Source organism: Klebsiella sp. CN_Kp097 (assembly GCF_040064495.1).
Lineage (GTDB): Bacteria > Pseudomonadota > Gammaproteobacteria > Enterobacterales > Enterobacteriaceae > Klebsiella > Klebsiella aerogenes.
Genome location: NZ_JBEAIL010000001.1, coordinates 170,039 through 285,381, shown reverse-complemented (window position 1 = coordinate 285,381; position 115,343 = coordinate 170,039). Strand labels below are relative to the sequence as shown.

General features: G+C 53.4%; 109 protein-coding genes, 1 tRNA gene, 1 other RNA gene and 1 other annotated feature (1 of these 112 cut by a window edge). Of the genes, 47 read left to right on the top strand and 64 right to left on the bottom strand.

The features are described from left to right. Positions 1-128: 128 nt before the first annotated feature. Positions 129-965 carry an alpha/beta hydrolase gene (locus ABLV07_RS01405; protein WP_015367864.1) on the bottom strand — a complete coding sequence of 279 codons (837 nt, stop codon included), beginning with the start codon at positions 963-965 and terminating at the stop codon, positions 129-131. A gap of 625 nt (positions 966-1,590) precedes the next feature. Here ABLV07_RS01405 and ABLV07_RS01400 point away from each other — a divergent pair. Next, positions 1,591-2,457, top strand: a complete 867-nt coding sequence (locus ABLV07_RS01400) for a GNAT family N-acetyltransferase (RefSeq protein ID WP_020079430.1) — start codon at positions 1,591-1,593, stop codon at positions 2,455-2,457. 118 nt (positions 2,458-2,575) lie between these two features. Next, the gene (locus ABLV07_RS01395) at positions 2,576-3,475 is read left to right on the top strand and encodes a LysR family transcriptional regulator (protein ID WP_230249820.1); all 900 of its coding nucleotides are present in this window, start codon (positions 2,576-2,578) and stop codon (positions 3,473-3,475) included. On the opposite strand, the gene ABLV07_RS01390 is transcribed toward ABLV07_RS01395, so the two are convergent. From ABLV07_RS01390 to ABLV07_RS01370, 5 genes are all read right to left on the bottom strand, one after another. Then, entirely contained in the window at positions 3,476-4,276 is an 801-nt protein-coding gene (locus tag ABLV07_RS01390) for a substrate-binding domain-containing protein (RefSeq protein WP_230249822.1), read from the bottom strand. Positions 4,277-4,285: 9 nt separating this feature from the next. Further along, positions 4,286-5,593, bottom strand: a complete 1,308-nt coding sequence (locus ABLV07_RS01385; protein ID WP_015367869.1) for an MFS transporter — start codon at positions 5,591-5,593, stop codon at positions 4,286-4,288. Between the two features lie 255 nt (positions 5,594-5,848). Beyond that, positions 5,849-6,685 (bottom strand): 5-dehydro-4-deoxy-D-glucuronate isomerase, encoded by an 837-nt coding sequence (kduI, locus tag ABLV07_RS01380; protein ID WP_230249823.1) that lies wholly within the window; start codon positions 6,683-6,685, stop codon positions 5,849-5,851. A 58-nt stretch (positions 6,686-6,743) separates the two neighbouring features. Continuing rightward, entirely contained in the window at positions 6,744-7,742 is a 999-nt protein-coding gene (gene kdgT, locus ABLV07_RS01375) for a 2-keto-3-deoxygluconate transporter (RefSeq protein WP_015704632.1), read from the bottom strand. A 445-nt stretch (positions 7,743-8,187) separates the two neighbouring features. Next, a tRNA-Arg gene (locus ABLV07_RS01370) sits at positions 8,188-8,264 on the bottom strand. A 319-nt stretch (positions 8,265-8,583) separates the two neighbouring features. On the opposite strand from ABLV07_RS01370, the gene folD reads away from it, so the two are divergent. After that, on the top strand, positions 8,584-9,450 hold the full coding sequence (gene folD, locus ABLV07_RS01365) for a bifunctional methylenetetrahydrofolate dehydrogenase/methenyltetrahydrofolate cyclohydrolase FolD (protein WP_015367875.1): 867 nt from the start codon (positions 8,584-8,586) through the stop codon (positions 9,448-9,450). Position 9,451: 1 nt separating this feature from the next. Continuing rightward, positions 9,452-9,664 (top strand): ribosome-associated protein YbcJ, encoded by a 213-nt coding sequence (ybcJ, locus tag ABLV07_RS01360; protein ID WP_015367876.1) that lies wholly within the window; start codon positions 9,452-9,454, stop codon positions 9,662-9,664. Between the two features lie 36 nt (positions 9,665-9,700). Here ybcJ and cysS read toward each other — a convergent pair whose 3' ends face one another. After that, a complete protein-coding gene (gene cysS / locus ABLV07_RS01355) occupies positions 9,701-11,086 on the bottom strand; it encodes a cysteine--tRNA ligase (protein WP_032707566.1) in 1,386 nt (461 codons plus the stop codon). Positions 11,087-11,259: 173 nt separating this feature from the next. Between cysS and ppiB the strand changes: the two genes are divergently transcribed. The 5 genes from ppiB (at position 11,260) to mnmH (ending at position 15,360) form a co-directional block, all read left to right on the top strand. Continuing rightward, on the top strand, positions 11,260-11,754 hold the full coding sequence (ppiB, locus tag ABLV07_RS01350; protein WP_015367878.1) for a peptidylprolyl isomerase B: 495 nt from the start codon (positions 11,260-11,262) through the stop codon (positions 11,752-11,754). Between the two features lie 3 nt (positions 11,755-11,757). Continuing rightward, positions 11,758-12,480 carry a UDP-2,3-diacylglucosamine diphosphatase gene (gene lpxH, locus ABLV07_RS01345; RefSeq protein ID WP_032712764.1) on the top strand — a complete coding sequence of 241 codons (723 nt, stop codon included), beginning with the start codon at positions 11,758-11,760 and terminating at the stop codon, positions 12,478-12,480. Between the two features lie 119 nt (positions 12,481-12,599). Continuing rightward, positions 12,600-13,109 carry a 5-(carboxyamino)imidazole ribonucleotide mutase gene (purE, locus tag ABLV07_RS01340; protein ID WP_015367880.1) on the top strand — a complete coding sequence of 170 codons (510 nt, stop codon included), beginning with the start codon at positions 12,600-12,602 and terminating at the stop codon, positions 13,107-13,109. Then, entirely contained in the window at positions 13,106-14,173 is a 1,068-nt protein-coding gene (gene purK / locus ABLV07_RS01335; protein WP_045361872.1) for a 5-(carboxyamino)imidazole ribonucleotide synthase, read from the top strand. The genes purE and purK overlap by 4 nt, the downstream gene beginning before the upstream one ends. 110 nt (positions 14,174-14,283) lie before the next feature. Then, the gene (gene mnmH / locus ABLV07_RS01330; RefSeq protein WP_047054954.1) at positions 14,284-15,360 is read left to right on the top strand and encodes a tRNA 2-selenouridine(34) synthase MnmH; all 1,077 of its coding nucleotides are present in this window, start codon (positions 14,284-14,286) and stop codon (positions 15,358-15,360) included. Between the two features lie 611 nt (positions 15,361-15,971). Here mnmH and ABLV07_RS01325 read toward each other — a convergent pair. From ABLV07_RS01325 to ybbA, 3 genes are all read right to left on the bottom strand, one after another. Further along, positions 15,972-17,117: a porin gene (locus ABLV07_RS01325; RefSeq protein ID WP_015367884.1), complete on the bottom strand. Its 1,146-nt coding sequence runs from the start codon at positions 17,115-17,117 to the stop codon at positions 15,972-15,974. A 181-nt stretch (positions 17,118-17,298) separates the two neighbouring features. Next, on the bottom strand, positions 17,299-19,713 hold the full coding sequence (ybbP, locus tag ABLV07_RS01320; RefSeq protein WP_348853242.1) for a putative ABC transporter permease subunit YbbP: 2,415 nt from the start codon (positions 19,711-19,713) through the stop codon (positions 17,299-17,301). After that, a complete protein-coding gene (ybbA, locus tag ABLV07_RS01315) occupies positions 19,710-20,396 on the bottom strand; it encodes a putative ABC transporter ATP-binding protein YbbA (RefSeq protein ID WP_015367886.1) in 687 nt (228 codons plus the stop codon). Before ybbA ends, ybbP begins: the two co-directional genes overlap by 4 nt. On the opposite strand from ybbA, the gene tesA reads away from it, so the two are divergent. Genes tesA through ABLV07_RS01300 form a run of 3 tightly spaced genes read left to right on the top strand, consistent with a single transcriptional unit; the run spans position 20,364 to position 22,699 of the window. Continuing rightward, positions 20,364-20,990, top strand: coding sequence for a multifunctional acyl-CoA thioesterase I/protease I/lysophospholipase L1 (gene tesA, locus ABLV07_RS01310; protein ID WP_015704624.1), 627 nt, complete (start codon positions 20,364-20,366; stop codon positions 20,988-20,990). The two genes, ybbA and tesA, sit on opposite strands and share 33 nt — an antisense overlap. Next, entirely contained in the window at positions 20,980-21,786 is an 807-nt protein-coding gene (locus ABLV07_RS01305) for an SDR family oxidoreductase (protein WP_162182302.1), read from the top strand. Before tesA ends, ABLV07_RS01305 begins: the two co-directional genes overlap by 11 nt. Positions 21,787-21,844: 58 nt before the next feature. Further along, complete coding sequence (locus ABLV07_RS01300) at positions 21,845-22,699, top strand: co-chaperone YbbN (RefSeq protein WP_015367889.1); 855 nt, start codon at positions 21,845-21,847, stop codon at positions 22,697-22,699. Between the two features lie 96 nt (positions 22,700-22,795). Here the strand turns inward: ABLV07_RS01300 and fetB are convergent, their stop codons facing one another. After that, positions 22,796-23,578: an iron export ABC transporter permease subunit FetB gene (gene fetB / locus ABLV07_RS01295; protein WP_020079442.1), complete on the bottom strand. Its 783-nt coding sequence runs from the start codon at positions 23,576-23,578 to the stop codon at positions 22,796-22,798. Next, positions 23,565-24,242: an iron ABC transporter ATP-binding protein FetA gene (fetA, locus tag ABLV07_RS01290; RefSeq protein ID WP_015367891.1), complete on the bottom strand. Its 678-nt coding sequence runs from the start codon at positions 24,240-24,242 to the stop codon at positions 23,565-23,567. The genes fetB and fetA overlap by 14 nt, the downstream gene beginning before the upstream one ends. 139 nt (positions 24,243-24,381) lie before the next feature. Between fetA and ABLV07_RS01285 the strand changes: the two genes are divergently transcribed. Both ABLV07_RS01285 and ABLV07_RS01280 read left to right on the top strand, forming a co-directional pair. Beyond that, positions 24,382-25,299: an SPFH domain-containing protein gene (locus ABLV07_RS01285; protein ID WP_020079443.1), complete on the top strand. Its 918-nt coding sequence runs from the start codon at positions 24,382-24,384 to the stop codon at positions 25,297-25,299. Further along, entirely contained in the window at positions 25,296-25,754 is a 459-nt protein-coding gene (locus ABLV07_RS01280; RefSeq protein WP_047046922.1) for an NfeD family protein, read from the top strand. Before ABLV07_RS01285 ends, ABLV07_RS01280 begins: the two co-directional genes overlap by 4 nt. Here the strand turns inward: ABLV07_RS01280 and cueR are convergent. Next, entirely contained in the window at positions 25,751-26,161 is a 411-nt protein-coding gene (gene cueR, locus ABLV07_RS01275) for a Cu(I)-responsive transcriptional regulator (protein ID WP_015367894.1), read from the bottom strand. The two genes, ABLV07_RS01280 and cueR, sit on opposite strands and share 4 nt — an antisense overlap. Positions 26,162-26,266: 105 nt before the next feature. On the opposite strand from cueR, the gene copA reads away from it, so the two are divergent. From copA to ybaK, 3 genes are all read left to right on the top strand, one after another. Further along, positions 26,267-28,768, top strand: a complete 2,502-nt coding sequence (copA, locus tag ABLV07_RS01270) for a copper-exporting P-type ATPase CopA (RefSeq protein ID WP_348853243.1) — start codon at positions 26,267-26,269, stop codon at positions 28,766-28,768. Positions 28,769-28,897: 129 nt separating this feature from the next. Beyond that, positions 28,898-29,692, top strand: a complete 795-nt coding sequence (locus ABLV07_RS01265) for a TraB/GumN family protein (RefSeq protein ID WP_015367896.1) — start codon at positions 28,898-28,900, stop codon at positions 29,690-29,692. 201 nt (positions 29,693-29,893) lie between these two features. Next, positions 29,894-30,373, top strand: a complete 480-nt coding sequence (gene ybaK, locus ABLV07_RS01260; protein WP_348853244.1) for a Cys-tRNA(Pro)/Cys-tRNA(Cys) deacylase YbaK — start codon at positions 29,894-29,896, stop codon at positions 30,371-30,373. A 57-nt stretch (positions 30,374-30,430) separates the two neighbouring features. On the opposite strand, the gene ushA is transcribed toward ybaK, so the two are convergent. Further along, the gene (gene ushA / locus ABLV07_RS01255; RefSeq protein ID WP_020079445.1) at positions 30,431-32,083 is read right to left on the bottom strand and encodes a bifunctional UDP-sugar hydrolase/5'-nucleotidase UshA; all 1,653 of its coding nucleotides are present in this window, start codon (positions 32,081-32,083) and stop codon (positions 30,431-30,433) included. A gap of 170 nt (positions 32,084-32,253) precedes the next feature. Between ushA and ABLV07_RS01250 the strand changes: the two genes are divergently transcribed. Further along, positions 32,254-33,474 (top strand): MFS transporter, encoded by a 1,221-nt coding sequence (locus ABLV07_RS01250; RefSeq protein WP_015367899.1) that lies wholly within the window; start codon positions 32,254-32,256, stop codon positions 33,472-33,474. A gap of 235 nt (positions 33,475-33,709) precedes the next feature. Continuing rightward, on the top strand, positions 33,710-35,386 hold the full coding sequence (gene ybaL / locus ABLV07_RS01245) for a YbaL family putative K(+) efflux transporter (RefSeq protein ID WP_015367901.1): 1,677 nt from the start codon (positions 33,710-33,712) through the stop codon (positions 35,384-35,386). 40 nt (positions 35,387-35,426) lie between these two features. On the opposite strand, the gene ABLV07_RS01240 is transcribed toward ybaL, so the two are convergent. From ABLV07_RS01240 to ABLV07_RS01200, 9 genes are all read right to left on the bottom strand, one after another. Beyond that, on the bottom strand, positions 35,427-36,731 hold the full coding sequence (locus tag ABLV07_RS01240; protein WP_015367902.1) for an inosine/guanosine kinase: 1,305 nt from the start codon (positions 36,729-36,731) through the stop codon (positions 35,427-35,429). A 63-nt stretch (positions 36,732-36,794) separates the two neighbouring features. Further along, the gene (gene hemH / locus ABLV07_RS01235; RefSeq protein ID WP_015367903.1) at positions 36,795-37,757 is read right to left on the bottom strand and encodes a ferrochelatase; all 963 of its coding nucleotides are present in this window, start codon (positions 37,755-37,757) and stop codon (positions 36,795-36,797) included. A gap of 128 nt (positions 37,758-37,885) precedes the next feature. Further along, positions 37,886-38,530: an adenylate kinase gene (gene adk, locus ABLV07_RS01230; protein ID WP_015367904.1), complete on the bottom strand. Its 645-nt coding sequence runs from the start codon at positions 38,528-38,530 to the stop codon at positions 37,886-37,888. Positions 38,531-38,753: 223 nt separating this feature from the next. Then, positions 38,754-40,628, bottom strand: coding sequence for a molecular chaperone HtpG (htpG, locus tag ABLV07_RS01225; protein ID WP_015367905.1), 1,875 nt, complete (start codon positions 40,626-40,628; stop codon positions 38,754-38,756). Between the two features lie 114 nt (positions 40,629-40,742). Continuing rightward, positions 40,743-41,348 carry a recombination mediator RecR gene (gene recR, locus ABLV07_RS01220; RefSeq protein WP_015367906.1) on the bottom strand — a complete coding sequence of 202 codons (606 nt, stop codon included), beginning with the start codon at positions 41,346-41,348 and terminating at the stop codon, positions 40,743-40,745. After that, positions 41,348-41,680 (bottom strand): YbaB/EbfC family nucleoid-associated protein, encoded by a 333-nt coding sequence (locus ABLV07_RS01215; RefSeq protein ID WP_008805448.1) that lies wholly within the window; start codon positions 41,678-41,680, stop codon positions 41,348-41,350. The genes recR and ABLV07_RS01215 overlap by 1 nt, the downstream gene beginning before the upstream one ends. A gap of 56 nt (positions 41,681-41,736) precedes the next feature. Then, positions 41,737-43,644, bottom strand: coding sequence for a DNA polymerase III subunit gamma/tau (dnaX, locus tag ABLV07_RS01210; protein WP_126027564.1), 1,908 nt, complete (start codon positions 43,642-43,644; stop codon positions 41,737-41,739). Beyond that, positions 42,340-42,404 (bottom strand) — a sequence feature (DnaX frameshifting element). Its footprint overlaps the gene before it by 65 nt. A 92-nt stretch (positions 43,645-43,736) precedes the next feature. Beyond that, positions 43,737-44,288, bottom strand: coding sequence for an adenine phosphoribosyltransferase (gene apt / locus ABLV07_RS01205; RefSeq protein WP_015367908.1), 552 nt, complete (start codon positions 44,286-44,288; stop codon positions 43,737-43,739). 150 nt (positions 44,289-44,438) lie between these two features. Continuing rightward, positions 44,439-44,816, bottom strand: coding sequence for a DUF454 family protein (locus tag ABLV07_RS01200; protein ID WP_015704615.1), 378 nt, complete (start codon positions 44,814-44,816; stop codon positions 44,439-44,441). Positions 44,817-44,885: 69 nt separating this feature from the next. Here ABLV07_RS01200 and priC point away from each other — a divergent pair, with 69 nt between their 5' ends. After that, complete coding sequence (gene priC / locus ABLV07_RS01195; protein ID WP_015367910.1) at positions 44,886-45,413, top strand: primosomal replication protein N''; 528 nt, start codon at positions 44,886-44,888, stop codon at positions 45,411-45,413. 12 nt (positions 45,414-45,425) lie between these two features. Continuing rightward, positions 45,426-45,599 (top strand): pleiotropic regulatory protein RsmS, encoded by a 174-nt coding sequence (rsmS, locus tag ABLV07_RS01190; protein WP_020079449.1) that lies wholly within the window; start codon positions 45,426-45,428, stop codon positions 45,597-45,599. A 37-nt stretch (positions 45,600-45,636) separates the two neighbouring features. Here rsmS and mscK read toward each other — a convergent pair whose 3' ends face one another. After that, positions 45,637-48,981 carry a mechanosensitive channel MscK gene (gene mscK, locus ABLV07_RS01185; protein WP_045366562.1) on the bottom strand — a complete coding sequence of 1,115 codons (3,345 nt, stop codon included), beginning with the start codon at positions 48,979-48,981 and terminating at the stop codon, positions 45,637-45,639. A 130-nt stretch (positions 48,982-49,111) separates the two neighbouring features. Next, entirely contained in the window at positions 49,112-49,762 is a 651-nt protein-coding gene (acrR, locus tag ABLV07_RS01180; RefSeq protein ID WP_015704611.1) for a multidrug efflux transporter transcriptional repressor AcrR, read from the bottom strand. A 142-nt stretch (positions 49,763-49,904) separates the two neighbouring features. Between acrR and acrA the strand changes: the two genes are divergently transcribed. From acrA to ABLV07_RS01150, 6 genes are all read left to right on the top strand, one after another. Next, positions 49,905-51,104 carry a multidrug efflux RND transporter periplasmic adaptor subunit AcrA gene (gene acrA / locus ABLV07_RS01175; RefSeq protein ID WP_020079451.1) on the top strand — a complete coding sequence of 400 codons (1,200 nt, stop codon included), beginning with the start codon at positions 49,905-49,907 and terminating at the stop codon, positions 51,102-51,104. Between the two features lie 22 nt (positions 51,105-51,126). Further along, positions 51,127-54,273, top strand: a complete 3,147-nt coding sequence (gene acrB / locus ABLV07_RS01170) for a multidrug efflux RND transporter permease subunit AcrB (RefSeq protein WP_015704610.1) — start codon at positions 51,127-51,129, stop codon at positions 54,271-54,273. A gap of 472 nt (positions 54,274-54,745) precedes the next feature. Further along, on the top strand, positions 54,746-55,120 hold the full coding sequence (tomB, locus tag ABLV07_RS01165) for an Hha toxicity modulator TomB (protein ID WP_015367917.1): 375 nt from the start codon (positions 54,746-54,748) through the stop codon (positions 55,118-55,120). Between the two features lie 26 nt (positions 55,121-55,146). After that, positions 55,147-55,365, top strand: coding sequence for an HHA domain-containing protein (locus ABLV07_RS01160; RefSeq protein ID WP_015367918.1), 219 nt, complete (start codon positions 55,147-55,149; stop codon positions 55,363-55,365). 131 nt (positions 55,366-55,496) lie between these two features. Then, the gene (gene maa / locus ABLV07_RS01155) at positions 55,497-56,060 is read left to right on the top strand and encodes a maltose O-acetyltransferase (protein ID WP_047081009.1); all 564 of its coding nucleotides are present in this window, start codon (positions 55,497-55,499) and stop codon (positions 56,058-56,060) included. 125 nt (positions 56,061-56,185) lie between these two features. Continuing rightward, positions 56,186-56,650 (top strand): YlaC family protein, encoded by a 465-nt coding sequence (locus ABLV07_RS01150; RefSeq protein ID WP_015367920.1) that lies wholly within the window; start codon positions 56,186-56,188, stop codon positions 56,648-56,650. Here ABLV07_RS01150 and ABLV07_RS01145 read toward each other — a convergent pair. Continuing rightward, entirely contained in the window at positions 56,625-58,079 is a 1,455-nt protein-coding gene (locus ABLV07_RS01145; protein WP_046883699.1) for a PLP-dependent aminotransferase family protein, read from the bottom strand. The genes ABLV07_RS01150 and ABLV07_RS01145 overlap by 26 nt on opposite strands. 102 nt (positions 58,080-58,181) lie before the next feature. Between ABLV07_RS01145 and ABLV07_RS01140 the strand changes: the two genes are divergently transcribed. Further along, on the top strand, positions 58,182-58,892 hold the full coding sequence (locus tag ABLV07_RS01140) for a GNAT family protein (protein ID WP_042893760.1): 711 nt from the start codon (positions 58,182-58,184) through the stop codon (positions 58,890-58,892). On the opposite strand, the gene ykgO is transcribed toward ABLV07_RS01140, so the two are convergent. Further along, on the bottom strand, positions 58,889-59,029 hold the full coding sequence (gene ykgO / locus ABLV07_RS01135) for a type B 50S ribosomal protein L36 (RefSeq protein ID WP_003859006.1): 141 nt from the start codon (positions 59,027-59,029) through the stop codon (positions 58,889-58,891). The genes ABLV07_RS01140 and ykgO overlap by 4 nt on opposite strands. A gap of 2 nt (positions 59,030-59,031) precedes the next feature. Continuing rightward, positions 59,032-59,292: a type B 50S ribosomal protein L31 gene (locus tag ABLV07_RS01130; protein WP_015367923.1), complete on the bottom strand. Its 261-nt coding sequence runs from the start codon at positions 59,290-59,292 to the stop codon at positions 59,032-59,034. A 218-nt stretch (positions 59,293-59,510) separates the two neighbouring features. Between ABLV07_RS01130 and ABLV07_RS01125 the strand changes: the two genes are divergently transcribed. Further along, positions 59,511-61,070, top strand: coding sequence for an EAL domain-containing protein (locus ABLV07_RS01125; RefSeq protein ID WP_042893762.1), 1,560 nt, complete (start codon positions 59,511-59,513; stop codon positions 61,068-61,070). 41 nt (positions 61,071-61,111) lie between these two features. On the opposite strand, the gene ABLV07_RS01120 is transcribed toward ABLV07_RS01125, so the two are convergent. Both ABLV07_RS01120 and ABLV07_RS01115 read right to left on the bottom strand, forming a co-directional pair. Further along, entirely contained in the window at positions 61,112-61,465 is a 354-nt protein-coding gene (locus ABLV07_RS01120) for a DUF1428 family protein (RefSeq protein ID WP_015367925.1), read from the bottom strand. Between the two features lie 88 nt (positions 61,466-61,553). Continuing rightward, positions 61,554-62,168, bottom strand: coding sequence for a membrane protein (locus ABLV07_RS01115; protein ID WP_015367926.1), 615 nt, complete (start codon positions 62,166-62,168; stop codon positions 61,554-61,556). 87 nt (positions 62,169-62,255) lie between these two features. Here ABLV07_RS01115 and ABLV07_RS01110 point away from each other — a divergent pair, with 87 nt between their 5' ends. Next, the gene (locus ABLV07_RS01110) at positions 62,256-63,683 is read left to right on the top strand and encodes a PLP-dependent aminotransferase family protein (protein ID WP_047076845.1); all 1,428 of its coding nucleotides are present in this window, start codon (positions 62,256-62,258) and stop codon (positions 63,681-63,683) included. Positions 63,684-63,815: 132 nt separating this feature from the next. Here the strand turns inward: ABLV07_RS01110 and ABLV07_RS01105 are convergent, their stop codons facing one another. The 3 genes from ABLV07_RS01105 to ffs form a co-directional block, all read right to left on the bottom strand. After that, the gene (locus ABLV07_RS01105) at positions 63,816-64,031 is read right to left on the bottom strand and encodes a hypothetical protein (RefSeq protein ID WP_015367928.1); all 216 of its coding nucleotides are present in this window, start codon (positions 64,029-64,031) and stop codon (positions 63,816-63,818) included. Then, on the bottom strand, positions 64,028-64,285 hold the full coding sequence (locus ABLV07_RS01100; RefSeq protein WP_125991639.1) for a hypothetical protein: 258 nt from the start codon (positions 64,283-64,285) through the stop codon (positions 64,028-64,030). The genes ABLV07_RS01105 and ABLV07_RS01100 overlap by 4 nt, the downstream gene beginning before the upstream one ends. A 313-nt stretch (positions 64,286-64,598) precedes the next feature. After that, positions 64,599-64,695: signal recognition particle sRNA small type (ffs, locus tag ABLV07_RS01095), an RNA gene on the bottom strand. A 254-nt stretch (positions 64,696-64,949) separates the two neighbouring features. Between ffs and ABLV07_RS01090 the strand changes: the two genes are divergently transcribed. Both ABLV07_RS01090 and ABLV07_RS01085 read left to right on the top strand, forming a co-directional pair. Beyond that, positions 64,950-65,348: a hypothetical protein gene (locus tag ABLV07_RS01090; protein WP_059444409.1), complete on the top strand. Its 399-nt coding sequence runs from the start codon at positions 64,950-64,952 to the stop codon at positions 65,346-65,348. A 57-nt stretch (positions 65,349-65,405) separates the two neighbouring features. Next, positions 65,406-65,723, top strand: a complete 318-nt coding sequence (locus tag ABLV07_RS01085) for an MGMT family protein (protein WP_285812764.1) — start codon at positions 65,406-65,408, stop codon at positions 65,721-65,723. A gap of 38 nt (positions 65,724-65,761) precedes the next feature. Here the strand turns inward: ABLV07_RS01085 and ABLV07_RS01080 are convergent, their stop codons facing one another. After that, on the bottom strand, positions 65,762-66,274 hold the full coding sequence (locus ABLV07_RS01080; RefSeq protein WP_020079459.1) for a YbaY family lipoprotein: 513 nt from the start codon (positions 66,272-66,274) through the stop codon (positions 65,762-65,764). Positions 66,275-66,494: 220 nt separating this feature from the next. Between ABLV07_RS01080 and tesB the strand changes: the two genes are divergently transcribed. Further along, complete coding sequence (tesB, locus tag ABLV07_RS01075; protein WP_015367933.1) at positions 66,495-67,358, top strand: acyl-CoA thioesterase II; 864 nt, start codon at positions 66,495-66,497, stop codon at positions 67,356-67,358. 33 nt (positions 67,359-67,391) lie between these two features. Here the strand turns inward: tesB and ABLV07_RS01070 are convergent, their stop codons facing one another. Beyond that, entirely contained in the window at positions 67,392-68,282 is an 891-nt protein-coding gene (locus ABLV07_RS01070; RefSeq protein WP_348853245.1) for a LysR substrate-binding domain-containing protein, read from the bottom strand. A gap of 119 nt (positions 68,283-68,401) precedes the next feature. On the opposite strand from ABLV07_RS01070, the gene ABLV07_RS01065 reads away from it, so the two are divergent. Continuing rightward, positions 68,402-69,886 (top strand): UbiD family decarboxylase, encoded by a 1,485-nt coding sequence (locus ABLV07_RS01065; RefSeq protein ID WP_157195031.1) that lies wholly within the window; start codon positions 68,402-68,404, stop codon positions 69,884-69,886. Positions 69,887-69,951: 65 nt separating this feature from the next. Here ABLV07_RS01065 and amtB read toward each other — a convergent pair whose 3' ends face one another. The 5 genes from amtB to ABLV07_RS01040 all read right to left on the bottom strand — a co-directional run bounded on the left by amtB (position 69,952) and on the right by ABLV07_RS01040 (position 75,896). Further along, entirely contained in the window at positions 69,952-71,241 is a 1,290-nt protein-coding gene (amtB, locus tag ABLV07_RS01060; protein ID WP_020079462.1) for an ammonium transporter AmtB, read from the bottom strand. 32 nt (positions 71,242-71,273) lie between these two features. Further along, entirely contained in the window at positions 71,274-71,612 is a 339-nt protein-coding gene (gene glnK / locus ABLV07_RS01055; RefSeq protein WP_015367937.1) for a P-II family nitrogen regulator, read from the bottom strand. 241 nt (positions 71,613-71,853) lie between these two features. Beyond that, positions 71,854-73,632 carry a SmdB family multidrug efflux ABC transporter permease/ATP-binding protein gene (locus ABLV07_RS01050; protein WP_348853246.1) on the bottom strand — a complete coding sequence of 593 codons (1,779 nt, stop codon included), beginning with the start codon at positions 73,630-73,632 and terminating at the stop codon, positions 71,854-71,856. Next, positions 73,625-75,394 carry a SmdA family multidrug ABC transporter permease/ATP-binding protein gene (locus ABLV07_RS01045; protein WP_042893770.1) on the bottom strand — a complete coding sequence of 590 codons (1,770 nt, stop codon included), beginning with the start codon at positions 75,392-75,394 and terminating at the stop codon, positions 73,625-73,627. Before ABLV07_RS01045 ends, ABLV07_RS01050 begins: the two co-directional genes overlap by 8 nt. Positions 75,395-75,437: 43 nt before the next feature. Continuing rightward, on the bottom strand, positions 75,438-75,896 hold the full coding sequence (locus tag ABLV07_RS01040; protein WP_015367940.1) for an Lrp/AsnC family transcriptional regulator: 459 nt from the start codon (positions 75,894-75,896) through the stop codon (positions 75,438-75,440). Positions 75,897-76,011: 115 nt separating this feature from the next. Here ABLV07_RS01040 and ABLV07_RS01035 point away from each other — a divergent pair, with 115 nt between their 5' ends. Further along, on the top strand, positions 76,012-77,064 hold the full coding sequence (locus tag ABLV07_RS01035; protein ID WP_042893772.1) for a PLP-dependent cysteine synthase family protein: 1,053 nt from the start codon (positions 76,012-76,014) through the stop codon (positions 77,062-77,064). A gap of 44 nt (positions 77,065-77,108) precedes the next feature. Here ABLV07_RS01035 and cof read toward each other — a convergent pair whose 3' ends face one another. After that, the gene (cof, locus tag ABLV07_RS01030; RefSeq protein ID WP_042893773.1) at positions 77,109-77,927 is read right to left on the bottom strand and encodes an HMP-PP phosphatase; all 819 of its coding nucleotides are present in this window, start codon (positions 77,925-77,927) and stop codon (positions 77,109-77,111) included. A 107-nt stretch (positions 77,928-78,034) separates the two neighbouring features. Between cof and ABLV07_RS01025 the strand changes: the two genes are divergently transcribed. Continuing rightward, positions 78,035-79,735: an SgrR family transcriptional regulator gene (locus ABLV07_RS01025; protein ID WP_032713991.1), complete on the top strand. Its 1,701-nt coding sequence runs from the start codon at positions 78,035-78,037 to the stop codon at positions 79,733-79,735. A 66-nt stretch (positions 79,736-79,801) separates the two neighbouring features. Next, positions 79,802-80,512, top strand: coding sequence for a 7-cyano-7-deazaguanine synthase QueC (gene queC / locus ABLV07_RS01020; RefSeq protein ID WP_015367944.1), 711 nt, complete (start codon positions 79,802-79,804; stop codon positions 80,510-80,512). Positions 80,513-80,582: 70 nt separating this feature from the next. Here queC and ABLV07_RS01015 read toward each other — a convergent pair whose 3' ends face one another. The 9 genes from ABLV07_RS01015 to bolA form a co-directional block, all read right to left on the bottom strand. After that, positions 80,583-80,984 (bottom strand): YbgC/FadM family acyl-CoA thioesterase, encoded by a 402-nt coding sequence (locus ABLV07_RS01015; protein WP_015367945.1) that lies wholly within the window; start codon positions 80,982-80,984, stop codon positions 80,583-80,585. 111 nt (positions 80,985-81,095) lie between these two features. Then, positions 81,096-81,461, bottom strand: coding sequence for a helix-hairpin-helix domain-containing protein (locus ABLV07_RS01010; RefSeq protein ID WP_015367946.1), 366 nt, complete (start codon positions 81,459-81,461; stop codon positions 81,096-81,098). A 148-nt stretch (positions 81,462-81,609) separates the two neighbouring features. Continuing rightward, positions 81,610-83,484, bottom strand: a complete 1,875-nt coding sequence (gene ppiD, locus ABLV07_RS01005) for a peptidylprolyl isomerase (RefSeq protein WP_015367947.1) — start codon at positions 83,482-83,484, stop codon at positions 81,610-81,612. Positions 83,485-83,698: 214 nt separating this feature from the next. Further along, positions 83,699-83,971 carry a nucleoid-associated protein HU-beta gene (hupB, locus tag ABLV07_RS01000; RefSeq protein WP_002444653.1) on the bottom strand — a complete coding sequence of 91 codons (273 nt, stop codon included), beginning with the start codon at positions 83,969-83,971 and terminating at the stop codon, positions 83,699-83,701. 206 nt (positions 83,972-84,177) lie between these two features. After that, positions 84,178-86,532 (bottom strand): endopeptidase La, encoded by a 2,355-nt coding sequence (lon, locus tag ABLV07_RS00995; RefSeq protein ID WP_015367948.1) that lies wholly within the window; start codon positions 86,530-86,532, stop codon positions 84,178-84,180. Positions 86,533-86,715: 183 nt separating this feature from the next. Beyond that, positions 86,716-87,990, bottom strand: coding sequence for an ATP-dependent protease ATP-binding subunit ClpX (clpX, locus tag ABLV07_RS00990; protein WP_015704591.1), 1,275 nt, complete (start codon positions 87,988-87,990; stop codon positions 86,716-86,718). Between the two features lie 134 nt (positions 87,991-88,124). Next, positions 88,125-88,748: an ATP-dependent Clp endopeptidase proteolytic subunit ClpP gene (gene clpP / locus ABLV07_RS00985; protein ID WP_003021624.1), complete on the bottom strand. Its 624-nt coding sequence runs from the start codon at positions 88,746-88,748 to the stop codon at positions 88,125-88,127. Positions 88,749-89,060: 312 nt separating this feature from the next. Next, positions 89,061-90,359, bottom strand: a complete 1,299-nt coding sequence (tig, locus tag ABLV07_RS00980) for a trigger factor (RefSeq protein ID WP_015367952.1) — start codon at positions 90,357-90,359, stop codon at positions 89,061-89,063. 345 nt (positions 90,360-90,704) lie between these two features. After that, complete coding sequence (gene bolA / locus ABLV07_RS00975; protein ID WP_015367954.1) at positions 90,705-91,022, bottom strand: transcriptional regulator BolA; 318 nt, start codon at positions 91,020-91,022, stop codon at positions 90,705-90,707. A gap of 381 nt (positions 91,023-91,403) precedes the next feature. On the opposite strand from bolA, the gene ABLV07_RS00970 reads away from it, so the two are divergent. From ABLV07_RS00970 to ABLV07_RS00925, 10 genes are all read left to right on the top strand, one after another. After that, positions 91,404-91,982, top strand: coding sequence for a lipoprotein (locus ABLV07_RS00970; RefSeq protein ID WP_032705501.1), 579 nt, complete (start codon positions 91,404-91,406; stop codon positions 91,980-91,982). 44 nt (positions 91,983-92,026) lie between these two features. Beyond that, on the top strand, positions 92,027-93,502 hold the full coding sequence (gene ampG, locus ABLV07_RS00965; protein ID WP_042893775.1) for a muropeptide MFS transporter AmpG: 1,476 nt from the start codon (positions 92,027-92,029) through the stop codon (positions 93,500-93,502). A 480-nt stretch (positions 93,503-93,982) separates the two neighbouring features. Next, positions 93,983-94,927, top strand: coding sequence for a cytochrome o ubiquinol oxidase subunit II (cyoA, locus tag ABLV07_RS00960; RefSeq protein ID WP_015704588.1), 945 nt, complete (start codon positions 93,983-93,985; stop codon positions 94,925-94,927). Positions 94,928-94,946: 19 nt separating this feature from the next. Continuing rightward, on the top strand, positions 94,947-96,938 hold the full coding sequence (cyoB, locus tag ABLV07_RS00955) for a cytochrome o ubiquinol oxidase subunit I (protein WP_032712741.1): 1,992 nt from the start codon (positions 94,947-94,949) through the stop codon (positions 96,936-96,938). Next, the gene (locus ABLV07_RS00950; RefSeq protein WP_015704586.1) at positions 96,928-97,539 is read left to right on the top strand and encodes a cytochrome o ubiquinol oxidase subunit III; all 612 of its coding nucleotides are present in this window, start codon (positions 96,928-96,930) and stop codon (positions 97,537-97,539) included. The genes cyoB and ABLV07_RS00950 overlap by 11 nt, the downstream gene beginning before the upstream one ends. Next, positions 97,539-97,868: a cytochrome o ubiquinol oxidase subunit IV gene (locus ABLV07_RS00945; RefSeq protein WP_015704585.1), complete on the top strand. Its 330-nt coding sequence runs from the start codon at positions 97,539-97,541 to the stop codon at positions 97,866-97,868. The genes ABLV07_RS00950 and ABLV07_RS00945 overlap by 1 nt, the downstream gene beginning before the upstream one ends. Before the next feature lie 11 nt (positions 97,869-97,879). Continuing rightward, positions 97,880-98,767 carry a heme o synthase gene (gene cyoE, locus ABLV07_RS00940; RefSeq protein ID WP_015367961.1) on the top strand — a complete coding sequence of 296 codons (888 nt, stop codon included), beginning with the start codon at positions 97,880-97,882 and terminating at the stop codon, positions 98,765-98,767. A gap of 260 nt (positions 98,768-99,027) precedes the next feature. Beyond that, positions 99,028-99,360 (top strand): hypothetical protein, encoded by a 333-nt coding sequence (locus ABLV07_RS00935; protein ID WP_046883688.1) that lies wholly within the window; start codon positions 99,028-99,030, stop codon positions 99,358-99,360. Beyond that, positions 99,332-100,930, top strand: coding sequence for an MFS transporter (locus tag ABLV07_RS00930; protein ID WP_227866255.1), 1,599 nt, complete (start codon positions 99,332-99,334; stop codon positions 100,928-100,930). Before ABLV07_RS00935 ends, ABLV07_RS00930 begins: the two co-directional genes overlap by 29 nt. Before the next feature lie 263 nt (positions 100,931-101,193). Next, positions 101,194-101,520 carry a hypothetical protein gene (locus tag ABLV07_RS00925; RefSeq protein WP_015367964.1) on the top strand — a complete coding sequence of 109 codons (327 nt, stop codon included), beginning with the start codon at positions 101,194-101,196 and terminating at the stop codon, positions 101,518-101,520. Between the two features lie 45 nt (positions 101,521-101,565). Here ABLV07_RS00925 and ABLV07_RS00920 read toward each other — a convergent pair whose 3' ends face one another. From ABLV07_RS00920 to ABLV07_RS00855, 14 genes are all read right to left on the bottom strand, one after another. Further along, positions 101,566-102,552 carry a hypothetical protein gene (locus tag ABLV07_RS00920; RefSeq protein ID WP_348853247.1) on the bottom strand — a complete coding sequence of 329 codons (987 nt, stop codon included), beginning with the start codon at positions 102,550-102,552 and terminating at the stop codon, positions 101,566-101,568. Between the two features lies 1 nt (position 102,553). After that, complete coding sequence (locus ABLV07_RS00915; protein ID WP_046883686.1) at positions 102,554-103,492, bottom strand: ACP S-malonyltransferase; 939 nt, start codon at positions 103,490-103,492, stop codon at positions 102,554-102,556. 13 nt (positions 103,493-103,505) lie between these two features. Further along, a complete protein-coding gene (locus ABLV07_RS00910) occupies positions 103,506-104,894 on the bottom strand; it encodes a hypothetical protein (RefSeq protein WP_052951178.1) in 1,389 nt (462 codons plus the stop codon). Continuing rightward, positions 104,891-105,679 carry an outer membrane lipoprotein-sorting protein gene (locus tag ABLV07_RS00905; RefSeq protein ID WP_348853248.1) on the bottom strand — a complete coding sequence of 263 codons (789 nt, stop codon included), beginning with the start codon at positions 105,677-105,679 and terminating at the stop codon, positions 104,891-104,893. Before ABLV07_RS00905 ends, ABLV07_RS00910 begins: the two co-directional genes overlap by 4 nt. 8 nt (positions 105,680-105,687) lie before the next feature. Further along, complete coding sequence (locus ABLV07_RS00900) at positions 105,688-106,998, bottom strand: ABC transporter permease (RefSeq protein ID WP_020079478.1); 1,311 nt, start codon at positions 106,996-106,998, stop codon at positions 105,688-105,690. After that, a complete protein-coding gene (locus tag ABLV07_RS00895) occupies positions 106,999-107,649 on the bottom strand; it encodes a hypothetical protein (RefSeq protein WP_157195032.1) in 651 nt (216 codons plus the stop codon). Further along, positions 107,633-108,340: an ABC transporter ATP-binding protein gene (locus ABLV07_RS00890; RefSeq protein ID WP_015367971.1), complete on the bottom strand. Its 708-nt coding sequence runs from the start codon at positions 108,338-108,340 to the stop codon at positions 107,633-107,635. Before ABLV07_RS00890 ends, ABLV07_RS00895 begins: the two co-directional genes overlap by 17 nt. 11 nt (positions 108,341-108,351) lie before the next feature. Continuing rightward, on the bottom strand, positions 108,352-109,302 hold the full coding sequence (locus ABLV07_RS00885) for an ATP-binding protein (protein WP_348853249.1): 951 nt from the start codon (positions 109,300-109,302) through the stop codon (positions 108,352-108,354). A 13-nt stretch (positions 109,303-109,315) separates the two neighbouring features. Beyond that, the gene (locus ABLV07_RS00880; protein ID WP_032713978.1) at positions 109,316-110,536 is read right to left on the bottom strand and encodes a beta-ketoacyl synthase; all 1,221 of its coding nucleotides are present in this window, start codon (positions 110,534-110,536) and stop codon (positions 109,316-109,318) included. A 1-nt stretch (position 110,537) separates the two neighbouring features. Further along, positions 110,538-113,099 carry a beta-ketoacyl-[acyl-carrier-protein] synthase family protein gene (locus ABLV07_RS00875; protein WP_348853250.1) on the bottom strand — a complete coding sequence of 854 codons (2,562 nt, stop codon included), beginning with the start codon at positions 113,097-113,099 and terminating at the stop codon, positions 110,538-110,540. A 72-nt stretch (positions 113,100-113,171) separates the two neighbouring features. After that, positions 113,172-114,341, bottom strand: coding sequence for an aminomethyltransferase family protein (locus ABLV07_RS00870; RefSeq protein ID WP_126027559.1), 1,170 nt, complete (start codon positions 114,339-114,341; stop codon positions 113,172-113,174). A gap of 29 nt (positions 114,342-114,370) precedes the next feature. Further along, positions 114,371-114,652, bottom strand: a complete 282-nt coding sequence (locus tag ABLV07_RS00865) for a phosphopantetheine-binding protein (RefSeq protein WP_015367976.1) — start codon at positions 114,650-114,652, stop codon at positions 114,371-114,373. Positions 114,653-114,670: 18 nt separating this feature from the next. Next, the gene (locus ABLV07_RS00860) at positions 114,671-115,219 is read right to left on the bottom strand and encodes a 3-hydroxyacyl-ACP dehydratase FabZ family protein (protein WP_045413043.1); all 549 of its coding nucleotides are present in this window, start codon (positions 115,217-115,219) and stop codon (positions 114,671-114,673) included. A 3-nt stretch (positions 115,220-115,222) separates the two neighbouring features. Beyond that, on the bottom strand, positions 115,223-115,343 hold the end of the coding sequence (locus ABLV07_RS00855; RefSeq protein ID WP_348853251.1) for an SDR family NAD(P)-dependent oxidoreductase. Its footprint extends 635 nt past the window's final position; the window shows 121 of its 756 coding nt (coding positions 636-756); its start codon lies beyond the right edge, outside the window; the stop codon is at positions 115,223-115,225.

Below are 115,343 nucleotides of genomic sequence, written 5' to 3'. Positions count from 1 at the left end.
TTTTTTAAAGAGTACTTTTAAATTAAAAACACATTTTCTTCATACTTTATCGTCGCCAAAAAATGTTATTGAAAACACGCTTTAGAAAAGCAATTGCCCCCTGTGAATGTTCTCAGGGGGCAATGAAGTTATGAACGAATGAAAGCCAGCAGATCGGCGTTAATCACATCCGCATGTGACGTGTGCATACCATGCGGTAAGCCCGGATAAATTTTCAGCTCGCTATTCGCTAAGAGTTTATCCTGCAAAATGGCGGCATTCTTATAAGGAACAACCTGGTCGTCGTCGCCCTGCATCACCAGCACCGGCACCGTAATCGCTTTTAGATCGTCGGTCTGATCGGTTTCAGAGAAGGCCTTAATCCCTTCATAATGGGCTTTCGCGCTACCGGTCATCCCCTGACGCCACCAGTTTTGAATGGTACCTTGCGAAACCTCTGCGCCATCTCGGTTAAAACCATAGAACGGGCCACTGGCAACATCGAGATAGAACTGTGAGCGATTAGCAGCAAGCGCCTTGCGGAAACCGTCAAATACTTCGATGGGCGTACCGCCGGGGTTATTGTCGGTTTTCACCATTAACGGCGGTACGGAACTAATTAATACTGCTTTGGCTACCCGACCCTGCGGTTGACCATATTTAGCCACATAGCGCGCGACCTGACCGCCGCCGGTTGAATGACCAACGTGAACAGCGTTATGCAAATCCAGACTTTCGACCACAGCAGAAGCATCGGCCGCATAGTGATCCATATCATGGCCTTCGCTTACCTGGTCGGAACGCCCATGGCCGCGGCGGTCGATAGCGATGACGCGAAACCCTTGCGCGAGGAAAAACAGCATCTGGTTATCCCAGTCATCAGCGCTTAACGGCCAGCCATGGTGGAACACAATAGGCTGAGCCTCTTTCGGACCCCAGTCTTTAAAATAAATATTAACGCCATCTTTAGTTGTTACGAATGCCATATCACGAACTCCTCTATTGAAAATATGACAACTTCTCATTAACATTCAATTAGTTACATTCAGCGCTGATATGATGTTTTCCCTTTGTTTGCGAAAAACCTCAATGGCAACGGTGCCACAAAGTGTAGAAGATGATGGCTCATTTAGCTCATCCCTCAGCAATTTAATATCATCGCAGAAGCTAAAATACGCCTTGTGCCGTTGAGAGTTAGTTCATATTACCTATTGATTAAATATGCCTTTTCGATATCTTTTATTTTATAGATAAATATCAGCGCGTTATGCCAAAAATAAATAATTAAAATATTTTTATCTTATACTTACGCTCTGCTGTAAATTTCTCTCAAATAGATTTCTTCAGATTATTCCCTGAGAAAAAAGAATAAACCAAATGCCCCGCGCGCTCATTTTTAAACCACTGCGTTTACGCCTTACTTACCTTATCCACGTAGAATGTTTGCTGTTAATTGTGAGCCAGGCAACGTCCTGAGCGATGCCCTTCCTCCAATGCTGTACAAACCGCAGAAAACCGCCATACTCAGGCACAAAACCTGTGATTTTCAAGGGGTAAAATTTGCCTGTAGCAATCCCGGATAGCAAAACGAATAAGAAAGGAATGACTGCGATGCACTACAAATTGGTTAAGCAACTCAAAGATGATAATACATTAAGAAAAAGCTTTATTGATTTAGCCATCAAAACGTTCGATCTATCCTTTGACGCCTGGTATCAGCAAGGGTACTGGAGCGAATCCTATATCCCTTACGCTTTCGTTGATAAGAATAAAGTTATCGCCAACGCCTCCGCGAATATTATTGATCTGGTCTGGCAAGGCCAACCCCGACGCTATATTCAAATAGGTACGGTAATGACCAATATTGATTACCGTAATAAAGGGCTTGCCGGACAGTTGATACAACATATCCTTGATGACTGGCGTGACAAAGCGGATGCTTTTTTCCTGTTCGCCAACTCTACTACCGTCGACTTCTATCCCAAATTTGGCTTTACGCGGACCGACGAATATCAATATGTGGCACCCGTTTCGCCGACTCCCGGCGACTTCCGTAAACTGGATATGGATAGTGCGCAGGATATCGCCCTGCTTAAGCACTACTACCAGAAATCCAACCCCTTTTCACAGCTACGAGTGGAGAATAACTTCGGCCTGCTGATGTTTTACTGTTCGGCGTTTATGAAGCATTTTGTCTACTACTCGGAGAAAAACCAGGCCGTCGCCATTGCGATGCAAAGCGCCCATGAGCTTATCTGCTTTGATATTTTTTGCGATGCCGGACAATCCATGGCGACCATTATCAATGAACTCGCCCAGCCGCAATCGCAACAGGCGGTGCTAGGTTTTACGCCGAAGGAAGCGCGCCTGGGCGAGTACGAAAAAATAGACGGCGACGATATGTTGTTTATCTATTCGACTAAAGAGAACATCTTCCACGACAACAAATTGATGTTCCCGCTGCTGGCGCACGCCTGATGCCGGGCCGCAGGTTATCTATTTAACCTGCGGCTGGTCGGTGTTGTTTCTTCCTGGAAAACCAAATAAACAGTACAATTGATTGTTGTTTTTTTGTTAAATCCAGGAGAAGCGCCACTTGCCCCTTTTTGACCTGCAGGATCTCTACGCCTTTTTAGCCCTCAGCGAGCACGGCAGCTTTCGCTACGCCGCCGAGGCGATTTGCATTTCGCAATCGGCGTTAAGCAGGCGAATTGAGAAGCTGGAAACCGCTTTAGGGGTGAGATTGTTTGAAAGAACCACTCGCCGGGTGACCCTCACGCAAACCGGCAGAGCTTTCGCCCCAAAGGCGCAGCATCTGCTTTCCGAATTCGAAGATGCCCTGGACGGTATTAGCGACCGCGCCGCCTTCGGCAACGGGCTGGTGACGGTTGCCTGTGTCCCCTCAGCCGCCAACTATTTTATGCCGCAGGTTATCAGTCAATTCCGTCTGCGTTTTCCCAAAGCGCGGATCAAGGTCATTGATACCAGCGCCGGAAATGTTTATAGCGCCGTGCAGAATCACCAGGCGGATTTCGGCCTGAGTTTTCTCTCCGAAATCGCGTCCGAGGTGGTATTTACGCCGCTGGTCCATGAACGCTACCTGGCGGTTTGCCGACGAGACGATCCGCTGGCGCAGCGTAACAGCCTCAGCTGGCAAGAATTTTTTAACCACGATTACATCTGGCTTGATAAGATCTCCGGCAATCGCCACCTGCTGGACGTCGCCCTGAGCGACATAGGGCCACGACGCACTGCAGTTTGTGAAACCCGCCACGTGACGACCATGCTGGGTATGGTTGATGCCGGCCTCGGTATTGCGGCCATCCCGGCGATGGCGCTGCCGGCCTATGCACACCACGCGTTAGCCAGTATTCCGCTAGTGGAACCAGAGGTGAAAAGGCAGGTGGGGCTGATAAAAAAAGCTGGCAGAGCATTACCTCCTCTGGCCGCCGAACTCGAAAAAGCCATTACCGATTTTTACCATCCCACCGCATAATTAGCCCTCTTCCGGTAATTCGCAGGCGTTGGCGGGTAAAGGATCCATGCCTGTGCGACGGATTTCCGCCTGCGCCGGGACTGAAGCCAGATAGCACAGCAACTGCTTCGCCTGCGACTGCGCGGATGAATCGGCAACTACGGCGCCCGCGAAGCGGGTAACGTATTGCACTTCATCCGGCAGACGGCCAACGAACGTCACGCCGCTGACCGGCAACAGTTCGCTAACCTGCTGAAACCCTATCGCGTAGTCCCCTTTTGCCACCAGCGAAGCAACGGGGATTTTTTCGATCATTTTTGCTTTGGGGCTCGCCTGCGCGGCAATATCCAGTTTGCTGAACAGCTCCTTTTCAACATAGCGCCCACTGGCGCTATCCGAATAGGCGATGGATTTCGCCAGCAGCAATGTTTGTTTCAACGCGGCGACGCTGCTGATATCCGGTACCGGGGCCCCCTTTGGCACGACGGCGCCAATACGTGAGTCCGCCAGTTCAATACGCGACCCCGGCATCACTTTGCCCTGCTTTTGCAAATCATCCAGGGCGTATCCCACCATAATCACCACATCCGCCTTTTGCCCTGCCGCCAGACGGTTCGGTATCGCCTCCGCGGATTTCCCCATCGAGGGACCATGAATGATATGTAAGGTATTGCCGCTTTTTTGCTGATAGTCGGGCGCCAGTTTATCCAACGCCGCGGAGAAGCCGCCGGAAATCATCACCGTGATCTCCTGCGCGACGGCAACATGCGCATAGCCGCAGGTGAATACCACTAACGAGAAAACCCATGATTTACGTTGCATGTTCACCTCTTAACCTAAAGAATTTTGCGTTTTCAATGCCTGTCGGGAAACGCGTTGATAGAGATACAGCGTCGCCAGTAGCGCGCAGATTGCCGCAAAACTCATCCAGTAGCCGGGCGCCGCCTTATCCCCGGTGATTTTAATTAACGCAGTGGACATCGCCGGCGTAAAACCACCAAACAGAGCGGTAGCCAGGCTGTAAGCCAGGGAAAAACCAGCGACCCTGACCGACCTGGGCATAATTTCCGTCAGCGCGGGGATCATCGCGCCGTTGTAGATACCGTAAATAAAGGAGAGCCACAGCAGCACGGACAACATCATGGCGAAGTCCGGCATGCGGGCCAGCAGCGATAACGCAGGCCAACTGGTGAAAATAGCCAGCAGCGTCATGCTGACCAGCACGGGTTTACGACCAAACTTATCGGAAAGCATGCCGCCGATAGGCAGCCAGATGAAATTGGAGATAGCCACCAATAGCGTGACCAGCAGGCTATCCGAGGCGCTTAATAACAGCACGTTTTTGCCAAAGGTTGGCGCGTAGACCGTGATCAAATAGAACGCGGTAGTGGTCATGGCCACCATTAGCATCCCCGCAATCACCACCCGCCAGTTTGCCAGCAGAATAGTCAGCGATTGTCCTAAGGTCGGATGTTCCTTACGCTCCGTATACTCCGCGGTTTCATTCAGGTTGCGGCGTAAAAAGAAGATAAAAGGCACGATCAGGCAGCCAATCGCGAACGGAATTCGCCATCCCCACTGATGCAGACTCGACTCACTGAGCAGCATATTGAGCAGATAGCCCAATGAAGCGGCCACCATAATCGAGACCTGCTGACTGGCAGATTGCCAACTGGTATAGAACCCTTTACGTCCAGGTGTCGCCATTTCTGCGAGGTAAACCGAGACGCCGCCCAGTTCCGCACCAGCAGAAAAGCCCTGCAACAGTCGGCCGCACAGCACCAGCGCCGGCGCCCACAAACCGATAGTCTGATAACCTGGCACCAGCACGATCAGGATGGTCCCCATCGCCATAATCGACAACGTGCCGATTAAACCTTTACGTCTGCCGACCTTGTCAATCCAGGCGCCTAACACCACGGCGCCAACGGGCCGCATCAAGAACCCGGCGCCGAAAACGGCGAAGGTCATCATTAAGGAAGCGAATTCATTTTCGGAAGGAAAAAAAGTATGGGCAATATAGGTGGCGTAAAAACCAAATAAAAAGAAGTCAAACTGCTCAAGAAAATTCCCTGAGGTCACTTGCAGGATCACTTTGGCCCTGGCGCGAAACACTGAAGTAGCGGCAGTTGCGGACATCACACTCTCCCTGATTAACTGAATAGTTAACTCTCATTAACATTTAGGTAACCGTAAGAGTGCGGGAAGTTGTAGCCAGGAATAAGCGCATTTTGCGCATCTATTGATGCGTCTGACACATTAATACAGCCTGCGAGTGAAGCGACGTCAACAATGACGGGGCGATGGGTTCCCCCTTCCGCCCCGCCTCTAAACACTGATAGTGTGAACTCCGCTGCATTTCCATCCCCGGCAATCCGGGCTTGAGCGGGCGTTTTAACGTATATCGCGCACGGCAACGTGATCCATGTCGTCAAAGACCTGGTTCTCGCCAACCATCCCCCAGATGAAGGTATAAGCGCGGGTACCCACCCCTGAGTGAATCGACCAGCTTGGCGAAATCACCGCCTGCTCGTTATGCATCACAATATGACGGGTCTCCTGCGGCTGTCCCATCATGTGGAACACGCAGGCATCCTCATCCATGTTGAAATAGAAATAGACCTCCATCCGCCGCTCATGGGTATGGCAAGGCATGGTGTTCCACAGGTTACCCGGCGCCAGTTCGGTCAGGCCCATGCTGAGCTGACAGGTTTCCAGTACATCCGGCACGAAATATTTATTGATGGTGCGGCGGTTGCTGGTCAGGTTGTCACCCAGCGTCACCGGCGCTACATCGGCAGGAGTGACTTTCTTCGTTGGATAAGTGGTATGCGCCGGGGCGCAGTTGTAGTAAAACTTCGCCGGTTTTGCGTTGTCGACGCTGGTAAACACCACCTCTTTCGCCCCCTTACCGACGTACAGCGCCTCACGGTGGCCGATTTCATAGCATTGGCCATCAACGGTAATACAACCCGGGCCGCCGATATTAATCACCCCTAACTCACGGCGTTCGAGGAAATAGCTTACCCCAAGCTGTTTACCGACTTCGCCACCCACCGACACCCCGCGCTGCACCGGCATAACGCCGCCAACAATAATGCGGTCAATATGGCTGTACACCATGGTGTATTCATCAGCCACAAACACTCGTTCAACTAAAAACTCATTACGCAGCCCCTGGGTATCCAGAGTTTTCGCATGCGCGCTGTGGATACTTTGTCTTACGTCCACGTTAGCCTCCAGGCAGATTCTTGAATGACAAAGCCCTCCTGCGGAGGGCGAGAATAGATTAGTGATTCGCCGATGGTGCCACGCTGGCGCCAGGCGCTTTCACCACCTGCGCATTGCCAAAACGTTTGGCGTACAGGGCGGTAATAATCGGCACTAAAATCGCGGTGACGATGACGCTTGCCGCGACCAGTGCCGTCGCCGAAGCGGCCACCGGTTCAAAGGCCGGATTAATCTGCGCGATGATCACCGGGTTCGCGACCGCCGCGCCCGCTGCGGAAGAGGCCGCGACGCCAGCTGTCCCGTTACCGCCGCCGATAACCCTGTCAGCAATAATCAACGGAATGCCGGTAATGATGATGACCGCCACGCCAAGCACAATCCCCAGCAGTCCGGTATCCAGAATCACGCTCAGGTTGATGGTGTTGCCTAGCGCAAAGCCAAAGAACGGAATCAGCACCGGGGTGGCTTTGCTAAAGAAGGCGCGGAAGTCGTGGTCGAGGTTACCTAAGGCAAAGCCCACCAGGAATGGCAGCACCGCGCCGATAAAATGGTGAGGCTCGAAGGAAGCCAGACCGGCGGAGCCAAGGATAACCATCGTCATCAGCGGCCCGGACTCCAGCGACATCAATACAAACGCGCCGGACTCTTCTTTACTGCCGTACTGATTCATCAGGCTGGCGTACAGGCCACCGTTGGTCATATCCATTGCCGAGACAATTGCCAACACCGACAATCCGGCAAAGAAACCGGTCTGGACGCCGTTTTCCGGAATGACCATCGCGGCAATAAAAGCGACGATCCAGGCGACGGCAATTTTGGTGATCACTAACGTGCCGGATTTACGTAATACGGTACCGGTGGCGCGCAAATCGATCGATGCGCCGATACAGAAAAACCACACCGCCAGGATCGGTACCGTGCCGCCAATCATGCCTTTGGTGAATGAACCAAAGTAATTACCGGTATCCGGCGCCAGGGTATTAAGCACCGCGCCAAGCAGCAATGGAACCAGCATCATGCCGCCAGGGATACGTTCAATGGTTGCTTTGATCTTCATTTTTTATCCTCATCTCCACCCCACCTGAACGGCAAGGATGTGACTTATTCTTTCAATATCGTTTGAAAAAATTCTTACTGTTCATTGCATTACGAACAGATGAGAAAAGTCAGGAGTCTCAGGGTTGTGCGCACCACACTGATACCATGCCGTTATCATTGATCATGTGAAATAATGATTCAATGAAAACAAAACAGCGTTTTAGTTACCGTCATCACATATCAAAAAGAAATCGAACGATGGGTATTTATTGAAACGTTAGCGGAGGAGTAGATGCGATGTTGCGGCGATCGGAAGCAGGATGAAAGCGGATGAACAACCACGCCAGCTCGAGTAACGGAACCAGCACGGCAAATTGACTCGATTTTTGAGGAAGCTGTCCCAAATATGACCCACAAAGAAAAATCAGCGATTGGGAGGGAATTGATAAGTGGTTGATTTTAAATGGCACGCCCTACAGGATTCGAACCTGTGACCTACGGCTTAGAAGGCCGTTGCTCTATCCAGCTGAGCTAAGGGCGCACTGAGAAGCAGGAGCTTCGGGAGGTGCAATCGCGTGAAATTATACGGTCAACCTCCGGTGAGTCAATGCATTTTGCCCGGAAAAGACAGCAGCATAGCGAGCTTGTCGATTATTAACGCGATGTCTGGTTAAGGATTGTTCGCCCTTTCCGTTCGCGACTGGCCCTCTACGCCGCCACGGCGCAGATAAATAGCCTGTTTCGCCCTTCTCGCGGCGGAAAACCGATAAAAACGCAAACGATAACTGACAGCGAGGCTGGCTTCTGACAAAATATCCACATCCCCCTTTCGTAAAGTGACAGATGGAATCCTCTCTCTGATGGCAGCAAAAATTATTGACGGTAAAACGATTGCGCAGCAGGTGCGCTCTGAGGTCGCGGAAAAAGTGAAGGCGCGCGTAGCGGCCGGAAAACGCGCCCCCGGGCTCGCCGTTGTGCTGGTCGGCAGCAACCCTGCGTCGCAGATTTATGTCGGCAGCAAACGCAAGGCATGTGAAGAGGTGGGTTTCGTCTCCCGCTCTTACGATCTCCCGGAAACCACCAGCGAAGCCGAGCTGCTGGAACTTATCGACACGCTGAATGCCGATAATACTATCGACGGCATCCTGGTACAGCTGCCGCTGCCTGCCGGTATCGACAACGTTAAAGTCCTCGAGCGCATTGCGCCGGACAAAGACGTCGACGGCTTCCATCCGTATAACGTTGGTCGGCTGTGTCAACGCGCGCCGCGTCTGCGTCCATGTACGCCGCGCGGTATCGTTACCCTGCTTGAGCGCTACAATATCGATACCTATGGCCTCAACGCGGTGGTGATTGGCGCTTCTAACATCGTCGGTCGTCCGATGAGCATGGAGCTGCTGCTGGCGGGCTGTACCACCACCGTCACCCACCGTTTCACCAAAAACCTGCGCCACCACGTTGAAAATGCCGATCTGCTGATTGTCGCGGTCGGTAAACCGGGCTTTATCCCGGGCGAGTGGATTAAAGAAGGCGCCATCGTGGTGGACGTCGGCATTAACCGTCTGGAAAGCGGCAAAGTGGTCGGCGACGTGGTGTTTGAAGACGCGGCGGAACGCGCGTCCTACATTACGCCAGTGCCTGGCGGCGTCGGCCCGATGACCGTAGCGACCCTCATTCAGAATACGCTGCAGGCGTGCGAAGAGTATCACGACATTCAGGAGGCCTAAGATGGCGAATTTTTCTCTGGGCAAACACCCGCATGTTGAACTGTGTGACCTGCTGAAGCTGGAAGGCTGGAGCGAAAGCGGCGCGCAGGCCAAAATCTTTATCGCCGAAGGGCTGGTGAAAGTCGACGGCGCGGTGGAAACCCGCAAACGCTGTAAAATCGTCGCCGGGCAAACGGTGACCTTTGACGGTCAAAGCATTACTGTGATCGCATGAACAAAAACGCCCGGCTAACCGGGCGTTTTTTATGGTTTACTTACGGCGCCAGGTGGTACCCTGCGGGCCGTCTTCTAACACAATCCCCATCTCGTTAAGACGATCGCGCGCCGCATCCGCCGCCGCCCAGTCCTTCGCTTTACGCGCATCCAGACGCTGTTGAATAAGCCTTTCGATTTCAGCCACTTCGCCATCATCGGCCTGCGCGCCGCTCTGCAGGAAAGCGTCCGGCTCCTGCTCAAGCAGCCCCAGCACCGAAGAGAGCTTACGCATATGGGCCGCCAGCGCGTTCGCGGCCGCCGCGTCTTCCGTTTTCAGGCGGTTCACTTCACGCGCCATATCGAACAGCACCGAGTAGGCTTCCGGGGTATTGAAGTCGTCATCCATCGCTTCAATAAAGCGCGCTTCGAAGGCTTCGCCGCCGGCAGGCTGCGCGGATTTGTCGGTCCCGCGCAGCGCGGTGTACAGACGCTCCAGCGCCGAACGCGCCTGCTTGAGGTTCTCTTCGCTGTAGTTCAGCTGGCTGCGATAGTGGCCGGACATCAGGAAGTAGCGGATGGTTTCGGCATCGTAGTACTTCAGCACGTCGCGGACGGTAAAGAAGTTACCCAGCGATTTCGACATTTTCTCGCGATCGACCATCACCATTCCGGAGTGCATCCAGTAGTTGACGTATTCGCCGTCGTGGGCGCAGGTCGATTGCGCGATTTCGTTTTCGTGATGCGGGAACATCAGATCCGAACCGCCGCCGTGAATATCAAAGTGATTACCCAGCTGTTTGCAGTTCATCGCCGAGCATTCAATGTGCCAGCCTGGACGCCCTTCACCCCACGGTGACGGCCAGCTCGGCTCGCCCTCTTTTGACATCTTCCACAGGACGAAGTCCATTGGGTTACGCTTGACGTCAACCACGTCGACACGAGCGCCCGCCTGCAGCTGGTCGAGATCCTGGCGCGATAGCAGACCGTAGTTAGGGTCGGTCGGCACGTCGAACATCACGTCGCCGTTATCCGCCACATAAGCGTGACCGCGGGCGATCAGCTGCTCGGTGATTTCGATAATTTCAGCGATATGGTGGGTGGCGCGCGGCTCGTTGTCCGGGCGCAGAATGTTCAGAGCGTCAAAATCTTTATGCATTTCGGCGATCATGCGATCGACCAGCGCGACAAAGCTTTCGCCATTTTCATTAGCGCGCTTAATGATTTTATCGTCTATATCGGTAATGTTGCGCACGTACTTCAGCTTGTAACCAAGGAAGCGCAGATAGCGAGCGACAACGTCGAAGGAGACGAAGGTGCGGCCATGGCCGATATGACAGAGATCGTAAACGGTAATTCCACACACGTACATGCCAACTTCCCCGGCATGAATAGGTTTAAATTCTTCTTTTTGGCGCGTCAGTGTATTAAAAATTTTTAACATCGAAGATTCCGTGTAGACGTGTGTGGATATAAGTCGCTTATTCTAACCCTAATTCAAACCGGAAGCAGCACACATTGCAAGGTGCATCGACCCCCGCGGTTATGCTATAACAGCCACCTATGTCATACCCAACCTTGGGTTCAGCACTACAATCATCGGAACAGGATGCAAAAATGGTTACTTTCCACACCAATCATGGCGATATCGTAATCAAAACGTTTGACGACAAAGCGCCGGAAACAGTTAAAAACTTCCTGGACTACTGCCGCGAAGGTTTCTACGACAACACCATTTTCCACCGTGTTATCAACGGCTTCATGATTCAGGGCGGCGGCTTTGAGCCGGGCATGAATCAGAAAGCGACCAAATCTCCGATTCAGAACGAAGCTAACAACGGTCTGAAAAACACCCGCGGTACCCTGGCGATGGCCCGTACTCAGGCCCCGCACTCCGCCACCGCGCAGTTCTTCATCAACGTGGTCGACAACGACTTCCTGAACTTCTCTGGCGAAAGCCTGCAGGGTTGGGGCTACTGCGTCTTTGCCGAAGTGGTTGAAGGTATGGACGTGGTCGACAAAATCAAAGCGGTTGCCACCGGCCGCAGCGGCATGCACCAGGATGTGCCGAAAGAAGACGTTGTCATCAAAAGCGTCACCGTCAGCGAATAATTCGTGGCGACACTTTTTATTGCAGACCTGCATCTGCAAACAGAAGAACCGGCGATCACCGCCGGTTTTCTGCGTTTTTTACAGGGGGAAGCCCGTCAGGCTGACGCCCTGTATATCCTTGGCGATCTGTTCGAGGCGTGGATCGGCGATGACGATCCGAACCCGCTGCATCAGCAAATCGCTTCGGCCATCAAAGCCGTCGTTGACGCCGGCGTTCCCTGCTACTTCATCCACGGCAACCGCGATTTTCTCGTCGGCAAGCGCTTCGCCCGCCAGAGCGGCATGATCCTGCTCGCTGAAGAAGAGCGGCTGGATCTCTATGGCCGTGAAGTGTTGATTATGCATGGCGACACTTTATGTACCGACGACCCCGGTTACCTGGCGTTTCGCGCTAAAGTCCATACCCCGTGGATCCAACGTCTGTTTCTCGCCCTGCCGCTGTTTATCCGCCGCCGCATCGCCGCTAAAATGCGCGCCGATAGCAAAGCCGCCAACAGCAGCAAATCGATGGAAATTATGGATGTGAATCCGCAGGCGGTCGTTGACGCGATGGAGCGGCATCAGGTGCAGTGGCTGATTCACGGACATACCCATCGCCCGGCCGTCCATGAACTGCTGGCCAACGGGCAGCCCGCGTGGCGCGTGGTCCTCGGCGCGTGGCACAGCGAAGGGTCAATGGTGAAAGTCAGCGCCGACGGCGTCGAACTCATCTATTTCCCGTTTTAATTTCGCCAACGATTTCCCTGTATTTCCACCGACGCAACCGTTTTCCTTGCCGGGATATCGTGCTATTCTCTGTGGCCTCTAAAGCAGTGTGAAGCACACCCACAGGAGTTTTCAGACGCATGTCTTCCCGCAATAATCCGGCGCGTATCGCCATCGTGATGGGGTCCAAAAGCGACTGGGCTACCATGCAGTTCGCCGCAGAAATCCTTGATACCCTGAACGTTCCGCACCATGTTGAAGTGGTTTCCGCCCACCGTACGCCCGATAAATTGTTTAGCTTCGCCGAAAGCGCCGAAAGCAACGGTTATCAGGTGATCATCGCCGGTGCGGGTGGCGCGGCGCATTTGCCGGGCATGATTGCAGCGAAAACTCTGGTGCCGGTGCTTGGCGTGCCGGTTCAGAGCGCGGCATTAAGCGGCGTTGACAGCCTCTACTCTATCGTTCAAATGCCCCGCGGCATCCCGGTCGGCACGCTGGCCATCGGCAAAGCCGGCGCCGCTAACGCCGCCCTGCTCGCCGCGCAAATTCTCGCCCAGCATGATGCCGAACTGCACCAGCGTCTGAGCGCCTGGCGTCAGGCGCAAACCGATGAGGTGCTGGATAACCCGGACCCGCGAGGTGCGGCATGAAACAGGTTTGCGTCCTCGGTAACGGACAGTTAGGCCGCATGCTGCGCCAGGCCGGTGAACCGCTGGGCATCGCCGTCTGGCCGGTCGGCCTGGAAGCCGACCCGGAAGCGGTGCCATTCCAGCAAAGCGTCATCACCGCTGAAATCGAGCGCTGGCCGGAAACCGCCCTGACCCGCGAACTGGCGCGCCATCCGGCTTTCGTCAACCGCGACGTTTTTCCGATCATCGCCGACCGCCTGACCCAGAAACAGTTGTTCGACAAACTTGGCCTCGCCACCGCGCCGTGGCAGCTACTGGCGGATAAAAGCGAGTGGCCCGCCGTGTTTGCCCGTCTGGGCGAACTGGCTATCGTCAAGCGCCGCGTCGGCGGCTACGATGGCCGCGGGCAGTGGCGTCTACGCGAGAACGAAACCGCACAACTGCCGGATGATAATTACGGCGAGTGTATCGTCGAGCAGGGGATTAATTTCTCCGGCGAAGTGTCGCTGGTTGGTGCCCGCGGCCGCGACGGCAGCACGGTGTTTTATCCGCTGACCCGCAACCTGCACCAGGACGGCATTCTGCGCGCCAGCGTCGCCTTCCCGCAGGCCAATGCGCGCCAGCAGGAGCAGGCTGAAAGCATGCTGACGGCGATCATGAACGAGCTCGACTACGTGGGCGTGATGGCCATGGAGTGCTTCGTCACCGCCGAGGGACTGCTGATCAACGAACTGGCGCCGCGCGTGCACAACAGCGGCCACTGGACACAGAACGGGGCTTCCATTAGCCAGTTTGAACTGCACCTGCGCGCCATCACCGATCTACCGCTGCCGCCGCCGGTGGTCAACAGCCCATCGGTGATGATCAACCTGATCGGCAGCGATCTGAACTACGACTGGCTGAAACTGCCGCTGGTACATCTGCACTGGTACGACAAAGAAGTTCGTCCGGGGCGTAAAGTCGGGCACCTGAATCTGACCGACAGCGATACCGATCGCCTGAGCGCCACGCTGGAAGCGCTGAAACCGCTCCTGCCAGCCGAATACGCCAGCGGCGTTTTCTGGGCGCAGTCGCAGCTTAATTAAGCCATTCGTGCCGGGGATTTGATCTATCCCCTTCCCCGGCATGCCCTTCGGCGCGTAGAATCCCCACCTCGCAGTAAGCACATCCCGGTTTTAACTCAAAAGGACGACCCATGGAAAATGGGACACACTATCGCGCCATCCTCAGCGCGGATACGCCGCTTATCGACGTCCGCGCGCCGGTGGAATTTCAGCAAAGCGCGATGCCCGCGGCGATTAACCTGCCGCTGATGAACGATGATGAACGCGCCGCCGTCGGCACCTGTTACAAGCGCCAGGGGCCGGAAGCGGCATTAGCCCTCGGACATAAACTGGTCGATGGCGACCTGCGCGCCAGCCGCCTCAAGGCGTGGCTGTCGGCCTGCGCCCGCTATCCACAGGGCTATCTGTGCTGCGCCCGCGGCGGCCAGCGCTCGCATATCGTGCAGCAGTGGCTGCGTGAAGCAGGCGTCGATTATCCGCTGATTGTCGGCGGCTACAAAGCGCTACGCCAGGCGGCAATACAGGCTACCGAGGAGCTGGTACAGCGCCCTATCGTGCTGATTGGCGGCTGCACCGGCAATGGCAAAACCCAGTTGGTTTGCTCGCGCCCGGACGGTATCGATCTTGAAGGTCACGCCCACCACCGCGGTTCGTCATTTGGCCGTACGTTGCAGCAGCAACACCCGCAGGCGACGTTCGAAAACCATCTGGCGGTCTCCCTGCTTAAAAAGGCTGAACAACAAACACGTTGGGTGCTGGAAGATGAAGGCCATATGATTGGCGCGAACCACCTGCCGGAGTGTCTGCGTATCCGCATGGCGCAATCGCCGCTGGCGGTGGTGGAAGATCCGTTTGACGTTCGTCTGGAGCGACTGCGCGAAGAGTACTTCGATCGTATGCACCGCGACTTTATTGCCGCCTATGGCGAAGAGAAAGGCTGGCAGGAATATAGCGAGTATCTGCATCACGGGCTGTTTGCCATCCGGCGTCGGCTGGGGCTACAGCGCTTTGCTCAGTTAACCGAACTACTCGACGCGGCATTGTTGCAGCAACAGCGTACCGCCAGTACCGAAGCTCACTTCGCCTGGCTGGTCCCGCTGTTAAATGAATACTACGACCCAATGTATCGCTATCAGTTGGGGAAAAAAGCCGGGAAAATTATTTTTCGCGGCAACTGGCAGGAGGTCGCCGCCTGGCTGGCGAAGTAGCTCTCCCAACCAGACGGCTTCCCGGGTAGCGGCTGGCGCCTTACCCGGGCTACCCATGGCACTGGGCCACCCATTGCACTGGATCTGTAGGCCCGCGCAAGCGCAGCGCCGCCGGGCAATATCCGCGGATAAGGAGCCGCTTTTGCGCCGGATGGCGGCTGCGCCTTATCCGGCCTACGGTCCGTGCGGCCTGCCTTTAATTTATTCACCACGCTGACTGAAACTGCCGGTGTTGGTGGCCTCAAAATCGCTGAGACGTTACCGGAAGGCCGGGGCAGCCCGCATGGATGCGGGCTGAGGGCCGTGATTTGCAAGGACGCTGCCTCGGCCCGACCCGAAGCCTGCAGGGATAAGTCGAAGGTACCACGAAGTGGCGATTTTGGCGGCCAGAGCCCGGGAGTACAGAGGGCGGCGGCGACTGGCCGCCCTTTGTGCGCTCCCTGCGCCACGGAAAACATATTGCAGAAAAATTAACCGGGAGCGCAAGATACTCTGGAGCGAAACGAGATAAACGCTTTTCTCAAGCTAAAAGGTTGCAAACCGTTAACAGTATCTACTCCCGCTTAGCGCAGCGCAAGCCGGGGAAATTCCCGGCTTGCGGCGACTCATCGTCAGAAGTCGTAGCGCAGACGCACCAGGTTCATATCGCCCAGATCATCGGTGCTGGAGGTAAACACGTGCTCGTAATCAACACGGAAACCGTAATCCAGCTGGAAGCTAACACCCAAACCGTTATCAATACGCTGGTAGTTGCGGCCATTCACGTACTCCAGACGGTCGCCCATAAAGTACGGCTGAATAGATTTAACAGCGTATTGATTGATCGGGAATTTATAGCCGGCAAAGTATTCAATACCCCAGGCATCGCCGGCGAAGTAATCATGCACATTGGTTTTCTTGGTAGTCAGGAAGTTCTGATACCAGCCGCCGCCGAAGGAGAAGGTCCAGTTATCCGGAGTCCAGCTCAGCGCGGTACCGACAATATTCTGGTCGTAGGTTTTGCTATCGGAGCTTGACGGGTCGCGCATCTCGGCGCGGGTGTAGTTCCACGCGGTACCCCAGGTCAGGTCCTTCATGATGTGGTAATCCACGCCGATAGACCCGCCGCCTTTACGTTTGTAGCGCAGACCATCGCCCGGCAGATACTCGCTATCTTCAAACAGATAGGATCCGTACAGATCGACATCACCGACGGTTTTCTTATATTTCAACATATTGCGTGAACGATAAGAACCATCGTAGTCGCCGTTAATACCGTTACCCGGAGCCTGACCGATCATATCGTAGTCCCAGATATCGGTTTTCACGCCGACGACATCATAGTAAATACTGTTCTGCTGACCGTAGGTTAATGTCCCCCAGGTATCGCTCTTCAGACCGGTATAAAGCATACGGCGGGTGGTATTGTTCGCCCCTTCCGCGTAGTGATTGTCCCAATCGAACAGCGCCGGAATATTCACGCCCAATTCGTAGTAGCTGATCCAGCTAATATCATCAAACAGATAGTAATCAGCCGCAAAGCGGAAACGGGTGCCGCCGTCGAAACCGTTACGCTTGTAGGAACCTTTATCGCCATCGCCGGTCATCATGTTGAACTGCGGACGAATACTACCGCCAACGGTAAAGTTAAGGCGACTTAACGGATCGCCCGCCTGCGGATCTTGTTTCAGCAGCGTAATCTCAGCCTGGGATGCAAAAGAGGTTAACGCTAATGCTGCGCCGATCGAGATCGCCAGCGCTTTTATTTTATGTGCCATGCTTTTTCCTTGAGTAATAAGCAACCTTATATTTGCCAGTTGAATATTAACTGCGAATTAGCACGACGTGTTGTTGGGTTTTTAATGTTTTGTGCGCTTAAAAATCAAGGAATTATCATTTTGTGCCGTTAAAATAAAAGCGCCGCGAAATTGCGCGGCGCTTCATAAAAATGAAATCTATTTACTGGTTAAATTGTCGGAATAACGCTTTTCCTTTTAATAAGCGTAATCCCAACCATCCGCCGCACAACGATAATAATATAGCGCCGGATAATGGCAGCATAACCCACAGCCGCCAGTCCGGCGCCCATGGGAAATCAAACACCTTGGTTTGCAGCATCGCCAGCGCCACCTCGGCGCCAATGGCCGCCACCAGCCCCGACACCACGCCAAGCAGGGCGAACTCCGCCCACAGCGTGGTACGTAGCAAGGTTTTACCGGCCCCCAGCGTCCGCCAGACGACCAGCTCCTGATGCCGCTGACGCATCCCGACCTGTACCTGAGCCAGCAGCAATAGCACGCCGCAGGCGGTGACCAGCACCACCATGACCTCCAGCGCGCGACTTACCTGCGTCAACACCTGGCCTACCTGGCGCAGGATGGCGCCGATATCCAGCAGGCTAACGGTGGGGAACTCGCGATTAAGCAGGGTCAGCATCGCGTTGCCATTATCCCAGCGGAAGCTGGTGAGCCAGCTTTGCGGCTGCCCATCCAGCGCCCCTGGCGGGAAAATAAAGAAGAAGTTTGGCCGCAAGCTCTCCCAGTCAACTTTGCGCACGCTGGTCACCTTAGCGTTAAATTGCTGAGTGTCGCCGGTAAAGGTGACGCTATCACCGATCCTGACGCCCAACCGCTGCGCCAGCCCCTCTTCAATCGACACCTCGCCCGCCTTCGGCGGCCAACTGCCGGCCACCAGCGGATTATGATCCGGGCGCTGCTCGCTCCAGGTGAGATTAAGCTCGCGGTTTAGCGCTTCGTCTTTATTGCCCTCGGTGGTTTGACCGTTAATCTGCGTCAGCCGCGCGCGCACGATGGGGTAAAACTCCGCCGCCCGGGTCTGGTGTTCGGCAAGGAATGTCTTCACCGGCACCACCTGTTCGGGAGCGATATTAATCAGGAAGTAGTTCGGGCTTTCCGGGGGGAGTTGCTGTTGCCAACGCTCGAGCAGATCGCCGCGCAGCACCAGCAGAAGCGCCAGCAGCATAAACGACAGCGAAAACGCCGCCAGTTGGCTCAGCGTAGACCACGGTTGACGCAACAGGCGATTCACCGCCAGGCGCAACGGTAACGCTTTCAGCGTTAAGCGCTTGAGCAACCACAGCAAGGCCCAGCCTACCAGCCCGCACAACAGCGCCAGTACCAGCGCCCCGACCAACACCGACCACAGCAGCGGGCTACCGCCCATCAGCCATGCCAGTCCGCCGACAACCACCGCGCAAACCACCGGAATATAGTGTTTTAGCGGCCAGACGTTAGCCACCACATCTTGCCGCAATACCCGCAGCGGCAGAGTCGCCAGCAGCAGCCGGTACGGCCGCCAGCCGACCAGCAGCGAAATCACCACCATCGCGCCGATAGCCCACAACCACGGCCAGCCGCTGGCGGGCGGCAGCGCGGCGGGCAGCACCGGTTTAAGCATCAGCAGCAGGGCTTTTTCCAGCAGCAGCCCCATCGCGCCCCCCGCCACCACGGCCAGCACCAGCAACATTAGCCACTGACCGACGATAAGTTTACGCAGCTGCGCCCGCCCGGCGCCCAGCGTCTTAAGGATGGCGACCAGATCGTAGCGGCTGCGGCAGTAATGGCCCATCGCTACCGCTACCGCGGCGACCGCCAGCAGCAACGTTAGTAACGCGGACAGCAGTAAAAATTGCTGCGAGCGCTCCAGCGATTTACCCAACGCGCTATCATCCTGCTCCAGGCCAATCCAGCGATGTTCCGCGCCAAGCTTCGGCAGCAGCCACCGCTCGTAAGCCGCCAGCTGCTGTGCGCTACCGGCGAATTTATAGCGCCAGGAGACGCGGCTGCCGGGCTGTACCGCGCCGGTTTTCGCCACGTCGGCGATATTCATCATTAGCCGCGGCGCCATCTGGAAGGGGTTGAATCCGGCGTCCGGCTCTTGAATGACCTCGCCAGCGATGCGCAAGGTGGCGTCGCCAACGTCAATGTTATCGCCGGTTTTCAGGTTCAGTAATGCCATCAGCCTTGGCGCCAGCAGGACGCTGCCGCGCTGTGGTTTTAATCCCGCCGGTGCGGTCTCCAGCGTGCCGTACAGCGGATAAGTATCATCAACCGCCTTCACATCCGCCAGCTGCGGGGTATCGCCAGCGAAAGTCATGGTGGCGAAGTTCAGCTGTTCGCCGACGGTTAACCCTAGCGTACGCGCCTGGGCGAGCCACTCGGCAGGCACTTCGCGTGAACTGCGCAGGGTGCGATCCCCGGCCATGAATTCGCGGCTTTGCTGGCTCAACCCTTTTTCCATACGGTCGCTGATTGAGCCCAGCGCCAGCACGCAGGCCACCGCCATGCTTAATGCCAACCAGACGATGAGCAGCGAAGGCGAGCGCCATTCGCGCCAGAACCAGCGGGCTATCATGCTTCCTCCTGCAGCTTGCCATCCACCAGGCGTAAGCGACGATCGCAGCGCGCCGCCAGTAGCGGATCGTGGGTCACCAGAATCAGCGTGGTGCCGTGTTCGCGGTTGAGCGAGAACAGCAGATCGGCGATTTTATCGCCGGTGTGACGGTCGAGATTGCCGGTCGGCTCATCGGCAAACAGCAGCGCCGGACGGCCGTTAAAGGCGCGGGCCAGCGCCACTCGCTGCTGCTCGCCGCCGGAAAGCTGTGCCGGCAAATGGTGCAGCCGTTTGCCAAGCCCCAGCTGTTCAAGCAGCGCGCGCGCATCGCCACGACTCTGGCTATCGCTGGCGCCGCGCAGCAATGCCGGCAGCTCGACATTCTCAAGGGCGTTTAGCGTCGGAATCAACATAAACGATTGAAAGACAAAGCCTACGTGCTTTGCGCGTAGCCTCGCGCGCGCCTCTTCATCCATTTGATGCAGCGGCTGCCCCAGAAGAGACACTTCGCCGCTGCTGCCATCGTCGAGCCCGGCGAGAATCGCCAGCAGCGTGGATTTCCCGGAACCGGACTCGCCAATCAGGGCGATGGTTTGCGCCGGTTTGACAACCAGCTCAACTCCGGTAAGGATGGACAGCTGATGCTCTCCCTGACCGACGGATTTCTTAAGATGATGAACTTCAAGTATGTTTTCCGCTGGCATTTGCCTTTCCTGTTTATGGTTCTGTTTACCTGCCGCGCGATGGCGGCGGATACGCTGTTAGTGCTTGGCGATAGCCTGAGCGCCGGCTATCGAATGGCGGCCAATACGGCCTGGCCTGCTCTGCTCAACGACAAGTGGCAGGCCAAAACGACGGTGGTCAACGCCAGTATCAGCGGCGACACCTCGCAGCAGGGCCTGGCGCGCCTGCCGGCGCTACTGAAGCAGCACCAACCGCGCTGGGTGCTGGTGGAACTGGGCGGCAACGACGGGCTGCGCGGTTTCCCGCCGCAACAAACGGAGCAGACGCTACGCACCGTTATTCAGGATATCAAAGCGGCGAAGGCCCAACCGCTGCTGATGCAAATACGCCTGCCTGCCAACTATGGGCGCCGTTATAATGAAGCCTTTAGCGCGATTTATCCGCAGCTGGCCAAAGAATTCGATATTCCTCTGCTGCCCTTTTTTATGGAGGAGGTTTATCTCAAGCCACAATGGATGCAGGACGACGGCATTCATCCTAATCGCGATGCGCAACCGTTTATTGCCGACTGGATGGCAACCCGGTTGGCTCCCTTAGTTAATCATGACTCCTGAACGCCGGGAGTCATTCACAGGTAAAGTTATGCAAAAATCGGTTTTAGTTACAGGATGTTCCAGCGGAATTGGCCTCGAAAGCGCGCTCGATTTAAAGCGTCAGGGCTTCCGGGTACTGGCAGCCTGCCGTAAGGGGGATGATGTCGCTCGTATGCAGGAACTGGGTCTGACCGGTATTTTGCTGGATCTCGATGATCCGCAAAGCGTCGAAAATGCCGCCGCCGAGGTCATCGCGCTGACCGAGAACCGCCTGTATGGCCTGTTCAATAATGCTGGCTACGGCGTCTACGGCCCGCTCACCACCATCAGCCGTCAGCAAATGGAACAGCAGTTTTCCGCCAACTTTTTCGGCGCCCACCAGCTCACCATGCTGCTGCTGCCCGCTATGCAGCCGCACGGCGAGGGCCGCATCGTGATGACCTCTTCGGTGATGGGGCTGATTTCCAGCCCCGGCCGCGGCGCCTATGCCGCCAGTAAATACGCGCTGGAGGCGTGGTCCGATGCGCTGCGCATGGAACTCCGCCACAGTGGCATAAAAGTCAGCCTGATTGAGCCTGGACCAATCCGCACCCGCTTTACCAACAATGTTAACCAGACCGGCGACAAGACGGTAGAAAACCCCGGTATTGCCGCGCGCTTTACGCTCGGCCCGGAGGCAGTGGTGGAAAAAGTGCGTCACGCCTTCGTCAGCGATAAGCCGAAACTGCGCTATCCGGTGACGCTGGTCACCCACGCGGTAGGCTGGTTAAAACGCCTGCTGCCGGCCCGTGCGATGGACAAAATTATCCAGGGCTGAGTTGAAGCGCTGAATGTCGCCCCCATCTAAAACAGAAATCGACCAACGAGATACGCTCATGTCCGAACAGAATATTGTCAATATTACCGAAGCTAATCTGCAGCAGACGCTGCAGCAATCCATGAACGCGCCGGTGCTGTTTTATTTCTGGTCCGCCCGCAGCCAGCACTGCGAACAACTGACGCCGGTGCTTGAGCGCCTGGCCGCCCAATACCACGGTCAGTTTACGCTGGCGAAAGTAGATTGCGACGCGGAGCAAATGCTGGCCTCGCAGTTTGGTCTGCGCGCGATCCCAACGGTGTATCTGTTCCAGAACGGCCAGCCGGTAGATGGTTTTGAAGGCCCGCAGCCGGAAGAGGCCATCCGCGCCCTGCTGGATAAAGTGCTGCCGCGCGAAGAAGAATTGAAAGCGCAGGAAGCGCTGGCGCTGATGCAGGAAGAAAAATACGCCGACGCGCTGCCGCTGCTGAAAGACGCCTGGCAGTTGTCTAACCAGGATAGCCAGATTGGCCTGCTGCTGGCGGAAACGCTAATTGCCCTGCAGCGTTCCGATGAAGCTGAAAGCGTGCTGAAAACTGTGCCGCTGCAGGATCAGGACACCCGTTATCAGGGGCTGGTGGCGCAGATTGAACTGCTTAAACAAGCGGCTGATACCCCGGAAATCCAGCAACTGCAGCAGCAGGTCGAGCAGAACCCGGACGACGCGGCGCTGGCGTCTCAGTTGGCGTTGCAGCTGCACCAGGTCGGGCGCAACGAAGAAGCGCTGGCGCTGTTGTTCACGCATCTGCAAAAAGATTTAGGCGCCGGCGATGGCCAGGTGCGCAAAATGCTGCAGGAGATCCTCGCGGCGCTCGGCACCGGCGACGCCCTGGCGGCGAAATACCGCCGCCAGCTGTATTCATTGCTGTATTAATCAGAGGCGCTGACCCGGATAGCGCTACGCTTATCCGGGCTACAGATTACGCCGTGGTAGCCCGGAGAAGGCGCAACGCGCCGCCTCCGGGAATACTTACGGGCCCTTTTTCAACTGCGTCACAACCAATTGATGGCGGGCATTGAAGAACTTCCGGTAGGTCAGATAACCGGCGATAATCGTCGACAGACTGGCGGTCGATAGCAACATAAACGTGACCATAATCTGATACTTAATCGCCTTCACCGGATCTATCCCGGCGAAAATCAACCCCGACATCATGCCCGGTAAACTCACCAGCCCGACCGTTTTCGCCGAATCTACCGTGGGAATCAACGATGCGCGTATGCTATCGCGGATCAGCCGCGCGGAGGCCATCTTCGGCGTCGCGCCAAGACTTAGCTTCTCCTGAATCTGCTGCTGCTCGCTGTTAAAACGCTGGCCCATATTGTTGTAGCACAGCCCTACCGCCACCATGGCGTTACCGGCCACCATGCCGGCAATCGGAATAACCTGCATCGGCACAAAGGCGATCGACCCCGAGAAGACCAGCACCGCCAGGGTTAGTCCGGCGCCGGTGGTAATAGCGATAAACGATGAAACAAAAGCTTTATCGATATATTTACTGCGCTTCTTCGCATTCCACGCCGCGTTAAAGCAGATAAACAGCACCATCAATAGCGTCAACACCGCATGATTGACGTTAAAAATATATTTCAGCACGTAGCCGACGATAATCAATTGCACTATCGCCCGGCAAATACTCCAGATGATATCTTTTTCCAGCGCCAATTTTTCCCGATAGCTGACGACGATTGCCACCAGCACCAGCACCATCGAGAGCGCCAGCGACTCGTTAGTAATATTATGCCCGTTCATTTTTTACCTCCTGCATTTTCCCGCCGGCAGGCTGTAGCGTGATCACTTCATCAGCGTGGGCAATTTCGTTCTGGTCGTGAGTGACCCACAGAATGGCCACCCCTTTTTCCGTCGCGTAGCGATGAATAATCTCGTTAACGTTGCGCTTATTACTTTCATCCAGCGCGCTGGTAATTTCATCAAGCAGCAGAACCTGCGGTAGAAACTGCAAATTACGAATGAGCGAGACCCGCTGTTTTTCACCGCCGGAAAGCTCATTAATGGATTTCTCCAGCGTATTATCCGCCAGCCCGAAGCGTTCGAGATCGGCAACCAGCGCTTTAGGATCCGGCTGTTTGTTGCGGATCTGCCATGGGAAGACCAGGTTGTCATAGACCGAATCGCCAAATAGCGCCGGGGTTTGCGCGCAATAAGAAACCTGCTGGCGATAGTTTTCCGGCGACAGCGTGGCGATATCTTTATCGTTGAAAAAAATCTCTCCGCTGGTCGGGCTCAGCAGCGAGGCGATAATTTTCAGCAGCGTACTTTTGCCGCATCCGGATGGCCCGGTAATCAACTTAAATTCCCCGGCCGCAATCCGGAGATCGATATTATTCAGGATGACCGCGTCGTCGGTTTTAAAACCGACGCCCTCGAGGCGCAAAATCGCGTTATTTTCCTTCATTATATGTCCAGTTTATTTCCTAAAACCCAGACAGTTTACTCCAGTTTTCTTTCACCGGAACAAGGAGAAAGTTATACTCTGTTTAAACATGCGCCATTTCGCTGCGGCGCCCATCAGGCAACAAGACAGGAGGTTTTTGATGCTGATTTTTATCCCCGTTCTTATTTTTGTCGCACTGGTCATTGTGGGGGCGGCAGTAAAAATCGTGCCGCAGGGATATCAATGGACCGTCGAACGCTTTGGCCGCTACACGCAGACGCTGCAGCCGGGTTTAAGTTTAGTGGTGCCGTTTATGGACCGCATCGGCCGTAAAGTGAACATGATGGAGCAGGTGCTGGATATCCCTTCGCAGGAAGTCATCTCTCGCGATAACGCCAACGTCACTATTGACGCCGTCTGCTTCATTCAGGTGATCGATGCGCCAAAAGCCGCCTATGAAGTCAGCAATCTTGAGCTGGCGATCGTCAATCTGACGATGACCAATATTCGTACCGTACTCGGCTCGATGGAGCTGGATGAAATGCTCTCCCAGCGCGATAGCATTAACACCCGCCTGCTGCATATCGTCGACGACGCCACCAATCCGTGGGGGGTGAAAATCACCCGCGTCGAAATCCGCGACGTTCGCCCGCCAGCGGAGCTTATCTCCTCAATGAACGCCCAGATGAAAGCCGAGCGAACCAAACGCGCCTATATCCTTGAGGCTGAAGGGGTGCGCCAGGCGGAAATTCTCAAAGCCGAAGGCGAAAAGCAGTCGCAGATCCTCAAAGCCGAAGGCGAACGTCAGTCTGCCTTCCTGCAAGCGGAAGCCCGCGAACGTTCCGCCGAAGCGGAAGCCCGCGCCACCCAGATGGTCTCATCGGCAATCGCTTCAGGCGATATTCAGGCGATTAACTACTTCGTGGCGCAGAAATATACCGACGCGCTGCAGCAGATTGGCGCCGCCAACAACAGCAAAGTGGTGTTGATGCCGCTGGATGCCAGCAGTCTGATGGGCTCGATAGCCGGGATTGGCGAACTGCTGAAAGAGAGTAGCGCCGAGCGGAAAAAATCATGATCGCCCTGATCCTCGCCCATCCGCATATTTTCTGGCTGACTCTCGGAGGGCTGTTGCTGGCGGCGGAGATGCTCGGCAGCAACGGCTACCTGCTGTGGAGCGGCGTAGCTGGCGTCGTCACCGGCCTGCTAATATGGGCTATTCCACTCAGTTGGGAATGGCAAGGGACGCTGTTTGCCGTCCTTACCCTGCTGGCGGCGTGGCTGTGGTCAAAATGGCTGCGTAAACGCATGAGGCAGCAGCGCCCCGCCGACGCACAGCTTAACCAGCGCGGCCAGCAGCTGGTTGGCCGCCGTTTTACTCTCGACAGCGCGCTGGAAAACGGCCGCGGCCACGTCCGCGTCGGCGATAGCTCCTGGCCGGTGCTTGCCGATGAAGACCTCGCGGCGGGCAGCAAGGTGGAGGTGGTCGCCGTAGAAGGGATTACCTTGCGGGTAAGAGCCGCCGTCCGCTAAGCCTGCGCTTTGCGGTGACAGCAGCCGGAGAGGTTATCAATTATTGGGCAATCCGCGCTCTCATCGCCGGGGCAGGCGTCCGCCAGCGCCAGCAGATGCGCACGCATGTTTTGCAGCTCGCGGATATGATTCTCAATATCCGCGACTTTCTCCAGCGTTCGTTTTTTCACATCGGCGCTGTGCCGCGACGGATCGTTGAATAACGTCACCAGCTCGCGGCACTCTTCCAGGTTAAATCCCACCTGCCGCGCCTGACGCAGCAGCGTCAGTTCATCAAGGTGCTTCTGAGTGTAGGTACGGTAGCCGTTATCGCTGCGCAGCGGCGCCGTCACCAGCCCTTTCTCTTCGTAAAAACGAATCGCTTTGCTGGTTAAGCCGGTTTTTTTCGCCACATCGCTAATATTCATTTTTCCCCCTTGACCTTCCCCTTGCTGGAAGGTTTAACCTTCTTAATACTCGATGAAAGAGTGTGTTCGGTCAATCATTAACCGGAAATTATTCAGGAGTTTTTTATGTCTAACACTATCGACCTGACGCTTGACGGCCTCTCCTGCGGCCACTGCGTTAAACGCGTGAAAGAGAGCCTCGAACAACGTCCCGACGTTGAACAGGCTGATGTAACCGTTACCGAAGCCCACGTCACGGGTAGCGCCAGCGCTGAAGCCCTGATTGAGACCATAAAACAAGCCGGATACGGCGCGGAGCTCAGCCACCCAAAGGCTAAACCGCTGGCAGAATCATCAATCCCGTCGGAAGCACTGACAGCGGCCACTCCTGAGCTTCCGGCAGCCCATGACGAGGATGACAGTCAACAGCTGCTGATCAACGGCATGAGCTGCGCCAGCTGCGTTTCCCGGGTACAAAACGCGCTTGCCGCGGTGCCGGGAGTCTCACAGGCGCGGGTAAACCTGGCGGAACGCACGGCGCTGGTGATGGGCAGTGCGTCCGCCGCAGAATTAGTGCAGGCGGTGGAAAAAGCCGGCTACGGCGCGGAGGCGATCGAAGACGATCTGGAACGCCGCGAACGGCAGCAGGAAACCGCCATCGCCACCATGAAACGTTTTCGCTGGCAGGCGATTGTCGCCCTGCTGGTCGGCGTACCGGTTATGGTCTGGGGCATGATCGGCGATAACATGATGGTCAGCGACGACAATCGATCGCTGTGGCTGGTCATCGGCCTTGTCACCCTCGCGGTGATGGTCTTCGCCGGCGGTCATTTCTACCGCAGCGCCTGGAAAAGCCTGAAAAACGGTACCGCCACCATGGATACGCTGGTCGCCCTGGGAACGGGCGTCGCCTGGCTATATTCAATGAGCGTCAACCTGTGGCCGCAGTGGTTTCCGATGGAAGCGCGCCACCTGTATTACGAAGCCAGCGCGATGATTATCGGTCTGATTAACCTCGGCCATATGCTGGAGGCCCGCGCGCGCCAGCGTTCCTCGAAAGCGCTGGAAAAACTGCTCGACCTGACGCCGCCTTCGGCACGCGTTGTGACGCCTGAAGGGGAAGAAGATCTGCCGCTCGTCGAAGTCCAGGCCGGCATGACCCTGCGCCTGACCACTGGCGATCGCGTTCCGGTTGACGGCGTGATAAGCCAGGGCGAAGCCTGGTTTGATGAAGCCATGCTCACCGGCGAACCGGTACCGCAGCAAAAAGGCGATGGCGACGCCATTCATGCCGGTACCGTGGTGCAGGACGGCAGCGTGCTGTTTACCGCCAGCGCCGTCGGCAGCCAGACCACGCTGGCGCGGATTATTCGTATGGTACGTCAGGCGCAAAGTAGCAAACCGGAAATTGGCCAACTGGCAGATAAAATCTCGGCGGTATTTGTTCCGGCAGTGGTAGCCATTGCACTGATTAGCGCCGCTATCTGGTACTTCTTCGGCCCGGCGCCGCAAATCGTCTATACCCTCGTCATTGCCACCACGGTACTGATTATCGCCTGTCCATGCGCGTTAGGCCTGGCGACGCCGATGTCGATCATCTCCGGCGTCGGCCGGGCGGCAGAATATGGCGTTCTGGTGCGTGACGCCGATGCTCTGCAGCGCGCCAGCGAGCTCGATACGCTGGTGTTTGATAAAACCGGTACCCTGACCGAAGGCAAGCCGCAGGTGGTGGCCGTGAAAACCTTCGCAGGGTTTGATGAAACAACCGCGGTGCGTCTTGCCGCCGCGCTCGAGCAAGGCTCAAGCCATCCGCTGGCGCGGGCGATCCTCGATAAAGCCGCCGACAGAACTTTACCGGAGGTAAGCGGCTTCCGTACCCTGCGCGGGCTCGGCGTCAGCGGTGAAGCGGAAGGCCATCAACTGCTGCTCGGCAACCAGGCGCTGCTCAACGAGCAGCATATCGCTACCGCTGAACTGGAAAGCGAGATGACGGCACAGGCCTCGCGCGGCGCCACGCCGGTGCTGCTGGCGATCGATGGTCAGGCCGCCGCGCTGTTCGCCATCCGCGACCCGTTACGGGAAGACAGCATCGACGCGCTGGCGCGCCTGCATCGTCAGGGCTACCGGCTGGTGATGCTGACCGGGGATAACCCGACCACCGCCAATGCCATCGCCAAAGAAGCGGGCATTGATGAAGTGATCGCCGGCGTGCTGCCGGACGGCAAAGCTGACGCGATTAAACGTCTGCAGAGCCAGGGGCACAAAGTGGCGATGGTCGGCGACGGTATTAACGACGCCCCGGCGCTGGCGCAGGCGGATGTCGGTATCGCCATGGGCGGTGGCAGTGATGTCGCTATTGAAACTGCGGCGATCACCCTGATGCGCCATAGCCTTAACGGCGTGGCCGATGCTTTAGCGATTTCGAAAGCGACGTTACGCAACATGAAACAGAACCTGCTGGGCGCGTTTGTTTATAACTCGCTGGGTATCCCGATTGCCGCCGGGATCCTCTGGCCGCTGACCGGTACCCTGCTGAACCCGGTGGTCGCCGGCGCGGCAATGGCGCTGTCGTCAATCACCGTGGTGAGTAACGCTAACCGCCTGCTGCGCTTTAAACCGAAAGATTAGCGTAATCACAGGAAAACGGGCGCTGAGGTTACTCAGCGCCCGTTTTCCTGGCGACAATAAAAACCCGCGGGAAAGATGACGGCCACCACCAGATGCGCTAGCATGAATGCCTCACACTTCGGAGCGCGTATGGGCCTGTTAAACCGAATAAAAATGCTGTGGCGAGCCGCCGTCGGCTCGTCTTATTCCTGGCCTGCAATGGATATCGTCCTGCCCGGCGAACGTTATTTACACCTCGTCGGCAGCATCCATATGGGCACCCGCGACATGGCGCCGCCGCCGGCTAAGCTACTGAAAAAAATACGTCAGGCAGACGCCTTAATCGTCGAAGCGGACATCACCGGTAATGAAACGCCTTTCAGTAATCTCCCCTCTTATCCCCCGCTGGCTGAACGTCTGAGCGAAACGCAATTAGCAGAATTACGCTCACGCGCCGGCGAGCTGGGTTTGTCGGTCGATCTTTTCGATAGCCAGCCGCTGTGGCAGGTGGCGATGGTGCTACAAGCCACTCAGGCGCAAAAACTGGGATTACGGCCCGATTACGGCATTGATTATCAGTTGCTGATGGCTGCCCGCGAGAGCAACATAAGGGTGATGGAGCTGGAAGGCGCCGATAGCCAAATCGCGCTCCTGCGCAATCTACCAGACGCTGGTAAGGCTCTGCTGGAAGATACGTTGACCCACTGGCGCACCAACGCCCGTTTACTGCAGGTGATGATCGGCTGGTGGCTGGAGCAACCGCCGTCGCGCGGCGCGGAAACACTGCCGACGACCTTCAGCCAGTCTTTATATGATGTACTGATGCATCAGCGCAACATAGCCTGGCGCGACACGCTGCTTGCTCTGCCGCCGGGGCGCTATGTGGTCGCCGTCGGCGCGCTGCATCTGTATGGCGAAGGGAACCTGCCGGATATGTTGACGTAAAAAAATGGCCAATATTGCTATTGGCCCGTCAAAGAGGAATTTCATCATTATTATTATCCCGGGATATACATCCCGGATCGTCTGATTGTCGCTCAAAGTGACCATCACTGCCAATACTATTGCGCAAGATGGTACTATTTTTTATACAACCCTCACGCGTATGCTGGTCATACGTTAGGTCGGTTGGTAAGAAGGATTACTATGACTCCCGCCGTTAAATTACTCGAAAAAAACAAAATTACCTTTCAGATCCACAGCTACGAACACGATCCTCAAGAGACCAATTTTGGCGATGAAGTGGTTCGCAAGCTGGGGCTCAATGCGGATCAGGTTTACAAGACGCTATTAGTGGCCGTTAACGGCGATATGAAACATCTGGCGGTCGCCGTCACCCCGGTTGCCGGACAGTTGGATTTGAAGAAAGTGGCCAAAGCGCTGGGCGCCAAGAAGGTAGATATAGCCGACCCAATGGTCGCACAGCGGATCACCGGATACCTGGTCGGCGGCATCAGCCCGCTGGGGCAGAAAAAGCGCCTGCCGACGGTGATTGATGCTCCGGCGCAGGAGTTTGCCACCATCTATATTTCCGGCGGCAAACGCGGGCTCGACATCGAACTGGCGGCAAGCGATCTGGCGAAGCTTCTGGACGCGAAGTTCGCCGATATCGCCCGCCGCGATTGAGCACACCATCCCGGATAGCGGCACACGCGCCTTATCCGGGATCCGTTAAGCGATAGCTTACTGCCAGCTGACTTCGCCCTTCGGCTCGTAAGCCGCCGCATCCAGCGGCGAGTTCTTCTCGATGTACTCTTTCAGCACCTCGGCATCGATAAAGCCGGTATTGACGTATCCCGGTTTATTATCGATGTGCGGGTAGCCGTCACCGCCGGTGGCGTTAAAGCTCAGCGTCGCCATACGGTAAGTTTTCGCCGGATCCACCGGTTCGCCTTTGATTTTCAGATCGTTAAGCTTGCCATCTTTGGCAACGAAACTGACGTTGGCGAACTGCGGATAAGCGCCGGAATCCGGCTTCATCTGCGCGACGGCGGTCAGGTACTCAGTCACCTCTTTACCGCTCATATCGACGTAAGTCAGCACGTTGCCGAACGGCTGCACTTTCATCACGTCTTTATAGGTAATATCACCCGCTTCGATAGAGTCGCGAATACCGCCGCCGCTCATCACCGCGAAATCAGCATTGCTGCGCGCCATCTGCGCCGCCAGCAGCAGACGCCCCATATTGGTTTGTACGAAGCGAACTTTGCTGCGATCGCCTTCAAGATGGCCGTTGACGCTGCCTATTTTCACCTGTAACTGCGCCTTGCCTTTATTCTGGAACGGCGTTAACAGCGAGAGCATCTGCGGGTTTTCAGCAATTTGCGGCGTATACAATACGCGCTCGCTCTGACCGTTATCCCAGGTGACTTTCTTCTTCAGGTTGACCGGGATCAGCTGATAGTGCACCAGCTTCATCTCCCCGTTGCGGAATTCAAAATCGGCGCGTCCGACATATTTACCCCACTCGTGAGCCTGCACGATCCAGATGCCATTCTGGCGATCCGGCGCGCACGGGGTGCCGGGGATATAATCGACCTGCTTTTTATTTTCCGAGGCCATGCAGACCGGATCCTGCGAATGGCCGCCGACGATCATCGCCAGCGATCCCGCAGGTAAACTCCGCGCCATTTCAACGTCGCCAGGCGCGTTAGAGCCGTGATTACCGTTGTCATAGTGGCCCATATGGGTGGTCGCCAGAATCACGTCCGGCTTTTCATTTTGCTGCAGTTCCTGAATCACCAGCTTGGCTTCTGCCGCCGGATTACGGAATTCGATATCGGTGAAATATTCCGGGTTGCCGATTTTCGCCGTATCGTCGGTCGTTAAGCCAATCACCGCAATTTTAAGCCCGCCGCGCTTAAACAGCGCCCAGGGTTTAAACAGGCGTTCGCCGGTGCTTTTCTGATAGATATTGGCCGACAGGAAAGGGAACTTCGACCACTTCTCCTGCTGGCGCAGCACGCTGAGCGGGTTATCAAACTCATGGTTGCCAACCGCCATGGCATCGTAGCCAATCAGGTTCATGCCGCGAAAATCAGGTTCTGCATCCTGTAAATCAGATTCCGGCACCCCGGTATTGATATCGCCGCCGGACAGCAGCAGGACGCTACCGCCTTCGGCCGCCACCTCTTTGCGGATACCATCCACCAGCGTCTTCTGTGCCGCAAGGCCATATTCGCCATAGTCGTTGCGCCAGAAATGACCGTGGTGGTCGTTAGTGTGCAGGATGGTGATTTTATAGGTTTTGTCCTGCTCATAGGCCTGCGCTGACAGGCTGCCCAGCGATAAGGCGGCGAATAACGCCAGCGCTACGCCGCGTTTTAAATAATGCATGTTTCACTCCCTGACTTAATAACAAGTGCCGAAAGTATAGCGAGTCAGCCGCTTTGACAAATATGTTTTCAGAATTGCGACTTCCTTCAAACCTTAGGGACAGGTATGTTAGTCGGATAATAATTCAACCTGCATTCTCTACAACAAATAGAACTCGCTGAAGTGAACCTATGACAACCAACCAATCCGCTCAGTCCTTACCCGGTACCGGCGCGCCGCCGCAAAAAGCGCGCACCTCATTTGGCATCCTGGGGGCAATCAGCCTTTCCCATCTGCTAAACGACATGATCCAGTCGCTCATCCTGGCGATTTATCCGCTGCTGCAGGCGGAATTCTCGTTAACTTTCGTGCAGATCGGTATGATCACCCTCACCTTCCAACTGACGTCATCGCTATTCCAGCCGGTGATTGGTTACATCACCGATAAACGCTCGATGCCGTGGTCATTACCGGTGGGGATGTGTTTCACCCTCTGCGGCTTAATTCTGTTAGCGCTGGCCGGCAGCTTCGGCATGGTGCTGCTGGCCGCCGCGCTGGTCGGTACTGGCTCTTCGGTCTTCCATCCGGAGTCCTCACGCGTGGCGCGGATGGCTTCCGGCGGCCGTCACGGCCTGGCGCAATCACTGTTCCAGGTTGGCGGCAACTTCGGCAGCTCGCTGGGGCCGCTGCTGGCGGCGGTAATCATCGCCCCCTACGGCAAAGGCAACGTCGCCTGGTTCGTGCTGGCCGCGCTGCTGGCGATCGTCGTGCTGTCGCAAATCAGCCGCTGGTATGCCGCGCAACACAGAATGAATAAAGGCAAACCGAAGCCGGTTATCGTTAATCCGCTGCCGCGCAACAAGGTCATCCTGGCCGTCAGCATTCTGTTAATGCTGATTTTCTCCAAATACTTCTACATGGCGAGCATTAGCAGCTATTACACCTTTTATCTGATACACAAATTCGGATTATCGGTGCAAAACGCCCAACTTCACTTGTTCGCCTTCCTGTTTGCAGTGGCTGCAGGAACGGTGATTGGCGGGCCTGTTGGCGATAAGATAGGTCGTAAATATGTAATTTGGGGCTCTATCCTCGGCGTGGCGCCATTTACCCTTATTTTACCGTACGCATCGCTGGAATGGACCGGGATCCTGACGGTGATAATTGGTTTTATCCTCGCATCAGCCTTTTCCGCTATCCTGGTCTATGCCCAGGAGCTGTTGCCGGGGAGAATCGGTATGGTTTCCGGCCTGTTCTTCGGCTTCGCGTTTGGCATGGGCGGCCTTGGCGCCGCGGTGTTGGGGTTGTTAGCCGACCATACCAGCATCGATCTGGTTTATAAAATCTGTGCTTTCCTGCCGCTTCTCGGCATTCTGACGATATTCCTGCCTAATAACCATCAAAAAGCCTGAGTATCTGGCGGCCAAAGTGAAAGTTTGGCCGCCACAACCCCTTATCCCATCAGCATTACGCCGCCATGACCTGTCGCCATTTTCCTGTCTGTGCTTTTTGCTGCCGTAATTCCAATTTTTCGCAAATTTCAATAATTATTCATAAACAAAACGAGCAAAAGTGTCATAAACTATTAATCGGTTTTTTGCTTTAAGTAGCGAAAATGGATCGGCTCACCACACGCAAGGAGACGGAATGCATCACGCAACACCGCTAATCACCACCATTGTCGGCGGCCTTGTGCTCGCCTTTATCCTCGGCATGATTGCCAATAAGCTACGTATTTCACCACTGGTAGGATATTTATTAGCGGGCGTGCTGGCCGGTCCATTTACTCCTGGTTTTGTTGCGGATACCAAGCTTGCGCCTGAACTGGCCGAACTTGGCGTCATCTTGCTGATGTTTGGCGTCGGGCTGCACTTTTCGCTGAAAGATCTCATGGCGGTAAAGTCGATAGCCATTCCCGGAGCCATCGCCCAGATAGCCGTGGCGACGCTGCTCGGGATGGCGCTCTCTTCCCTGCTCGGCTGGTCGCTGATGACCGGCATCGTTTTTGGCCTGTGTCTTTCCACCGCCAGTACCGTGGTGCTGCTGCGCGCGCTGGAGGAACGGCAGCTTATTGATAGCCAGCGTGGGCAAATCGCCATCGGCTGGCTGATCGTTGAAGATTTAGTGATGGTACTGACGCTGGTGCTGCTGCCCGCTATCGCCGGAATGGTCGAAAAAGGCGATGTTGGGCTGGCGTCGCTGGCGCTCGACATGGGCATTACCATCGGTAAAGTCGTCGCCTTTATCGCCATTATGATGCTGGTGGGCCGCCGTCTGGTGCCGTGGATCATGTCGCGCAGCGCGGCAACCGGCTCACGCGAACTATTTACCCTGTCGGTACTGGCGCTGGCGCTCGGTATCGCCTTCGGCGCCGTTGAGCTGTTCGACGTCTCCTTCGCCCTCGGCGCATTCTTCGCCGGGATGGTGCTTAACGAATCCGAACTCAGCCACCGCGCCGCTCACGATACGCTGCCGCTGCGCGACGCCTTCGCGGTGCTGTTCTTTGTCTCCGTCGGGATGCTATTTGACCCGATGATCCTGGTCGAACAGCCGCTGGCGGTGCTGGCGACGCTGGCGATTATCATCTTTGGTAAATCCGCCGCCGCTTTCTTCCTGGTACGTATGTTTGGTCACTCGCCGCGTACCGCCCTGACCATCGCCGCCAGCCTGGCGCAAATCGGGGAATTCGCTTTTATTCTTGCCGGTCTCGGCATGGCGCTGGATCTGCTGCCGCAGGCCGGGCAGAACCTGGTGCTGGCTGGGGCGATAATTTCGATTATGCTTAACCCGGTGCTGTTCACCCTGCTGGAAAAATATCTCGATAAAACCGAAACCCTTGACGAGCAGACGCTGGAAGAGGTGCTGGAAGACGAAAAACAAGTGCCGGTGGATATCTGCAACCATGCGCTGCTGGTCGGCTTTGGCCGCGTCGGCAGCCTGCTTGGCGAGAAACTGATGGCCCAGGGGATCCCGCTGGTGGTGATTGAAACCTCCCGCACCCGCGTGGATGAGCTGCGTGAGCGCGGCATCAGCGCCGTGTTGGGCAATGCCGCCAACGAAGAGATCATGAATCTGGCGCATCTCGACTGCGCCCGCTGGCTGCTGCTGACCATCCCTAACGGCTATGAAGCCGGTGAAATTGTCGCCTCAGCGCGGGAAAAATGCCCGAACATTGAGATTATCGCCCGCGCCCATTACGACGATGAGGTCGATTATATTACCGAACGCGGAGCCAATCAGGTGGTGATGGGGGAACGCGAAATCGCGCGGGCGATGTTACGTCTGCTGGAAACGCCGCCGGCTGGCGAGATTGTTACCGGTTGATCCGACGCCCCGCTCGCGGGGCGTACTCTTATCCACGGGATTAACGGTCCCAGTAGGCCTCTTCCAGACTATCTTCCCGCTCCGGCAGGCCGCGGGTTAAACGCGGCGAATGCTGATTCAGCACCTGATAGCTGACGCGGTTGGCGTATTTGCACACCTGCGCCAGCGATGAGTAGGTCAGCCATTTGCATTTATGTTTGCTGGAATTCGGCACGTTATTACGATGGTAGTTATTGGCGGTGATATCATGCAACAACGCCGCCAGCGCGCCGTCGCCTGCGCCGTTGGTGTTCATGATCTTCTCCGGGCCGCCCATATAAGGCGCGATGTGCGAATAGATACGCAGCGGATTAACGCAATCCTGATGGCGCATCGCGCGGCTGAATTCATACTGGTTGAACTCGGCAATCGCCCCCGGCAGGAGCGGATGTTGCGTTTTACGCTTCGCTTCCTCTTCGGTGAAGCTCGCCATATAGAGACCCGCCGGTCCTGCGGTGCACAGCACCAGGTCGACCCAGTCCAGCGCTTTATCCGCCGCGGTGAGAGGATCGGCGATACCGGTCAGCGCTTCCGCTTCTTCTTCATTCATCGCCAGAATCGAAACGTGTTCCTTGAGGAACTGCTGCCACCATTGCGGGTTGTCAGCAATCACGTATTTCGTTCCCAACGTCAGTACCACCGGCACATCATGCTTTTTGGCATACTCAATGGCTTTCATCGTCGCGTCCGGCATCGGCTCACCCGGCTTACAGCGCACGAGGTAGGAGGTCAGCACCAGCGCGGAAGCGCCGGCAATCACCTCTTCCGGAATGCTTTCCGGACGCAGCTTGTTCATGTGACCAGGACTGATGGCAAAGGTACGTTCGCCGCTATCGCTAATCAGCGTAAAACAGCGGCCAATGGCGCCATCAACGCCCTGCAGGTAGTTCAGGTCAGTACGGCTGGAGGTATTGCACAAGTAGCGATAAGCGTAGCCGCCGATCTCGATGTTGCTGCACATCACGCCGAGCAGCACCGAGCGGTCGTCCGCCAGCACCGAATAATTGTGCATGGTATTGCCAATGGTGCCGCCGGCAAATTGATGGGTGATCAGGCCGTCGCGTACCAGTTCCTGATACAGCGCTTCGGCGACATCATCTTCAATTACCAGCGAATGACCGGCGCTCAGGCCGTAGCGTACGATAAACGCCTCATCCACTTTCGCTTCGATATCCACCAGCGTCTGGTCGATGCCAACCACCCAGGAGACGTTGGACTCATTTTCTGGCTGAATTTGTTGCAGCAGCGGATCGCGAGCGCTAACGGGGAAATAGTGTTTAGATTTGCGTTTACCGGGAAATTTCATAGTGGCGATTAAATGACAGGGAACAAGCGGGGAATAGTAGCATATTCCCCGCCACGCGCGCGATCAGCGATACGACGCGGTCAGGTTCACCATCATCTCAATATGTGCAGGATCGGCATTAAGCGCCGGAATATACTCATATTGCTTACCGCCGGCCTCAAGGAAAATTTCCCGGTTCTGCACCGCGATTTCTTCCAGCGTTTCCAGACAGTCGGCGGAGAAGCCCGGACAGATAACCTGAACGTGCTGTGTGCCCTTCTCGCCGAGCATTTTTAGCGTTTCGTCGGTATATGGCGTCAACCAGGGTTCGCGACCAAAGCGCGACTGGAAGGTCATCATCACCCGCTCCGGCGGCAGCCCGAGCACTGAAACCAGCTCGCGAGTCGTTACCCGGCAGCGCTGCGGGTAATCATCGCCCTCATGGGCGTAGCGTTGCGGAATACCGTGATAGGAGAGCAGCAGCACATCCGGTTCGCCGTGAACGGCGAACGAAGCGCGTACGCTGGCCGCCAGCGCGTGGATATAATCAGCGTCGTCGGCATAGTCGCGGATAAACGAAACGCCCGGAATGGCGCGCTTTTTCGCGAGGATCCGCGCCAGTTCATCCCATACCGCCGCCACGGTAGAACACGAATATTGCGGATACAGCGGCAATACCACGATATGGTCAACGTCCTGGGCCAATAGCTCATCGACCGCGCTTGCCAGCGACGGCGAGCCATAGCTCATCCCCAGCGCTACTGGAACATCGGGTAGCCTGGCCGCCAGCGCCTGTTGCTGTTGCCGGCTATACACCATCAACGGCGAGCCTTCCGCCATCCACACAGACTGATAGAGCTTCGCCACGCGGGGAGCGCGAATCGGCAGTATGATGCCGCGCAGTAGCGGCCACCACAGCAGACGAGGCGTATCCACTACCCGTTTGTCGCTAAGAAATTGTCGCAGATAGCGCTTCACCGCATCGGGCGTGGGCGCATCGGGAGTGCCTAAATTGGCTAGCAAAATACCTGTTTTCGTCTGATGCATTACCGCCTCTTAACCATTTGAATCGCTGACAATTGTAGCGTAAATGGCGTTAAACGGAACCAATCATAGCAAAAGGTAGAAATGAGAGGTGTTCTCATCCTGCCGCAGCAGGATGAGAAAGGGCTTAATTAGCCGAGGATTTTTTCCAGATCGGCGCGCACGTCTGCCACCGCTTTGGTGCCGTCGACTTTCGCGTACTGGGTGTTACCCGCTTGCGCTTCTTTCTGATAGTAGCCGATCAGCGGCGCAGTCATCTGATGGTATTCCACCAGACGCTTGCGTACGGTCTCTTCCTGATCGTCTTTACGGGTGGTCAGCTCTTCGCCGGTCACGTCGTCTTTACCTTCCACCTTCGGCGGATTGAATTTGATGTGATAGACGCGGCCGGAAGCGGCGTGTACGCGGCGGCCCACGATACGATCGACGATTAGCTCGTCCGGTACCGCGAACTCCAGCACGTAGTCAACGGCGATGCCGGCTTCTTTCATGGCGTCAGCCTGCGGGATAGTGCGCGGGAAGCCGTCCAGCAGGAAACCGTTACGGCAATCTTCCTGGGCGATACGCTCTTTCACCAACGCGATGACCAGCTCATCGGTCACCAGTTTGCCGGCGTCCATAATGTCTTTCGCTTGTTTACCGAGCTCGGAGCCGGATTTTACCGCGGCGCGTAGCATGTCGCCGGTGGAGATTTGCGGAATACCGTATTTCTCCATGATGAACTGAGCCTGAGTTCCTTTACCCGCGCCCGGAGCGCCAAGCAGAATAATACGCATTACGAAAATCCCCTCAAATGTCGTTTCAATTTTTCAAAAAACGCTAAACCATACCACCAGAACGGCCATGGCTCAAGGAAGGCGGTGCGGCTGAAACGGTTAATGGTCAGATATTTTATGCAATCTAATGTGAAATGCCCCATCTGAGCAAATCACTCAGACGGGGCATTTATTCCGTTCCCGGCGTCGCGTCGCTCGGCCGGGCTACTCATTCAGGTTCGCGTCAGGATGCCAGCAGCTGATTCATACGGCGGATGAACTGGTTAGGATCCTCCAGCGTACCGCGTTCCGCCAGCAGCGCCTGATCCAGCAGCAGTTCGACCCACTCGCCAAACTGCGCGTCGTCCTGGGTATCGGCGGCGCGTTTCACCAGCGGATGCGCCGGGTTCAGCTCGAAGATGTATTTCACTTCCGGCGCCGCCTGACCGGCAGCGGCGAACAGCTTCGCCATCTGGGTGCTCATTTCGTCGGCATCGGTGGTGACAATCGCCGGAGTGTCGGTCAGACGATGCGTCAGACGCACCTCTTTCACGCGCTCACCCAGCAGGCCCTTAACACGCTCAACGAACGGCTCCAGCGCTTTTTCGGCTTCTTTGGTGGATTCGTCAACTTCGTCCGCCAGTTTCTCCAGCGACTCGTCGGCTTTGGCGACCGACTGGAACGCCTTGCCGTCGAACTCGGTCAGGTAGCTCATCATCCACTCGTCAATGCGATCGGACAGCAGCAGAACTTCGATACCTTTCTTACGCAGCAGCTCGAGGTGCGGGCTGCTCTTCGCCGCCGCATAGCTGTCGGCGGTGATGTAATAGATCTTCTCCTGCCCTTCTTTCATGCGCGAAACGTACTCTTCCAGCGACACGGTCTGCGCGGAAGAATCGGTATGAGTAGTGGCGAAGCGCAGCAGTTTAGCAATCGCTTGCTGGTTGGAGGCATCTTCCGCCGGGCCTTCTTTCAGCACCAGGCCAAACTGTTTCCAGAAGGTCTGATATTTTTCGGCGTCGTCTTTCGCCAGCTTTTCCAGCATCTGCAGCACGCGTTTGGTCAGCGCGGTACGCAGATTACGGGTGACGTTGCTATCCTGCAGGATTTCACGCGACACGTTCAGCGGCAGATCGTTGGAATCTATCAGGCCGCGCACGAAACGCAGGTAGTTCGGCATAAACTGCTCGGCGTCATCCATGATGAAGACGCGCTGCACATACAGCTTCAGGCCGTGTTTATGATCGCGGTTCCACATATCCCACGGCGCCTGCGACGGAATATACAGTAGGCTGGTGTACTCCTGCTTACCTTCGACGCGGTTGTGGCTCCAGGTCAGCGGATCGCTGAAATCATGGGCAATATGCTTATAGAACTCTTTGTATTCGTCGTCGCTGACTTCAGATTTGCTGCGGGTCCACAGCGCCTGCGCCTTGTTGATTTTTTCCCACGAAATAACGGTTTCGCCGTCCACTTCTTCGCGTTTTTCAATCTCAACCGGCAGCGCGATATGGTCAGAATATTTACTGATGATCGAACGCACGCGCCAGTCGTTGAGGAAGTCGTCTTCGCCTTCACGCAGATGCAACGTGATTTCGGTTCCGCGATCGGCCTTAGTGATATCGGCAACAGTATATTCGCCTTCGCCAGCGGACTCCCAAAACACGCCGTTTTCCGGCTTGTCGCCCGCGGCGCGGGTGCGCACGGTGACTTTGTCGGCAACGATAAAGGCTGAATAGAAGCCGACGCCGAACTGGCCGATCAGCTGGCTATCTTTCGCCTGATCGGAACCCATAGATTCGAGGAACGCTTTGGTGCCGGATTTGGCGATGGTGCCGAGATGGTCAATAACCTCGTCGCGGTTCATCCCGATGCCGTTATCAGCGATGGTCAGCGTGCGGTTGTCTTTATCAAACGATACGCGTACGCGCAGCTCGCCGTCGCCTTCATACAGATCCGGCTGGGACAGCGCGCGGAAACGCAGCTTATCCGCCGCATCCGAGGCGTTGGAGATGAGCTCGCGCAGGAAGATTTCTTTGTTGGAATAAAGAGAATGGATCATCAGGTGCAGAAGCTGTTTCACTTCTGACTGGAAACCACGGGTTTCTTGTCCTTTCATGTAAGTCGACCTCAACAATGCCATTTATTATTAATGGAAATAACGTGTTGGGGAGGAGATGGGGATAGGTGCGGGAAATTTCAAGCGGAGGCAGCGAACGCCGCCTCCATTTGTTCAGAAAATAATCTTGTGGCGCCCGGCCAGTGAGTGCGACAGCGTGGTGCCGTCGACCATTTCCAGCTCGCCGCCAACCGGTACGCCGTGGGCGATGCGGCTGGCATCAACGCCATACTGCGCGCAGAGTTCAGCGATGTAGTTGGCCGTCGCCTCGCCTTCAACCGTTGGGTTGGTGGCGAGGATCAACTCGCTGATTGACTCGGCTTCGAGGCGCTGTTCGAGGCGGTCAAGCCCGATGTCATCCGGCCCGATACCGTCAAGCGGCGACAGGTGGCCCATCAGCACGAAGTAGCGGCCGGAATACTGCCCGGTCTGCTCAATGGCGTAGATGTCCGCTGGACTCTCCACCACGCAGATCTGACCGTTTTCCTGGCGACGCGGGTTGCTGCAAATATTGCACACCTCCTGCTCGGTGAAGGTGCGGCAATCGGCGCAGTGGCCGATTTCCGACATCGCGCGCGTTAGCGCCTGCGCCAGACGCATACCGCCGCTGCGATCGCGCTGCAGCAGCGTAAACGCCATGCGCTGCGCCGACTTCGGGCCAACGCCCGGCAGACAGCGCAGCGCTTCCATAAGCTGAGTTAACAGCGGGCTGGTTTGCATCAGAACGGCATCTTGAAGCCTGGCGGCAGCTGCATGCCGGCAGAAACAGAGGCCATTTTCTCTTTCTGGGTCTCTTCAATACGGCGCGCTGCGTCATTGAATGCGGCAGCCACCAGATCTTCCAGCATCTCTTTGTCGTCTTCCAGCAGGCTTGGGTCGATTTCCACACGGCGGCAGTTATGCGCGCCGTTGATGGTTACTTTTACCAGACCCGCGCCGGACTCACCGGTCACTTCCAGCTGCGCGATCTCTTCCTGCATTTTCTGCATTTTGTCTTGCATCTGCTGGGCCTGTTTCATCAGGTTACCCAGACCGCCTTTTCCACCAAACATAGGCTTCTCTCTCAGTAAGTCATCGTTAAGGTACTGAACGCCAGTCAGACTGGCGTTCAAATGGGGCGGATACTCTCTTCATCCAGATCGGCGTCGAAGAATCGTCGCAGGGTCTGGATGTTGTTATCCGCAATAATCGCGTCGCGCGCCTGCGCGAGCTTCTCTTCATAAATTGCCTGTCGCCACTCCAGGGGCGTGCGCATCGCCGAATTATCATCTTCAACGATAGTCAATTCAACCGGCGCACCGTACAACACGCCCAGCGCTTCAGCAAGTTTCTGCTGCGCGCCGGCGGAGTTGAGATGCCGCTGACTAGGGCGTAAATGCAGACATATGCGATTGCCGTCCTGCTCTTTCCACGCGTTCAGCGCCACCTGTTCAACCAGTTTCGGTACCGCCAACTGGCTCACTTCCGCCGCCCAGCTATCGCGCTCAACCGCTTCCACGGCTAGTTTCGCCGCCAGCTCCGGCGTTTTTTCATGCTCCAGCGCTTTTTTCAGCGCTTTCGGCGTGGCGACCTCGACCTGGGTCTCTTCAATCGGGGCCGTCGATTTCCAGCGATAGGCTTCTTTCTTCGCCGGGGCCTGCTCAAGCGCGGCCGCAGCCGGACGAGCCTGTACGCGCTCGGTAATCGAACTCAGTCGTTCCAGCGCAGCGTTATTCACCGGCCGCGCGCGGGATGCGGCTGCCGGTTCACTCTTTTTTGGGGTGGTTGCTCCCGGGGTTCGCTGCAGCCGACTGCGCGCCGCCAGCACCTGGCTGGTGCTTTGCGGCAGATTCTGCGGCGGCGGAGCCGATGCGACCGGCGGCGCTGTTTGCTGCTGCGGCACAGGCGCAGCGGTCTGCATGGGCTTCGCTTCCGGCTCCGGCAGCGGCTGACGCGGATGGAAAGCCAGCGCGCGCAGCAGCGTCATTTCAACCCCCATACGCCGGTCTGGCGCATAAGGCAGCTCTTTGCGGCCAATCAGCAGCGTCTGATAGTAAAGCTGCACGTCGGCCGGCGGCACGGTGCGCGCCAGCTCGCGCATACGTAGCTCGACGGCGGCCATATCCGCCCCCAGCGCCGATGGCGAGAGCTGAACCATCGCGATACGGTGCAGCAGACTTTGCATTTCCACCAGCAGCGCTTCCCATTCAACGCCGCGCGAGGCGGCGTCGCTGACGCCCGCCATCACGCGCTCGCCGTCGGCGGCCACCAGCGCTTCTATCAAGGATAGCGCCTGATCGTCGTCGAGGGTGCCGAGCATTTCGCTGACGGACTGCGCGGTTAAGCGGCCATCGCCGCTGGCGATTGCCTGATCGGTCAGGCTTAATGCATCGCGCAGGCTGCCATCCGCGGCGCGCGACAGCAGCTGCAGCGCACGCGGCTCAAACGCGATCTGCTCTTCGCCAAGGATGTGTTCAAGCTGATGGCGGATCTGTTCGACATCCAGCGCCTTGAGGTGGAACTGCAGGCAGCGGGACAAAATCGTCACCGGCAACTTTTGCGGATCGGTGGTCGCCAGCAGGAATTTGACGTGCGCGGGCGGCTCCTCCAGCGTTTTCAATAACGCGTTGAAGCTGTGACGCGACAGCATATGCACTTCATCGATCAGGTAGACCTTGAAGCGGCCGCGGGCCGGCGCGTACTGGACGTTGTCCAGCAGATCGCGGGTATCTTCCACTTTGGTGCGCGAGGCGGCATCGATCTCAATCAGATCGACAAAGCGGCCTTGTTCTATTTCGCGACAGTTATCGCAGACGCCGCACGGCGTCGCGGTAATACCGCTTTCGCAGTTTAACCCCTTCGCCAACAGACGGGCGATGGAGGTTTTCCCTACTCCGCGGGTGCCGGAAAAGAGATATGCGTGATGGATGCGCCCTAACGATAAGCCGTTCGCCAGTGCGGTCAGCACATGTTCCTGGCCGACGACGTCAGCAAAGGTTTGTGGGCGCCATTTACGGGCTAAGACCTGATAACTCATGGGCTGGCTCTGAAACGCTGGAAGGTGAATTCACGAGGGGGTAATGCTATCACAGCCCCGCCGGATCGGCGAGGCTATGTGTCGGGATTTGCTTAGTGGCCCGGGAAAGGCACCAGGCTAAAGCAATTGATGCCCAGTTTTTCCAGGCGCTGTTCACCGCCCAGATCGAACAGATTGATAATAAAAGCGGCATCGTGAACTTCGCCGCCCAGGCGACGAATCAGCTTCACGGTGGCGTCAATGGTGCCGCCGGTCGCCAGCAGGTCATCAACGACCAGCACCTTATCGCCTTCTTTAATGGCATCAACGTGGATTTCCAGCTGATCGGTGCCATATTCAAGCTCATAGCTTTCGGCGATGGTTTCGCGCGGCAACTTGCGCGGCTTACGAACCGGAACAAAGCCAACGCCCAGCGCCAACGCAACCGGGGCGCCGAACAGAAAACCACGCGCTTCGGTCCCCACCACTTTGGTGATGCCGGCGTCTTTATAACGCTCGGTCAGCAGTTCAATGCTAAGCGCATAGGCTTTAGGGTCTTCCAGCAAGCTGGTGACATCGCGGAAAAGGATGCCCGGTTTCGGATAATCCTGGACGCTTTGGATGCTGTTCTTCAGATATTCAAGCTGCTGTGCAGTTGCGGTCATAAGTTTATGCCTGATTGAAACGGTGTTACCCACGGGCGTGCAAAATGGGCCAAAGAAACATTTGTTTAACCTTTGACCAGGCTTACCCGCGCTCGAAAACGCCAGAATTTACTGGCTGTCGCCAACAATTGCAACAGGCATTATTGCGCATCAGTGCTTTTGTTGCTTTGCGTCAACCACCGGAATGCGCCACATAAATATCAGCAGGCAGGCGAGGATCGCCAGCAGCAGGATGCGCACCCACATAAGCTTAACCAGCCACAGAGAAATGGCAAAGGTCAGTAAAATCATGATAATGGCTCGCGGCTTGGCCCCCGGCGGCATCGCCCGGTACTGCTGCCAGTGGCGAAGATAGCCGCCAAACCACGAGCGATACAGCAGCCAGTGGTGAAAGCGCGGCGACGAGCGGGCAAAACACCATGCGGCGAGCAGGATAAATGGCGTTGTCGGTAACAGCGGTAAGAAGACGCCCAGCGTCCCCAGCACTACCGCCAGCCAGCCAATGATGATTAAAATAATACGTGGCATAATGCGAATCGTTATCAAGCAGATGTCGCTACTGTAGCACAGTTGCTGAGTAGGGAATGGAGGAGTTATTTGAAAACAACCCGGCTTTTACAAACGCTGAAAAATCAGCTGGCTGAACTGGCGCTTCAGGTGGCGCCGCTGTCCAGCCACGCTACGTTGAGCCCGCGTTTCGACCGCCAGCTGTTCCGTACCCGCGACACCCAGATGCAGGCGTATCTCGACGAAGCACAGCATAATCTCGCCGAGCTCCAGCATGCCGTTGAGCATCAGCATCTGCCCCAGGTCGCCTGGCTCGCCGAGCGGCTGGTGGCGCAGATTGCCGCCATTAGTCGTGAGACGGCGACCTGGTCGTTACGCCAATGGGACAGCGCCTCGCCGACGCTAAACCGCTGGCAACGCCGCCGCCTGCAGCACCAGGAGTATGAGCGCCGCCTGCTGGCAATGCGCAACGATCGCCAACGTCAGCTGGCGTCGGCAACTACCCTTGCCGAACAGCAACGGCTAACGAAAGAGGTCGAGGCCTATGCCGGGCGCCTGGCCCGCTGTCGCGATGCGCTGGAAAATATTGAAAACGTACTGGCGCGTTTAACGCGCTAACAGGAGAGGACTATGTCGCTGGAAAATGCACCGGACGAGGTCAAACTGGCCGTCGATTTAATCATGTTGCTGGAGGAAAACCGGGTCAGCGCAAAAACGGTGCTGGGAGCGTTGGATATTATTAAGCGTGACTATGAAAACAAACTGAAAAACGCCCAACCTGACGCGCCCTGGTCAGAAGAATAAAACGATTCGGGGCGGCATATGCCGCCCCGATTAGCGATTATGCGATGCCTGGCGCCGTATCATCCCCTTTATTATCGCGCTTCACTTCCGTCACTTCATCTCCCTTCTCGTTACGCAGATGAACTTCCAGCTGGTTGAAGGCAATATCGATATTGTTTTCACGGCACAAGCGATCGATAGAACGGTTAAGCTCATCCACCGCGTAGCTGCGATCGCGCAGTTCACGCACATAGAGGCGCAGTTCATGATCCAGCGTGCTGGCGCCGAAGGTGGTAAAGAAGACCGACGGCGCTGGTTCCTGCATCACTTTCGGATGTTCATGCGCCGCCTGCAGCAGCACCTCTTTCACTTTATCGAGATCGGATCCGTAGGCTACGCCCAGGCGGATCACCACGCGGGTGATGGTATCGGAGAGCGACCAGTTGATCAGCCGTTCAGTCACGAAGGCCTTGTTTGGAATAATCACCTCTTTGCGATCGAAATCGGTGATGGTCGTCGCGCGGATACGGATCTTACTGACGGTGCCTGAGAAGGTACCGATAGTGACCGTATCGCCGATACGCACCGGGCGTTCGAAGAGAATGATCAGGCCGGAGACGAAGTTACCGAAAATCTCCTGTAAGCCGAAACCTAAACCAACCGACAGCGCCGCGGCCAGCCACTGCAATTTATCCCACGACACGCCCAAGGAGCCGAAGACCGTCATCGCGCCGATGGCGATAATCGCGTAATTGAGGATCGTCGTGATGGCATAAGAAGCGCCCTGGCGCATATTAAGACGCGACAGCACCAGCACTTCCAGCAGACCCGGCAAGTTGCGGATCAGCGCCCAGGCGACCATCGAGGCGACAATCGCAAACAGCAGGCTGCCCATCGTCACGCTTTTCACCACGCTGGCCCCGGCTTCGGTGCCGTTGTAGTGCCAGAGCGTAATGCTGTCGAGATAGGCGAACACGGTTATCAGATCGGACCAAATCGCCCAGAACAGCACCGCGAACAGCGCCACCATCACCAGCATGGTGATACGCAGCGTTTGTTGGTTAACCTGTTCGAGCGCGATCGTCGGCTCTTCCTGCGGTTCGGCGCCTTCCGCCCCTTCTTTCACCAGATGCTGGCGACGCGCCAGCGCCCGGCGCCAGGCAATACGTCGCGCCGCCACACTCAGGCCGCGGAGAACGGTCTGGTACAGCAGGTTCCACATCATCACCAGATAGACGGTCTCAATCCAGCGGCCAGCCAGACGCAGCGTGGTATAGAAGTAACCGGTCGCCGTGAGGACCATCAGCGCGACGGGCACAATCGACAGCACGGTCACCGTCAGCAGGCGCAGGCTGTGCGACTCTTTGTCACGCCAGCTTTCGCGGCACATCGGCCACACCAGCACCGCAATGAGCAGCAGGTTGACGAAGATAACAAACTGCCCCAGCACGTCGTCCATCAAATTAAGCGGAGAGAGCTCAGAAACAACCGACCAGAAATTCAGCGGCAGCAGCGCCAGACTGACGCGGACGATCTGCCGCCGCCAGTGACTGGTGAGCTGAGCGGGCATATTGAAATGCTTCACCGCCACGCCGTCTTTTTCCAGCACCTTCCAGCACAGGCCGAACACCAGCCAGAACATCGCTAGTTTTTTACTGTAGGCCCATAGCAGGTTGCTGACATTCAGCTGCATCGTCAGCAGGATAAGCCCGGCGGCGAGGATGAGCAGCACCACCGGCAGCGCTCTGATTAAATCTATCAGGATCGCTTTTGGCGTGTTTAGCTGAGTATCATTGCGTAACTGGCCTACCTGGGAGGCCAGCTTAGCCTGGTAATCACGCAGCCACTGCAAGCGCCAGCGGATCAGCCCGGCAATCAACAGCAGCGGCAGCCCGGCGAGGAACGCGATAAATACCGCCGGCCAGGCTTTCTCCCAGTTGACGGTGATTTTCATCGATTTGAACTGGGCTTTCAGCGCTTCCGGGAAGGATTTAATCCACTCCCAATCCATCGGCTTATTGCTGTTCACCCAGAAAATCTGCTGGGTCAGGATCGATTTCAGATTGCTGGAGACGCTCATCAACTGCTGCTGGTTAATCTGCAGGTTGATGGCCATCATCAGCTGGTTCCCCAGCTGTTTGTTAAACTGGTCGAGCAATTCTCGGCGCATGTCCACGACTTCCAACAGGGCGTCGTGAACTTCCGGCGTGACTTCGCTGCTATGGCCCTCTTCCAACTTTGCCACAAAGGCATCGCTCTGGAATAACGCATCGCGCTGCTGGTTAACTTCAAACTGCTCCAGGCGCAGATCGGCAATGCGGTTGGTCATATCCTGCAGCTCATCCGCTGATGGCAATGTTTGCTGCTGCTGATAGAGGATACGCGACAGCAGCAGGCTGCCTTTCAATACCGAAATCTGCTCTTTGATATCGCGTTCGGATTGCAGCGCGCGGTCGAGCCAGTTTTTCACTCTGATATTGCGCTGCACCAGTTGGTTGCCGTTTTCCGTCGCCTGAATCAGCTTTTCGCTAAGCTGATGGTTAACTTCAAGCTCCTGCTTGACCAACGGGTTATTTTGGATCCGCGAGGTCTCCTCCGGCGAGACCGCTTCCTGAGCGGTTTTCTCGGTGAGGGTCAGCCGCTTGCTGTTCACCGCTTCCTGCAACAGTTGCAGCTGATGTTCCAGCCGGTTGCTGTGGGCGGTCACGTAATCGCGCTGTTTCTGCAGCGTATCCTGCAGCACAGTATTGCCTTCCAGGCTCTTACGCTGCTGTTCGATCTCCGCATTCAGCAAGGCCTGCTGCGCCAGCAGCAACCCCTGCTGCGTCGGGCGCAGCGTCTCTTCACCCGGCGCGGTGCCGTTGAGACGGTTACGAATTTGCTGTAGCTGCTGGGAGGCGGAGTACATCGCGTTCTGCACGCGCTCCGGCTGCGTCTGCAGCGAGACCAATTGGCTGTTGTAGGTCGCCAGATCGTTCTGCGCGCTTTGCAGATCGTCGAGCGCCTGAGACACCCTGGATTCAAGCTGTCGCAACGATAACGTGCTCAGGGTTTTACGGGTGACCTCATCATCAGGAACATCGCTCAGCGCATTCAGGCTGTCTACCGCCTGACGCATTTTCGCCGGCGCCTGTTCAACCTGCTGACGCAGTTGCACAGTTTCAGACTTTATACGCTCAATCTTATCGAGCGTTTCTAAAGTCTGCGTCAGGTCCTGCTGAACTAATTTTTCCTGCGGCGTGAGTTCTTTTTGCTTATTTAGCGTAGTGAGCTGGCTTTGAATGTCAGAACGGTCAGGTAAATCTGCAGCCTGAACCTGGCTGAAGCTCAGAGTGCCAACTATAAGGACCAGTGCAAAGACAATGGTGGAAATAGCATGAGGCCAACGATTTGTATGCTGCATAGTATTAACATGAATGGTTGCAAATGCCGGAGAATACCGGGGGTCGTCGCAGCGCGCAGAATAGCACTTCTCCCTGCGCGCGAATAGCGGCAGAGATAAGTAAAATTTACCTTTATTTACGCCTGCGGATTCAGGCCATGACCTCAGACGAACTTCGTAGCGACGGGCAGGTCTGATACATCTCAATCAGCGCATCGACATAAGCACGGGCTTCCGCATGAAGGTTAAAACTCTCTGGTGCAAAGAGCCAGTTTTCCATTAATCCGGAAAGATAACTGCGCATCAGAATTGCCGCACGGCGAGTGAGTAAATTCGCAGGTAATTGTTGAGCAGTGATACAATCTTTTAATGTTTGCTCAATACGATCGTAGCTTTCAAGCCATAAACTGCGCTGTGCTTGTTGGACAACGGCCATTTCTCCGACAAATTCGCATTTATGGAAGATGATTTCCATCATCAGGCGTCTACGCTCCTCTACTACCGTCGCTTCGAGGATATAGACGAGTATTTCGCGAACAACTGACAGTGGATCGTTAGGGAATTTTGCCCGATACTCAACTTCGAGATCGCTAATGCTGGCGTCAGAGAGACTCCATATTTCATTAAACAGATCGGATTTGTTTTTGAAATGCCAGTATATAGCGCCCCTGGTCACTCCAGCAGCTTTTGCAATCGCGGCCAACGAGGTAGATGATACCCCCTGCTGCGAAAACAATCGCAGGGCGACGTCAAGAATCAGTTGCCGGGTTTCAAGTGCCTGTTGTTTGGTTTTTCGTGCCATAGGTTGATGACTTTACAGAGGTTGCGTTTACATACATTTGTGAATGTATGTACCATAGCATGACCATAATAGAAAGACTGTAGTGGGTTTGTGGACGTTTGAGCCACTAAAAAATTTGAAATTGGACACTCGAGGTTTACATATGAACAAAAACAGAGGGTTAACGCCTCTGGCGGTCGTTCTGATGCTCTCAGGCAGCTTAGCGCTAACAGGATGTGACGATAAACCGGCTCAACAAGGAGCCCAGCAAATGCCGGAAGTCGGTATTGTCACGCTCAAATCCGCACCTCTACAAATCACCACTGAACTTCCTGGTCGTACCAATGCTTATCGTGTCGCAGAAGTCCGTCCTCAGGTAAGTGGCATTATTCTGAAACGTAACTTCACTGAAGGCAGCGATATTCAGGCGGGGGTGTCTCTTTATCAGATCGATCCGGCAACCTATCAGGCAAGCTATGAAAGCGCTAAAGGCGACTTAGCGAAAGCCCAGGCCGCCGCAAACATCGCTCAGTTGACGGTCAAACGTTATCAGAAACTGGTTGGCACCAAATACATCAGCCAACAAGAATATGACTCAGCCGTTGCCGACGCTCAGCAAAGCAACGCCGCCGTCGTCGCGGCGAAAGCCGCAGTTGAAACCGCGCGTATCAACCTGGCTTATACCAAAGTGACGTCGCCAATCAGTGGACGCATCGGTAAATCCGCGGTCACCGAAGGCGCGCTGGTGCAAAACGGGCAATCTACCGCGCTGGCTACTGTTCAGCAGCTAGACCCTATCTATGTTGACGTTACCCAATCGAGCAACGATTTCCTGCGTCTGAAACAGGAACTGGCGAACGGTAAACTGAAGCAAGAAAACGGTAAGGCGAAAGTTGAACTGGTCACCAATGACGGTCTGAAATATCCGCAAGAGGGTACGCTGGAATTCTCCGACGTCACCGTTGACCAGACCACCGGTTCGATCACGCTGCGCGCTATCTTCCCGAACCCGGACCACACTCTGCTGCCAGGAATGTTTGTTCGCGCACGTCTGGAAGAAGGTATTAACCCGGATGCGCTGCTGGTTCCGCAACAGGGCGTTACCCGTACCCCGCGCGGCGATGCCAGCGTGATGGTGGTCGGCGAAGGCGACAAAGTTGAAGTGCGCCAGGTCACCGCGACTCAGGCTATCGGCGACAAGTGGTTAGTGACCGAAGGTCTGAAATCAGGCGATCGCGTGATCGTCGCTGGCCTGCAAAAAGTCAAACCAGGCGTACAGGTAAAAGCGCAGGAAGTAGCTTCAGACAACCAACAGCAAACCGCCGGCAACGCGAACGCTCAGTCTGAACAAACCAAGTCTTAACTTAAACAGGAGCCGTTAAGACATGCCTAATTTCTTTATCGATCGCCCCATATTTGCATGGGTGATCGCCATAATCATCATGTTGGCAGGGGGGCTTTCGATTATGAAACTCCCCGTGGCGCAATATCCAACGATTGCGCCGCCAGCAGTGACGATCTCGGCCACCTATCCGGGGGCTGATGCGAAAACGGTGCAGGACACCGTGACACAGGTTATCGAACAGAACATGAACGGTATCGATAACCTGATGTACATGTCCTCGAACAGTGACTCCACCGGTACGGTGCAGATCACCCTGACCTTCCAGTCCGGTACCGACGCAGATATCGCCCAGGTACAGGTGCAGAATAAGCTGCAGCTGGCGATGCCGCTGCTGCCGCAGGAAGTACAACAACAGGGCGTGAGCGTGGAGAAATCCTCCAGTAGCTTCCTGATGGTTGTCGGGGTTATCAACACTAACGGCACCATGACGCAGGAGGATATTTCCGACTACGTGGGCGCCAATATGAAGGATGCCATCAGCCGTACTTCCGGCGTCGGCGACGTTCAGCTGTTCGGTTCCCAGTACGCAATGCGTATCTGGATGGACCCGACGAAGCTAAACAACTTCCAGTTAACTCCGGTAGATGTCATCAACGCCATTAAAGCGCAGAACGCCCAGGTCGCGGCAGGTCAGTTAGGCGGTACGCCGCCGGTGAAAGGCCAGCAGTTGAACGCCTCGATCATCGCCCAAACGCGTCTGACTTCCGCTGATGAATTCAGCAAGATTCTGCTGAAAGTCAATCAGGATGGTTCACAGGTTCGTCTGCGCGACGTGGCGAAAGTTGAACTCGGCGGCGAAAACTACGACATCATCGCGAAGTTCAACGGCCAACCGGCTTCTGGTCTGGGGATTAAACTGGCCACCGGCGCTAACGCCCTGGATACCGCCAACGCCATCCGCGCAGAGCTGGCGAAGATGGAACCGTACTTCCCGTCAGGCCTGAAAATCGTCTACCCGTACGATACTACCCCGTTCGTGAAAATCTCTATTCATGAAGTGGTAAAAACGCTGGTGGAAGCGATCATCCTGGTGTTCCTGGTCATGTATCTGTTCCTGCAGAACTTCCGCGCCACGCTGATCCCGACCATTGCAGTACCGGTGGTATTGCTTGGGACATTCGCCATCCTGGCGGTGTTTGGCTTCTCGATAAACACCCTGACGATGTTCGGGATGGTGCTGGCCATCGGCTTGCTGGTGGATGACGCCATCGTGGTAGTAGAAAACGTCGAGCGCGTGATGGCGGAGGAAGGATTGCCGCCGAAAGAAGCAACCCGTAAGTCGATGGGTCAGATTCAGGGCGCGTTGGTCGGTATTGCGATGGTACTGTCGGCGGTATTTATCCCGATGGCCTTCTTCGGCGGTTCAACCGGCGCGATTTATCGCCAGTTCTCGATCACTATCGTTTCCGCGATGGCGCTGTCGGTACTGGTAGCGCTGATTCTGACGCCAGCGCTGTGCGCCACCATGCTGAAGCCGATTCAGAAAGGCGGCCATGGCGAGCACAAAGGCTTCTTTGGCTGGTTTAACCGCATGTTCGATAAGAGCACGCACCACTACACCGACAGCGTAGGCAACATTCTGCGTAGTACCGGTCGTTACCTGGTGCTGTATCTGATTATTGTCGTCGGTATGGCTTACCTGTTCGTTCGTCTGCCAAGCTCCTTCCTGCCGGACGAAGACCAGGGCGTGTTCCTGAGTATGGCGCAGCTTCCGGCGGGTGCGAGTCAGGAACGTACGCAGAAAGTCCTCGACGAGATGACTGACTACTACCTGACCAAAGAGAAGAACAACGTTGAATCGGTGTTCGCGGTTAACGGTTTTGGTTTTGCTGGTCGCGGTCAGAACACCGGTATCGCCTTCGTGTCGTTAAAAGACTGGAGCGAACGCCCGGGTTCAGAAAACAAAGTTGAAGCGATTACCGGCCGCGCGATGGCCCGTTTCTCGCAGATTAAAGATGCGATGGTCTTCGCGTTTAACCTGCCGGCGATCGTCGAACTGGGTACCGCTACCGGCTTTGACTTCCAGCTCATCGATCAGGGTGGTTTAGGGCATGAGAAATTAACTCAGGCGCGTAACCAGCTGTTTGGTATGGTTGCTCAGCATCCCGATCTGCTGGTTGGCGTGCGTCCTAACGGCCTGGAAGATACGCCGCAGTTCAAGATCGATATCGATCAGGAAAAAGCGCAGGCGCTGGGCGTTTCAATTAGCGACATCAACACCACCCTCGGCGCAGCGTGGGGCGGCAGCTACGTCAACGACTTCATCGACCGCGGTCGCGTGAAGAAAGTGTACGTCATGTCTGAAGCGAAATACCGTATGCTGCCAGAGGATATCGGCAACTGGTATGTACGCGGCAGCGATGGCCAAATGGTGCCGTTCTCCGCCTTCTCCACTTCCCATTGGGAATATGGTTCACCGCGTCTGGAACGTTACAACGGTCTGCCGTCAATGGAAATCCTCGGTCAGGCAGCGCCGGGCCGCAGTACGGGTGAAGCGATGGCGATGATGGAACAGCTGGCAAGCAAACTGCCTTCAGGCGTCGGTTACGACTGGACCGGTATGTCCTATCAGGAACGCCTGTCAGGCAACCAGGCCCCGGCGCTGTATGCTATCTCGCTTATCGTCGTCTTCCTGTGTCTGGCAGCATTGTACGAGAGCTGGTCGATTCCGTTCTCCGTCATGCTGGTGGTACCGTTGGGTGTTGTTGGCGCGCTGTTAGCGGCAACCTTCCGCGGGCTGACTAACGACGTTTACTTCCAGGTCGGCCTGCTGACGACCATCGGCCTGTCGGCGAAGAACGCGATACTTATCGTTGAATTCGCCAAAGACCTGATGGAAAAAGAAGGCAAAGGCCTGATTGAAGCGACGCTGGAAGCAGTACGTATGCGTCTGCGTCCAATCCTGATGACCTCTCTGGCGTTTATCCTCGGGGTAATGCCGCTGGTTATCAGCTCTGGCGCAGGCTCCGGCGCACAGAACGCCGTAGGTACCGGCGTAATGGGCGGGATGGTGACCGCGACGGTTCTGGCAATCTTCTTCGTGCCGGTGTTCTTCGTGGTGGTTCGTCGCCGCTTCAGTAAGAAAACTGAAGATATTGAGCATAACCATCCGGTTGAGCATCATTAATCTTGCTTAAGCTAAGGGCCGCATTTGCGGCCCTTTTTCTTTAGGGGTATTTAAACGCACACATTGTTATTGTTTATTTTACGTTCTGACATATAATATACATTGATGAACGTTGTTCTATTTTTATTAAGATTTCGGTTACCGGTTTTGCCATCAGGCCTCATTCAGAATATTCTTAATTACCAACAATCTCCCGACAACCTTCTCGCTGCAGGCAGGCGTCAATCAGATAAACTTATGATATATAAGGCTGACCTTCCAGTTTCGCCAAACATAAAAGGAATCAGTATAATAGGTCCTGTTTTTTTAAGATAAATTAACCGTATTTATTGTAATTTTTCGTAATAGCACGGTGAAATGTTTTTGAGACTGGATTATAGTTAAATCACAGGATTACAATGTTTGAGCCTGGTCTTCATCCCACAACGGTGTTTGTTAGTCGTCGTTTAAACCACTTACAAGGGGATGTGTTATGGACGAGTACTCGCCAAAAAGACATGATATCGCGCAGCTAAGATTTCTCTGCGAAACGTTGTATCATGACTGCCTTGCAAACCTGGAAGAAAGCAACCGCGGCTGGGTTAACGATCCCACCTCGGCGGTGAATCTTCAATTAAATGAATTGATCGAGCACATAGCAACTTACGCGCTTAATTATAAAATTAAGTACGCTGAGGATAATAAGCTGATTTCTCAGCTTGACGAATACCTGGATGACACTTTTATGCTGTTCAGTAGCTATGGCATAAACACAAGCGATCTCCAAAAATGGCGCAAATCCGGCAATCGGTTATTCCGATGCTTTGTGAACGCCAGCCGGGAGAACCCGGCAAGTCTTTCTTGTTAGAATTATTACATTCAAAAGGTGAAATGATGTCTGGTAAACCATTAACTAAAACAGACTATTTGATGCGTTTACGCCGCTGTCAGACAATTGATACGCTGGAGCGCGTAATTGAAAAGAATAAATATGAACTTTCCGACAATGAATTGGCGGTATTTTACTCAGCAGCCGACCATCGTCTTGCTGAATTGACCATGAATAAGCTATACGACAAAATCCCAACTTCAGTATGGAAATTTATCCGCTAGTTCATTTTCTGTCATTAATACAACAGCGCCTAAACAGGGATTACTCGGGATATTAAACGCCTGAGTCCCGTATTGCTGCATATGAAACCGGTTTCGCTTTATACTGTTTTTTCTTTAACCAGGAGAAGACCATGAGCGAAGAAAAAAGGAAAATGATCGCCGGCGAACCTTACCTTGCTGGAGACGCCACGCTAAAAGCAGACCGCCTGTATGCCAGGCAGGTACTGCACCGCTATAACCACTCAGCACCGGATGAACGCGAATCGCGCGCCGCTCTGCTGGCTGAACTATTTGGTAAGCCCACTGACGCGTATATCGAACCCACTTTCCGCTGCGATTACGGCTATAACATCAGCCTCGGCGCCAATTTTTACGCGAACTTTGACTGCGTGATGCTCGATGTTTGCCCGATCCGAATTGGCGATAACTGTATGCTGGCGCCGGGCGTTCATATCTATACCGCGACCCATCCGCTGGACCCAACGGAACGCAACAGCGGTATCGAGTATGGTAAACCGGTAACGATCGGCCACAACGTATGGATTGGCGGCCGGGCGGTCATCAACCCTGGAGTGACCATTGGCGACAATGCGGTTATTGCCTCCGGCGCAGTGGTGGTGAAAGACGTGCCGGCCAATGCGGTAGTTGGCGGTAATCCTGCCCAAATCATCAAGCTGCTATTAACCGAAAAATAGTAACTGTTATGCTTTTCTGTAACCAATCTGTTACTTTAACCCCGGTCTCCAGCAACATAAAATAACTGTCAGACTGAGCCGTAGAGCCTGAAATGCCGGGCTCTACGAAGAATTCGGGGACTAAAATGACAGAAATACAGCGCCTGCTAACCAATACCATCGAGGAACTGAACGAAAAAGAAAAGCGCGATAATCGCCCGCGTTTTAGTATCAGTTTTATTCGCAACCATCCATGGCTATTTGTCGCTATGTACGCCGCCTTTTTGGCTACTCTCATCGTCATGCTGCGCTCTGAGACGCTGGTGGATTCCGTGTGGCTGCTGATCGTTCTGTTTGTTCTGCTGAACGGTTTTTTCTTCTTTGACGTCTACCCGCGCTACCGTTATGAAGATATCGATGTGCTCGATTTTCGCGTCTGTTATAACGGTGAATGGTATAACACCCGTTTCGTCCCTGAACAGCTGATTGACGGCATTCTGCAATCGCCACAGGTCGCCCATGAGCAGAAAGCTCAACTGCAGAAAATGATCGCGACCAAAGGTGAACTCTCCTTCTACGATGTTTTCACCCTGACCCGCGTTGCTGCCTGATTAGCCTGTTCAACGTCCGCAGCGCCGGTACGAAATGCGCCGCGGACGTATTGCCATACCCCAGAACCAGACCGCTACGCGCCTTATGCGGGTTAAGATAAAAGCGGCTAAGCGCCGCTGGCGCCATTTGATACTGACGCGCCTGCTCGACAATTTGCACATCGTCAATGTCATCGACGGCAACCGTTAAATGCAAGCCGCCCTCTCCCCCCCAAATCTCATTCGCCAGCGTGAATTCGCTTGCCACAGCCTCGCGTAACTGCTGCTGACGCCGACGATATAATCGGCGCATTGAGGCCAGATGGCGAGCATAATGGCCCTCTTCGATGAACAGCGCCAGCGCACGCTGTTCCAGACGATGGCCGCCGCGCAACAGCGCGCCGATCGCGCCCTGAGCCGCCTCGGCCAGCGCCGACGGCATCACCGCGAAGCCTATTCTTAATGAAGGAAATAGCGTTTTGCTGAAGGTACCAAGGTAAACCACCGGTGCCTGCGCCACCATGCCGAGCATCGCCTGAATCGGCTCGCCGCTGTAGCGAAACTCGCTATCATAGTCATCTTCCACAATCCACGCGTCATGCTGGCGGGCATATTCCAGCAATGCCAGACGACGTCCGGCGCTCATCACCGCCCCGCTCGGATATTGGTGCGAAGGCGAGGTAAAGATAAGCCGCGGCGCTACCTCGTTAACGCTATCAGGACACATGCCATCACCGTCAACAGGTATCCCCTTCAGCTGTAACCCGGCTTTAATAAACACGCTTTTCGCGCCGAAATAACCGGGCTCTTCAACCCAGGCAGTATCCCCCGCGACGCTCAGCAGATGCGTGCAAAGGTTAACGCCCTCCAGCGCGCCTTCAGTGATCACAATTTGCCGCGCCGTGCAGCGTATGCCCCGGGATAAAGTCAGATGACGGGCTATCGCCTCGCGCAGCGCCGGTTCACCGGCCGCCTCCCCGTATCCAAGGATCGTGCTGCCATCCTCGCGCAGTACCCGATCGAGCAAACGACGCCAGATAGCCAGCGGGAAGTAGTTCACCGCGGGCATTCCGGTAGTCAACAACAGCGCCGGGGAGTCCCGTCGACCCGGCAGCGGTAGCGTGCGCAAGCGCTCAGGCAAAACAAACGTTGGTGGCGCCGGCTCGCTTTCCGCCAGCGTATTGAGCGCTGCCACATACGTCCCCTGACGACTACGGATCAGATATCCCTCTATCGCCAGCTGTTCCAGCGCGCTGTTTACGGTATTGCGCGATACGCCAGCACGCTGCGCAATAACGCGCGCGCCCGGCAACCAGCTATGGCTGAGTAACTCGCCCTGTAAAATGGCCTCGCGCAGCGCCTGATAGAGCGCGCGCTGTAGCGTCGCGTCTCCCCGTTGCTGTATCCCGCGCGTCAGTAGGGCAAAAAAAGCATCGTCCGGAATATTCATCATGGCTCCTCGTGGCACCCTAAAAATATAACTTTATGGCCCTTCTTATGGAACCAGCAGACGTTTAATCTCAGGATTCTTCCCGCAAACAGGACTTGACCGATGACGCAATACAACCAATTCAACCAACTCGTTGGCGACGCTTTACCTGACTGGCAGCCACGCCCCTGGCCGCAGCGCCAGACCTTGCAAGGACAGTTATGCCGCCTGGAACCGCTTGACGTCAAACACGCGCAAGCGCTGTTCAACGCCTATCGACAGGCGCCTGATACCCGCGCCTGGACCTGGCTTTTGCGTGAACCGGAAAACAGCGTTACCGAGTTCAGCGCCTGGATTGCCAGCATCAGCGAGCTGAACGATCCGCTTCACTTCGCGGTGATCGATGAACAAAGTGGGCAGCCGGTCGGCTCGTTAGCGCTGATGCGTATTGACGGCAAAAACGGCGTCGTTGAAGTCGGCCATGTTCACTTTTCGCCGCTACTAAGCCGCAAAGCGATGGCCACCGAGGCACAGTGGCTGCTGATGCGTTATGTCTTTGAGTCGCTCGGCTACCGCCGCTATGAATGGAAATGCAATAGCCTGAATGAACCGTCGCGGCGCGCGGCGCTGCGCTTAGGTTTTCAGTTCGAAGGGCGCTTTCGACAAGCGCTGGTGATAAAAGGCCACAATCGCGATACCGACTGGTTTTCCATTATTGATAGCGAGTGGCCACAGATAGATAGCGCAATGCGCCAGTGGCTGGCCGCCGGTAATTTTGATGCCAACGGCCAGCAATACCGCACGCTGGAAAGCTTTCGCAAACCAACGAATTAACGCCGTTTTTTACGTCCCTGCACCGCCTTAAAGCGCGGGTTACTTTTGCAGATAACATACAGCCGCCCTTTGCGTTTCACTATCTGGCAATCCGGGTGGCGCTGTTTAGCGCTACGCAATGAGTTCAGTACCTGCATGTTTAGCTCCTTTTGGCATCAATAAAACCACCGAAGCGCTGGCGGAAACGAGCGGCGCTGCCTTCGGTAGCATGTGTTTTCTGCTTACCGGTGTAATACGGATGGGATTTAGACGAAACATCTAAGGTGACATACGGATAGGTTACGCCATCTAGTTCAATCTCACGCTCGGTTTTAATAGTAGATCCCACTTTGAAGTACTCGTTTACGCTCGTATCGTGAAAAACGACGGTACGGTAGTGCGGATGAATATTAGCTTTCATGTCAAACCTCAATTTGTATGTTATAACATAACAATTAAAGTACACCGTTGACCGCCAAAGATCAACCACAGGAAATTCACGGTTTCAGCGGGAACCACGCGGTGGCTCAGAGGGCGATCATTTGCCCCCTTATCCTGAATCACAATATTCGCGACCCGGGTCTTTTCTTCGCTTTCGCGTATACTCAGAGCAATTCCCCGTAAAATAAGGACATACCCATGACGACTCGCCATTTAATGAGTCTGGTTACAGGGGTGCTTATTCTCGCCATCGTGCTACCCATCGCCTTAAGTATCTGGCTGGCAATGCGCCAGGCGCAGGCGCAGTTTTATAGCGAGCTCGACCACTACTCAAAACGCATTGTCATGCGCGTAGAACAAGTCGCCGCTCAGGCCAAAGAAGCATTACAAGAAGCCGATGCGCACAGCGCCAGCGCCTGTTCACCAGAACATTTGCTGAATATGCGCCGTATTGCCTACACCCATCGCTATGTGCAGGAAGTACTCTGGTTGCGTAATTCGGTGCCGATGTGCTCATCGCTTGAGGATCACCAGGTCTCGGTGACGTTTCCGCAACCCGACCACGTCACCGCCGACGGTTACAGCACCTGGCTTACCTCAATCAACGACCTCGGCCTGCAACATCGCATGACCGCGTTTGGCAACAAAAATCATATTGTGATGATCGACCCGGTGTCGTTTATTGATGTCATCGCCACCGGTCAGGAAAAGATCCATACGATATTATTCGGCACTGAGCACGATCAGGTAGTGATCAGCAGCCAGCCGCTCGATCCCGCGGTTTGGACGCGAATTAAAAACCTCCATAGCGAGACGCTAATGCTGAATGACACCGTCTATCGCGTGCATATCATCCCTGAACTGGGTCTTGGCGTCGCCAGTTGGTCGTCCACGCAGCCACTGGATGCGCGCCTTCGCCAGCAGCTGCTGCTATGGCTGCCGATAGGGCTCTTTACCAGCCTGTTGACCTCTTTTTTACTTCTACGCCTGCTGCGCAGATTACGCTCTCCGCGTTATGGCATGTTGGATGCGCTGCAATCCGATGCCATCCAGGTTTACTATCAGCCGATCGTCTCGCTGGAGGATGGCAAAATCGCCGGCGCCGAAGCGCTGGCCCGCTGGCAGCAGCCGGATGGCACTTTTTTATCGCCGGATATTTTTATCCCGCTGGCCGAGCAAACCGGGCTGATCACCCGGTTGACCGAGGATATCGTGCGTAAAATCTTTGCCGACCTCGGCCCCTGGCTGCGCCATCATCCGCAGATGCACATCTCTATTAATCTGTCGGTGGATGACCTGCGATCGCCTACGTTGCCAACGCTACTCAAGGAACAACTGGCGCGCTGGGGAATCAGTGCGGAACAGATCCCCCTTGAGCTTACCGAACGCGGCTTTGTCGATCCGCAAACCACTCTGCCGGTGATTATTGGCTATCGCCAGGCGGGACACCGGATCTCGATCGATGATTTCGGCACCGGCTATTCCAGCCTCAGTTACCTGCAAACGCTGGATGTCGATACGCTGAAGATCGACAAGTCATTTGTCGATACCCTGGAATATAAGCCGCTGACGCCGCATATCATTGAGATGGCGAAGGCGCTGAATCTTGCGATTGTCGCCGAAGGAGTGGAAACGCCCGCTCAGCGCGACTGGCTGCGCGCGCATGGCGTCAATTACGCGCAAGGCTGGCTGTACTGTAAGGCGCTACCGAAAGAGGAATTTATTCAGTGGGCGGAACATAATATTAAAACGCATTAATACCATGTGCGGCGCGCTGGCAACCAGTCGCGCCGCCGGATTTACTCGTCAAGAATCGGCGCAAACCCGCCGAAGATCATGCGCTTGCCGTCAAATGGCAAGCTATCGCTAAGCGCTTTGATCCGCGGGTCGCTCATCATTTTCGCATTGGCCGCATCCCTGATCTCCTTAGACGGGTACTCGATCCAACTGAAAACCACTTCCTCATCCGCCTGCGCTTTAACCGACATGCGGAAATCCGTCAGCTTTCCTTCCGGGACATCATCCGACCAACACTCCACGACGCGCGTGGCGCCAAACTCTTTAAACAGCGGCGCCGATTTTGCTGCCAGTTCGCGGTATGCCTCCTTATTTTCCGCAGGGACGGCAACGACAAAACCATCAACATACTTCATGAGTGAGTCTCCGAAGTGAACAGCGCCGGCGGCATATCCGTCGGCGTCTGAGTGATAAGTTTAGTCGCTGCTATCGCGAACGGCGATTTCAGGACGCCAGCCCCCGGCTTTTCGCCGCCGTACTGACTGCTCGCGGTTGACGGAACCAGGGTAAAAACAGCTGGATCAGCGGGCCGATAGCAAAGGCGTAAACCACGGTGCCAACCCCGACTTTGCCGCCCAGCAGCCAGCCAATCAGCAGTACCGAGACTTCGATAGCGGTACGGATACCACGCAAAGACCAGCCGGTTCGCGCATGCAATCCGGTCATCAAGCCATCACGCGGCCCGGGACCAAAACCGGCGCCGATATACATCCCGGTTGCTATCGCATTCATCACCACCGCGCCGGCGAGTAGCAGACTACGCGCGGGCAGCGATTCCAGCGGCGGAAGTACCGCGAGCGTGGCATCGGCCGCAAGGCCAAGCACGATGACATTGCTAATGGTGCCGAGACCCGGCATCTGACGCAGCGGGATCCACAGCAGCAGCACCGCGGCGCCGGTCGCAATAATCACCGTACCGAAACTGATATTAAGTTGTTTCGCCACCCCCAGATGAAACACATCCCACGGATCGGCCCCGAGGTTGGCATGGACGAATAACGCCGTCGACACGCCATAGAGCACCAGACCAATATAAAGTTGTAGCAAACGACGGACCATAAACACCTCAGTATGTATTGCGAACAACCCCATCATCAGCAAAAATGGATCGATAATTAATGGCCAGTTTTAGAAAAGTGGATCGCTATGTCAGTACGTCGTTTTGGAACACAATCGCTGGTACGCCTGCTCGGCAACTGGCAAGCCCCTTCCTCGCGCGCGCCGCTGTGGCGGCAGCTAGCGGAAGCGCTGCGTCTGTTGATCCTTGATGGACGGCTGGCGCTGGAGACCCGTCTGCCCGGCGAGCGGGAACTGGCGACGGCGCTAAATGTTAGCCGCACCACTATCGCCAGCGCGCTGGGGTTATTGCGAGAAGAAGGCTATCTGCAAAGTCGCCAGGGAAGTGGTTCACGCATTGCGCTACCTGCCGGCCCTCTGCTCCCCGGAGAGCAGACGCTTTCAGCGCCATCGGTCAATCTCGCCACCGCCGCCCTCAGCGCCGGACCGGAGATTCATCAAGCCTACAGCCACGCGCTGACGCTGATGCCGCAGTATTTGTCCTATACCGGCTACGATCAGCAGGGGTTAGTCGATTTGCGCGCAATCATTGCCCGCCGCTATAGCGAACGCGGCCTGCCGACGCAGGCGGATGAAGTGATGATTGTGAATGGCGCGCTGAGCGGATTTGCCCTGGTACTGCGTCTGTTAACCGGGCCAGGCGATCGGGTGGTAGTTGACGCGCCCTCTTACCCGATGGCGATTAACGCTATTCGCGGCGCCTCCTGCCGACCGATAGGCGTCTCTTTACCGGAAAAGGGCTGGGACTGCGACGGCCTGGCGGCGACCATTGCCCAAACTTCGCCGCGGCTGGCCTTTATGATGCCGGATTTTCATAATCCCACCGGTCGCTGCATGGATAGCGAGACCCGGCAGCGCGTCGCCGATCTGGCCGCCAGCACGCGAACGACGCTGGTCGCCGACGAAACGATGGTCGATTTATGGTACAACGCCCCACCGCCTCCGCCGCTGGCGGCTTTCAACCCTGAAGCACCGATAATCACTATTGGTTCAGCGGGTAAAACGTTCTGGGGAGGACTGCGAATTGGCTGGATCCGCGCCCCGGCGCGGACGATTGCCTCGCTCATCCAGGCGCGGGATACACTCGATCTCGGTTCGCCGCTGCTGGAACAGCTGGCTTGTTGTTGGCTACTGGAGAACGAACAAACACTGTTGCCGCCGCGGCGGGCAATGCTGGCCGCGCGTCGTGATATGTGCGCTGCGTTGATGGCGGAATATTTTCCCCGCTGGCGCTTTTGCGTCCCCGAGGGCGGGCTATCGTTTTGGGTGGAGCTGCCGAAGATGTTAGCAACGCAGTTTTCGGTGCGCGCTGAGAATGCCGGCATTCATATCGGTACCGGTACACGATTCGGTCTGGAAGGTGCCTTCGACCGTTATTTACGTTTGCCTTTCACGCTGCCGGATACGGAATTGCGCAACGCCTTCAGCATTTTACAACCGCTGTGGCAGACCCTTACGCAACAGAAAGAAATGGCGAGAACACGTAAAATAATATAATAAAATATCGACGGGCTGGGATCAGCCCGTCAAAAACCACCATCCATGATGAATATGAGATGTTTTATAAAATTGCAGTACCATCTTGCCCACGCCGCATGTCATTACGATGACAACCGCGTAGTCATTTCATTAATGCTGGCGCGGAATAGGAAAACCTTTTAGCGAAATAATAAAGCCATCGTCATCTTTTTTAATTTTTGCGCCGGTTTCACACCAGTCGGAAGCAATGCGAAAAAACTCATCACTACCGATATTCCAGTTCAGGCGCACGTGCTTAACGTACCCGGAACGAAGCAGATCACAGGCTTCACTGTAACTGCTGGCTGTAGAGAATTGTTGTTTCATCTTTTCTTCTTCAGAAGTTTACGTAATGCTTTGATTTCTTTAGGGGTTAACGGCGACACTTCCTCTTCGGTATGCTGGTTATCAATATCCTCATGCAAAACCCCCGCCTCGTCTGCTGAATCAATGGCCGCCAGCGCCAATTGCAGCAGCTTCTCCGTTGCCGTGCCTAAATTCTCGTTATTCACTTCCGCATAATGACGCAGTTTATCTTTTAACTCTGCGTCAATTTTCACATTCAGAACTACTGTGGTCATGATCACGCTTCCCGTGCAATAAAATCATCATAATTAATACACGAAGTTAACATCTTGATCCAGAGATATTATTTATCCTTAATAATATCTGGTAATTCCAGGGAATAATTTGCCCATTATATATGACATGAAAATGACATTAGTATGTCATTATTATTTCATATTTATGACAATACAAAATTAAGGTATAAAAAAGAGTCGTTTTAGTAACGTAAAACAATAAATAAAGTGAAGCTGCCTATAATAGTAGCAGAGAATAAAAGCACAACAAATGAAGGGATTTTAAATCAGGACCGCCAGAAATGGGTGGGGGCCCTGCCAGCTACATCCCGGCACACACGTCGTCTGCTCTGGCTGCTTCCTTCCGGACCTGACCTGGTAAACAGAGTAGCGTTGCGGGAGAACCAACAGAGCCCCCATTGAGAGCGTTGATAACCAACGCGCTGGCGCATTATCCCTATAGCACTCCTGAATTGCAAGCCACTCGCGTCCAGCTGCTGGTTTATTATGCAAAACGTAGGTTTTCCCGGCAAATAGTGCCTTTGTCCGGCCGAACGTCCCAGCAATGAGAGAGATTGCGAGCCCCATCGCGGCACAGTTTACCGCAACCCGCCATACTTATTCGTCCTGTGTCTTTTCAACGTGTTGTCGCTACGGTAATCGCATGACTCAATCACCACGCTCCACCACTACCTTGCCCATGCCCGCCATTGATGGCGTAACCGTACCCTTTCACGGCATGAATTTTCTACGCCCCGAGCTGCTGCTGGATTTCGTCAGCGTCAGTCCCGCGCCGTTGTTATCGGTGACCCCCGTTGCCCTGCTCTTTTCCACGGTGGGCGTATTGCAACACGTCGAGCTGCGTAAGCTGCCCGTTGAGGTTAAAGGCCGGGTGGTTTATCCCATTTCATCGCTCAAATACCCGACGCTGCGCGGCAAACTGATTATCAATGCGCAATCGCAACGGCTAAAATTCCTCGAAAGCCTGATCGCCACCAGCCCGCATGACAATATTCACGGTATGCAGATCCTCGGGCTGGCGCTGGAATTCACCGTCCTGTGACGGCTGTACAGCACGCGGTCAAGCGCTTATTCTGAGCTTTTCTCGCGTGAAGGAGTGATGATGGAGGACGCCCACGACAGCTTTCCCCAGCGGGTCTGGCAGATAGTCGCCTCAATTCCGGAAGGGTATGTCACCACCTACGGCGATGTCGCTCTGCTGGCGGGTTCGCCGCGCGCGGCGCGACAGGTGGGCGGCGTGTTAAAGCGCCTACCGGAAGGCTCAACCCTGCCATGGCACCGGGTGGTGAATCGCCACGGCGATATTTCGCTGACCGGCCCCGACCTGCAGCGCCAACGTCAGGCGCTGCTGGCGGAAGGCGTCCAGGTCTCCGGCAGCGGGCATATCGACCTGCAACACTATCGCTGGGTTTATTAAGGGCAAAAAAATGCCCCTGAACAGGGGCATGAAGACGTTTATTGCGCCATCGGCGCCATATCATTAGCCACCGGCACTGGCGCATGCTGCACCGGCACCAGCACCAGATCGGCGCGGTTACCGCCCTGGGTAATCACGGTCTGTACGGTATCGGTAATAAACATCAGCTGGCCATTTACGGTGATCGCCGAACTCAGCAGGATCCGCGCGTTCGGTTTGATATCCGCCTGGTTGTAAGGCAGCACAAAGTTGAACGGCGCCTGCTTACCTTCAGTACGGACCGCTTTTTGCGACAATACACGCGCTGGCGCATCGGCAAGCGACGCATCGGACAACGTCACGGTCAGTACCGCATCCGGCGGTAACGCTACGCGTTGGCGAATATTGATAGTCCCGGAAACATTAGGCTGTTGCTGCGAGGAGCTCAGTGAGGCAATGCCGTAAGGATCGGGTGCCGTCGTCTGATGAGCGGCGTTGCTGTTCGGGTTATTCGCACAGGCGGATAAGGCCGCAGCAACGGCGATAGCACTTAACATATAGGCAAATTTCATTATGTTCTCCTTTTCATCCCTTTAGTCACAGGAGTACGTCCTGCCATCACGATGGCTAAGACATTAGTATCGTGAATAAGTGTGGCACAGATCTCAGAATAATTCCCGGAAAGGGGCATTTATTCAGATTATTACACCCATCGGACCACTTGAGATTCCAGGTTATACTTGCCCACAATACGCGCTGCGTCAGCGCCGCTATCATTAATTGAGGGTAACTATGAGTCAGGCTCTAACCAATCTGCTGGCATTATTAAATCTGGAAAAAATTGAAGAAGGGCTGTTTCGCGGGCAGAGCGAAGACCTCGGCTTACGTCAGGTCTTCGGCGGCCAGGTGGTCGGTCAGGCGCTGTATGCCGCCAAAGAAACCGTGCCTGAGGAACGCCTGATTCACTCCTTTCATAGTTACTTCCTGCGTCCCGGCGATAGCCAAAAACCCATCGTTTACGATGTTGAAGTGCTGCGCGACGGCAATAGCTTCAGCGCTCGCCGGGTGGCGGCTATCCAGCACGGTAAACCCATCTTTTACATGACCGCCTCGTTCCAGGCCCCGGAACCGGGCTACGAACATCAAAAAGCAATGCCGGCAGCCCCGTCACCGGAAGGCCTGCCCTCTGAAACCGATATCGCCCGTAAACTGGCGCATCTGCTGCCGCCGCAGGCGAAAGAGAAGTTCCTCAGCGATAAACCGCTGGAAATTCGCCCGGTGGAGTTCCATAACCCGCTGAAAGGCCACGTTGCCGAACCCACCCGCCAGGTGTGGATCCGCGCCAACGGCGTAGTGCCGGATGATATTCGCGTCCACCAGTCGCTGCTGGGCTACGCGTCTGATTTTAATTTCCTGCCGGTAGCGCTACAGCCGCACGGCGTCGGCTTCCTTGAGCCGGGTATGCAGGTTGCCACCATCGACCACTCAATGTGGTTCCACCGCCCGTTTAACATCAACGAATGGCTGCTATACAGCGTCGAAAGCACTTCCGCCTCCAGCGCCCGTGGTTTTGTTCGCGGCGAATTCTATACCCAGGACGGTATTCTGGTCGCCTCGACGGTGCAGGAAGGCGTCATGCGTAACCGCAATAACTAATTCGCGACGGGCCCGCAATGGGCCCGCTTGCCTTTAACGGCCAAGCAGTTCGCGCGCACCGGCAATAAAATCACCCAATAGCCCGTTGCGACTCTCCCGCCGCCAGCACAGCGTAAGCGTCGTCACGGCAAAGGTCTCTTCCAGCAGGCAATAGCTGACCTCCGACACCAGCATGGCGCTTTGCGTCTCGGGCACCAACGTCACGCCCATTCCCATCGATACCTGGCCTATCGCCGTGGAGACATCACGCGAGTACTGAATCTTACGGGGCGTAAAACCCGCCTGCCGACAGGCGCTGATGGCTGACCAACCCAGCCCGACGCCGCACGGATCTTGCTGAATAAAAAACGTCTCTTCCGCCAGCGCCGCGAGTGGAATAGCGCGCCGGCTGGCGAGCGGATGATGGCGAGGTACCACCGCCACCAGCGGCCGGGTCGCAATATCCAGCGACTCCAGTTCATCATATTGCGCGCCTGGTGAGCGGATAAACGCCAGGTCGACCGTTTCGCTTAATAGCCCGGTTATCAGGTCGTTAACGTTATGCTCTTCAATCAGCAGATCGGCTTCGGGTTTACGTTGACGATAATTTCCTATTAACACGCTCAACGCCGGGTCGAAAATAGCCGAGCCAACGTAGCCAATTTTCAACTGCCCTTTGCGCCCCTGCCGCAAACTGCGCGCATTCTCGCGAAATTTATCGCAGTGGCCGAGGATCATCTGCGCCTCGGCCAGCAAAAATTGCCCTTCGGCGGTCAGCGCGACGTTGCGTCGATCGCGGGTAAATAGCCGCAATTCCAGCGCGTTCTCAAAACTTTTAATCTGCTGCGTCAGCGCCGGTTGCGTGATATGCAGACGCTGCGCCGCCCGACCAAAGTGCAACTCTTCCGCCAGAACCGTAAATGCCTGTAGCTGTCGATAATCCATCACGCCCTCCCGAAAACACTGATAATAATCTCTTATTAAAATGAGGGGAAATGTGATTGGACTCTTATCGGTATCTGGTGAGAATGAATAGCCATTGCCAGAAACCTGAAGGAAGTACGATGTCTGAACAACCAAAAGTAACCGACTTACGTTCTGCTTTGGCGGTATTAAGCCAGTACGATGATGAACTTATCTACACCGACGAACCCGTTGACCCCATTGCCGAGCTCTCCGGCGTGTACCGCTATGTCGGCGCCCACGGCACCGTTCAGCGCCCGACCCGCGTTGGCCCGGCGATGATCTTTAATAAGGTCAAAGGCTACGATGATGTCAGAGTGCTTATTGGCCTGCTGTGTTCACGCCAGCGCGTCGCCCGCCTGTTTGGCACCACGCCGGAAAACCTGGCGTTTATGCTCAAAGACTCCGTGGCGAATCCTATCGCGCCAATCACCATCCCGCGCGACCAGGCGGCCTGCCAGGAGGTGGTACATCTGGCAAGCGATCCTGATTTCGATATTCTCAAAATTTTGCCTGCGCCGACTAACACCCCGGAAGACGCAGGTCCCTACTTTACCCTCGGCATGTGCTATGCCGCGGATCCGGAAACCGGCGATCATGATGTCACCATCCACCGCCTGTGCGTACAGAGCAAAGACGAAATCTCGATGTATTTCGTACCGGGACGTCATCTCGATACTTTCCGGCAAAAAGCCGAGGCGGCCGGGAAAGCGTTGCCTATCTCGATTAGCATCGGCGTGGATCCGGCGATTGAAATTGGCGCCTGCTTTGAGCCGCCGACCACCCCTCTCGGGTTTGATGAACTCTCCATCGCCGGCGCTCTACGTAATCAGGCCGTCGAGCTCAGCGAATGCGTGAGCGTCAACGCCCGCGCCATCGCCAACGCCGAAATCGTTATTGAAGGTGAACTGCTGCCGGGCGTGCGGGTACGCGAAGATCAGAATACCAACAGCGGGAAAGCGATGCCGGAGTTCCCCGGCTACACCGGTAGCGCTCAGGCGGAAGTGCCGGTGATCAAAGTCAAAGCAATTACCCACCGCCGTCACCCGATTCTGCAAACCTGTATCGGGCCGAGTGATGAACATACCAATCTTGCCGGGATCCCGACCGAAGCCAGCATTCTGCAAATGGTAGAGCGCGCGCTTCCAGGCTTTGTGCAAAACGTCCACTGTCCTTCGCCAGGCACCGGTAAATATCTCGCCGTGCTGCAGGTGAAGAAACGCACCCCCAGCGATGAGGGCCGTCAGCGTCAGGCCGCGCTACTGGCGTTTTCCGCCTTCTCGGAGCTAAAGCACGTAATGCTAGTCGATGAAGACGTCGACGTTTTCGACATCAACGACGTCATGTGGGCGATGACCACCCGCTATCAGGGCGATGTCAGCACCGTGTTTATTCCCGGCGTACGTTGCCATCCGCTGGATCCATCATCCGACCCGGCCTTCAGCCCATCGATTCGCGATAGCGGTATTGCCTGCAAAACCATTTTCGACTGCACCGTCCCGTGGAATATGAAAGCCCACTTCCAGCGCAGCCAGTTTATGGAAGTGGATGTTGACCGCTTTATTCCTGGCTTCAGTAAGAAATAAATTCCACGCAAAGAAAAAGCCTCCCATGCGGGAGGCTTTGACGCTTATGGAGATTGCACAATATATCAGGCGTTGTAGGCGTTTTCGCCGTGGCTGTTGACGTCCAGCCCTTCGCGCTCCTGCTCTTCCGGAACCCGCAGGCCGACGGTCATCGCCGCCACTTTGAAGCCGATCCAGGCGACGACGGCGGACCAGACCACGGTAATGCCGATACTTTCCAGCTGTACCAGCAGCTGATGCCCCATCGTGACGCCTTCCGCATAGCCGACGCCGCCAAGGGTAGTGGAAGCGAAGATGCCAGTCAGGATACAACCGATGATGCCGCACACGCCATGAACGCCAAACACATCGCATGGGTCATCGACGCGCAGCCAGCGCTTCAGCACCGTGACGCCCCACAGCCCGGCCAGGCCGGCGATGATACCGATAATCAGCGAGCCGCCAACGCCAACATAACCGCACGCCGGAGTAATGCCGACCAGACCGGCAATCGCGCCGGAGCAGGCGCCCAGCAGCGAGGGTTTGCCGCGGGTGGCCCATTCGCCGAAGGTCCAGGCCAGAATCGCGCCAGCGGTCGCCACGACGGTATTTACGAAGGCCAGGGCGGCAATTTCGTTGGCCGCGCTTGCGGAACCGGCGTTAAAGCCGAACCAGCCGACATACAGAATCGCCGTACCGGTGAAGACCATCGGCAGGTTATGCGGTTTAAACGCTTCTTTGCCAAAGCCCACGCGTTTGCCCATCATATACGCGCCCACCAGCCCCGCTACCGCAGCGTTGATGTGTACGACGGTACCGCCGGCGAAGTCCAGCGCACCATGGGTCGCCAGCAGGCCGCCGCCCCACACCATATGCGCAATCGGCACGTAGGAGAGCGTGAGCCAAACCACCACAAAAATCAGTACCGCGGAGAAACGAATACGTTCCGCCAGCGCACCGACGATCAGGCCCACGGTGATACAGGCGAAAGAGCCCTGGAAAGCGACGTGGATATATTGATAGAACGAGCCCATCAACGCTTTCAGTTCAATATTCTTCAGCATCACCCAGTCGAAGCTGCCGAAGAAGCTACCGCCGCTACCGAAGGCAAGCGTATAGCCATAGATAACCCACAGCACGCAAACCAGGCCAAAAGTCACAATGACCTGAGTCAGCATTGAGAGCACGTTTTTACCGCGAATCAGGCCGCCGTAGAACAACGCAATGCCGGGGATTGTCATAAACAGCACCAGCGCGGTGCAAATCATCATAAAGGCGTTGTCGGCTTTATCCGCCACCGCCGGTTCGGCCGCCAGCGCCAGTCCCGGAAGCAGCGCCAGCGCTCCCAGAGCCGTTTTCATCGTCGTTCTCATCATCTCTTCATCCCCATCGCTGTGTGGTCAGGCAATTACAGTGCCGCTTCGTCGGATTCGCCGGTACGAATACGAATCACGCGCTGCAGTTCGGCGACAAAAATTTTGCCGTCGCCAATTTTTCCGGTCCAGGCGGCCTTGCCTATCACCTCGACAACCTCATCCAGCTGATCGTCGGCAATCGCAATATCAATTTTTACTTTTGGCAGGAAATTGACGCTGTATTCGGCGCCGCGATAGAGCTCGGCATGGCCTTTCTGGCGGCCGAAGCCTTTCACTTCCGTGACCGTCAGGCCCTGAATGCCGATGGAGGACAACGCTTCGCGAACGTCTTCCAGTTTGAATGGTTTGATTACCACGGTAACCAGCTTCATAAATCCCCTCCAGTCAGTATTTGATAGTGGCCGCAGCTAACACAGGAGATAAAGCAAGGGATATGCCAAAAATGAAAACGGGCCGTGAATCGGCCCGTTTATGGAGAAAAAAACGCGAGGATGTTACTGGCGAGACGGCAAATGACCGCTAATGCGCAAAAATGCACCAATACGGTGCGCCCTTAGTGAGCAAGTTGCACCACTTCACGTCACCCCTGCACCAATGCCTGCTGATGGTGCATCAGGCGCTCAGCGACTCCTCCTCAACGCTGGCGGCTAGCTCTTCGCCAGCCAGCTGTAGCTGGTACATCTGCCAGTAACGGCCCTTCGCCGCCAGCAATTGCTGATGGTTCCCGCGCTCGACGGCTTGGCCACGGTGCAGCACCAGGATCGTATCCGCTTCGACGATGGTCGACAGACGGTGGGCGATAACTACCAGCGTGGTGTGCTCGCGCACTTTCGCCAGCGCCTGCTGGATAGCCTGCTCGGTACCGGAATCGATGTTAGCTGTCGCTTCATCGAGGATCAGCACCTGCGGCGTCTCGACCAGCACACGGGCCAGCGCCAACAGCTGTTTCTGCCCCACCGACAGGTTGTTGCCCTGCTCACCCAGTTGGGTATAAATCCCGTCGCTCATTTCACGGGCAAGGTCAGCGAGCTGCACCGCCTCCAGCGCTTCCCAGACCTGCTGCTCGCTGATATCGCGGCCCAGCGTCACGTTGGCATAGAAGGTATCGGCTAATACCACCGGATCCTGTTGCACCATCGCGACGCCCCGACGTAAAGCGCTGTGGCTTAACGACGACAGCGGGCGGCCATCAAGACGAATTTCGCCTTTAGTCAACGGATAGTAGCCCATCATCAGGCTGGCCAGCGTGCTCTTGCCGCTACCGGTATGGCCAACCAGCGCCACAAAACCGCGCGAAGGAATATCCAGATTGATATCCTGCAGCACCAGCCGATCGTCGCGATAGGCGAAAGAGACGTTATCAATCGCCACCGCGCCGCTGCGTAACGGCGCGTTATCGTTACCCCAGCTCTGGCGTGGGCGATCCATTAGCTCAAACACGCGCTCGCCCGCCACCACCGCTTGCTGCAGCATCGACTGCTGGGTGGTAAGTTCGATCAGCGGTTCATTAAGCCGCCCGAGGTAGCTAATAAAGGCATATAACACGCCGACTTCGATACTTCCGGAAGCGCTAAAACCAAACAGCATCAGCAGGCCGCAGAGGATCAGCGATGAAAACAGGCTTAACAGCGGTCGCAGCAGGAAACCATCCAGACGCAGCGTCTGCATGCGCGCCAGATAGTGTCCGTAACTGGCTTCACGCATTCGCTCGCCGAATCGCGCCTGCTGGCGGAATTGCTGAATAACGCCCATGCCGTTGATGACTTCGTTGAAGCCATCATTGATATCGGCAAGCCAGGCGCGCATGCGACGCACGATCGGCGTGCTGTAACGCTGATAGATAGCCATCACGATCAGCACCGCCGGGAAGATAGCCACCGCCACCAGCGCCATTCGCCAGTCGAGACTAAACATCGCCACCAGCATCGCACCAATCAGCGCCGCGCTACGCAGCACCGTCGCCACGACTGTCACGTACAGGTCACGGATCACTTCGGTATCGTTGGTAACGCGTGATATCAACTGGCCGACCGGTTGCGTATCAAACTCGCTTAACGGCTGACGCAGCGCAGCGTCCATCACATCGCTGCGCAACTGCTGCACCACGCCGACCGCCGCCCGGTTAAACAGCAGCGCCTGGTTATAGTGCAGCGTAGCGGCAAGGATCTGCAGGCAGATATAAGCCGCCGCCAGGCCGCTGACCAGCTTCACCGGTAGCGACTGTTTCGCCACCATGTTATCAATGAAATAGCTTATCAGCAGCGGGCCGCTGACTTCCGCCGCCGCCGCTATCCACATCATGATAACGGCCATGATAAGCGGCTTACGCCACGGCGAACCGTAGGCCAGCAGACGTTTCAGGGTCGGCCAGAGATCGGCGAAATTACGCATCTGTCGCCTCCTCATCCTGCGGCGCATCGTCGAGCGCTGCTTCCAGTTGCTGATAGCGGTACATATCGCGATACCATCCCGACTGGGTGGCAAGCTGCTCATGGCGGCCGCGCTGGGCAATATGGCCGTGTTGCAGAACCAAAATTTCACTGGCTTCGGTTAATGCTGAGAGGCGGTGGGCGCTGATGATCACCGTCCGCCCTTCCCCCCACTGTCGCAGGTTATGCAAAATATCATGCTCCGTCCGCCCATCAACCGCCGACAGCGCGTCATCAAGGATCAGGATTTCCGCCTCCAGCAGCAGCGCTCGGGCAATAGAAATACGTTGTTTCTGACCGCCTGAGAGCATGACGCCGCGCTCGCCGACTTCCGTTTCATAGCCCTGCGGCAGGCGCAGAATATCATCATGAACGCTGGCCAGCCGCGCGACATGTTCGATTTGTTCCCGGGTCGCGTCCGGTTTACCCAAGGCAATGTTATTGGCCACGGTATCGGAGAACAGGAATGGGGTTTGATTGACCACCGCCAGCCGCCCGCGCCAGCTATCAAGCTGCAGGCGAGACAGCGGAATATCATGGAAACGGATATCCCCCTCGGTAACATCAAAATGGCGCTGAATAAGGGAAAGTATGGTGCTTTTCCCGGCTCCCGTCGGGCCGCAGATACCGAGCATTTGCCCCGGCTGCAGGGTGAAGTTAACCTTCTCCAGCGACGGTTTCGTCGCCTGCGGATAGATAAATTCGCGCACCGCCACGTTAAGTGCCCCGCGACCCTCCGGCACCGTTTCGCTACCATCGTTGACCACCGGCGCTTCTTCCAGCATCGAACGAATACGTCCATAGGCGGCGCTACCGCGCTCAACGATGTTAAACATCCACGCCAGCGCCAGCATTGGCCAAATCATCAGGCCGAGATACATGACAAAACTGGTTAACTGACCCAGGGTCAGCTCGCCCTGCAACACCAGCCAGCTGCCGCCGCCGATTGCCAGCAGGTTGGCCGCGCCAATGGCAATATAAATTGTCGGGTCGAAGCGGGCATCGATACGCGCAACCCGCATGTTCTTCGCCCCGGTATCCGCCGCATCGGCGGCAAACTGCGCCGACTGGCGATCCTCAAGGCCGAACGCTTTAATCATCCGTATGCTGGTCAGGCTTTCCTGTGTGCGATCGTTGAGGCTGGAAAAAGCCGCCTGCGCCACGCGGAAACGCTCATGCAGGGCATCGCCATTACGCTTGATCGCCAGCGCCATAAACGGCATCGGCACCAGCGCCAGCAGCGTTAACTGCCAGCTGATTTGCGTCGACATCACAATCAGTACCGCACAGCCCATCACCAATGAATCCACCAGCGTCAGGACGCCCTCGCCGGCGGCGAAGACGACGCGGTCAACATCGTTGGTCGCGCGGGCAATAAGATCGCCGGTACGGTGACGCAGATAGAAGGCCGGATGCTGGCGGCTGAGCTGACGGTAGAAGTCTTCACGCAGTTCAACGGCCAGTTGATAAGAGGCGCCGAAGAGCAGCACGCGCCAGACATAGCGCAGTAGATAAATCATCACTGCGATAACCACCAGCGCGCCGATCCACATCCACACCTGCTCTGCGGTGTAATGTTCTTTAGTCACGCCATCGACCACAATCCCCACTACTTTCGGCGGGATTAGCTGGAGTACGGCAATAACGGCAAGCAGAGCGACGGCGCCGAGATAGCGGCGCCACTCCCGGCGAAAGTACCAGCTAAGTTGAGCAAATAATCGCAAACGGTAAAATCCTGAATGTATAATTCGTGGCAGCAAAAAGCCGTTAATCAATAGGCAAGGCCGTGGTGTATTTTATCTGTTCCATGGCAAAACTCGAAGTGACATCCGACAGCCCCGGCACGCTGTTCACCAGACGTTTATAAAAGTCGTCATAGCGCTTCATATCAGCGACCTGTACCCGTAGCAGGTAGTCGTACTCGCCGGCCATACGCCAGAAACCCAGCACTTCCGCCATTTGCGACACTTCGCTGACAAAACGGCAGTACCAGTCACTGCTGTGGTGCTGGGTTTTTATCAACACAAAGGCGGTTAATCCGAGCCCCAGCTTTTCCGCATCCAGGATGGCCACGCGCTCGCGCAGGATGCCTTCGTCCTCAAGACGCTTGAGCCGTTTCCAGCAGGGCGTGGTGGTCAGATTAACGGCATCCGCCAGCGCCTGCAAAGAGAGGGTGCAGTCAGTTTGCAGCAATGAGAGCAGCTTACGGTCAATTTTATCTAGCATAAGGCCACCAGAGAGAATAATTTACTCCCGTAATTGTAATTGAAAGGCCAAATAGCAACAATTTTTCCCGCACAATCCGCTAAGCTGGGCACAAAATGACAAACAGGAATCCGAGATGAACAGCGCCTGGGTAAAACATGCCATTAGTGAAATTAACGCCGACTATCAGCGTTCCGCCGATACGCACCTGATCCGCCTGGCGTTGCCTGGTTTTCCGGGTATCCCTATTTATCTGAAAGATGAGAGTACGCATCCAACCGGTAGCCTTAAGCACCGACTGGCGCGCTCGCTGTTTCTCTATGGCCTGTGCAACGGATGGATCAAAGAAGGCACCACGATTATCGAATCGTCTTCGGGTTCGACGGCGGTCTCAGAAGCCTATTTTGCTCGCCTGCTGGGCCTGCCGTTTATTGCCGTGATGCCCTCCTGTACGGCGAAACGTAAAATCGAACAGATTGAATTTTATGGCGGACGCTGTCATTTCGTCGACAACGCCTGCGAAATCTACGCCGCTTCTGAAATGCTGGCGCGCGAGTTGAATGGCCACTATATGGATCAGTTCACCTTCGCCGAGCGCGCCACCGACTGGCGCGGCAATAACAATATCGCCGACAGCATTTTCCGCCAGATGACCCATGAGCCGTATCCGCAGCCGTCGTGGATCGTCATGAGCGCCGGTACCGGCGGTACTTCTGCAACCATTGGCCGCTATATTCGCTGCCAGGGTTACGAGACGCAACTGATGGTCGTCGACCCGCAGAATTCGGTGTTCCTCGATTACTGGCAAAGCCGCGACGCCAGCCTGCGCAGCCCGGTCGGCAGCAAGATCGAAGGGATTGGCCGTCCGCGCGTCGAGCCATCGTTTATTCCTGACGTCGTCGATGAGATGCTGCGCGTTCCGGATGCCGCCAGCATCGCTACCGCCTTGTGGCTGGAAAAGCAGCTTGGAAGAAAAGTCGGCGCCTCCACCGGTACCAATATGTGGGGCGTGCTGCAACTGGCCACGCGCATGCGCGATGAAGGACGCAAGGGTTCCATCGTAACCCTGTTGTGCGACAGCGGCGAACGTTATCTCGAAAGCTATTACAACCCGCAGTGGGTCGCGGCAAATATCGGCGATATTACCCCGTGGCAGACGCAGATTATGCAACTGAGCGGCGCACAATAAAAAAAGCCGGATAGAACGCTATCCGGCTTGCTGGTAGGGTCTCTCTATTCGGGGGAATAAGGAAGATCAGGATTATCCAGCCAATGTGTTAAAAAATGGGAAACAGCCTGATGACGGCAGTCTCCGATGATCGGTAGATGCGGCAGTTCAGCTTTGAGCTGCGGCATCGCGTTGCCCATAATGAACCCTCGCCCTACGCTACCAAGCATCTCGCGATCGTTCATTGCATCGCCGAAGGCCATACAGTCCTGCAAAGTGAAACCTAAGTGCTGGCTCAGCACCGCCAGCGCGGCTCCTTTATTACAGCCGACCGGCAGTACCTCCAGACAATCCATCGCCGAGAAACAAAGAAATGCGCGATCGCCTAGCACTTCATTTAGCTGGATCCGCAGACGGCGCAGATCGTCATGATCGCCGCAGAAACAGATCTTGGTGACGTGGTGCGCCGGCATCCGTTTCGGATCGCGCAGTTGATAATGAAAGCCGCTGAAGGCGTGAGCCCGGAGCAGTTCCGGCCTCGCCTGGCCGGTAAACCAACCGCCATCATTGAAAACGTGCATACTCGCCTGAGTATCCCACACGCTGTGCAGCACCTCTTCCGCCACTTCCGGATTCAGATCCTGGCGATACAGCTCTTCACCTTCCAGTGAATGGATGCGCGTGCCGTTACCGGTAATCAGAAAAGCATCAAGGGAAAACTCGCCGATCACATGGTGCATTTCCAGAGCATGGCGACCTGTGGCAAAGGTCAGGGCGATATCGCGTTCACGCAGCCGTCTCAGCGCCGTCAGAGTCTGTTCTCCGAGACGATGGTCCGGCATCAGCAGGGTGCCGTCCATATCAAATGCCGCTAGTTTTGCCATGGTATTTTCCCCGATGTGTGATGGGTTTCGCTTGTGTTGCAGTATCGCCTGAGATATACGGAAGTAATAGTGAATAGATATTTTTTATTGTTCCGGGTTTTCGGCAAATGAGATTATTAAATCGTTTAAATCAGTACCAGCGCCTTTGGCAGCCGTCGTCCGGCGCTCCGCAGCAGGTGACCGTTGGCGAGCTGGCTGAACGCTGCTTTTGTAGCGAGCGTCATATCCGTACGCTGTTGCGCCAGGCTCAGGAGGCCGGCTGGTTAAGCTGGCAGGCCAGCTCCGGGCGCGGCAAGCGCGGAATGCTCTGTTTTTACAAAACCCCGGAAAGTTTGCGTAACGAGATGATGGAACAGGCGCTGAATAAGGGTCAGCAACAAAACGCGCTGGAGCTGGCGCAGCTGGCGCCGGTTGAGCTGAAAGCGTTGTTGCACCCCTTCCTCGGCGGCCAGTGGCAAAACAATACCCCGACGCTGCGTATACCTTACTACCGTCCACTGGAACCGCTGCGCCCCGGCTTTCTGCCCGGTCGTGCGGAACAACATTTGGCCGGGCAGATCTATTCCGGCCTGACGCGTTTCGACGATAGCGACAATACGCCGGTGGGCGATCTGGCACACCACTGGCAGGTATCACCCGATGGGCTGCGCTGGCACTTTTATATCCGCTCTACCCTGTGTTGGCATAACGGCGATACCGTGAAAACCTCACAGCTGCAGCAAAGACTACTGTTGCTCCTGGAACTCCCGGCACTACGCACCCTCTTTGCCAGCATCAGCCGTATTGATGTCACCCACGCCCAATGTTTGACGATTACGCTGCATCGCCCGGACTACTGGCTACCGTTCCGTTTAGCCAGCTATTGCAGCGTGCTGGCGCATCCTGACGATCCGGCGCTCGGTAGCGGTCCGTTCCGAATAAAGCTTTTTGGCCCGGATCTGGTTCGGCTGGAGAACCATCCCCGCTACCATTTACAGCATCCGCTGATCCAGGCGGTAGAATATTGGATCACGCCGCAGCTATTCGAAAGCGATCTCGGCACCAGCTGTCGCCATCCGGTACAGATCACCATCGGCGATCCCGAAGAGCTCAATAATTTGCGCCAGGTGAGCAACAGCATCAGCCTCGGCTTCTGCTATTTGACCCTGCGTCATAGCCCACGTCTCAGTAAAGCGCAGGCCCAGCGGATAATTTCGATTATCCACCGCTCGTCGTTGCTGGAAACGCTACCGCTGGATGAAGATCTGATTACGCCGAGCCATGAAGTGCTACCGGGCTGGTCCATTCCCCAGGGCCCGGAAAACCATGAGGTGCCGTTGCCGCCCCAACTCACCCTGCTCTATCATTTGCCGGTCGAATTACACACAATGGCTGAGCAACTGAAACTGCGCCTCGCCACTCTCGGCTGCGAACTGACGCTCATTTTTCACGACGCCAAAAATTGGGACGGCTGCCGGTATCTGGCGCAGGCCGATATGATGATGGGCGACCGCCTGATTGGCGAAGCGCCGGAATATACCCTTGAGCAGTGGCTGCGCTGCGATACGCTATGGCCCCATTTGCTGACCGGGGCGCAATATGCGCACCTGCAGGCAACGTTAGATGCCGTGCAGGCGCAGCCCGAAGCGCGTAGCCGCAACGATGCCCTGCGCAACGTCTTCAATACGCTGATGGATGACGCCATCATGACGCCGTTATTCAAATACAATTACCGCATCAGCGCGCCGCCGGGGGTTAATGGCCTGCGCCTTAATGCCAGAGGGTGGTTCGACTTTGCCAGCGCCTGGCTACCGGCATCATCGGCGTGAGAGAGCTGGTCGCCGCGAGCGTCTGACGGTACCATAACGCTTTCACTTATTTAGTCAGGAATTGCTATGAAACGCGCCGTAGTTGTCTTCAGCGGAGGACAAGACTCAACAACCTGCCTGGTGCAGGCACTGGAACAGTATGATGAAGTGCATTGCGTCACTTTTGATTATGGCCAACGCCACCGCGCCGAGATTGACGTGGCTCGCGAGCTGGCGCTAAAACTGGGCGCGGTGGCGCACAAAGTGCTGGACGTTACGCTGCTTAACGAACTGGCGGTGAGCAGCCTGACCCGCGATAGCATTCCGGTACCGGATTACGAGCCGGATGCCGATGGTATTCCGAATACCTTCGTTCCAGGTCGCAATATTCTGTTTTTAACCCTGACGGCGATCTACGCCTATCAGGTTAAGGCCGAAGCGATTATTACCGGCGTTTGCGAGACCGACTTCTCCGGTTACCCGGACTGCCGCGACGAATTTGTTAAAGCGCTGCACCACGCGGTTAGCCTTGGTATGGCGAAAGACATTCGCTTTGAAACGCCGCTGATGTGGCTCAACAAAGCCGAGACCTGGGCGCTGGCCGATTATTGGGGCCAGTTGGATCTGGTTCGCCGCGAAACGCTCACCTGCTATAACGGCATCAAGGGCGACGGCTGCGGCCAGTGTGCGGCCTGCAACCTGCGCGCCAACGGCCTGAATCAGTATCTGGGCGATCAGGCCGGCGTGATGGCGCAAATGAAGCAAAAAACCGGTCTGGGCCAGGGGCACGAAGCTTAAGTTCAACGTCCCCGGTGGCGCTTCGCTTACCGGGGCTACGGGTTCGCAACTCTCCGCGGTCCGACTGTTATTAGCGCAAATTCATCTGGTCGAGCTTTTCGCGCAACTCCCCTTCCAGCAGCTGCGCCTTCTGCGTTTTCAAATCAATGCAGACAAAGGTAATCAGCGCATCGGCCACCACTTCACCGTTAGGGTTAAGGGTCACAACCTGACTAAGGGTGCCGCTTTTGCCGTTCAACTGCTCAAGCTTACTGGTCACGGTGAGCACGTCGCCAAGTACCGCCGGGCGACGATAATTGATATTGATATTGACCACCACAAAAGCGATGTTATGGCTGGTCATCCAGTGAAACGCCGGACTACTCTCCAGCCCATCCCAGCGCGCCTCTTCGAGAAACTCCAGATAACGAGCATTGTTAACGTGCTGGTAAACATCCAGGTGATAACCGCGAACTTTAATTTGAGTCTGCATAGCGCACATGCCTTACTATTATTGTTGTTAATCAGGTAAGAGGTCACACCAGATGATGTAACCTCTTTAGCATGGCAAAGATTTGCTACTGTGCAAACCAACAGGCGAAAATTACAGCGTCAGATGTGACAGATTTCTCTCTACCAGTGAACTGCCCATCCCAGGGACCTGTTTAAGATCGTCGAGAGTCTTAAACGGCCCATATTCTTCGCGGTAGCTGACGATTGCCTGCGCTTTCTTGAGCCCAACGCCGTTCATAGCCTGTGCTAACTCCTCCGCGCTGGCATTATTGATGCTAACCTGCGCGCCGTGGGTATCCGCCGTTTTGGCCTCCTCCGGCATTTTCGTCTGCGGCGCCTGAATAGTTTCTTTTGCCGATGCCGCCTTGCCGCTCGCCGATGCCGCCAGCGCCCCCTGAGAACCCGCCGCACAAGCCAGCAACACGGCGGCAATAACCATTTTCATTCCTCTGTTCATGCTGTTATCTCCTTGTTTGTAGACAGCAAGGTCACGATAGCGGCTACAAAAAAGGAGTACAAAAGGCAGATTGCGGAAATGGAAAAGGCCGCGAAAGCGGCCTTTAAGTATTGCATCGCGTTACCTCGTTTTGCGAGACGGCGCGAAATTATTGCTGCTGGTCGATGATGTCGCCGAGCTTGATTTTGGCTTCTTTACGCAGATTGCTCATCAACGCTTCGAATGCGATTTGCGCATTATTCTGAGTAATACCCTGCACCATCGCTTTCTTCTGCTCTTCTGGCATAGCGCCCGCTTTTACTTCATCCAGCGCCAGCAATACTACGTTGCCTTTAGCATCGCTGCCTACGCCGTAGCTGGCTTTATCTTTCTGCGGCAGCGGCAAAGAGAATGCAGCCTGACTCAGTGGATCCTGGCCGGTACGGGACAGCGTCTGCGCGGCGCCGAAGCTCAGCCCTGCGGCTTTCATCGCTTCATCACCTTTGCCCGCTTTCAGGGCGGCTAACAGTTTGTCAGCATCCAGTTTCGCCTGCTGTTCCGCTTTATTGCGCTTCACGATATCAGTCACCTGCGCTTTCACATCCGCCAGTGGCTTAACGCTTTCCGCTTTGTGCTCGCTAATACGTAGAACAAAGGCGCGATCGCCGTCAACGGTAATGATATCGGAGTTACTACCCGGCGCGCCGTTTTCACCCACCAGACCGCCATTAAAGATAGCATCGGCAACCGGCTTGAAGTTCAGCTCCTCCGGCAGGTTGTCACGGCCGAACCAGCCGGTCTCAACCACTTTCAGGCCGGCAACCTGCGCCGCGCCCGCCAGGGATTCGTTATCATTGCTGGCTGCATCGCTAACTTTCTGCTGTAGCGCGTAGTACGCGTCCAGCGCTTTTTCCTGTTTCACTTTAGCCGCGATGTCGTTACGCACATCGGCCAGCGGTTTTACCTGTGCCGGCTGAACATCATCAAGGCGCGCCACCAGGAAGCCTACGGAAGATTTGATCACTCCGGAAAGCTGACCTTTGTCTTTCAGGCCGGCATCTTTGAGCTCAGGCACGGTAGAGGCCTCTTCCATCCAGCCCATATCGCCGCCGTTACGCGCAGAGATGATGTCGGTAGATTTCTCTTTTGCCAGCGTGGCGAAATCGGCGCCTTTTTGCAGTTCGGCGAGCACCGCTTTCGCATCAGCTTCAGTTTTAGTCTGAATCACGCTGTAGCGATTACGCTGCGGCTGAGTGAACTGATCTTTATGCTGGTCATACCATGACTGGATTTCTTCGTCAGAGGCGTTTTCCTGCATGCTGGCGGCATCCATCTTGATGTAGCTCACGCGGAACTGCTCTGGCGCCATAAAACGGGCCTGGTTCTGCTGCCAGAAGGCGTTAATCTCTTCATCACTAACGGTCTGTTTCGCCGCCAGCGCGTTAACGTCGATAGTCGCTTCACGAACCACGCGCTGTTGGGATACCAGCGCCGCCAGTTGGTCGGACTCGCCCGGCAGCATGAAATCGGTACCGGCTACCGCATTGATCAGCTGTTGCGTCGTCAGTTGGTTACGCAGCGCTTGCGCGTATTGATCGGTGGTCATGCCCATTTGATTCACGATGCCGCTGAAGCGCTCGTTATCAAACTTGCCGTTCGACTGGAAGGCCTGGGTCTGGAAGATGGCCTGTTTCACCTGGTCGTCGCTGATGCTCAGGCCCAGTTCACGGGCATACTGATCCAGCAGCGATTCATCGATCAGACGATTCAGCACCTGCTGACGCATGGTCTTCATGTAGTTTTCGTTGGCCGCCAGCTCGGAGAACTGATCGCCTAGCTGCTGCTGCATGCGGTTACGCTCGCTGGCAACGGCATTTTCAAACTGCGCGCGGCCAATCTCCTGACCATTCACTTTTGCGGCATAGTTGTTGCCGCCGCCAATCAGGTAACCACTCACCCCGGTCAAAATGAACGAGACGATAATGATACCGAAAATAATCTTGAGCACGACGCTGTTGGCGGCCGTGCGTAGGTTGTCCATCATGGTGTAACAACGCTCCGCTGTAGATGACTTTAGCTCGCGCAGCATAGCACGTGATGGCTGCCGCGCGTGAGGACGTATTTTGACAAGAAAACGGGGCAATTGTCAGCCCACAAGTGCGCATAAACACACATAAAGTCGCGTTCTGGACAAATAAAAAAGGCACATCTCGCGATGCGCCCTTGTACTTCGTCACATTCCCTGACGGGAGTGCCGATTAGTTTACCGCGTCTTTCAGCGCTTTACCTGCACGGAAGCCCGGTACTTTAGCGGCAGCAATGGTAATTTCTTTACCTGTTTGTGGGTTGCGACCAGTACGGGCAGCACGCTCTTTAACAGCAAAAGTACCGAACCCTACCAGCGCAACATCATCCCCAGCTTGCAGAGATTCAGTAACAGAAGCGATCAAAGCATCTAACGCACGTCCAGCTGCAGCTTTAGAAATGTCCGCACCCGCAGCAATTTTGTCAATCAGTTGAGATTTATTCACTGTTCTCTTCCTCTCTTTATAATTTATATCGCACCAGAATCCTTCATGGCGCGACCGCGCAGCAGTTATATCAGGACTGTCATGCCCTTACAACAGAGTTGTCGATGACCCCTGCCAGCGATCTAAGTTAGCTACACAAAAAAAGGCTGGCAAGTACGAATTTACTTACCAGCCCCACTTTTCTTAACGCTATTTGCGCGATATCACTATTTTGCGCTTACAACCTGCATGCCAAACGGTTCATTTTGCAGGGCAAGTGTCAGAACTTCCTCGATTCGCTGTACCGGATGAATATCCAAATCGGCGATAACGTTTTCCGGAATTTCTTCAAGGTCACGCTTGTTTTCGTAAGGAATCAGAACAGTCTTAATCCCCCCACGATGCGCCGCCAGCAGTTTTTCCTTCAGACCGCCGATTGGCAGCACCTGGCCGCGCAGGGTGATTTCCCCTGTCATCGCCACATCGGCGCGTACCGGGTTACCGGTCAGGCAGGAAACCAACGCGGTGCACATCGCCGTACCGGCGCTCGGACCATCTTTTGGCGTTGCCCCTTCCGGTACGTGCACGTGAATATCGCGTTTTTCGTAGAAGTCCGGATTGATACCAAGCTTCTCAGCACGCGCGCGTACCACGGTCAGCGCTGCCTGAATTGACTCCTGCATGACTTCGCCAAGTGAACCGGTATAGGTTAACTTGCCTTTGCCCGGAACGCAGGCGGTTTCGATGGTCAGCAGATCGCCGCCCACTTCCGTCCACGCCAGACCCGTCACCTGACCTACGCGGTTTTCGCTATCCGCGCGGCCATAGTCAAAGCGCTGCACACCAAGATAATCGTGCAGGTTTTCACCGTTAATCTCGATGTGTTTTAGTGACTTATCCAGAAGCAGCTGTTTAACGGCTTTACGGCACAGTTTGGAGATTTCACGCTCCAGGCTACGTACGCCCGCTTCACGGGTGTAGTAACGAATAATGCCGATAATGGCGCTATCGTCGACCGTCAGCTCGCCCTTTTTCAGCGCGTTGCGTTCGATCTGCTTCGGCAGCAGGTGGCGCTTAGCAATGTTCAGTTTTTCATCTTCGGTATAACCGGAGAGACGAATCACTTCCATACGGTCCAGCAGCGGAGCCGGGATATTCATGGAGTTGGAGGTCGCCACGAACATCACGTCGCTGAGATCGTAGTCCACTTCCAGATAGTGGTCGTTAAAGGCCACGTTCTGTTCCGGATCCAGTACCTCCAGCAATGCTGAAGCCGGGTCACCGCGCATGTCGGAGGACATTTTGTCGATCTCATCCAGCAGGAACAGCGGGTTTTTCACCCCCACTTTCGCCATTTTCTGGATCAGTTTCCCCGGCATCGAGCCAATATAGGTACGGCGGTGACCACGGATTTCCGCTTCATCACGCACGCCGCCCAATGCCATGCGCACGTACTTACGCCCGGTAGCTTTGGCAATAGACTGACCAAGCGAGGTTTTACCCACCCCCGGCGGCCCAACCAGGCACAGGATCGGCCCTTTCAGCTTGTTAACGCGACTCTGTACCGCAAGATACTCAAGGATGCGGTCCTTGACTCGCTCCAGACCATAGTGATCGGTATCGAGGATCTCTTGCGCCTGACGCAGATCTTTTTTGACCTTGCTGCGGGCATTCCACGGCACCTGCACCATCCAGTCGATGTAGCCGCGCACGACGGTGGCTTCCGCCGACATCGGGGACATCATCTTCAGCTTTTGCAGTTCCGCTTCGGTTTTTTCTTTCGCCTCTTTCGGCATCTTAGCCGCGTCGATCTTACGCTTCAGCGCTTCGTTTTCGTCCGGGGCGTCATCCATCTCGCCGAGCTCTTTCTGGATGGCTTTCATTTGCTCATTCAGATAGTACTCACGCTGAGATTTTTCCATCTGCTTTTTCACGCGGTTGCGAATGCGTTTCTCAACCTGCAGCAGATCGATTTCAGATTCCATCATCGCCATCAGATATTCCAGACGTTCGTTCACGTCGGACATCTCCAGCACGGACTGTTTGTCCGCCAGCTTAAGCGGCATATGCGCAGCGATGGTATCCGCCAGACGCGCGGGATCGTCGATGCTATTCAGCGACGTCAGCACTTCCGGTGGGATTTTTTTGTTCAGCTTGATGTAGCCTTCAAACTGGCTGATAGCCGTACGCACCAGCACTTCCTGCTCCCGCTCTTCAATGACCGGAGAAGCAAGGTACTCTGCTTTGGCGGAGAAGTGCTCGCCGTTATCAGACAGCGCAGTAATACGCGCACGCTGTAAGCCTTCCACCAGCACTTTCACAGTGCCGTCCGGCAGCTTCAGCATTTGCAAAATTGACGCCACGGTCCCGACGGTGAAAAGATCGTTTACACCCGGCTCATCCGTCGACGCTTCTTTCTGCGCGACCAGCATGATTTTTTTATCATGGTCCATGGCCGCTTCCAGACAACGGATAGATTTTTCCCGCCCTACAAACAGGGGTATGACCATGTGCGGATAAACCACCACATCGCGCAACGGCAATACGGGGATTTCAATGCGTTCAGAACGCTCAGGATTCATAGAGCTCTCTCTTAGTTTAAAGTCCGCCAGGTAGCCGACGACACCTTCATTAACGCGTCGCCGTTAATATGTAATCCAGTATATGGGGATGTATTCCATACATTCAACGGCGGGAACACAGGAAAAATAAAAGGGGGGATAAAATCCCCCCTTTTTGCTTAACTGCTTGTGTCGATTGGCGAATTATTCGCCAGATGCCTGCTGCGCTTCCGGCTTGCCGTAGATCAGCAGCGGCTTGCTCTGACCTTCGATCACCGACTCGTCAATCACCACTTTTTCGACATCTTCCATGGACGGCAGATCGTACATGGTGTCGAGTAGCGCGGCTTCAACGATCGAGCGCAGACCACGGGCGCCGGTTTTACGCGCCATCGCTTTCTTGGCGATCGCATCCAGCGCTTCATCACGGAATTCCAGCTCAGCGCCTTCGAGGCCAAACAGCGCCTGATACTGCTTAGTCAGGGCGTTTTTCGGCTCTTTCAGGATCTGAATCAGCGCTTCTTCACTCAGTTCATTCAGCGTCGCGACAACCGGCAGACGGCCGATAAATTCCGGGATCAGACCAAACTTGATCAGATCTTCCGGCTCGACCTGCGCCAGCAGTTCGCCTTCGCTGGCTTTGTCGGATTTCGCTTTAACCGTCGCGCCAAAACCAATGCCGGAGCCGGTTTCAACACGGTGGGAAATCACTTTGTCCAGGCCTGCGAACGCGCCGCCGCAGATAAACAGAATCTTGGAGGTATCAACCTGCAAGAACTCCTGTTGCGGATGTTTGCGCCCGCCCTGTGGCGGAACAGCGGCTACGGTACCTTCGATAAGCTTCAATAGCGCCTGCTGAACGCCTTCGCCGGACACGTCGCGGGTAATCGACGGGTTATCCGATTTACGGGAAATTTTGTCGATCTCATCGATGTACACGATGCCGCGCTGCGCTTTCTGCACATCGTAATCGCATTTCTGCAGCAGCTTCTGGATGATGTTTTCCACGTCTTCGCCCACGTAACCCGCTTCGGTCAGGGTGGTGGCATCGGCCATGGTAAACGGAACATCCAACAGACGCGCCAGCGTTTCAGCCAACAGCGTTTTACCGGAACCGGTCGGCCCGATCAGCAGAATGTTGCTTTTACCCAGTTCTACGCCATTGCTGGTGTCGCCGTTGCGCAGACGTTTGTAGTGATTGTATACCGCCACTGCCAGCACTTTTTTCGCCTGTTCCTGACCGATAACATAATCGTCCAGATGGTGGCGAATTTCGTGCGGCGTCGGCAGCGCGCTGCGCTCGCGGTGCGGAGCGACTTCTTTAATCTCTTCGCGAATGATGTCGTTACATAAATCAACGCATTCGTCGCAGATATACACGGATGGCCCGGCGATCAGCTTACGCACTTCATGCTGGCTTTTGCCGCAAAAAGAGCAGTACAACAGTTTGCCCGAACCATCTTTGCGTTTATCTGTCATGAGTCCAAACCTCTTCTTAAGTTCTTTGTGCCGCAGATGACGACGCAAATGCCATTCTCAGGCGCAAGTCGCGATCACGCGTTGTGCCGCCCAGTTGTTAAAACAAGTATAGCGGCACCCTTACGCCACGGGCATCAATTACGATGGGTCAAGATGGAATCGACCAGGCCGTATTCCACCGCTTCCGACGCCGACAGGAAGCGGTCACGCTCGGTATCGCGCTCGATCTGCTCAAGGGATTGACCCGTATGATGCGCCATCAGTTCATTCATACGCCCTTTCACTTTCAGAATTTCACGGGCGTGGATTTCAATATCCGTCGCCTGACCCTGATAGCCGCCCAGCGGCTGGTGAATCATCACGCGGGAGTTCGGCAGACAGAAACGCTTGCCTTTCGCCCCGGCGGTCAGCAGGAAGGCGCCCATTGAAGCCGCCTGCCCCATACAGATAGTGCTGACATCCGGCTTGATGAACTGCATGGTGTCGTAAATTGACATCCCGGCGGTGATCACGCCGCCCGGAGAGTTAATGTACAGGTAAATATCTTTTTCTGGATTTTCCGCTTCCAGAAACAGCATCTGCGCCACGATCAGATTAGCCATGTGGTCTTCCACCTGGCCGGTCAGGAAAATAACGCGTTCCTTGAGCAGACGGGAATAGATATCAAAAGAACGTTCACCGCGTGAGGTCTGTTCAATGACCATCGGCACCAGGGCCATATGGGGTGCAAAGTTATCTCGTTCGCCACTGTATGACATTTCCGTCTCCTGGATTAATTTTGAAAAAACCTGCTGCACTGATTGTAACCTTATGGACGGATTATCAGCCAGAGTTTCTATCCGCAGGGCACTGATACGTTGACCTGGTCATTATTCCTGACGCTGCGGATGCAGATACGTCACCCGGTTATGGGGATGGCGCAGCCATAATTCAAGCATAACAACCTTTTGGAGTAACGCTATCACTGAAAATGTGTTTTAGCACTCATCCTAAGCCTATCATTGCAATAAAAAAAACCCGCCGCCTTTCGGCAACGGGCTTTTGCGCGAACTTTAAACAGCCGGGCTAAATTACGCCTGCTGGTTCATCAGTTCGTTGAAGGAAGTGGCTTTTTCAGACACTTTAGCTTTCGCCAGCACGGCTTCAACAGCCTGCTCTTCCAGCGCCACGTTGCGCATGTTGTCCATCAGCTCTTTGTTTTTGCTGTAGAACTCAACCACTTCTGACGGATCTTCGTACGCGGAAGCCATCTCTTCGATCAGGCCTTTCACGCGCTCTTCGTCAGCTTTCAGCTCGTTGGTGCGAATCACTTCGCCCAGCAGCAGGCCAACAACTACGCGACGTTTAGCCTGCTCTTCGAACAGTTCGCGAGGCAGTTCCAGAGCCTGCTTCTCGTTACCGCCGAAACGCTGAGCAGCCTGACGACGCAGTACGTCGATTTCACTGTCGATCAGAGCAGCCGGAACGTCGATGTCGTTCGCTTTCACCAGGCCTTCGATAGCCTGAGATTTAACGCGGTTACGCACGGCGCCTTTCAGCTCGCGTTCCATGTTTTTACGCACTTCCGCACGCAGACCTTCAACGGAACCATCTTCAACGCCGAAACGCTTGATGAATTCAGCAGTCAGTTCCGGCAGCTCGCGTTCTTCAACTTTTTTCAGGTTGATAACGAACTTAGCGGCTTTACCTTTCAGGTTTTCAGCGTGGTACTCTTCCGGGAAGGTCACGTCGATGGTGAACTCTTCGCCAGCTTTGTGGCCTTTGATACCGTCTTCGAAGCCCGGGATCATACGACCCTGACCCATCGCCAGTACGAAGTCAGACGCTTTACCGCCTTCGAACTCTTCGCCGTCTACAGAACCGGTGAAGTCGATGGTAACGCGATCTTCAGCGTCAACAGCGCCTTCTTTTTCTTTCCAGTTCGCCTGCTGCTTACGCAGGGTGTCCAGCATGCCGTCAACGTCAGCGTCGGTGACTTCAACAACCGGTTTTTCAACTTCGATTGCGTCCAGACCTTTCAGCTCAACTTCCGGATACACTTCGAACTCTACCGCGTAGGTGAAGTCTTCGCCCAGCTTGTATTCGCCCGGAACGTAGTTCGGCGCGCCGGCCGGATTAATTTTCTCTTTGATGATCGCGTCAACGAAATGACGGCTCATCAGGTCGCCCAGCACGTCCTGGCGAACGGAAGCGCCATAACGCTGAGCAACAACATTCATCGGCACTTTGCCTTTACGGAAGCCGTCAATGCGAACTTTTTTCGCTACGTTGACCAGCTCGCTTTTGACAGCATTCTCGATGCTGTCAGCGGCGATAGTAATCGTTACACGGCGCCCAAGGCCCTGAGTGGTTTCAACTGAAACTTGCATCTTGTTACCTCAAAAAAATCACAGTGCTCGGTCAACTCTGGAAGCGCGAGTAGGTGGCTTCGCAGAACCGGGATGCCCTCTTCAAATCAGAAACACATTCCCTGTCGTCAGAATCATCCCGAAGACATTCATATATAAGACGCGGCATTATAGCGGCATCACTTTTGTGAGTCGAGAACGGTTGTCACCCACTGCTGCGGCGTTTTTCACATTTCCCGCTCAAATTTGTCTGCAAAAGCGCGAACTTTGCGCATTTTCCAGGCAAAAGAAAACGGCCCGCAGGCCGTTTTTGCTAAATCTTCACGCAACATACTGGAAAAGCGCCAGCGGTTGCAAATGTGATTTTTACGCGATGCTACCCGCTCCGCGGCATGGCGGAGAGGCAAAGACGGTATCCTGTAGCCCTTCCCACTCTTTAATCGTGTAAGTATGCAGCGCCAGCGCGTGCACGGTGCTTGACAGCTCCTCGGTCAACGTACCGTAAATCATACGATGACGATTAAGGAAACGTTCGCCGGTGAAGCGGTCGCTCACCAACACCACTTTAAAATGACTTTCAGAGCCCGCAGGGACGTTGTGCCGATAGCTTTCATCCACGACTTCCAGATACATCGGGTCGAACGCTGCTCTAAGTTTTGCTTCGATCTGCTCACGTATCATCATGAATTTTCTCCTCCGACAACGCTGAGATGCCGCCTTTCCCTTTAAATGTTAGCCGCTTTTACCGCTTCCATTGGCAGAAAACAACAAAAAATTAGCATTCCTCTGATATTTTCACGCAAAAGTATCAGGTTTACTGATGATGAACGCTAAATCTCCCTGCTAAATCGCCACCGGAAATGGGACGAGGTCATAAAACGCACAACACGATGATTTTCCACTCGTAGCCACTTCCCCTCACCGTTGGCGATGTTATGATGGCGGGAATTTTCCTTAAACACCCTAACTACTTCGAGTTGCAGAAAAAAGCGCCCGCGATTCCCCGCGGCGTCTGAAACCTGAATTATGACGGGTATAACAACACCGTGCGTTGAGACCCTGAACATGCTGAAGAAAATTCTATTCCCGTTGGTCGCGATGTTTGTACTCGCAGGATGCGCCACCCCGCCGACGACCATTGAAGTATCGCCGAAAATCACCCTGCCGCAGCAGGATCCGAGCCTGATGGGCGTTACCGTCAGCATCAACGGCGCAGACCAGCGTACCGATCAGGCGCTGGCGAAGGTCACCCGTAACAACCAGCTGGTTACGCTGACCGCCTCTCGCGATCTGCGCTTCCTGTTGCAGGAAGTGCTTGAGAAGCAAATGACGTCGCGCGGCTACATGATTGGCCCGAACGGCGCCGTCGACCTGCAGATCATTGTTAACAAACTGTATGCTGACGTCTCGCAGGGCAACGTGCGTTACAACATCGCCACTAAAGCGGATATCGCCATCGTCGCCACCGCCGCTAACGGCAACAAGATGACCAAAAACTATCGCGCCAGCTACTCCGTTGAGGGCGCTTTCCAGGCTTCCAATGAGAACATTGCGAACGCGGTTAATAGCGTGCTGACCGATACCATCGCCGACATGGCGCAGGACACCAGCATTCACGACTTCATCAAACAAAACGCTCGTTAATAAAATAGCAGACCCGGTATCATACCGGGTCTGCTCTATATGCCATGTCCAATCACTACTTGCGTATTTTTCAGCAGCCCAAATCAGCTATTTTGCTGATCCTTGGCTTTGCTTCTGGTTTACCTCTCGCGCTGACCTCCGGCACGCTGCAAGCGTGGATGACCGTTGAAAATATCGATTTAAAAACTATCGGCTTCTTTTCTCTCGTCGGTCAGGCCTACGTATTTAAGTTTTTGTGGTCGCCATTAATGGACCGCTACACGCCGCCGTTTTTAGGCCGCCGCCGCGGTTGGCTGCTGACGACTCAGCTTGCGCTGCTTATCGCCATCGCCGCGATGGGCTTTCTTGAACCCGCAACGCAGTTGCGCTGGATGGCGGCGTTGGCTGTGGTTATTGCTTTTTGCTCCGCATCGCAGGATATCGTCTTTGACGCCTGGAAAACCGACGTCCTCCCGGCGGAAGAGCGCGGCGCCGGTGCGGCGATAAGCGTGCTCGGTTATCGTTTGGGAATGCTGGTTTCCGGAGGGTTAGCGCTCTGGTTGGCCGACCGTTGGCTGGGCTGGCAAGGTATGTACTGGCTGATGGCCGCACTGCTTATTCCTTGTATTATCGCCACGCTGCTGGCGCCGGAGCCCAGCGACGTCATTCCGGTGCCTAAATCGCTTGAGCAGGCCGTCGCCGCGCCGTTGCGCGATTTCTTCGGTCGCAACAACGCCTGGCTTATTCTGCTGTTAATTGTCCTTTATAAGCTCGGCGATGCCTTCGCCATGAGCCTGACCACCACTTTCCTTATTCGCGGCGTCGGTTTTGATGCCGGCGAAGTCGGAATGGTGAATAAAACGTTGGGCCTGTTCGCCACCATTGTCGGCGCACTCTACGGCGGCGTACTGATGCAGCGCCTGACGCTATTCCGCGCCCTGCTGATCTTTGGCTTGCTGCAGGGGGCCTCCAACGCCGGATACTGGATCCTCTCAGTCACCGATAAACACCTTTATTCGATGGCGGCGGCGGTATTTTTTGAAAACCTGTGCGGCGGGATGGGTACCGCGGCGTTTGTCGCCCTGTTAATGACGCTGTGTAACAAGTCGTTTTCCGCCACTCAGTTCGCGCTGTTGTCGGCGTTGTCGGCGGTGGGTCGCGTTTATGTTGGGCCGATTGCCGGCTGGTTTGTCGAAGCGAACGGCTGGCCGACGTTTTATCTTTTCTCCGTCGTTGCCGCCCTGCCGGGGATTTTGCTCCTGCTTCTGTGTCGGCGTACGCTGGAATATACCCAACGAACGGAAAGCTTCTTGCCGCGTACGCAATACCCGCAGATTTACGCCCTGGCGCTGGTTATCCTGGCGGTAGGTTGTTTGATGCTGGCGATATGGCTGCTGCTGCTGGCGATGAACGCGCTGGATTACACTTCTTTCTCCTTCCTGCCTGCCCTGCTGGAAGTCGCCGCGCTGACCGCTATCGGTGGTATTTTGCTCGGCGCGATTCTGGACTATATGGCGCTACGCAAAACGCAGCTGATTTAATTTTCGCCAAACCGTTAATAGCCGTTTTAATTACCCGAGGTAATTATAACGGCTTATTAGCGATTTTATTTTCCTTGGGAGCTGATTTGTTGTTTTGTGCGTTTTAGATTTCTGGAAATTATTGACAATTTTTACGCGATTCTTTAATTAATTTAACCGATTCAGCAGCGTTACTTTATTTTAACGTTTTCTTTATGTCTTTTATTTGATAATTAATTGTTAATTATTTGTGTTATTTTAACCATGTTTATACCCGTACACCCATAAGCATTCCCTTTCTTATCCCTTTCGTTATAGATCCAGCGTAAATCAGGCTTTGCAAGCAATTACGTCACATTCCGTAACATATGTGACAATCCAAGCAGAACCCGCTAACACAGAACTGACACAGATCCAATCGTGTTTACAGTAATGCAACCTTACCGTAAAATGCCCGTACACTTTAAACGCCACCAGATCCCGTGGAATTGAGGTCGTTCAATGAGACTCAGGAAATACAATAAAAGTTTGGGATGGATGTCATTAATCGCAGGTACTGTATTACTCAGTGGTTGTGATTCTGCGCTCCTTGACCCAAAAGGACAGATTGGACTGGAGCAACGCTCTTTGATTCTGACGGCATTCGGCCTGATGATGATTGTCGTTATTCCCGCCGTCTTAATGGCAGTAGGATTTGCCTGGAAGTATCGCGCGAGCAATAAAGATGCGAAGTATAGCCCGAACTGGTCACACTCCAACAAAGTTGAAGCTGTGGTCTGGACGGTTCCTATTCTGATCATCTTGTTCCTGGCCGTTCTGACCTGGAAAACCACTCACGCTCTGGAGCCAAGCAAACCGCTTGTCCACGACGAGAAAGCAATCACCATCGAAGTTGTATCGATGGACTGGAAATGGTTCTTTATTTACCCGGAACAGGGTATCGCTACCGTCAACGAAATCGCCTTCCCGGCGAACGTACCGGTACACTTTAAAGTCACTTCCAACTCCGTGATGAACTCGTTCTTTATTCCGCGCTTAGGTAGCCAGATTTATGCGATGGCCGGGATGCAGACTCAGCTGCACCTCATCGCTGATGAAGCAGGCACTTATGACGGTATCTCCGCAAGCTATAGTGGCCCGGGCTTCTCTGGTATGAAGTTCAAGGCTATCGCCACCCCGGATCGTGCAACCTTCGATCAGTGGGTAGCAAAAGCGAAACAGTCCCCGAACTCCATGGACTCCATGGCTGCATTCGACAAAGTGGCTGTGCCTAGCGAAAACAACAAAGTGGAATACTTCTCTAACGTGAAACCGGATTTGTTCAAAGATGTTGTTAACAAATTCATGTCTCACGAGAGCATGAACATGTCTAAACCTGAAGGCGAGCACGCTGCGCACGAAGGGATGGAAGGCATGGACATGAGCCACGCGGAAACCGCTCACTAAGGGGCCGAGGAAGAAAACGATGTTCGGAAAACTTACACTGGATGCAGTGCCCTACCACGAACCTATTATCGTGGTAACGGTTGCTGCAATCATCGTCGGGGGACTGGCGATACTGGCAGCGATCACTTACTTCGGTAAGTGGTCCTACCTATGGAACGAGTGGCTGACGTCCGTCGACCACAAACGTCTCGGTATCATGTACGTTATCGTGGCAATCGTCATGCTGCTGCGTGGCTTTGCTGACGCCGTTATGATGCGTAGCCAGCAGGTGCTGGCCTCAGCCGGGGAAGCAGGATTCCTGCCACCTCATCACTACGATCAGATCTTTACCGCCCACGGCGTTATCATGATCTTCTTCGTGGCAATGCCATTCGTTATCGGCCTGATGAACCTGGTGGTTCCGCTTCAGCTCGGCGCGCGTGACGTTGCGTTCCCGTTCCTCAACAACCTGAGCTTCTGGTTCACGGTTGTGGGCGTGATTCTGGTTAACCTGTCTCTGGGCGTCGGTGAGTTCGCACAGACCGGTTGGCTGGCGTATCCGCCGCTTTCGGGAATTGAGTACAGTCCTGGCGTAGGGGTCGATTACTGGATTTGGGCGCTGCAGCTCTCCGGTATCGGTACTACCCTGACCGGTATCAACTTCTTTGTGACCATTATCAAGATGCGTGCCCCTGGCATGACCATGTTCAAGATGCCGGTATTCTCCTGGGCATCTCTGTGCGCCAACATCCTGATTATCGCCTCCTTCCCAATTCTGACCGTCACCGTCGCGCTGCTGACCCTGGACCGCTACCTGGGCACCCATTTCTTTACCAACGATATGGGTGGCAACATGATGATGTACATCAACCTGATTTGGGCCTGGGGTCACCCGGAAGTGTACATTCTGGTTCTGCCGGTATTCGGGGTCTTCTCCGAAGTCGCAGCGACCTTCTCGCGTAAACGTCTGTTTGGTTACACCTCGCTGGTGTGGGCAACCGTCTGTATTACCGTTCTGTCGTTCATCGTTTGGCTGCACCACTTCTTCACCATGGGTGCCGGCGCGAACGTAAACGCCTTCTTCGGTATTACCACTATGATTATCGCAATCCCGACCGGGGTTAAGATCTTCAACTGGCTGTTCACCATGTACCAGGGCCGCATCGTCTTCAACTCGGCGATGATGTGGACTATCGGCTTCATCGTTACCTTCTCTGTTGGTGGGATGACCGGTGTTCTGCTGGCGGTACCGGGTGCGGACTTCGTACTGCACAACAGTCTGTTCCTGATTGCGCACTTCCATAACGTCATCATCGGCGGCGTGGTATTCGGTTGCTTCGCAGGCCTGACCTACTGGTGGCCGAAAGCCTTTGGTTTCACCCTGAACGAAACCTGGGGTAAACGCGCATTCTGGTTCTGGATCATCGGCTTCTTCGTCGCATTTATGCCGCTGTACGTGCTGGGCTTCATGGGCATGACCCGTCGTCTGAGCCAGGACATCGATCCGCAGTTCCACTCCATGCTGGTTGTTGCAGCATGCGGCGCGGCGCTGATTGCTTGCGGTATCCTGTGCCAGCTGATCCAGTTCTACGTTTCTATCCGCGATCGCGATCAGAACCGTGACCTGACTGGTGACCCATGGGGCGGTCGTACTCTGGAGTGGGCAACCTCTTCTCCACCGCCGTTCTATAACTTCGCTGTCGTTCCTAACGTTCACGAACGTGACGCATTCTGGGAAATGAAAGAAAAAGGCGAAGCGTACAAGCAACCTACGCATTATGAAGAAATTCATATGCCGAAAAACAGTGGCGCGGGCATCATCATTGCTGCATTCGCAACGGTGTTTGGCTTCGCGATGATCTGGCATATCTGGTGGATGGCGATTGTTGGTTTCGCCGGCATCGTAGTGACCTGGATTATCAAGAGCTTTGACGAGGACGTGGATTACTACGTACCGGTTGCAGAAGTCGAAAAACTGGAAAATCAGCATTTCGATGAGATTAACAAAGCAGGGCTGAAAAATGGCAACTGATACTCTTGCGCACAATGCCCACGCGCATGAACACGGGCACCATGATACAGGACCGATGAAAGTCTTCGGTTTCTGGATCTACCTGATGAGCGACTGCATTATCTTCGCTACGCTGTTCGCAACCTATGCCGTTCTGGTGAACGGCACGGCTGGCGGCCCGGCGGGTAAAGATATCTTTGAACTGCCGTTCGTTCTGGTTGAAACCGCACTGCTGTTATTCAGCTCCATCACCTATGGCATGGCGGCTATCGCCATGTACAAGAACAACAAGAGCCAGGTCGTTTCCTGGCTCGCCCTGACCTTCCTCTTCGGTGCAGGGTTCGTTGGGATGGAAATCTATGAATTCCATCACCTGATTGTTGAAGGTATGGGTCCGGACCGTAGCGGCTTCCTGTCAGCGTTCTTCGCGCTGGTTGGTACCCACGGTCTGCACGTCACCTCTGGTCTGCTGTGGATGGCGGTATTGATGGTTCAGGTATCCCGTCGCGGCCTGACCAGCACTAACCGTACCCGTATTATGTGCCTGAGCCTGTTCTGGCACTTCCTGGACGTGGTGTGGATCTGCGTGTTCTCTGTTGTTTATCTGATGGGGGCGATGTAATGAGTCATTCTACCGATCATAGCGGCGCTTCTCACGGCAGCGTGAAGAGCTACATGACAGGGTTCATCCTGTCGATCATTCTGACGGCAATCCCGTTTGCAATGGTTATGAGTGGCTCTGCCTCGCATGCAGCGATTCTGGGAACCATCCTGGTCACGGCTGTAGTGCAGATTCTGGTGCACCTGGTGTACTTCCTGCACATGAACAGTAAATCTGACGAAGGTTGGAACCTGACCGCGTTTATCTTCACCGTAATCATCATTGCTATCGTTGTTGTCGGCTCCATCTGGATTATGTGGAACCTCAACTACAACATGATGATGCACTAAGAGCGGCGAGTATGTTTAAGCAATACCTGCAAGTAACGAAACCAGGCATCATTTTTGGCAACCTGATCTCCGTGATCGGCGGTTTCCTGCTGGCCTCCAAAGGCCACATCGACTATCCGCTGTTCGTCTGGACGCTCCTCGGAGTATCCCTGGTGGTCGCCTCGGGTTGTGTTTTCAACAACTACATCGACCGTGATATCGATCGTAAGATGGAACGGACGAAAAACCGGGTGCTGGTCAAAGGGCTGATCTCGCCAGAATCATCGCTGGTATACGCCACCTTGCTGGGTATTGCTGGCTTCATGCTGCTGTGGTTCGGCGCTAACCCGCTGGCCTGCTGGCTTGGCGTGATGGGGTTTGTGGTTTATGTCGGCATCTATAGCCTGTATATGAAACGCCACTCTGTCTACGGCACGCTGATTGGCTCACTCTCCGGCGCTGCGCCGCCGGTGATTGGCTACTGCGCAGTTACCGGTGATTTTGACAGCGGCGCGGCGATTCTGCTGGCGATCTTTAGCCTGTGGCAGATGCCTCACTCTTACGCCATCGCGATCTTCCGTTTCAAGGATTATCAGGCGGCGAATATTCCGGTTCTGCCGGTAGTGAAAGGCATCTCAGTCGCGAAAAACCATATCACGCTGTACATCGTGGCCTTTGCCGTGGCAACGCTGATGCTTTCTCTGGGGGGTTACGCCGGATATAAATATCTGGTCGTAGCGGCCGCGGTAAGCGTCTGGTGGCTTGGTATGGCGCTGCGCGGATACAAAGTGGCGGATGATAAAGTCTGGGCACGTAAGCTGTTCGTCTTTTCCATCGTTGCCATTACCGCGCTGTCAGTCATGATGTCTGTCGACTTCATGGTGCCGGATTCACATAATCTGCTGGCTTACGTCAGATAAGATTACGCTAAATGTGAAATGAAAAGAGCCTCCGCTAGCCGGGGGCTTTTTTTTATACGCCAACATAGGATTACTTCATTCATACCGCCCTCCCCTCACTCTTGCACTTCATTTTCTTCATTCATTAAATAGTTAAAAATTGAGAAAAAATTGAGCATCGCTAACAGTCAGCCATCTCGCGCCATTAGCGGAGATAGTGCTAGCCTTGTGCAGTAGGCAAACGCCTACGGAAAACATGGATTTAACAGCAAGGAATAACAATGAAAGAACTAACATTCAACGAAATGGAATCTGTCTCAGGTGGTTTTAACCTGGTGAGCGCTGCAACTGGCTTCGCTAGCTTTGTCGCTAATTCTGCGGCTGGGTTTACCTCATTCGCGCTGACTTCCGGTCTGGCTTTCGCCTCTTTCGTCGGCGATAGTGCGATTGAGTTTGGCAAGTTCCTCCTTGGTCAGGCAAACTGGGAAAGCGTCGTTAGCACCGGTCAAGAGAACTGGGCAAACTTCGTTTCTACCGCTGGTAACAGCTGGAACACTTTCGTGAACAACGCCGCTACCGACTGGAATGGCTTCCTGGAGCAGGCCGCTTCCTAATCGGAGCTATATTAAGGGCAGATTTTTCACGCTGCCCTTTCTGTTGTTTTACATTATTTATTCAGCTCTTCACCATTTTATCGTCTGGTTCTCATCCCTTCTTCTATTACGCAACACAGTCGTAATATCTGCTAAACAAACATTTATTTACGCGTCCTTATCCCACCACTACACTAGTCGCAGTTTTTATATTGAGGTGGTAATGAACGATAACAAAATGACGCCAGGAGAACTGCGCGCAACCTGGGGTTTAGGGACCGTATTTTCGCTGCGCATGCTCGGCATGTTTATGGTCCTGCCCGTTTTGACCACATATGGCATGGCGCTGCAGGGGGCCAGTGAAGCGCTGATTGGTTTGGCCATTGGCATTTACGGGCTTGCTCAGGCTATCTTCCAGATCCCGTTTGGTCTACTGTCTGACCGAATTGGCCGCAAACCGTTAATTGTCGGAGGACTGCTGATCTTCGTCATTGGCAGCATCATCGCCGCCCTGACCGATTCCATTTGGGGCATTATTCTTGGCCGCGCATTGCAGGGCTCTGGTGCTATTGCCGCCGCCGTCATGGCACTGCTTTCCGATTTAACCCGCGAACAGAACCGTACCAAAGCGATGGCCTTCATTGGCGTCAGCTTTGGCGTGACCTTTGCCATCGCTATGGTGCTCGGCCCTATTGTCACTCACCAGTTGGGGCTGCACGCCCTCTTCTGGATGATCGCTATTCTGGCCAGCCTCGGTATTTTGCTGACTCTGTGGGTAGTACCAAATAGCCACAATCATGTACTGAACCGTGAATCTGGCATGGTAAAGGGCTGTTTCAGCAAAGTGCTTGCTGAGCCTAAACTCCTCAAGCTGAACTTCGGCATTATGTGTCTGCACATCATGCTAATGTCGACTTTTGTTGCGCTGCCAGGACAACTGGAGGCCGCAGGTTTCCCGGCCGCCGAGCACTGGAAAATTTATCTGGTAACCATGGTCATTTCCTTTGTCGCCGTGGTGCCATTCATCATCTATGCGGAAGTGAAGCGCAAGATGAAACGGGTGTTCCTGCTTTGCGTCGCTCTGCTTCTGATAGCGGAAATCGTGCTCTGGGGAGCTGGTGGCTATTTCTGGGAGTTAGTTGCAGGGGTGCAACTGTTCTTTCTCGCCTTCAATCTACTGGAAGCGTTATTGCCTTCGTTAATCAGCAAGGAATCACCGGCAGGCTACAAAGGCACAGCAATGGGGATTTATTCTACCAGCCAGTTTATCGGTGTGGCCATCGGTGGCGCCCTGGGCGGCTGGGTAGATGGATTCTTTGACTCGCAGACCGTGTTTTTACTGGGTGCGCTACTGGCGATGCTGTGGCTACTGGTGGCCAGCACCATGAGTGAACCGCCTTATGTCAGCAGTCTTCGTGTTGAGATCCCGGGTGATGTCATCATTAATGATGAACTACAGCGCCGTCTGCAGTCGAAACCAGGCATCGAGCAGGTTATGATTGTCGCTGAAGAACGTTCAGCCTACATAAAAATTGACAGCAAAGTGACCAACCGCTTCGAGGTTGAACAGGCCATCATTGCAACTTCATAATAGACCTGAATTTCTGACCTCTAAACAATAAGTCGAACGACTGTACACACAGAAGATACTCTCGGGTATCTTCTGTTATCAAATATGAAGTTGCGAAATAATACCCATCGCTTATCTAAGCGTCGTTTGTGAAGTTTAATTCACATTAAAATTAATAGATCATTTAAATATTCACTATTATATAAAAAACCCTCTGATTAGTATATTGCCCGGTGTGCAAAGGTACATCATTAACAATTCATTAATCTAGGATGGAATTTAAAATGAAAGAATTAACCGCAAACGAAATGGAATATATCTCTGGTGCAGGTATTATCGACCTGCCTTGTGCTTTGGTTGATTTCACGATTCAATCTGCACTGGGTCTGGTTGCTGCGGGTATTAATGCTGGTATGATTCTGGCCTCCTCCGCTCTGGAAACCACGATTGACCTGGTTTCCAATATTCTTGGTGGTTCGCCATCCAGCCTGGGAAGCATTCTGACCGACCATATCAACTCCCTGCTGTATGCCGAATCTGGGGTTTGGTCTAATTTTGTTTATAATGCTGCCACTGACTGGGGTGGTGTTGTTGATGCCCTGCAGAGCTAAATAGTATAAGGCCAGTCAGTTTTCTGACTGGCCTTATTTCAATTCTTAATTCTTATCTTCACCACACCTGAGATACATATCGCACGCTGTCATGTAATCATCATGCCAACGCCAGTAAACATGCAAATAAAAATATCCCATCGCAGGTATCATGCAGACAATAAGATATGCATAAAAGTATATTCCCCAACCTAATAATTTCAACAACAGACTCATCGCCACAATCCAGAATAACTGAAGAGTGAAGAAAATAAATAATCTTAACCACAAGGGTTTTCTATATATCCCTGGAAGAACCATCGTATTCACAAGATTTACATCAAACTCTTTTTGGAAAAGTCTGCCTAAAAAAGTGTAACGCCTTGAAGGGTGAGCGAAAATCAGATTAACCATCAGTATCGCTGAACACAGAATTAACATGGCAACGATCAACTTTGCTGAAAAAAAACCATTAGATAAAGAAAAATCATCATCAGCAACCAATGGACTGACAACCACAAAACTGGTCAAAAAAGTCATAGTGACGTTCAGGCAAGTATAATAATGAAGATTACGGTATTTAAGCGTCAATGCAGTTTCCTGCTGTAACTGTTTGACGTAACAATTTCTGGCAAACCAGCACATTAGATAAACAATGATCGGCACAAAAAAGGCAATACAGACCATTGCGGTAATAGTCGGCAAAAAAAACAGACACGCCTTTACTGCCAGATAGCACACGATGAAACAGCATCCAGTTGCGACAAGTGGATGCCACAGCAGAACCTCAAAACGCGAGGCGATTTTCCCCTGAAACCAGGAGAAATTGATATTTCCTATCTCGTATTTATAAGCCCAGTACCCCTTTAGCTCATAAACAAAGCTGAACATTGTTAACGAAAAAATGGCACTTACGGGAAATGCATCCTCCTGGGTCAACAAATACCCTCTATTTTTAACATATAGCGCAATAAGTAATATACAAATAAAATAAAGATACGGGAGAAGCGACCGATCCTGACGACGAATGAAAGCTAAATAATCCGGGATCATATTAACCTCGTGGCGCCACCAATAGTTTTCTACAGTGTCTATAATACTCTGCAGAGAAACCGTCGAAATCATTTAGCAATTGTCCGAGATACGCCTTATTGCTGATTTCAACAAACCTGGCAGAGGGGATATGTTGTAAAAAAGCGCTCATAGATGCTGCCCACTGTACCCTATGGGTCAAATGCAAAGATAAGTTCTCTTTAATTTTCTCCGGATTATATTCTTCACACCCGGTGACATTCATCAGTACAGGATGATTTGGCCGGAGAATTTCCACCGTCTTCAGCGCATCCCGCATGGGTTGAACCCCCTCAGACATAAGAGGTGTATGCCAGGCTCCGCTAACGCCAAGTTTGATAGCTTCCAGGCCAGCCCCCATTAGTCTCCCGGTGAATTCACTTAAATCTGGTAGCGTACCGCCAACTACCTGCTGGTAGGGGCTATTATCACAACTCACAACAACTTGACTTCCGGAGTCGTTAATCAACTGGCTTACCATTTGAAAATCAGCACCTCTTACCGCTAGCATTGCGCCTTTATGGATATTGCTTAAATCATCCATAATGGTTGAGCGCGCCAATATTAGCTTGAACACATTTTCCAGCGTTAAGGCGCCGGCCGCGTATAATGCGCTAAACTCACCAACGCTATGCCCGCACGAACCAATAACATTCGCATCAGAGAATTGCTCGGCATACAGACTATATAGTGTGACATTGATAGCCGTCACCGCTGCCTGCTGCGTCGTCGTTTTCACCAGACGATTCATCGGCCCTTTCTGACACAACCGGCGCAGATCTAACCCTGTCACATCGCTGGCACAGTCCCAGATTTCCCTGGTAGTTGTATTCAAATCCCATAAATCTGCTCCCATTCCGACAACAGGGTTTCCCTGACCGGCGAAAATAAGCACCGTAGGTTGCACTGATTGTTTTGTCATAAGCGATATATCCTTATAAATAGTATTTAAATCCGACGTAAACTCCGAGGGTCTCGCCAAAAAGTGCGAACTCAGAATCATGACTACCGAATGCGCTATACAAACCCGTATAAATCTCAGCCTGGTCACTTAATCCTTTTAACGGATTGATATAATGAGTACCTACTAAGGCACTACCATCAACTAAGTTCATCACCAGATAGGGCTGAAGCGTTGAATGATCTGCATTTTGTAAACTTAGCCATGAAGTAATATAATGCCGTCCCTGCAGCATTCCTTTATTCCCTGTATTACTTATTTCTGAGCCCATCAGATACTTATAATCATCAAACACTTTGTCTAAGCTGGCAAAACCGGTTTTTTTACTTAATAACTTAATAAAGTCAACCTGTTCCCGCCATGCCGATTTTGAATAACCTTCACTTTGATAGTAGTACTCGATGCCCAACACACTAAAAAGGTCGGTGGTATACTGCCCACCAATGGCTACTTCATAGCCACTTTTGTCATTCTGCGCATAGAGCGAAGAAGGATATAGCCCAGAAAGCACCTCATCCTTTTTTTCATGAGAAAAATGCCGCCATTGCTGCGTTTTGTGAAGCGCAACTTCTACATTGACTACAAACTGAGGTGTTAAGTTGTAGCCATCTGCTAGTGCCAATGAAGTAGAATCACCAAGCATCACATTCGCAGCCAGTCGATGATTAACAAGGTGATAATCGGTGTAACTTAATAAATAGTATTCATTGCTGTTAGCCCTTTGATTGGCCGTCCAGTTGCTTGATGACTCATAGTATTTATCAATACTTGCTAATTTTGGTATAACTGTGAGTGAGAATGCATAATCACGAAATTCTTTCGCTAACCGCCCTCCCCAATACGACTCGCTATAGGCAGACTCCAGCTTCGGGTCGTATATCCGTGTCGGTTTAAAACCTGCATAATAGGTGGCTACCAGTGAAGCTGGGGATCTTAAATGAAAGGCTCCTGGAAGTGAATTTAGTTTTCCACCCTCAAGACTGACATTTTCAGATAACGACAAGTTAAGCTTAAGTCTGTCTATTAACATTTTGGCGCGATGTTCATCTTTTTCGAATAATCCCACGCCATGTATTGGATAAAACCCTAAATTATATAGTGAAAAATCCAACCCCAGCACATCATCAACTAAGTAACAAGCACTTGAGAAGTTAATGGCAATATCATTATATACGTTGTTCGTTGTATACGGATTGGCTCCATTGATGCGCCAGATCGAGCCGCTTTTGTGCGCAACAGATGTCTGACCGGTTAAAATAAACTGACTATTAGAACGTATTTCATCACCTGACAAACAATTAGCCCCTCCCCATAATGGAGTTATTAATATAGAAAGCAGCAAAGTAACCAGATGGCCTTTCACTTCATGCCTCTCTGAATAAACTCTTTAGTGAAGTGAAATTCAGGTAACGACTCCAGGCGGACATAACTATACTTCATGACAGAATACCCCTTTTCATAGCGCGCATTCTGCACAATGATCTCTGTTGGACGATATTTCCCTAGTACCATCTGATAGTTTGTATATAAGACACTTTTGAGAAGTTTATTATCAAGAGTGTAATAAGATGCTTTGAATGGCCGGTATTCTGCATCTTTCTCCACCAGATAAATCACTTTAGGATAAGTAACGGCCTCGGAGTTACGAGTGAGAGACAGTCGATAGCAAATTTTATCACCGCAGGGTTCCTCCCCTTCCAGAGTGGAATCATAGGCATACTCGAAGTTCGTAACGATAACATCCCCATTGGAGATCTGACCAATTAATCGTTGTGAGCGCGAAATAGGAATAGGTCTGCGTAGTTCGGGTGTATAAAACCATAAATCATACCAATCAGATAACATGATCTTGCCTTTATCTCGCGGAGGATAGGTAAAACGTATAAGTGAACGAGCATCAGCTTTCAAACCGTTTACCGGCTTAATAAATCGCATCGATATATCCAGCGATTGCTTATTTTCAGGCTCTGTTCTACCTTCTTTATACTCAAGTACAGTCACGTTATAGCGGAAAGGTTCATTTGGTGAGCGAACATCATCAGCTTTGCGAATAATCTCCAGGGCTTGCTGGCTATCACTCGTCGCATGTCCAGGGGCTGAATATGAAAATATAGCTATTATGAATAAATACCATGCATTGGTTTTCATACTGTCCTCTATGAAAATTTGAATGCATCGGTAATGTTGAGGCGCGATGCACGATATGCGGGAATAATGGAAGCCACGGCAGATGTTAAAATTGGTAATATCAAGGTTATCCAAATCAATCCCACATCATTCGTTTTAATAAATGCGGTATAACCTACAGATTGTCCAGGCGAAGGTGGCATCGCAATACCTGAGATATTAATTATAGCGGCAATAGTGAATCCAAAGAGAAGACTCCCTAATGCGCCAAAGATACCGATATATATGCCTTCCAGCCAGAATAAACGCGTAACACGGTTTGATTGTAAGCCAATTGCGCGTAGCGTAGTAATTTCTCGGGTTCGCTCGACAATACTCATCGTCATTGAATTGCCGATCATAAATACTACGATAAGTGCCACGATAAGTTTGATAAAAAAATAGATACCGGACAGCATACCTTCCACCTGCTGGTAAAAAATAGAATTCTCCCTCCAATCCTTAACGATCAAAGGTAAATGCTGGTCCGCTATATATCTTCTCATTTTCTTAACAAACGACGTTACATCATCGTTATTCAGCAAAATGACTATCTTACTAACACCATTAGTACCCATGATTTGCTGTGCAGTCTCAAGGGGCATTTTGATTACAACATCATCATAATCCTTTATACCTGATTCAAATATTCCACGTAATTTTACAGATATAGCTCCCTGACCTCCCGCTATATTAACAGTCATGATATCAAGCCAGTCACCGTAGTGGCTATCTAAGGTTTTTGCCAGGCCGCTGCCAATAGTAATCTCATCATGTTTGACACGAGATAAGTCGCTACCAAAAATTATCTTATCAAAAGCTCCCAACTTCAGGGCCGGTAATGGCTCAACGCCCTGTGCTGAAAAATAATTGGATGTTTCAGTTTCGTAATGTGAGATTATTCCGCTAAACTCAAGTTGTCCGGAAATTGTAGAAATCACATCAGAAAAATCGGCGTTCTGCAAAATTTTATTTTTCAGTGTAATATAATCAGATATCAGACTCTTATTTTTGTTAGCAGTTTCAAAGTAGGTGCTATTATAAATCTGTACATGACCAATATTTGTACGTATTGTTTGCTCTTTGAGTATCCAAAAAGAGTAGTTGATAAAACCACCATACAAAAATATGGCGCAACCACCTAATATAATGGCGAAAATGGTAGAAAACGTTCTTCGCCGGTGCCGTAGCAAGTTCAAAAATGAGAATTTAGCATCGCCAAAATTAAAAATAATGTTATAAACAACAAATATTAATAGCAACACCACAATTGAATTAATAAATATCATATCCTTTGACATTCATTCACCTTTAATAACGGGAACAATAATCTGTAATACTTCAACCATTTCCCAAGCCGGCATTTCGTTATTTTCAAAATCAATTTCACGCTGCTGATTAACTCTCCGCAGATGATCAACGAGCTGTTTTTCTTGCTGTTTCATATGGCAATTATGAAGGGCCCTTAAACGCATTATTAGTATATTACCAATGATCTCACTGCTAAATTTATCTTTATTCTTCAGCAGTAGGTCAGTATCCTCGATGGTAATCACACAGCGCCCTAACCCCACTGGTAGCCAGGCATCAACTCTGGCACGTAAGTATCGAATCAGCATGTTGTCTTCATTGGTATCTACCGCTTCATCAAGATAAAAAAAGCCCGTCTTTGCATATTCAGAAGCGTTAATGAGATCATTGATACTCTGATAATAGTAAGCCTGTCGCAGCATTCCCCACGAATAAAAGATCAGCGCGCCAACTTTGTTAGTACGTTCATACTCTTTAAATAAATCAGAAGTGATAGATGCTAAAGCCTGTGGTTCACCAGGAAATCCATCCTGTAAGACTCGGGCAGTCGCAGGGGTTGAAACCTTCTCAGCAAATACTGAAAATGTAACTATGCTAAGACACAGGAGTAAAACGCTACAAAGATTACTTCGCTGAATCATAAATTATTGCTCCATCTTTGATATCTACTCTCCGTCGAGCACGATCTTTAAGCTGAGTCGAATGTGTTGAGATAATAAATGTTGTTTTCGTCCGTTGATTAATCTCAAGCAGGAGGTCAAGAATTGATTCACCGGTAGCAAGATCCAGATTACCTGTAGGTTCGTCAGCGACAATAACTTCGGGGCTATGCGCTAGCGCCCTTGCAATAGCGACCCGTTGCTGTTGACCACCTGACAATTGGCCAGGTTTTCTTGCCAATAAGTGGGATAAACCAACACTCTCAAGGAAATGTAACGTTCTCTCTCTAGCCTCTTTCGTACTAAAATGACCGTTGAGCGTCAGGGGATAATAAACATTATCAAAAACACTCAGCACCGGTATTAAATTGAAAAATTGAAATATGAAACCTAAATGACGACTGCGAAGGCGTGCAAGATTTTTGTCTGACAACATATTGAGATTTTTATGCAGAAAGAAGACATTGCCAGCAGTCGGTGTATCAATACCGGAAAGTATATTAAGTAAAGTACTCTTACCACTACCAGAAGGCCCGCATAACGCAAGAAACTCGCCTTTCACAACATCCAGATTAATATTGTTTAGAGCATAAGTCATATTGTCCTGATAACCATAAGTCTTATATATACCAGATAATGAAATATCAGGTAATTCTGTTATATTGCTGCGCATATCCCCTCCTATTAGTACCAGGTATCAAAATAGGCATAGCCGCTAACTACTCCCGGAATAACGGTTCTGAGACAGCCATTATGCAATGCATACTGATTAATATATTGCCAACTTAGCGCCGGTGTCATACATCCGCTACAGCCGTAGCGAGCAATAAGATCGATGCCGGTATGAGGAAATGGTTTTGTTTTATTGATTCCTCCGGCATATGCAAGGAGATCTATATCATCAGTATTTTCAACATCTGGTAAATGTGGGTTATTGGTTGCAGTAGGTATATATGGCCCACAATGTATTTTTAGATCACTTTCCCTTTTACTAAAAATAAAACACCCCACTCTTTCTATTGATATATTTATCCCGGGAATGAGTCTTTTCTTGTTTTTTACTTCACTCTGGATCATACTTTCAGCTGTAAATGCCAACAATGGCACAGCACGATATCCTCCGCAGATAACGACAAAATCAAATACATCCCATGCAAGATAATCCTGCGCCATTGCCATCGCCTGATAAAGGGAAATATTTTCGCCGCGAACTTTGCAAGTAACATCACTTATTGAAAATTTCTTAACCAAGTTCTTTGGTAGAGTATCAATAGTAGATAAATTAAGGCTACTGATATTGTACTCAAAGACGCCTGATTCTCCCCAGGAATCAATATAAATAAAAGCAGTTCTCGATTTCAGTAACAGCATCCTTTCTTTCGCTGACATGCTATGTAATGCGGCATCTGATACTTTATCGAGGGCGTTAATATAAGGAGTATGTTCAGGACGCCGTGTAATCTCTCGTGTATAAATTTCCCTTCTTGAGCCAAAACGTTTGAATCTCCAGCCGTTAGCTCCCGTAGTTTTCAAGGCAGTATTGTATGAGTGAGACTCCCATACATTCAACCAACTTGGATAGTATAAATAAAATGGCTCGTCTGGTTCCATGAACGAATATGAAGACAGATACATACTATTCTCCATATTAGTCAGTATTATTATGCAAATTAGTCATCAAAAGTGCAACGACGGAACCGTCGACCCCCAAGCCAGTTTTCAGAAGGTGTTTTTTAGTATGTTTACATACCCCCCCCGCTAAAGAGATATGGTGTGCGACATCCTCTATAATCCGATCGTTAACGACAGGGAAAATTAATTCTCTATTAAGCAGTATATGATGCCCAATAACTAAATCGATTAATCCAGAACCTGTTGCGGTATAGCCAATTTGTCCCTTATAGGCCAAAACTGGAAGACTATTTTCACCGGCATACATGGTGATGGCTTTTGCCTCAACATTATCACTTGATGAGGTACCATTACCATGGGGAATAAATGCACAAAGGTCTTCTTTTTTTATATCCTTATCATTTAACATTGCATTAATCAACTTTAGAATACTAGTACTTTGCCAGTAGGAATCATTACTACGCCCAGCATTAATCTGCTTGTAAGCCGAAGTAATGCTTATTCCATGGCTTTTCCCTCGCCCTAATCGGTGCTGTTGACTTTCCAGTAACATAGCGCCATACCCCTCAGCAAAAATTACACCATTACTGTTTATACCGAAGGGTTGGACCATTTCACTCTCCAACATTCCCTGGCTCTCAAGGAACACTAGATCTTGATATTTAATTTTTGAAATATTGATGATCAGCGCCAGATCAATACCACCTTGCTCTATTGCCCTGATCCCCAGGTGGATAGCAGTGAGTGAAGAGTTACTGGTGCAGTTCATATTTGGGGGAAGATGTTTTAATTCGTATCGTTTTGCAAGGCGATAGGAAGCCGTGTCCTGCGACATATTTTTCACTGATAAATTTTTGATTGAGGATATCAATGAAACATCTTCCATATCATTATAATTATAGAAATTTCTATAATCCATGACATCAACGCGCGGACCTATCCCTGTAATATATACTCTGACCCTATTACCTTTCAGGCAGTCTTCATTGAGGCCAGCCTGAATTAAGGTTTCATTGATAAGTTTATATACCAGGTCAAAAGCGCTATCATTATCCCGTTTTAGTTTCGCTATCAGTATATTGCCAGAAAATCCACAGTCGATAGCCTGTTTATCTGAAGTAAACCATGGAGATAAGTGTACACGTTTACCTTGCCGCAAATTTTCAATTAACAGCGAACTATTCTCTGCATACGGTAAACACACACTGAAACCAGAAATAATAGCCCTTTCGCTCACCTTATAATCCTTTTATCACAATAGCGTAATAGTTCCCGCCTTCAGTCGCTCCAATTAAAAGAGCGTATCTAATAGTTAGATTAAGTGATTGGTTCACAAAGTTGACTCTCTCATCAGAAAATTGTCGAGTATAAGGAATAGCAGGAACCGATTGTCTGCGAATACAATCAAGAAGAACCGCCAGGTTTAGCAGACCTGCAGAAGAGGCGACAAAACCAAAGAATGCATTGTAATTCACAACCGGTACATGAGGATTAAGGCAATTAAATGACGTATATATCGCATTCGTTTCTATCATTGAATTTACTTCGCTACCATTACTGGTCCCGCAAACTAAATCAATTTCTTTCGAGGTAATACCCGCATCCGCAAGCGCGCGAGTAATTGCCATAGACATTGCTGCGGACTTCTCCTCAACCTGTGTCACGTCAAAATAGGTATTGCTACATGCCTTACCATAACCAGCGATTTCAGCTAATACCTCAGCGCCGCGGGCCACTGCTGACTGTGGATCTTCCAGGAGCATCATGCATGCGCCTTCACCAGGTACGTAGCCCTGTGCTTCTTTGCCATATATCTGATAATCAGCCGGATCGGACATCATATGAATTTTATTTGTCACCGCATCCATATAAAGCGACATTGAAGGAAAGTATTCATCAGCCCCGCCAATTACAACCTGCGGTTGGAGCTGTTGGCGAACAATTTCATAGCCATAGGTCAATGCGCCAAGCGCAGCATTTTCACCGGTAGCCAACGTTGTTGTATATCCTTTGACCCCTTCTGAGATCCCGCAAAATGTTGTAATTGAGTTCATTAGAGAGCCGGGAAATTCCGAAGTCCGAACTTTCCGCGGGTCAGGTTTCAAACTTTGCAAATACTTATAGGTTGTTTCTTGCGGCCCTCGCGCCATTCCCAGAACCATACCCAGATCATCTCCATCTCGTTTGATCTTGCGTTTAGCCATATGCAAAGTTTCTGAAAGTGCGAGTAGAGCAAACGTACCGCCGCGAGTTGCCTTACGCGGGTCGTATCGACGTAGATGTTTGCGTGGTTCCAGGCCTTTCACTTGATAAGTTTTAAAATTCTCTTCTGTCTCCGGCTGCTTGTACTCCTCTTCCTGATATTCATCACCAAATATATCCGCAAACTGATTGGTTTTGGCCAATACACCCAACAGCTCTTTCGCCTCGTCAAGCGTGTCATCAGGAAAGACAACACCGCTGAGTTCTACTGAGCTGTCGCCTTCATGGATATAGTGAAGAATCTCATTTAGAGTGTGACCTATAGCCGATACAGCGCCTACTCCAGTAATAGCAACTCGTTTTGCTTCATAGGAGGTGAGTGGAACTGAACAAGGTTTAGTGCTGACAATCATGCAGCAGTTATTACCGCCGAAAGCATAATTGTTATTCATAAAGATATTGATATCTTTTTTACGAAACTCGTTCGGTACATAGTCCAGATCGCAATTGGGACGAGCCTGCGAAAAACTTAGTGTTGGCAGAACTTTTTTTTCTGGCAGAGTCACCAGGCACGCAATAAGTTCGACAATTCCTGCTGCCCCAATATTGTGGCCAAAATAAGATTTTGTGGAACTTATTAACAAATTTTCTGCTCCGGAGAAAACCTTCTTCATTGCCAGAGTTTCGATTTGATCATTAGCTTCCGTACCCGTGCCATGCGCATTGACATAATCAATTTGTTCAGGCTTAACCCCAGCATTCGCCATCGCTTTTTGCATAACCTGCACTGCGCCACTGGCGCGTGGGTCGGGACCTGTTTCATGATATGCGTCGCAAGATGTCGCGTAAGAAAGAATTTCACCGAAGATGGTCGCGTCACGCGCCACCGCATGTTCATACTCTTCGAGTACAATGGCCCCCGCGCCCTCGCCAATAGACATACCTGAATGCCCTGAAAATGGCGAGCATGATTGCGGATGCATAACATTCAAGGCATAAAAACCCGCGAAAGTGGGTAAATAGATGGGTTCTGTACCTACCGCCAACATAGCCTTACTTTTGCCATTTTGGATATAATCAAAAGCCATACCGACGGCATTCGGGCTTGCGGTACAAGCCGTCGCAACAAGTTCCACTCCGCCCTTCAGGCCCAGTAGCGTTGAAGCGCTGGAGCAACATGATGAAAAACTGCCTGAAAACAGAGCCTTTCTTAATGAAAAGTCCTGAATACGCTGCTCGAAGAGAGGGAGAAACGCTTCTGTACCCGCAGAAGAAACGCCCACAATCATCCCCATCTCTTCCAGACACTCGCGATTGGCGGCCAGTTCTGCCTGCTCTAGTGCTTCCTTACCAACTTTGTAAGCCCAAAGCGCGGCATTATCGAGCGATGCAACAATTTCTTCAGATAATTCTGGACAATGAATTTTATGCAGCATTTCAGCCGCTCGGGCATTCGCAAACCATTTAGAAAAGCGAGCGCTGTCAGCAATACCATTTTTTTTAGCCAACAGCGCTTGCCTGAAGTCTGCAATATTGTCGGCGAGGGATGACAATATTCCCATGCCGGTAATAACTACTCTTTTTCTGCTCGTTTTCATATTTTTCTGTTCTATCCAGAGTGGTTAACAACGATTCCAAGAATGCCGAGTTAAGAATAAAGTCGCTAATTGTTATACCGTTTCAAGCGCGCTTTTCGCCTTCAATTCATCAACATAACTATGGATTGTTGGGTTAACCAATAAACTCAGATTATAAATAAAAGGGACATTTTGGGTTTTGGCGGTGATTTCCCCATTTACAGTTTGAATAGTAAAACCGGAGATATCCGCTAATGCATAGCATTCGTCAATAAGTGCCAACGCGATCCAATGCTGTTTCGCAGGAGAATATGCTGCTTTAACAATAACACCGACTTGATGTCCATTAACCATCACAAGGTCATTTGAGTCGATGTGACTACATCCAACATCAGGAGCAATTCCAACAAGTTTGCGCTCAGCCCCCTTCCGCGATAGTTCTTCTACCGCACTCTTACCAATAAAGTCTTCCTTGTCATACTGAATAGCCCACTGCATTTGTAGTTCTACTGGATTACGGGAGTAATTATTATAAAGGCTTTCGTCCCATCCCGGGTTTTCTACTCTCACCAGACGTTGATAATCTAAACCACCGGTTTTGAGCAAATACTTAGCACCTATTTCTTGTAACTTCATCCACATTGTGACTAGCGTTGCTTGTGGGCCGATCAACTGATATGCAAATTCGCCATGTTTTCCGCAGCGGAAAACCATTAACTCATCATCAGTGTTCATATATTCATAATAGGGTAGACCAATGATATCAAAGCCATAGACCTCCGCCATTATCTCCCAGGCATAGGGGCCTTCCAGCATAATAGTCCCCCAATTATTTTCCTCCATCGCTTTGATTTCAGGGACCTCCTGAATATCTAACTCCTCAGCTTTAGTCAGTACTTCGTTGAGTACATCTATAATTTCTTTAGAAGTAAGGTTCTCGGATAAAATATAATAACCATCAGCGGCGCACAAAACATATGCATCACCACGGATATCCCCGTCAGCGTTTAGCAGTAGGGAGTAAATACCCTGCTCATCACGGATGATTGATACATCAGCCGAAACCATGTAGTTTACCAACGCCCATGCATCATCTCCCATCACACTGGTGATAGACATATGAGAATAATCCACCAACAAGGCATTTTCACGCACAGCCTTATATTCTTCAAAAATATCATGATATGAAGAAGGTACGCGTTGGTGATTATAGATTCCCATAAGCGCATTATTTTTAAAATGAAGATCAGAAAGTAAATTCATAAAATAGCCTTTAATATAATCTTATCAATTCAGGATGTTTTTTTCTTTAGAATGAAAGATGCCAGATTATTTATGCTTCGCATATAGGCTGGATCATCACCTTCCGAGACCTGAATGTTGAAGGTTTTATCAAGCATTACGATGATTTCCGTGGCATCTACAGAGTCTAGTTTCAGTCCATTGCCAAACAGCGGCGTGTCATCATCAATTTGATGTGCCTCACGTTGAACATTTAGGCGTTGAATAATTTCGGACTTAATCGTAATAATTATTTTTTTTCTTTCATCGATTTCATCATTAATGTTGGTCACACCTGTTCTCCTTGGTAATTAAATGACTTCTCTAAAATTAATAATCACGCCCTGGCTAATGATCTTCTTCCCGACATTAGCTGTGACTGAATAATGTTTAAACCCACTCTCATCAGAAAATGAGAGTTTACTTACCACTTCAATCGTATCTCCCGGGTACGCTGTCCCTTTAAACTTCAAGTTCTGAGAAGCTAACACTCCACGGACCTGCGACCGCCTCGTACGTATTGTATTTAGCATATCCGGATGCTTTATATAAGCATGAATGTCACGCAATGTTCTCAGTTCTTCACCCGTTCGCCCCTGGTAAATATCACAGATATCAGTGAGAAAAGAGTAATACTCGCTTGCCTGACCAAATATTTCAGAAATAATAGCTCCTGGCATAATGGGATCTTCTGGGAAATGCCCAAGCAGATAAGGATCATTATAAGTCACATGCTTTATAACTTTGATGTAACCATTCTCGCCATACTTATAATCAACTATTTGGTCGACCATAAGTAGAGGTTGACGCCAGCCCCCCATAGCAAGAAATATTTTCGGCGGTATCGGATACTTAGACATAAATCACCGCATTACCATACCACCATCGACCACGATGGTTTGCCCTATAATATAGCTGGATGCTGAAGAGCTTAAATAAACAATGACGTTTGCTACCTCATCGCATTTTCCGAGTCGTTTTAAT

Bases quoted from the DNA above. Each gene is read 5' to 3' on its own strand.
- ABLV07_RS01405 (WP_015367864.1), bottom strand. From the start codon at position 965: ATGGCATTCGTAACAACTAAAGATGGCGTTAATATTTATTTTAAAGAC.
- ABLV07_RS00860 (WP_045413043.1), bottom strand. From the start codon at position 115,219: ATGTCTAAGTATCCGATACCGCCGAAAATATTTCTTGCTATGGGGGGC.
- ABLV07_RS01300 (WP_015367889.1), top strand. From the start codon at position 21,845: ATGTCCGAACAGAATATTGTCAATATTACCGAAGCTAATCTGCAGCAG.
- adk (WP_015367904.1), bottom strand. From the start codon at position 38,530: ATGCGTATTATTCTGCTTGGCGCTCCGGGCGCGGGTAAAGGAACTCAG.
- ABLV07_RS01385 (WP_015367869.1), bottom strand. From the start codon at position 5,593: ATGTCCGCAACTGCCGCTACTTCAGTGTTTCGCGCCAGGGCCAAAGTG.
- cueR (WP_015367894.1), bottom strand. From the start codon at position 26,161: ATGAATATTAGCGATGTGGCGAAAAAAACCGGCTTAACCAGCAAAGCG.
- ABLV07_RS01120 (WP_015367925.1), bottom strand. From the start codon at position 61,465: ATGAAGTATGTTGATGGTTTTGTCGTTGCCGTCCCTGCGGAAAATAAG.
- acrA (WP_020079451.1), top strand. From the start codon at position 49,905: ATGAACAAAAACAGAGGGTTAACGCCTCTGGCGGTCGTTCTGATGCTC.
- ABLV07_RS00875 (WP_348853250.1), bottom strand. From the start codon at position 113,099: ATGAAAACGAGCAGAAAAAGAGTAGTTATTACCGGCATGGGAATATTG.
- ABLV07_RS01010 (WP_015367946.1), bottom strand. From the start codon at position 81,461: ATGAACAGAGGAATGAAAATGGTTATTGCCGCCGTGTTGCTGGCTTGT.
- ABLV07_RS01140 (WP_042893760.1), top strand. From the start codon at position 58,182: ATGACGCAATACAACCAATTCAACCAACTCGTTGGCGACGCTTTACCT.
- clpP (WP_003021624.1), bottom strand. From the start codon at position 88,748: ATGTCATACAGTGGCGAACGAGATAACTTTGCACCCCATATGGCCCTG.
- ABLV07_RS00895 (WP_157195032.1), bottom strand. From the start codon at position 107,649: ATGATTCAGCGAAGTAATCTTTGTAGCGTTTTACTCCTGTGTCTTAGC.
- ABLV07_RS00920 (WP_348853247.1), bottom strand. From the start codon at position 102,552: ATGATCCCGGATTATTTAGCTTTCATTCGTCGTCAGGATCGGTCGCTT.
- ABLV07_RS01025 (WP_032713991.1), top strand. From the start codon at position 78,035: ATGAGATTATTAAATCGTTTAAATCAGTACCAGCGCCTTTGGCAGCCG.
- ABLV07_RS01090 (WP_059444409.1), top strand. From the start codon at position 64,950: ATGACTCAATCACCACGCTCCACCACTACCTTGCCCATGCCCGCCATT.
- purK (WP_045361872.1), top strand. From the start codon at position 13,106: ATGAAACAGGTTTGCGTCCTCGGTAACGGACAGTTAGGCCGCATGCTG.
- ABLV07_RS00945 (WP_015704585.1), top strand. From the start codon at position 97,539: ATGAGTCATTCTACCGATCATAGCGGCGCTTCTCACGGCAGCGTGAAG.
- ABLV07_RS01160 (WP_015367918.1), top strand. From the start codon at position 55,147: ATGTCTGGTAAACCATTAACTAAAACAGACTATTTGATGCGTTTACGC.
- ABLV07_RS00870 (WP_126027559.1), bottom strand. From the start codon at position 114,341: ATGAATTTACTTTCTGATCTTCATTTTAAAAATAATGCGCTTATGGGA.
- ABLV07_RS00930 (WP_227866255.1), top strand. From the start codon at position 99,332: ATGGCTTCCTGGAGCAGGCCGCTTCCTAATCGGAGCTATATTAAGGGC.
- ABLV07_RS01130 (WP_015367923.1), bottom strand. From the start codon at position 59,292: ATGAAAGCTAATATTCATCCGCACTACCGTACCGTCGTTTTTCACGAT.
- ABLV07_RS01050 (WP_348853246.1), bottom strand. From the start codon at position 73,632: ATGCGTAATTTCGCCGATCTCTGGCCGACCCTGAAACGTCTGCTGGCC.
- ABLV07_RS01265 (WP_015367896.1), top strand. From the start codon at position 28,898: ATGGGCCTGTTAAACCGAATAAAAATGCTGTGGCGAGCCGCCGTCGGC.
- ABLV07_RS00915 (WP_046883686.1), bottom strand. From the start codon at position 103,492: ATGACAAAACAATCAGTGCAACCTACGGTGCTTATTTTCGCCGGTCAG.
- ABLV07_RS01280 (WP_047046922.1), top strand. From the start codon at position 25,296: ATGATCGCCCTGATCCTCGCCCATCCGCATATTTTCTGGCTGACTCTC.
- dnaX (WP_126027564.1), bottom strand. From the start codon at position 43,644: ATGAGTTATCAGGTCTTAGCCCGTAAATGGCGCCCACAAACCTTTGCT.
- ABLV07_RS01105 (WP_015367928.1), bottom strand. From the start codon at position 64,031: ATGAAACAACAATTCTCTACAGCCAGCAGTTACAGTGAAGCCTGTGAT.
- acrB (WP_015704610.1), top strand. From the start codon at position 51,127: ATGCCTAATTTCTTTATCGATCGCCCCATATTTGCATGGGTGATCGCC.
- mscK (WP_045366562.1), bottom strand. From the start codon at position 48,981: ATGCAGCATACAAATCGTTGGCCTCATGCTATTTCCACCATTGTCTTT.
- htpG (WP_015367905.1), bottom strand. From the start codon at position 40,628: ATGAAAGGACAAGAAACCCGTGGTTTCCAGTCAGAAGTGAAACAGCTT.
- tesB (WP_015367933.1), top strand. From the start codon at position 66,495: ATGAGTCAGGCTCTAACCAATCTGCTGGCATTATTAAATCTGGAAAAA.
- ABLV07_RS00885 (WP_348853249.1), bottom strand. From the start codon at position 109,302: ATGTATCTGTCTTCATATTCGTTCATGGAACCAGACGAGCCATTTTAT.
- ABLV07_RS01115 (WP_015367926.1), bottom strand. From the start codon at position 62,168: ATGGTCCGTCGTTTGCTACAACTTTATATTGGTCTGGTGCTCTATGGC.
- ABLV07_RS01065 (WP_157195031.1), top strand. From the start codon at position 68,402: ATGTCTGAACAACCAAAAGTAACCGACTTACGTTCTGCTTTGGCGGTA.
- ABLV07_RS01325 (WP_015367884.1), bottom strand. From the start codon at position 17,117: ATGGCACATAAAATAAAAGCGCTGGCGATCTCGATCGGCGCAGCATTA.
- copA (WP_348853243.1), top strand. From the start codon at position 26,267: ATGTCTAACACTATCGACCTGACGCTTGACGGCCTCTCCTGCGGCCAC.
- glnK (WP_015367937.1), bottom strand. From the start codon at position 71,612: ATGAAGCTGGTTACCGTGGTAATCAAACCATTCAAACTGGAAGACGTT.
- cysS (WP_032707566.1), bottom strand. From the start codon at position 11,086: ATGTTAAAAATTTTTAATACACTGACGCGCCAAAAAGAAGAATTTAAA.
- ABLV07_RS01200 (WP_015704615.1), bottom strand. From the start codon at position 44,816: ATGCCACGTATTATTTTAATCATCATTGGCTGGCTGGCGGTAGTGCTG.
- ABLV07_RS00950 (WP_015704586.1), top strand. From the start codon at position 96,928: ATGGCAACTGATACTCTTGCGCACAATGCCCACGCGCATGAACACGGG.
- cyoB (WP_032712741.1), top strand. From the start codon at position 94,947: ATGTTCGGAAAACTTACACTGGATGCAGTGCCCTACCACGAACCTATT.
- fetB (WP_020079442.1), bottom strand. From the start codon at position 23,578: ATGAACGGGCATAATATTACTAACGAGTCGCTGGCGCTCTCGATGGTG.
- ABLV07_RS01040 (WP_015367940.1), bottom strand. From the start codon at position 75,896: ATGCTAGATAAAATTGACCGTAAGCTGCTCTCATTGCTGCAAACTGAC.
- clpX (WP_015704591.1), bottom strand. From the start codon at position 87,990: ATGACAGATAAACGCAAAGATGGTTCGGGCAAACTGTTGTACTGCTCT.
- tig (WP_015367952.1), bottom strand. From the start codon at position 90,359: ATGCAAGTTTCAGTTGAAACCACTCAGGGCCTTGGGCGCCGTGTAACG.
- cof (WP_042893773.1), bottom strand. From the start codon at position 77,927: ATGGCAAAACTAGCGGCATTTGATATGGACGGCACCCTGCTGATGCCG.
- ABLV07_RS00925 (WP_015367964.1), top strand. From the start codon at position 101,194: ATGAAAGAATTAACCGCAAACGAAATGGAATATATCTCTGGTGCAGGT.
- ABLV07_RS01215 (WP_008805448.1), bottom strand. From the start codon at position 41,680: ATGTTTGGTGGAAAAGGCGGTCTGGGTAACCTGATGAAACAGGCCCAG.
- ABLV07_RS00900 (WP_020079478.1), bottom strand. From the start codon at position 106,998: ATGTCAAAGGATATGATATTTATTAATTCAATTGTGGTGTTGCTATTA.
- recR (WP_015367906.1), bottom strand. From the start codon at position 41,348: ATGCAAACCAGCCCGCTGTTAACTCAGCTTATGGAAGCGCTGCGCTGT.
- ABLV07_RS00935 (WP_046883688.1), top strand. From the start codon at position 99,028: ATGAAAGAACTAACATTCAACGAAATGGAATCTGTCTCAGGTGGTTTT.
- tesA (WP_015704624.1), top strand. From the start codon at position 20,364: ATGATGAACTTCAAGTATGTTTTCCGCTGGCATTTGCCTTTCCTGTTT.
- ABLV07_RS01015 (WP_015367945.1), bottom strand. From the start codon at position 80,984: ATGCAGACTCAAATTAAAGTTCGCGGTTATCACCTGGATGTTTACCAG.
- ABLV07_RS00970 (WP_032705501.1), top strand. From the start codon at position 91,404: ATGCTGAAGAAAATTCTATTCCCGTTGGTCGCGATGTTTGTACTCGCA.
- tomB (WP_015367917.1), top strand. From the start codon at position 54,746: ATGGACGAGTACTCGCCAAAAAGACATGATATCGCGCAGCTAAGATTT.
- queC (WP_015367944.1), top strand. From the start codon at position 79,802: ATGAAACGCGCCGTAGTTGTCTTCAGCGGAGGACAAGACTCAACAACC.
- ABLV07_RS01390 (WP_230249822.1), bottom strand. From the start codon at position 4,276: ATGCAACGTAAATCATGGGTTTTCTCGTTAGTGGTATTCACCTGCGGC.
- apt (WP_015367908.1), bottom strand. From the start codon at position 44,288: ATGACCGCAACTGCACAGCAGCTTGAATATCTGAAGAACAGCATCCAA.
- ABLV07_RS01250 (WP_015367899.1), top strand. From the start codon at position 32,254: ATGACAACCAACCAATCCGCTCAGTCCTTACCCGGTACCGGCGCGCCG.
- cyoE (WP_015367961.1), top strand. From the start codon at position 97,880: ATGTTTAAGCAATACCTGCAAGTAACGAAACCAGGCATCATTTTTGGC.
- hemH (WP_015367903.1), bottom strand. From the start codon at position 37,757: ATGCATCAGACGAAAACAGGTATTTTGCTAGCCAATTTAGGCACTCCC.
- ABLV07_RS00905 (WP_348853248.1), bottom strand. From the start codon at position 105,679: ATGAAAACCAATGCATGGTATTTATTCATAATAGCTATATTTTCATAT.
- ABLV07_RS01240 (WP_015367902.1), bottom strand. From the start codon at position 36,731: ATGAAATTTCCCGGTAAACGCAAATCTAAACACTATTTCCCCGTTAGC.
- ABLV07_RS01285 (WP_020079443.1), top strand. From the start codon at position 24,382: ATGCTGATTTTTATCCCCGTTCTTATTTTTGTCGCACTGGTCATTGTG.
- fetA (WP_015367891.1), bottom strand. From the start codon at position 24,242: ATGAAGGAAAATAACGCGATTTTGCGCCTCGAGGGCGTCGGTTTTAAA.
- ABLV07_RS00890 (WP_015367971.1), bottom strand. From the start codon at position 108,340: ATGCGCAGCAATATAACAGAATTACCTGATATTTCATTATCTGGTATA.
- lon (WP_015367948.1), bottom strand. From the start codon at position 86,532: ATGAATCCTGAGCGTTCTGAACGCATTGAAATCCCCGTATTGCCGTTG.
- ABLV07_RS01400 (WP_020079430.1), top strand. From the start codon at position 1,591: ATGCACTACAAATTGGTTAAGCAACTCAAAGATGATAATACATTAAGA.
- ybaK (WP_348853244.1), top strand. From the start codon at position 29,894: ATGACTCCCGCCGTTAAATTACTCGAAAAAAACAAAATTACCTTTCAG.
- ykgO (WP_003859006.1), bottom strand. From the start codon at position 59,029: ATGCAGGTACTGAACTCATTGCGTAGCGCTAAACAGCGCCACCCGGAT.
- ppiB (WP_015367878.1), top strand. From the start codon at position 11,260: ATGGTTACTTTCCACACCAATCATGGCGATATCGTAATCAAAACGTTT.
- purE (WP_015367880.1), top strand. From the start codon at position 12,600: ATGTCTTCCCGCAATAATCCGGCGCGTATCGCCATCGTGATGGGGTCC.
- bolA (WP_015367954.1), bottom strand. From the start codon at position 91,022: ATGATGATACGTGAGCAGATCGAAGCAAAACTTAGAGCAGCGTTCGAC.
- ushA (WP_020079445.1), bottom strand. From the start codon at position 32,083: ATGCATTATTTAAAACGCGGCGTAGCGCTGGCGTTATTCGCCGCCTTA.
- ABLV07_RS01080 (WP_020079459.1), bottom strand. From the start codon at position 66,274: ATGAAATTTGCCTATATGTTAAGTGCTATCGCCGTTGCTGCGGCCTTA.
- kdgT (WP_015704632.1), bottom strand. From the start codon at position 7,742: ATGAAGATCAAAGCAACCATTGAACGTATCCCTGGCGGCATGATGCTG.
- ABLV07_RS01035 (WP_042893772.1), top strand. From the start codon at position 76,012: ATGAACAGCGCCTGGGTAAAACATGCCATTAGTGAAATTAACGCCGAC.
- ybbP (WP_348853242.1), bottom strand. From the start codon at position 19,713: ATGATAGCCCGCTGGTTCTGGCGCGAATGGCGCTCGCCTTCGCTGCTC.
- ABLV07_RS01145 (WP_046883699.1), bottom strand. From the start codon at position 58,079: ATGAATATTCCGGACGATGCTTTTTTTGCCCTACTGACGCGCGGGATA.
- ABLV07_RS01150 (WP_015367920.1), top strand. From the start codon at position 56,186: ATGACAGAAATACAGCGCCTGCTAACCAATACCATCGAGGAACTGAAC.
- ybbA (WP_015367886.1), bottom strand. From the start codon at position 20,396: ATGCCAGCGGAAAACATACTTGAAGTTCATCATCTTAAGAAATCCGTC.
- ABLV07_RS01070 (WP_348853245.1), bottom strand. From the start codon at position 68,282: ATGGATTATCGACAGCTACAGGCATTTACGGTTCTGGCGGAAGAGTTG.
- cyoA (WP_015704588.1), top strand. From the start codon at position 93,983: ATGAGACTCAGGAAATACAATAAAAGTTTGGGATGGATGTCATTAATC.
- ABLV07_RS01100 (WP_125991639.1), bottom strand. From the start codon at position 64,285: ATGACCACAGTAGTTCTGAATGTGAAAATTGACGCAGAGTTAAAAGAT.
- ABLV07_RS01110 (WP_047076845.1), top strand. From the start codon at position 62,256: ATGTCAGTACGTCGTTTTGGAACACAATCGCTGGTACGCCTGCTCGGC.
- amtB (WP_020079462.1), bottom strand. From the start codon at position 71,241: ATGATGAGAACGACGATGAAAACGGCTCTGGGAGCGCTGGCGCTGCTT.
- ybcJ (WP_015367876.1), top strand. From the start codon at position 9,452: ATGGCGAATTTTTCTCTGGGCAAACACCCGCATGTTGAACTGTGTGAC.
- mnmH (WP_047054954.1), top strand. From the start codon at position 14,284: ATGGAAAATGGGACACACTATCGCGCCATCCTCAGCGCGGATACGCCG.
- ABLV07_RS01085 (WP_285812764.1), top strand. From the start codon at position 65,406: ATGATGGAGGACGCCCACGACAGCTTTCCCCAGCGGGTCTGGCAGATA.
- ampG (WP_042893775.1), top strand. From the start codon at position 92,027: ATGTCCAATCACTACTTGCGTATTTTTCAGCAGCCCAAATCAGCTATT.
- ybaL (WP_015367901.1), top strand. From the start codon at position 33,710: ATGCATCACGCAACACCGCTAATCACCACCATTGTCGGCGGCCTTGTG.
- ABLV07_RS01125 (WP_042893762.1), top strand. From the start codon at position 59,511: ATGACGACTCGCCATTTAATGAGTCTGGTTACAGGGGTGCTTATTCTC.
- maa (WP_047081009.1), top strand. From the start codon at position 55,497: ATGAGCGAAGAAAAAAGGAAAATGATCGCCGGCGAACCTTACCTTGCT.
- rsmS (WP_020079449.1), top strand. From the start codon at position 45,426: ATGTCGCTGGAAAATGCACCGGACGAGGTCAAACTGGCCGTCGATTTA.
- ABLV07_RS01305 (WP_162182302.1), top strand. From the start codon at position 20,980: ATGACTCCTGAACGCCGGGAGTCATTCACAGGTAAAGTTATGCAAAAA.
- acrR (WP_015704611.1), bottom strand. From the start codon at position 49,762: ATGGCACGAAAAACCAAACAACAGGCACTTGAAACCCGGCAACTGATT.
- folD (WP_015367875.1), top strand. From the start codon at position 8,584: ATGGCAGCAAAAATTATTGACGGTAAAACGATTGCGCAGCAGGTGCGC.
- ppiD (WP_015367947.1), bottom strand. From the start codon at position 83,484: ATGATGGACAACCTACGCACGGCCGCCAACAGCGTCGTGCTCAAGATT.